General features: G+C 62.4%; 95 protein-coding genes, 4 tRNA genes and 2 pseudogenes (2 of these 101 only partly in view). 45 read left to right on the top strand and 56 right to left on the bottom strand.

Translation table 11 applies throughout. The annotated features are described in order from the left end of the window. From R2B70_RS14035 to R2B70_RS14015, 5 genes are all read left to right on the top strand, one after another. Positions 1–192, top strand: partial view of an EAL domain-containing protein gene (locus tag R2B70_RS14035; protein WP_318161791.1) — the 3' portion only. It extends 1,338 nt beyond the left edge of the window; only the last 192 of its 1,530 coding nucleotides appear in the window; its start codon lies off the left edge, out of view; the stop codon is at positions 190–192. A gap of 533 nt (positions 193–725) precedes the next feature. Then, positions 726–1,265 carry a hypothetical protein gene (locus tag R2B70_RS14030; protein ID WP_318161790.1) on the top strand — a complete coding sequence of 180 codons (540 nt, stop codon included), beginning with the start codon at positions 726–728 and terminating at the stop codon, positions 1,263–1,265. 82 nt (positions 1,266–1,347) lie between these two features. After that, the gene (locus R2B70_RS14025) at positions 1,348–3,639 is read left to right on the top strand and encodes a CS1-pili formation C-terminal domain-containing protein (protein WP_318161789.1); all 2,292 of its coding nucleotides are present in this window, start codon (positions 1,348–1,350) and stop codon (positions 3,637–3,639) included. After that, complete coding sequence (locus tag R2B70_RS14020; protein ID WP_318161788.1) at positions 3,624–4,796, top strand: hypothetical protein; 1,173 nt, start codon at positions 3,624–3,626, stop codon at positions 4,794–4,796. The genes R2B70_RS14025 and R2B70_RS14020 overlap by 16 nt, the downstream gene beginning before the upstream one ends. 10 nt (positions 4,797–4,806) lie before the next feature. Then, a complete protein-coding gene (locus tag R2B70_RS14015; RefSeq protein WP_318161787.1) occupies positions 4,807–5,616 on the top strand; it encodes a hypothetical protein in 810 nt (269 codons plus the stop codon). 52 nt (positions 5,617–5,668) lie between these two features. Here the strand turns inward: R2B70_RS14015 and R2B70_RS14010 are convergent. The 3 genes and pseudogenes from R2B70_RS14010 to R2B70_RS14000 all read right to left on the bottom strand — a co-directional run. Continuing rightward, positions 5,669–5,975, bottom strand: a pseudogene (locus R2B70_RS14010) (IS481 family transposase); the annotation flags it as partial. Between the two features lie 304 nt (positions 5,976–6,279). Then, positions 6,280–6,630 carry a cyclophilin-like fold protein gene (locus R2B70_RS14005; protein WP_318161786.1) on the bottom strand — a complete coding sequence of 117 codons (351 nt, stop codon included), beginning with the start codon at positions 6,628–6,630 and terminating at the stop codon, positions 6,280–6,282. Between the two features lie 162 nt (positions 6,631–6,792). After that, positions 6,793–7,866: an alpha/beta hydrolase gene (locus R2B70_RS14000; protein WP_318161785.1), complete on the bottom strand. Its 1,074-nt coding sequence runs from the start codon at positions 7,864–7,866 to the stop codon at positions 6,793–6,795. A 201-nt stretch (positions 7,867–8,067) separates the two neighbouring features. Here R2B70_RS14000 and R2B70_RS13995 point away from each other — a divergent pair, with 201 nt between their 5' ends. Together R2B70_RS13995 and R2B70_RS13990 are read left to right on the top strand one after the other, a co-directional pair. Beyond that, complete coding sequence (locus R2B70_RS13995; protein WP_042074374.1) at positions 8,068–8,952, top strand: LysR family transcriptional regulator; 885 nt, start codon at positions 8,068–8,070, stop codon at positions 8,950–8,952. A gap of 473 nt (positions 8,953–9,425) precedes the next feature. Then, positions 9,426–10,256, top strand: coding sequence for an SPOR domain-containing protein (locus tag R2B70_RS13990; RefSeq protein WP_318161784.1), 831 nt, complete (start codon positions 9,426–9,428; stop codon positions 10,254–10,256). Between the two features lie 300 nt (positions 10,257–10,556). Here the strand turns inward: R2B70_RS13990 and R2B70_RS13985 are convergent, their stop codons facing one another. After that, positions 10,557–13,994, bottom strand: coding sequence for an ATP-binding protein (locus R2B70_RS13985; protein WP_318161783.1), 3,438 nt, complete (start codon positions 13,992–13,994; stop codon positions 10,557–10,559). A gap of 249 nt (positions 13,995–14,243) precedes the next feature. On the opposite strand from R2B70_RS13985, the gene R2B70_RS13980 reads away from it, so the two are divergent. Both R2B70_RS13980 and R2B70_RS13975 read left to right on the top strand, forming a co-directional pair. Next, positions 14,244–14,319: transfer RNA gene (locus R2B70_RS13980), tRNA-Gly, on the top strand. A gap of 55 nt (positions 14,320–14,374) precedes the next feature. After that, positions 14,375–14,448: transfer RNA gene (locus tag R2B70_RS13975), tRNA-Cys, on the top strand. A gap of 66 nt (positions 14,449–14,514) precedes the next feature. On the opposite strand, the gene R2B70_RS13970 is transcribed toward R2B70_RS13975, so the two are convergent. After that, complete coding sequence (locus tag R2B70_RS13970; protein WP_318161782.1) at positions 14,515–14,802, bottom strand: hypothetical protein; 288 nt, start codon at positions 14,800–14,802, stop codon at positions 14,515–14,517. Positions 14,803–15,017: 215 nt separating this feature from the next. Here R2B70_RS13970 and R2B70_RS13965 point away from each other — a divergent pair, with 215 nt between their 5' ends. Next, positions 15,018–15,218 (top strand): YbfA family protein, encoded by a 201-nt coding sequence (locus R2B70_RS13965; RefSeq protein ID WP_209794484.1) that lies wholly within the window; start codon positions 15,018–15,020, stop codon positions 15,216–15,218. Positions 15,219–15,322: 104 nt separating this feature from the next. Here the strand turns inward: R2B70_RS13965 and R2B70_RS13960 are convergent, their stop codons facing one another. From R2B70_RS13960 to R2B70_RS13945, 4 genes are all read right to left on the bottom strand, one after another. Further along, the gene (locus R2B70_RS13960) at positions 15,323–18,541 is read right to left on the bottom strand and encodes a response regulator (protein ID WP_318163360.1); all 3,219 of its coding nucleotides are present in this window, start codon (positions 18,539–18,541) and stop codon (positions 15,323–15,325) included. 165 nt (positions 18,542–18,706) lie between these two features. After that, positions 18,707–19,474 carry a DODA-type extradiol aromatic ring-opening family dioxygenase gene (locus R2B70_RS13955; RefSeq protein ID WP_216990733.1) on the bottom strand — a complete coding sequence of 256 codons (768 nt, stop codon included), beginning with the start codon at positions 19,472–19,474 and terminating at the stop codon, positions 18,707–18,709. Positions 19,475–19,856: 382 nt separating this feature from the next. Beyond that, entirely contained in the window at positions 19,857–20,327 is a 471-nt protein-coding gene (locus tag R2B70_RS13950; RefSeq protein ID WP_318161781.1) for an FKBP-type peptidyl-prolyl cis-trans isomerase, read from the bottom strand. 133 nt (positions 20,328–20,460) lie between these two features. Then, positions 20,461–21,615, bottom strand: a complete 1,155-nt coding sequence (locus tag R2B70_RS13945; protein ID WP_318161780.1) for a Na/Pi symporter — start codon at positions 21,613–21,615, stop codon at positions 20,461–20,463. Between the two features lie 255 nt (positions 21,616–21,870). Between R2B70_RS13945 and R2B70_RS13940 the strand changes: the two genes are divergently transcribed. Beyond that, positions 21,871–22,284, top strand: coding sequence for a hypothetical protein (locus tag R2B70_RS13940; RefSeq protein WP_209794489.1), 414 nt, complete (start codon positions 21,871–21,873; stop codon positions 22,282–22,284). Between the two features lie 75 nt (positions 22,285–22,359). Here R2B70_RS13940 and R2B70_RS13935 read toward each other — a convergent pair whose 3' ends face one another. From R2B70_RS13935 to R2B70_RS13915, 5 genes are all read right to left on the bottom strand, one after another. Further along, on the bottom strand, positions 22,360–23,703 hold the full coding sequence (locus tag R2B70_RS13935; RefSeq protein ID WP_209794490.1) for an APC family permease: 1,344 nt from the start codon (positions 23,701–23,703) through the stop codon (positions 22,360–22,362). 483 nt (positions 23,704–24,186) lie between these two features. Then, on the bottom strand, positions 24,187–25,530 hold the full coding sequence (locus R2B70_RS13930; protein WP_209794600.1) for an APC family permease: 1,344 nt from the start codon (positions 25,528–25,530) through the stop codon (positions 24,187–24,189). After that, positions 25,530–25,667 carry a hypothetical protein gene (locus tag R2B70_RS13925; RefSeq protein WP_209794491.1) on the bottom strand — a complete coding sequence of 46 codons (138 nt, stop codon included), beginning with the start codon at positions 25,665–25,667 and terminating at the stop codon, positions 25,530–25,532. The genes R2B70_RS13930 and R2B70_RS13925 overlap by 1 nt, the downstream gene beginning before the upstream one ends. 234 nt (positions 25,668–25,901) lie before the next feature. Next, entirely contained in the window at positions 25,902–27,191 is a 1,290-nt protein-coding gene (gene gabT, locus R2B70_RS13920; protein ID WP_318161779.1) for a 4-aminobutyrate--2-oxoglutarate transaminase, read from the bottom strand. Between the two features lie 148 nt (positions 27,192–27,339). Next, positions 27,340–28,803: an NAD-dependent succinate-semialdehyde dehydrogenase gene (locus tag R2B70_RS13915; RefSeq protein WP_318161778.1), complete on the bottom strand. Its 1,464-nt coding sequence runs from the start codon at positions 28,801–28,803 to the stop codon at positions 27,340–27,342. Positions 28,804–29,113: 310 nt separating this feature from the next. Here R2B70_RS13915 and puuR point away from each other — a divergent pair, with 310 nt between their 5' ends. Both puuR and R2B70_RS13905 read left to right on the top strand, forming a co-directional pair. Next, positions 29,114–29,725 (top strand): HTH-type transcriptional regulator PuuR, encoded by a 612-nt coding sequence (puuR, locus tag R2B70_RS13910; protein WP_209794493.1) that lies wholly within the window; start codon positions 29,114–29,116, stop codon positions 29,723–29,725. Positions 29,726–29,774: 49 nt separating this feature from the next. Next, on the top strand, positions 29,775–31,052 hold the full coding sequence (locus R2B70_RS13905; RefSeq protein WP_209794494.1) for an NAD(P)/FAD-dependent oxidoreductase: 1,278 nt from the start codon (positions 29,775–29,777) through the stop codon (positions 31,050–31,052). Between the two features lie 103 nt (positions 31,053–31,155). Here R2B70_RS13905 and ybaL read toward each other — a convergent pair whose 3' ends face one another. From ybaL to R2B70_RS13890, 3 genes are all read right to left on the bottom strand, one after another. Continuing rightward, on the bottom strand, positions 31,156–32,805 hold the full coding sequence (ybaL, locus tag R2B70_RS13900; protein ID WP_318161777.1) for a YbaL family putative K(+) efflux transporter: 1,650 nt from the start codon (positions 32,803–32,805) through the stop codon (positions 31,156–31,158). A gap of 376 nt (positions 32,806–33,181) precedes the next feature. After that, entirely contained in the window at positions 33,182–34,963 is a 1,782-nt protein-coding gene (ggt, locus tag R2B70_RS13895; RefSeq protein ID WP_318161776.1) for a gamma-glutamyltransferase, read from the bottom strand. 162 nt (positions 34,964–35,125) lie between these two features. Further along, on the bottom strand, positions 35,126–36,661 hold the full coding sequence (locus R2B70_RS13890) for an MFS transporter (protein WP_318161775.1): 1,536 nt from the start codon (positions 36,659–36,661) through the stop codon (positions 35,126–35,128). Positions 36,662–36,805: 144 nt separating this feature from the next. Between R2B70_RS13890 and R2B70_RS13885 the strand changes: the two genes are divergently transcribed. Next, positions 36,806–37,702 carry a LysR family transcriptional regulator gene (locus tag R2B70_RS13885; protein ID WP_042075069.1) on the top strand — a complete coding sequence of 299 codons (897 nt, stop codon included), beginning with the start codon at positions 36,806–36,808 and terminating at the stop codon, positions 37,700–37,702. Positions 37,703–37,895: 193 nt separating this feature from the next. Here the strand turns inward: R2B70_RS13885 and rdgC are convergent, their stop codons facing one another. Continuing rightward, positions 37,896–38,807 carry a recombination-associated protein RdgC gene (gene rdgC, locus R2B70_RS13880; RefSeq protein ID WP_216990723.1) on the bottom strand — a complete coding sequence of 304 codons (912 nt, stop codon included), beginning with the start codon at positions 38,805–38,807 and terminating at the stop codon, positions 37,896–37,898. Between the two features lie 179 nt (positions 38,808–38,986). Between rdgC and R2B70_RS13875 the strand changes: the two genes are divergently transcribed. The 3 genes from R2B70_RS13875 to R2B70_RS13865 all read left to right on the top strand — a co-directional run bounded on the left by R2B70_RS13875 (position 38,987) and on the right by R2B70_RS13865 (position 44,494). Then, a complete protein-coding gene (locus tag R2B70_RS13875) occupies positions 38,987–39,415 on the top strand; it encodes a GNAT family N-acetyltransferase (protein WP_209794500.1) in 429 nt (142 codons plus the stop codon). A gap of 100 nt (positions 39,416–39,515) precedes the next feature. Beyond that, the gene (locus tag R2B70_RS13870; protein WP_318161774.1) at positions 39,516–40,742 is read left to right on the top strand and encodes an exonuclease SbcCD subunit D C-terminal domain-containing protein; all 1,227 of its coding nucleotides are present in this window, start codon (positions 39,516–39,518) and stop codon (positions 40,740–40,742) included. Next, positions 40,739–44,494, top strand: coding sequence for an AAA family ATPase (locus R2B70_RS13865; RefSeq protein WP_318161773.1), 3,756 nt, complete (start codon positions 40,739–40,741; stop codon positions 44,492–44,494). Before R2B70_RS13870 ends, R2B70_RS13865 begins: the two co-directional genes overlap by 4 nt. Before the next feature lie 254 nt (positions 44,495–44,748). Here the strand turns inward: R2B70_RS13865 and R2B70_RS13860 are convergent, their stop codons facing one another. The 8 genes from R2B70_RS13860 to cysK form a co-directional block, all read right to left on the bottom strand. Then, positions 44,749–45,372: a nitroreductase family protein gene (locus tag R2B70_RS13860; RefSeq protein ID WP_318161772.1), complete on the bottom strand. Its 624-nt coding sequence runs from the start codon at positions 45,370–45,372 to the stop codon at positions 44,749–44,751. A gap of 152 nt (positions 45,373–45,524) precedes the next feature. Beyond that, a complete protein-coding gene (locus R2B70_RS13855; RefSeq protein WP_318161771.1) occupies positions 45,525–46,742 on the bottom strand; it encodes an MFS transporter in 1,218 nt (405 codons plus the stop codon). A 15-nt stretch (positions 46,743–46,757) separates the two neighbouring features. Then, the gene (locus R2B70_RS13850) at positions 46,758–47,621 is read right to left on the bottom strand and encodes an NAD(P)-dependent oxidoreductase (RefSeq protein WP_318161770.1); all 864 of its coding nucleotides are present in this window, start codon (positions 47,619–47,621) and stop codon (positions 46,758–46,760) included. Positions 47,622–47,728: 107 nt separating this feature from the next. Beyond that, complete coding sequence (locus R2B70_RS13845; protein ID WP_318161769.1) at positions 47,729–48,310, bottom strand: TetR/AcrR family transcriptional regulator; 582 nt, start codon at positions 48,308–48,310, stop codon at positions 47,729–47,731. Between the two features lie 360 nt (positions 48,311–48,670). Continuing rightward, on the bottom strand, positions 48,671–49,180 hold the full coding sequence (gene crr / locus R2B70_RS13840; protein WP_010673569.1) for a PTS glucose transporter subunit IIA: 510 nt from the start codon (positions 49,178–49,180) through the stop codon (positions 48,671–48,673). 43 nt (positions 49,181–49,223) lie between these two features. Beyond that, on the bottom strand, positions 49,224–50,951 hold the full coding sequence (ptsI, locus tag R2B70_RS13835) for a phosphoenolpyruvate-protein phosphotransferase PtsI (RefSeq protein WP_318161768.1): 1,728 nt from the start codon (positions 50,949–50,951) through the stop codon (positions 49,224–49,226). A gap of 44 nt (positions 50,952–50,995) precedes the next feature. Next, positions 50,996–51,253, bottom strand: coding sequence for an HPr family phosphocarrier protein (locus R2B70_RS13830; RefSeq protein ID WP_005303128.1), 258 nt, complete (start codon positions 51,251–51,253; stop codon positions 50,996–50,998). Between the two features lie 442 nt (positions 51,254–51,695). Continuing rightward, positions 51,696–52,664: a cysteine synthase A gene (gene cysK / locus R2B70_RS13825; RefSeq protein WP_042075052.1), complete on the bottom strand. Its 969-nt coding sequence runs from the start codon at positions 52,662–52,664 to the stop codon at positions 51,696–51,698. Between the two features lie 163 nt (positions 52,665–52,827). Here cysK and R2B70_RS13820 point away from each other — a divergent pair, with 163 nt between their 5' ends. Genes R2B70_RS13820 through R2B70_RS13810 form a run of 3 tightly spaced genes read left to right on the top strand, consistent with a single transcriptional unit; the run spans position 52,828 to position 56,009 of the window. Continuing rightward, entirely contained in the window at positions 52,828–53,670 is an 843-nt protein-coding gene (locus R2B70_RS13820; protein ID WP_318161767.1) for a MoxR family ATPase, read from the top strand. Beyond that, on the top strand, positions 53,671–54,834 hold the full coding sequence (locus R2B70_RS13815) for a vWA domain-containing protein (protein WP_318161766.1): 1,164 nt from the start codon (positions 53,671–53,673) through the stop codon (positions 54,832–54,834). A gap of 53 nt (positions 54,835–54,887) precedes the next feature. Next, positions 54,888–56,009 carry a beta-ketoacyl-ACP synthase III gene (locus R2B70_RS13810; RefSeq protein ID WP_318161765.1) on the top strand — a complete coding sequence of 374 codons (1,122 nt, stop codon included), beginning with the start codon at positions 54,888–54,890 and terminating at the stop codon, positions 56,007–56,009. A gap of 54 nt (positions 56,010–56,063) precedes the next feature. On the opposite strand, the gene tsaA is transcribed toward R2B70_RS13810, so the two are convergent. Further along, a complete protein-coding gene (gene tsaA, locus R2B70_RS13805) occupies positions 56,064–56,768 on the bottom strand; it encodes a tRNA (N6-threonylcarbamoyladenosine(37)-N6)-methyltransferase TrmO (RefSeq protein ID WP_318161764.1) in 705 nt (234 codons plus the stop codon). Positions 56,769–57,000: 232 nt separating this feature from the next. Between tsaA and R2B70_RS13800 the strand changes: the two genes are divergently transcribed. Next, positions 57,001–58,011 carry an NAD-dependent epimerase/dehydratase family protein gene (locus R2B70_RS13800; RefSeq protein ID WP_318161763.1) on the top strand — a complete coding sequence of 337 codons (1,011 nt, stop codon included), beginning with the start codon at positions 57,001–57,003 and terminating at the stop codon, positions 58,009–58,011. Between the two features lie 46 nt (positions 58,012–58,057). Here the strand turns inward: R2B70_RS13800 and R2B70_RS13795 are convergent, their stop codons facing one another. From R2B70_RS13795 to cydD, 4 genes are all read right to left on the bottom strand, one after another. Beyond that, complete coding sequence (locus R2B70_RS13795) at positions 58,058–58,444, bottom strand: DUF488 domain-containing protein (RefSeq protein ID WP_216990711.1); 387 nt, start codon at positions 58,442–58,444, stop codon at positions 58,058–58,060. A 5-nt stretch (positions 58,445–58,449) separates the two neighbouring features. Beyond that, positions 58,450–58,821: an Rcs stress response system protein RcsF gene (gene rcsF, locus R2B70_RS13790; RefSeq protein WP_010673578.1), complete on the bottom strand. Its 372-nt coding sequence runs from the start codon at positions 58,819–58,821 to the stop codon at positions 58,450–58,452. 221 nt (positions 58,822–59,042) lie between these two features. Further along, complete coding sequence (cydC, locus tag R2B70_RS13785; RefSeq protein ID WP_318161762.1) at positions 59,043–60,788, bottom strand: heme ABC transporter ATP-binding protein/permease CydC; 1,746 nt, start codon at positions 60,786–60,788, stop codon at positions 59,043–59,045. After that, the gene (gene cydD, locus R2B70_RS13780; RefSeq protein WP_318161761.1) at positions 60,781–62,562 is read right to left on the bottom strand and encodes a heme ABC transporter permease/ATP-binding protein CydD; all 1,782 of its coding nucleotides are present in this window, start codon (positions 62,560–62,562) and stop codon (positions 60,781–60,783) included. The genes cydC and cydD overlap by 8 nt, the downstream gene beginning before the upstream one ends. A 201-nt stretch (positions 62,563–62,763) precedes the next feature. On the opposite strand from cydD, the gene R2B70_RS13775 reads away from it, so the two are divergent. Together R2B70_RS13775 and R2B70_RS13770 are read left to right on the top strand one after the other, a co-directional pair. Beyond that, a tRNA-Gly gene (locus tag R2B70_RS13775) sits at positions 62,764–62,837 on the top strand. A gap of 91 nt (positions 62,838–62,928) precedes the next feature. Then, positions 62,929–63,003: transfer RNA gene (locus R2B70_RS13770), tRNA-Gly, on the top strand. 126 nt (positions 63,004–63,129) lie between these two features. Here the strand turns inward: R2B70_RS13770 and arcA are convergent. Continuing rightward, the gene (arcA, locus tag R2B70_RS13765; protein ID WP_010673581.1) at positions 63,130–63,849 is read right to left on the bottom strand and encodes a two-component system response regulator ArcA; all 720 of its coding nucleotides are present in this window, start codon (positions 63,847–63,849) and stop codon (positions 63,130–63,132) included. 385 nt (positions 63,850–64,234) lie between these two features. On the opposite strand from arcA, the gene R2B70_RS13760 reads away from it, so the two are divergent. Both R2B70_RS13760 and R2B70_RS13755 read left to right on the top strand, forming a co-directional pair. Next, on the top strand, positions 64,235–64,645 hold the full coding sequence (locus R2B70_RS13760) for a DUF3293 domain-containing protein (RefSeq protein ID WP_318161760.1): 411 nt from the start codon (positions 64,235–64,237) through the stop codon (positions 64,643–64,645). A gap of 105 nt (positions 64,646–64,750) precedes the next feature. Then, complete coding sequence (locus R2B70_RS13755; RefSeq protein WP_042077727.1) at positions 64,751–65,230, top strand: putative 4-hydroxy-4-methyl-2-oxoglutarate aldolase; 480 nt, start codon at positions 64,751–64,753, stop codon at positions 65,228–65,230. A 4-nt stretch (positions 65,231–65,234) separates the two neighbouring features. Here R2B70_RS13755 and R2B70_RS13750 read toward each other — a convergent pair whose 3' ends face one another. After that, entirely contained in the window at positions 65,235–65,711 is a 477-nt protein-coding gene (locus R2B70_RS13750; RefSeq protein ID WP_042077708.1) for a hypothetical protein, read from the bottom strand. 166 nt (positions 65,712–65,877) lie between these two features. On the opposite strand from R2B70_RS13750, the gene R2B70_RS13745 reads away from it, so the two are divergent. Further along, on the top strand, positions 65,878–66,267 hold the full coding sequence (locus tag R2B70_RS13745; protein ID WP_042077709.1) for an META domain-containing protein: 390 nt from the start codon (positions 65,878–65,880) through the stop codon (positions 66,265–66,267). 106 nt (positions 66,268–66,373) lie between these two features. Here the strand turns inward: R2B70_RS13745 and aceK are convergent, their stop codons facing one another. After that, positions 66,374–68,101, bottom strand: a complete 1,728-nt coding sequence (gene aceK, locus R2B70_RS13740) for a bifunctional isocitrate dehydrogenase kinase/phosphatase (protein WP_216990705.1) — start codon at positions 68,099–68,101, stop codon at positions 66,374–66,376. A 194-nt stretch (positions 68,102–68,295) separates the two neighbouring features. On the opposite strand from aceK, the gene R2B70_RS13735 reads away from it, so the two are divergent. From R2B70_RS13735 to R2B70_RS13705, 7 genes are all read left to right on the top strand, one after another. After that, complete coding sequence (locus R2B70_RS13735) at positions 68,296–68,988, top strand: tRNA/rRNA methyltransferase (RefSeq protein WP_318161759.1); 693 nt, start codon at positions 68,296–68,298, stop codon at positions 68,986–68,988. A gap of 263 nt (positions 68,989–69,251) precedes the next feature. Beyond that, entirely contained in the window at positions 69,252–71,711 is a 2,460-nt protein-coding gene (gene thrA, locus R2B70_RS13730; protein ID WP_318161758.1) for a bifunctional aspartate kinase/homoserine dehydrogenase I, read from the top strand. Positions 71,712–71,725: 14 nt separating this feature from the next. Beyond that, entirely contained in the window at positions 71,726–72,706 is a 981-nt protein-coding gene (thrB, locus tag R2B70_RS13725) for a homoserine kinase (RefSeq protein WP_412055170.1), read from the top strand. Beyond that, positions 72,703–73,977, top strand: a complete 1,275-nt coding sequence (thrC, locus tag R2B70_RS13720) for a threonine synthase (RefSeq protein ID WP_318161756.1) — start codon at positions 72,703–72,705, stop codon at positions 73,975–73,977. Before thrB ends, thrC begins: the two co-directional genes overlap by 4 nt. Positions 73,978–74,101: 124 nt before the next feature. Next, positions 74,102–74,524: a YybH family protein gene (locus R2B70_RS13715; RefSeq protein WP_318161755.1), complete on the top strand. Its 423-nt coding sequence runs from the start codon at positions 74,102–74,104 to the stop codon at positions 74,522–74,524. Between the two features lie 560 nt (positions 74,525–75,084). After that, complete coding sequence (locus tag R2B70_RS13710; RefSeq protein ID WP_318161754.1) at positions 75,085–75,288, top strand: hypothetical protein; 204 nt, start codon at positions 75,085–75,087, stop codon at positions 75,286–75,288. A 194-nt stretch (positions 75,289–75,482) separates the two neighbouring features. Beyond that, on the top strand, positions 75,483–76,433 hold the full coding sequence (locus tag R2B70_RS13705; RefSeq protein WP_318161753.1) for a transposase: 951 nt from the start codon (positions 75,483–75,485) through the stop codon (positions 76,431–76,433). A gap of 1,325 nt (positions 76,434–77,758) precedes the next feature. Here the strand turns inward: R2B70_RS13705 and R2B70_RS13700 are convergent. Beyond that, positions 77,759–79,162 carry a hypothetical protein gene (locus R2B70_RS13700; protein ID WP_318161752.1) on the bottom strand — a complete coding sequence of 468 codons (1,404 nt, stop codon included), beginning with the start codon at positions 79,160–79,162 and terminating at the stop codon, positions 77,759–77,761. 464 nt (positions 79,163–79,626) lie between these two features. Between R2B70_RS13700 and R2B70_RS13695 the strand changes: the two genes are divergently transcribed. The 4 genes from R2B70_RS13695 to R2B70_RS13680 all read left to right on the top strand — a co-directional run bounded on the left by R2B70_RS13695 (position 79,627) and on the right by R2B70_RS13680 (position 82,899). Next, on the top strand, positions 79,627–80,007 hold the full coding sequence (locus tag R2B70_RS13695) for a hypothetical protein (RefSeq protein ID WP_318161751.1): 381 nt from the start codon (positions 79,627–79,629) through the stop codon (positions 80,005–80,007). A gap of 212 nt (positions 80,008–80,219) precedes the next feature. Further along, the gene (locus tag R2B70_RS13690) at positions 80,220–80,684 is read left to right on the top strand and encodes a GNAT family N-acetyltransferase (RefSeq protein ID WP_318163359.1); all 465 of its coding nucleotides are present in this window, start codon (positions 80,220–80,222) and stop codon (positions 80,682–80,684) included. Between the two features lie 201 nt (positions 80,685–80,885). Beyond that, a complete protein-coding gene (locus tag R2B70_RS13685) occupies positions 80,886–82,181 on the top strand; it encodes a PAS domain-containing methyl-accepting chemotaxis protein (protein ID WP_318161750.1) in 1,296 nt (431 codons plus the stop codon). A gap of 160 nt (positions 82,182–82,341) precedes the next feature. Then, positions 82,342–82,899, top strand: coding sequence for a DUF3332 domain-containing protein (locus R2B70_RS13680; protein ID WP_318161749.1), 558 nt, complete (start codon positions 82,342–82,344; stop codon positions 82,897–82,899). A gap of 435 nt (positions 82,900–83,334) precedes the next feature. Here the strand turns inward: R2B70_RS13680 and mobB are convergent. Both mobB and mobA read right to left on the bottom strand, forming a co-directional pair. Beyond that, positions 83,335–83,850: pseudogene (mobB, locus tag R2B70_RS13675) on the bottom strand (molybdopterin-guanine dinucleotide biosynthesis protein B); the annotation flags it as partial. Next, positions 83,847–84,461 carry a molybdenum cofactor guanylyltransferase MobA gene (gene mobA, locus R2B70_RS13670; protein WP_318161748.1) on the bottom strand — a complete coding sequence of 205 codons (615 nt, stop codon included), beginning with the start codon at positions 84,459–84,461 and terminating at the stop codon, positions 83,847–83,849. The gene mobA and the pseudogene mobB, both read right to left, overlap by 4 nt. Positions 84,462–84,681: 220 nt before the next feature. On the opposite strand from mobA, the gene R2B70_RS13665 reads away from it, so the two are divergent. The 4 genes from R2B70_RS13665 (at position 84,682) to R2B70_RS13650 (ending at position 89,542) form a co-directional block, all read left to right on the top strand. Further along, positions 84,682–86,391 carry an NAD-dependent malic enzyme gene (locus tag R2B70_RS13665; RefSeq protein ID WP_209794531.1) on the top strand — a complete coding sequence of 570 codons (1,710 nt, stop codon included), beginning with the start codon at positions 84,682–84,684 and terminating at the stop codon, positions 86,389–86,391. A gap of 353 nt (positions 86,392–86,744) precedes the next feature. Continuing rightward, positions 86,745–87,983 carry a uracil-xanthine permease family protein gene (locus R2B70_RS13660; protein ID WP_216990689.1) on the top strand — a complete coding sequence of 413 codons (1,239 nt, stop codon included), beginning with the start codon at positions 86,745–86,747 and terminating at the stop codon, positions 87,981–87,983. A gap of 143 nt (positions 87,984–88,126) precedes the next feature. After that, entirely contained in the window at positions 88,127–88,867 is a 741-nt protein-coding gene (locus R2B70_RS13655; RefSeq protein WP_318161747.1) for a dienelactone hydrolase family protein, read from the top strand. A gap of 99 nt (positions 88,868–88,966) precedes the next feature. Then, positions 88,967–89,542, top strand: a complete 576-nt coding sequence (locus tag R2B70_RS13650; protein ID WP_244462953.1) for a hypothetical protein — start codon at positions 88,967–88,969, stop codon at positions 89,540–89,542. 92 nt (positions 89,543–89,634) lie between these two features. Here R2B70_RS13650 and R2B70_RS13645 read toward each other — a convergent pair whose 3' ends face one another. The 15 genes from R2B70_RS13645 to R2B70_RS13575 form a co-directional block, all read right to left on the bottom strand. Next, a complete protein-coding gene (locus tag R2B70_RS13645) occupies positions 89,635–90,648 on the bottom strand; it encodes a beta-propeller fold lactonase family protein (protein ID WP_318161746.1) in 1,014 nt (337 codons plus the stop codon). Positions 90,649–90,705: 57 nt separating this feature from the next. Further along, entirely contained in the window at positions 90,706–91,314 is a 609-nt protein-coding gene (locus R2B70_RS13640) for a LysE family translocator (RefSeq protein WP_318161745.1), read from the bottom strand. A 122-nt stretch (positions 91,315–91,436) separates the two neighbouring features. Then, complete coding sequence (mscK, locus tag R2B70_RS13635) at positions 91,437–94,754, bottom strand: mechanosensitive channel MscK (RefSeq protein WP_042078648.1); 3,318 nt, start codon at positions 94,752–94,754, stop codon at positions 91,437–91,439. A gap of 149 nt (positions 94,755–94,903) precedes the next feature. Beyond that, positions 94,904–96,316 carry a pyruvate kinase PykF gene (gene pykF, locus R2B70_RS13630; RefSeq protein WP_042078647.1) on the bottom strand — a complete coding sequence of 471 codons (1,413 nt, stop codon included), beginning with the start codon at positions 96,314–96,316 and terminating at the stop codon, positions 94,904–94,906. A gap of 394 nt (positions 96,317–96,710) precedes the next feature. Next, a complete protein-coding gene (locus R2B70_RS13625; protein ID WP_209794534.1) occupies positions 96,711–97,841 on the bottom strand; it encodes a cupin domain-containing protein in 1,131 nt (376 codons plus the stop codon). Between the two features lie 129 nt (positions 97,842–97,970). Continuing rightward, a complete protein-coding gene (gene purB, locus R2B70_RS13620; protein WP_318161744.1) occupies positions 97,971–99,341 on the bottom strand; it encodes an adenylosuccinate lyase in 1,371 nt (456 codons plus the stop codon). Positions 99,342–99,371: 30 nt separating this feature from the next. Next, positions 99,372–99,983: a high frequency lysogenization protein HflD gene (gene hflD, locus R2B70_RS13615; protein WP_042078644.1), complete on the bottom strand. Its 612-nt coding sequence runs from the start codon at positions 99,981–99,983 to the stop codon at positions 99,372–99,374. Positions 99,984–100,127: 144 nt separating this feature from the next. Next, positions 100,128–101,234 (bottom strand): tRNA 2-thiouridine(34) synthase MnmA, encoded by a 1,107-nt coding sequence (mnmA, locus tag R2B70_RS13610; protein ID WP_318161743.1) that lies wholly within the window; start codon positions 101,232–101,234, stop codon positions 100,128–100,130. 158 nt (positions 101,235–101,392) lie between these two features. Then, positions 101,393–101,860: an NUDIX hydrolase gene (locus R2B70_RS13605; protein WP_318161742.1), complete on the bottom strand. Its 468-nt coding sequence runs from the start codon at positions 101,858–101,860 to the stop codon at positions 101,393–101,395. A gap of 92 nt (positions 101,861–101,952) precedes the next feature. Further along, the gene (locus tag R2B70_RS13600; protein ID WP_411646819.1) at positions 101,953–102,840 is read right to left on the bottom strand and encodes a pseudouridine synthase; all 888 of its coding nucleotides are present in this window, start codon (positions 102,838–102,840) and stop codon (positions 101,953–101,955) included. Between the two features lie 81 nt (positions 102,841–102,921). Next, a complete protein-coding gene (locus R2B70_RS13595; protein WP_318161740.1) occupies positions 102,922–103,398 on the bottom strand; it encodes a GNAT family N-acetyltransferase in 477 nt (158 codons plus the stop codon). 54 nt (positions 103,399–103,452) lie between these two features. After that, complete coding sequence (locus R2B70_RS13590; RefSeq protein WP_318161739.1) at positions 103,453–103,707, bottom strand: hypothetical protein; 255 nt, start codon at positions 103,705–103,707, stop codon at positions 103,453–103,455. 137 nt (positions 103,708–103,844) lie between these two features. Beyond that, a complete protein-coding gene (locus R2B70_RS13585) occupies positions 103,845–104,279 on the bottom strand; it encodes a CopD family protein (protein WP_223932142.1) in 435 nt (144 codons plus the stop codon). A 418-nt stretch (positions 104,280–104,697) separates the two neighbouring features. Beyond that, positions 104,698–105,510, bottom strand: a complete 813-nt coding sequence (locus R2B70_RS13580) for a hypothetical protein (RefSeq protein ID WP_042078662.1) — start codon at positions 105,508–105,510, stop codon at positions 104,698–104,700. Positions 105,511–105,612: 102 nt separating this feature from the next. After that, the gene (locus R2B70_RS13575; protein ID WP_318161738.1) at positions 105,613–105,900 is read right to left on the bottom strand and encodes a hypothetical protein; all 288 of its coding nucleotides are present in this window, start codon (positions 105,898–105,900) and stop codon (positions 105,613–105,615) included. Positions 105,901–106,420: 520 nt separating this feature from the next. Here R2B70_RS13575 and R2B70_RS13570 point away from each other — a divergent pair. Both R2B70_RS13570 and icd read left to right on the top strand, forming a co-directional pair. Continuing rightward, positions 106,421–106,570: a hypothetical protein gene (locus R2B70_RS13570; RefSeq protein ID WP_084202994.1), complete on the top strand. Its 150-nt coding sequence runs from the start codon at positions 106,421–106,423 to the stop codon at positions 106,568–106,570. A gap of 617 nt (positions 106,571–107,187) precedes the next feature. Further along, the gene (icd, locus tag R2B70_RS13565; RefSeq protein WP_042075114.1) at positions 107,188–108,441 is read left to right on the top strand and encodes an NADP-dependent isocitrate dehydrogenase; all 1,254 of its coding nucleotides are present in this window, start codon (positions 107,188–107,190) and stop codon (positions 108,439–108,441) included. Positions 108,442–108,508: 67 nt separating this feature from the next. Here icd and R2B70_RS13560 read toward each other — a convergent pair whose 3' ends face one another. Further along, positions 108,509–108,685, bottom strand: coding sequence for a hypothetical protein (locus R2B70_RS13560; RefSeq protein WP_081843655.1), 177 nt, complete (start codon positions 108,683–108,685; stop codon positions 108,509–108,511). Between the two features lie 341 nt (positions 108,686–109,026). Then, entirely contained in the window at positions 109,027–110,343 is a 1,317-nt protein-coding gene (gene dsdA, locus R2B70_RS13555; RefSeq protein WP_318163358.1) for a D-serine ammonia-lyase, read from the bottom strand. A gap of 230 nt (positions 110,344–110,573) precedes the next feature. Between dsdA and dsdC the strand changes: the two genes are divergently transcribed. Continuing rightward, the gene (gene dsdC, locus R2B70_RS13550) at positions 110,574–111,518 is read left to right on the top strand and encodes a DNA-binding transcriptional regulator DsdC (RefSeq protein ID WP_318161737.1); all 945 of its coding nucleotides are present in this window, start codon (positions 110,574–110,576) and stop codon (positions 111,516–111,518) included. Positions 111,519–111,886: 368 nt separating this feature from the next. After that, positions 111,887–112,294: an H-NS family nucleoid-associated regulatory protein gene (locus R2B70_RS13545; protein ID WP_042075118.1), complete on the top strand. Its 408-nt coding sequence runs from the start codon at positions 111,887–111,889 to the stop codon at positions 112,292–112,294. 490 nt (positions 112,295–112,784) lie between these two features. On the opposite strand, the gene R2B70_RS13540 is transcribed toward R2B70_RS13545, so the two are convergent. Next, on the bottom strand, positions 112,785–113,891 hold the full coding sequence (locus tag R2B70_RS13540; RefSeq protein WP_318161736.1) for a 3-deoxy-7-phosphoheptulonate synthase: 1,107 nt from the start codon (positions 113,889–113,891) through the stop codon (positions 112,785–112,787). A gap of 253 nt (positions 113,892–114,144) precedes the next feature. Continuing rightward, positions 114,145–114,785: the 3' portion of a siderophore-interacting protein gene (locus tag R2B70_RS13535; protein ID WP_219142464.1), read on the bottom strand. 166 nt of this gene lie beyond the right edge of the window; 641 of the gene's 807 nt are visible here — the last part of the coding sequence; its start codon lies off the right edge, out of view; its stop codon occupies positions 114,145–114,147.

The raw sequence follows: 114,785 nt of genomic DNA, 5'->3' as shown, positions 1-114,785 counted from the left end.
GTCGATGGAATCATTTTATCTGCTCAGCGATGCGGGTTGCACATTATCGCAGAAGGGGTTGAGCATCCGGTTCAATCAAACTATTTATTGGCACGTGGTGTGGCCATTCAGCAAGGCTACCTGTTTTATAAGCCGATGGCATTTGATGAGTTACTTCAGCTAAGCGATAAACCTGAGCTTGTTGCGAATTGAGTCATTTTGAATCTGAGATAGTGCAATTACTTGCGATTGCGAATTGCTTAGTGCATTGCCACTCGACGTGTAGGCTGTGTTTCTAAAACGGTTGAAAAATGGTCTCCTTATTCTAGCTTCATCCTCCCAGAAAGACGGCATTCATTCTCTTCAAAACTACCTAAATTGGCCTCTTTAGAGGCCCTTTCTATGATTGAAAAATGAAGCGTCTGAATTTGAAGTCTTTGAGAACACTGCCTGGATGCATCTTGGTTGAGGCGTATCAGGAGATCGCGGGATCTGCATACGCAAGCAAAAGATGGATGTTCGCTCGTCTTTCATGCATTTTTTGTTTGCTTTTTACTCTTTTCACTGTGATTTCATGGTTTTTTTATTACTTCGACATGGTGAGGGTGGTGAAATTGCTTCACTTGCTCAGGGTTGCACGACTTCAGCAACAAGTGGCAAGGATAAGCAATCGACAACTGAACAAATACGATGAATGTGGCGCGACAAATAGCGCTACAGCGCTGCTGAAAATAACGAGGTATTGAATGAATATTAAATTGGCTGTAACCGCTGTGACCGCAGCTGTGGTGGGGGCTTTCTCCTTTGGTGTCAATGCTGTGCAAGAGACTCAAACCATACAGATGGCTGCTAACATCAAAGCGCCAAATGCTAGTATGGTCATTAGCCCCACTGCAGGTAGCTGGCCCACCCAAGCCCAGAACATCTCGTGGAATGGTTCTGTCTTCACCAATCCAGCCCCCATTGGTTTTACCGTCAAATCAACGAATGATGTGACCCTGGCACTGACATCGACTGCAGCGCTTGTCGATGGTCAGGCACAGATTCCACTTGCCGTGGCAGTCAAAGGAACTAGTAGTAATGCAACCTCAGTTCCGACGCTGAGCATGACACCGTCAAAGATTTATGATGCCACTACCAATGTATCCTCCGCAGTATCTACGTACACCCTCGGTATAACGGCGACTACTACTGGTATGGTGGGTGCCGATGGTAGCGCAGTCTCTGCGCCCGCACCGGGCAACTATACAGGAAACGTTTCATTGGTGTTTGAGTCCAACCCATAATATCTCCTCCCCCCCCCCTTTTTATCTCTCCGTAGCCCCTTTAAAAAGGGGGGGGGCAATCATGGTTGATATCAGGTATTAGATGGCAATGTTAAAAAAATTAATTGTTCTTCTGGCAATTATCCCGATGTCTATTGGATGGGCGGACAATGCACGCGTGTTTTTTATGGAACCGTCGAGCCTGACAGAGCAATATGTGCCTATCGTGTTGGTAGAGAACGGAGATAGAAAAAACAAAGCCGTTTATCTCTCGTTTGAAGAGGCATTATCTTTTATTTTTACAAAGGAGTCGGCGCTGAATCTCGATATCGCCAAAGCATTGGAGTTGACCCCACCCGGCTTTACCATGAATTTTTCTTGCGAGAAAAACCAGGCGGCGTTTTGTGGCAACTATTCCCAGTTTGAACTTTACTATGATTTTTACCGTAGTGAGCTGCAGATCTCCTATCACAGACCGGACATTTATGACCTGGACCTGTTGGATACAGATCCACTCTTTGTCTTGGCCAACGGGTTGACTTATAGCTATAGCGCATCGCGTGATGGCAATGGGGATGACGTCGTTTATGGGCAATGGTTGGCCTCGGCAGATTATGGCCTTACAAACAGTGTGTCGCTTCACTCTGGCTTGCAATACGACTTTTCTGCCAAACAGCTCACGCCAAATGTGATCAGTCTCAATGCCTATGAAGAGGGCAATGATCTGAGCATCTTCTATAGCAAGCAGACCAATAATCTGTCCAAGCTAGGCAGCGATGGCCTCTACGGCCTTTCTTATGGAAAAAGCAAAGGCACTGGTGTTGATAATACAGGTAATTTTGTGACACTGCTTATTACGACTAACACAGATGGCAACGCCAATCTTGTGAATAAGTTTGGTGAACTAAAGCAGGTTGTGAGAGTTACGCGTGGTATCAATAACTTGAATGTCAATTCACAGGATTTTATTGATGGCATTGTGACCATCAATATTATCGAGAATGGCGTGCTGGTGGATAGTTATGAGCGAGTGTTGGATATGGGGGGTAACTCCAGTGGCTATTCACTGGCCAACATGGCGCTGGGCTATGCAAAGATAAAAAGCGATGACAATACCACCTCACCATACAAGGTATTTGCAGAAGCGACGATGGGTTATATGGGGCTGAGCGCTAAAGTCGGGAGTATCGATGCTCAGGGAAGCTACGTAGATTTACACTACCGCTCCGATCAGGCATGGCAATGGAGCGGCAGCCTATACCACCAGGCCGATGAGCAGACAACGGAATATGATACTCGACTGAGTTACAACAAAAATATCCAGGGCTGGAATTTTTCGCCATCAGTGATGTACCAGAAAAATGAGAGTGGTCAATCGATATATGGTTATATGTCAGTGTTTGGCAGCATCAAAGATTATACGATCAATGGCACCTATAGCCATCGTGAGAATTTTGGCACTTCTTCCGCCCCTCAAAGCCAAGACCGCCTGGATCTCAGTGTTGCATCAACCTTGCACACCAATTGGGCAAAAATAAGGTGGTCAACCTATATGACGACCTCATTTGATGACCAGTATGGTGTTGGCCTGAGCTTGACTTTTACGCCTAATTTGGAGAGGGCAACTTATACTCCCACGGTGAACGTCAATTACTCCGGGGGGGAGTTTAATGCCAGAGCGGCCAGCGAATTCGAGGTCAACGACAATATGAAACTCACCCCTGAGGTCACGTTAGGGGGGAGTGGAATGAGCGGGTATGGGCTTTCGGCATCCTTCAATAATGAGCTGTTACGCTCAGATGTCGGTTTGTATAGGACAAATAGTACAAACGCTATCAACGCAAATCTGCAGAGCAATATCTATATCAGTCCAAATGCAATGTCCATCAGCGCAGAAAACAAGAGTTCTCAGTTTGTCTTTGTTAATCAGGTGGCGAACGAGATGGTGGAGAACCAATCAGAAGTCAGCATCAACGGCGTCAAACGGAAGATAGTGTCAGGGGATAGTCAGCTTGTTCACGTTGATGGAGTGAGGACGCTCTCCAGTGTGTATCCTCTCACTGATAACACCGCAATAAGCGACGAGTACCAGCGTTTTGTCATGCCAAGATTCCGGAGCAAGAAGATCGAGTATCGCTCCTATACTGACCGATGGTTTGTACGTGGCCGAGTGATAAAGCAAGGAAAACCGGTGAAAGGTGCCATGGTAGTGAACCATGTCGATAAGGTGATGTCAGATGAAGAAGGGTATTTCGAGCTTAATGTCAGCCGCAAAACTCCCACGATCACCATATTCGATGGCGGTAATAAATGCGGGGAGACGATGATATCCAACCGCAGCCTGAAAATAGACAATGAGGTATTCGTGGGGAGGCTGGAATGCGCAACCTTGTAATGGCGGTATTGCTATTGTATGCAGGAGGTACTGCAGCTATTGATTTGGAAACATCAGGTAATGCCGCTGGATTTAAGGTGTTTGAAAAGGGTGTATCGAATGGTTCAGGCATACCAGTAATAAAGGCGGATAATTTCGATTCTCATTATCCTAATTGGGGGGATGTTTGTCAGTCAAATTGGGGTAATGCGCTCTGTTGGGTCGATGGCCCCAGACATACCGTTAATATTGAGGATGGTTCTGCCAAGGTGACGCTCAATTTTACTACTGGGAATGGTTATGGGACTGCCAGCACGGTTCTTCCGAGTGGAGAGGAGGTAAGTACAGCCCTGCACGCATACTCAACTCTGATGGCGAGAGAGTATAGAATACAGGTCTCTGAGCCCGTCACTGTGCTGAGCAATACTTGCACCCGCTTTATAAAAGCCCCTCCAAGTGCGGGCGAGGGGGATGCGGCAGAGGTATATGTCTTGGGACATCAGACTCGTTACAGTGCTTGTTCGGTTGAGCTTGATACGAGTGCATGGCAGGGCAAAAATAGAACCCTATCGGTCAGTTTCTCTGCTGCACTCCTTAGATATGATAATGACATTTATCAGCGACTCACCGGCGGAAACTGGCCGCTGACTTCTTATTGGGGCGATAACTTATCCGTAGAGCGATTTGATCAAAACGGCCACTCAATCGCCTCCTCGCGGTTGTTCGACCGCTTGGTGATGCGTTTAAACCTTAACCTGGAAGGTTTTTTTCGTTATACCCTGATGTCAGATAGCAATCAGACAGTGTCGTTTGATTCTGGCAAAGAGAGGGTCAAATCCTTTGTGTTTAATGGTCGTCTCGAAACCAATAGTAAGGATGTCAAGGTGACCGTGTTGTGCAATGAGAAGTTGGGTGATGCTTGTGCATTGAAGAATAAAGAGGGGCAGTTGTTGCCACTCACCATTGGATATCGTCACGATCATCTGGGCGGCCCCAATGTTACGGGGGATATGACGGAGGGCGCTCCATACTTATGGGCAATATCGTCGCGCAATCTCTTGTTTGGGATTATATTCAGGTTGTATCAGCAGGATGTGCTGAACTTGTTGAATACACAACCACTACAGTCATATGAGTTTACTGGCTCGGCAACTATTCTACTGGAAAGCTCTTTTTAAAGGAGGCGCAGTGAAAAAATATTGGTTTTGGTTTGCGTTTATGGTGTGTTCATCATCTTTGCAAGCGATGGGGAATAATGACTTGTTATCCATCACCTTGGACAAGCATTTCTACTTCAGTGATGTCGCTGAGATGAAGTTTGATGTGAGCGTGAAGAATAACGGCTCTGGACTCGCATTTGCTGACATCCAACTGTATAGAGGTGGAATGGTCAAAGATGCCGGCGGCCAACAGGACGTTGTTTTTGAAATTGAAAGTAAGTTGCTGGATTATGACGTTTATCCCAGTTCTGTGATCATTCCTCCTGGGCAGGAAAAAATAATAAAAATAGTCAAGGCAAAGACAGGTGATGAAGCTAAAGAGCAGTTCTATAGACTGAGAGTCATTCCTATTTCACCAGCGGAACTGATTAAGCGAAATGATGCGCTGTGGAAAAGTATGAGCCAGGCTCAGCAGAAAGAGTTGCTGGATGAGGCTGGCACGTCAACCGCAACCTTCAGCCTGTCTATTGGTGCCGGCTCAGTGTTGACGGTGCAACCTAAGAGCAAAGTGGATTTCCAGGCTTTGACATTGTCATCTAACAAAGGTGGGCTGTCTGTCTCCAACAATGGGCAATATACGGTGATGCTGAATGAACCTAAAGTATTTTCTGCCAATGGTGAGTTCGTTTCATTTGAACAAGTGATATTGAAACCAGGTGATAAAAAAGCCTTGGTTGTTGCAGAGCATGACCGTGTAAGAATGGACAGGATAGTTAATAATAAAACCCGACTGACCTATATGAATCAATATGATGAAAAAATAACGGTTTCACTATAAGTATGTACAGATCTAGTTATCACCTGACACCGGCCTCAAACCGGTGTCTTGTTTACGCTACTTTAGAGCGCACTTCCTTCGGTATCCGTTTCTGGCCCGACTTGAACATGCTGTAGGGAGCCTGTCCTTCCATCATCCTGTCCTGATGTCGCCTGGGGGGGAGTGCGTCAGGTCGCTGTCCAGATCTGTCTGCATCTGCTCCACCGATTCATACCAGGTCGTCCGCCCTTTGATGCGGATATGTTCATCCTGCAGGGTGCGATGCGCCGCTCGATAAAACCGTTGCTCTGCTACCTGCGCACCTTGGTTGCCCGGTGCCCAATCCCCTCCGGTTGCAGGAACCGCTCGTAGGGATGATGTCAGGGTAGGGATACTGTCTTGTTATTCGGTCTGAAGCCGTATGACCCCCCTTTGTGGGCAACTGTCAGGTGAATACCCGCCCATGCATCGGCCGGTGAGCTTGCCCGTGCTGGTCGCCTGCACATGCCCCCTCCGGGTTTGCCCCTCCTCCCTCTGACCGAGACAAAAAACAGCCGCAAGGCGGCTGAAAGAGCGAGTCATCATTCGTGACCCGGCCGTAGGCATTCGAGTGCCCCCCTAGAGCGGTTTCGACAGCGGCATGGTGCGCCTTCATTTCACGACCCGATGTTGAAGGGGGGCGCGTCATTTGACGGCGTCGATGGTGAGGGTGCCAGAGGGCTGGGTGGTCAAGGCATCCAGACCCGATTCAATGCGTCCCAGCTTGATGAGCCCGGTTGAATAGCCAAAGTCCCGATAGAAGATCGCCAGATTGCCCCAGGGGGCGTAATAGCTGATATCCCCCACGTCCGGGTCCATGCCCTTGGGCGCACCCTGGGTGGTCAATTGGCGCGGTAGATAGGCAATCTTTTCGGTCTCGGCATAGTCCTCGAACGGCAATGTCAGGGGGAGCATGGCGACAAAGTCCCGGGCGCTGTCACTCTCTTCCAGGGTGGCCGTGATGATCTGGCCGGCGATGGTGATCTTGATGTTCATCTCTCTTGTACTCCGGTTGGCGGCCGATGCGCAGGTGACCGCCAGGAGCAGGGCTGTCGCACAGGGGAACTTGCCTCTGATCATCATTCGTCTCCCGACATGGGCACGGTGCCGTCATCGATGAGAAAACACGGCGAAACGGGGCCGCCGTGTTTTCGGCACTCACTTCAGGTTGGTCTTGAAGAACTGTTCAATCCTGTCAAATGGGATCTGGTCCACTCGATCGTAGAGATCGACGTGGCTGGCACCTTTGACGATGTACAGCTCCTTGGGCTCATTGGCTGCCGCGTAAGCCGCCTCGCTGAAGTAGCGTGAATGGGCCTTCTCGCCGTGGATCAGCAGCAGCGGACGTGGCGAGATCTCCTTGATGTAACTCAAGAGCGGCATATTCATAAACGAGAGGGGGGTGGTCTGTGTCCATGCGTGACCGGAGTTGACCGCCCTCGCGTGATAGCCGCGCTTGGTCATGTAGTAGTCGTGATAGTCCACCAGAAACTGCGCCTCGCCCCCCTTGAGCGTGTTGTAAGCGGCTTGGTAGGCTGGCGCGCCGTTTGCCGCATCCTGCCAACGCTGCTGGCTCAGTTGCTCCAGTATCTTGGTTCGTTGCGCAAGGGTCATGCTGTCGTTGTAGCCCCTGGACATGACGCGGGTCATGTCGTACATGGTACTGGCAACCACGGCCTTGACCCGCTTGTCCACTGCGGTCGCATTGAGGGCCATGCCGCCCCAACCACAGATGCCTATGATGCCGATGCGGTTGCGGTCGACTTCCTTTTGCAGGCCGAGGAAATCGATGGCGGCGCTGAAATCCTCGGTGTTGATGTCAGGCGAGGCCACATCCCGCGGTTGGCCGCCGCTCTCGCCGGTAAAGGAGGGGTCAAACGCCAGGGTGATGAAACCTTGCTCGGCCAGGGTCTGGGCATAGAGGCCGCTCGATTGCTCCTTCACCGCGCCGAAGGGGCCGCTCACGGCAATGGCCGCCAGCTTGCCATCCCCCCGGTTCTTCGGCAGGTAGAGGTCGGCGACCAGGGTGAGGCCGTAGCGGTTCTTGAAGGTCACCTTGCGATGATCGACCTTGTCGCTCTGGGCAAAGGTCTTGTCCCACAGTGTCACCATGGAGACGGGTTCAGTGGGATTGGTAGTTTGTGCATGGCTCATGGTGGAGACTCCGGTCAATGCGACGCCCAGCAGCAGGGCAGACGCGATGGTGCTCAGTTTCTTGGGAAGAACATTCATGGCAAGGCTCCTTGAAAACAGATTCCCGATCCCTGGCATCAGGGAGGTGGTGGCGTGACCCACGGCAGCATTCTAGTTAGAACCATTCGTGATGATTAGGCCGGGATTTTTGATAACATTAATGCGTATTTGTTATTAATCTGGGCGTGCATTGGGCCCTGAACGGACCATGGCGGGCTGAGAGAGGGGAGTGGAACCAAGATGACAAGCCGAGAGAATTACAACGATCTCCACGTCTTCATGCTGGTTGCCCGGGAAGGCAGTTTTACCCGGGCGGCTGCCAGGCTGGGGCTGGCCCAGTCGGGAGTCAGCCGCACCATCCGGGAGCTCGAAGCCAGGCTTGGGGTTCAGCTGTTGGTGCGCACGACCCGCAGCCTGTCGCTGACCCAGGCCGGCGAGCAGCTGTACCGCACGACGCAGGGCAGCTTTCAGGCCCTGGATGCGGGGCTGGCCACGCTCGCCCACTTTCGCGACACCCCGTCAGGCACGGTGCGGATCAACGCCAGTCAGCACGCCATCGACAAGGTGCTGCTGCCCAAGTTGGCCCTCTTCAGACAACGTTATCCCGACATTCGGCTGGAGCTCATCAGCGAGAACCGCTTCGTGAACATCATCGACGAGCGCTTCGATGCCGGTGTGCGGCTGGGGGGCGAGGTGGACGAGGGAATGGTGGCCGTGCGCATCACCCCGGACATGGAGATGGTGATGGTGGCGACGCCGGATCACCTTCTGCAGTACGGTTTTCCGCAGGCACCTGCCGATCTGGCGGGGCATCCCTGCATCGCCTACCAGTTTGCCGATGGCAGCCTCTATTCGTGGGAGCTGTGGCAGGAGGGCAAGCCCGTCAGACACAGGCCCCGGGGGCAGTGGGTCTTCTCCGACAGCTACATGGAGGCGGCGGCGGCAAGAAGGGGGCTGGGGCTGGCCTATGTGCCGGAGGAGCTGGTCACCGATGAGCTGGAGCGCGGAACCCTGATCCGGGTGCTACAGCGCTTCAGCCACCGCCTGGATGGCCTCTTTCTTTACTACCCCCATCGCAACGTGTCACCAGCCCTGAGGGCCGTCATCGACACGCTGAAACTGTAAAGACAGACGACTGAGGCCTTGGCATATGGCGCCGACTGGGTGAACGCCATGATGCCTCAACCGTGTTTGCAGGGGGGACTCGGGCATGTCGGCCTGCCGGGTGCCGATGGTGGCATCGCCCATCGGCGCGACACGGGGTAGATACCAGAGGAAACAGGCGTCAGGAGGCGGATTGGCCCCCTGGATGGGCACAGGATTCAGGCCAAGTTCAGCGCGCCCCCGGTATGGTGCTCAGCGCCGATGCGATGCAACGAATGGCAAGCGAGGCGGCTGCCGGCGCAGGCCTGCCCGTCGACCGTCCGAGACGCCAGGAGCCGCGACCCGGAGTGACTCCCAGGGCTTGTTCTCACGGGCGATATCCATTTCCTGCCCCTGCCCTATGAGCCGCCGGGAGCCGCCGGTTCCGATGCCGACCATGATGCCTTTCTGCCACACCGGCGGCCCCCCCATTCTCATGCCGTCCAGGAGGACATATGACCGGATGCCATCTGCACAAGTGCCACCCCGCCTCTCTCATTCGCCAGACAGGGATCGGTCTGGCCGCCGGCATCTTGTGCTTCCTGGTGCTGAGTTATTCAGATCCTTCTGCCCGAAAGGACGAGCCCGAGGTGGGGGAGGTTGCTCCTGCACCGGCGGAGGCCAGTCTGTCTGCTGCTGGCCCGGATGGGGCCAGTGGCGCCGCAGCGACGTTGAGCCCACCGGCTGAGACCGGGTTCCCCCTGCCTTCCGCGCCCGAGTCGATCAAGGGGCAGGCAGACGGCGCGGCCGGCAGGCTGACCCCCATGCTGGATGCGCCGGTCAGCGGCGCCCTGTCCATCGTGGCCGAAGAGGTCGTGCCGTCTGAGCCGCCAATGGCTGCCGCCCCCTCGGCGCCCCTGGTTGCGGCCGAGCCTGCCGCGATCCCCGAGCCCGTGTCCACGCCTGCCCCGGAGCCCGTGTCCAAGCCGGCAGCGACATCGGTGTCCAAACCGGCCCCCGCGCCGCAAGGCAAGGCGTCCGGCAAGGTCAGCCTGACGCCCGCCAGTGTCCTGCACCAGAAGAACATCAACCACCTCAGCATCCAACTGATGGGCGCGAGCAGTCTGGATGCCGTCGCGCAGTTCGTGCGCGTCAATCGGCTCGTCGGTCAGGTGTGGATCTATCAGACCCGGTTCCACGGCAGCCCCTGGTACGTGGTGCTGAAGGGGGAGTATGCCGGCCTGAGCCAGGCCCAGGCCGCCATTCGCCAGCTGTCGCCAGCCCTGCAGAAGGCGGAGCCCTGGCCCAAGTCCTTTGCCCAGGTGAATCGAGAATTGAAGTCATAAGCCAGCTGGAAGGGGATGGGCCTGAGTGAACAGGCCTGATCCCATGGGGCTTGGGTTGCCGGCGCCCTTGTGGGATAGGCAAGGGGAGGCTGACATGGGGTAGGCGGTATGCCCTTGTCTCCTGGTCGCTTGCGCAATAGTGCAGCGCTGGAGGCGTTCCCCCTTCGTCCTCGATGAGACAGTCCTAATGCAACACACCCGCGTCATTCGCGGGTGTGTTGTTTCTGGCATGCCATCAGCTCCATGTCTCAGGCTCATTCCGTCAACGGGATAAACGCCATCCGAGAGCGTGCCGACTCATCAGCCCTTGCGGCTGGCGAGCTGGCGCAGGCGCTGGGTGCTCTGGAGCAGGCTCTGCTGCTGCACCTCGTTCAAGGGGCACTGCTTGAGCACGTACTCGGCGCTGGCCACCACCGTCTTCCAGCGCGGCGCCTTGGGCAGGGTGTCCAGGCTCAGGTACTTGTCGAGGGTGCGGGTCTGGGGGCTGGATCTGTCCATGTAGACGCGCCACAGCTTGCTCTTCTCCGCCAGCACTATCTTGCCCTTGCCGGTGCTCTGCTGCCAGGCATCCAGGGTGAGGCGCATGGTGTCCACCAGGGCCCGGCGCAGGGGCTCGTCATCCTGCTGGCGGATGAGGTTGTCGGCGAGCGATCTGAATTCGCCGCCGAGCCGGCTCAGTTCCCCCAGCAGATGACCATCCTCGATGATGGCCTGGCGCGACAGGCTCTTGAGGGCGTTCTCCAGCGCCATCACCCGGTTGTCGTCGGGCCGCTGCTCGGTGCTGAGGGTCAGCGCATAGGCGTGCTGCCCCCCAAGGTTGATGGGCAGGGCGCGGGCATTGAGGGCATCCCTCTGGCCCGCCACCAGGAAGCTCAAATCCTGCTCCGGGTGCGCCGCCATGTCGGGCCACTGGCTGGCCAGCGGGCTGGCCAGCCACTCGTCCAGCGGCAGCCCCTCCATGGCTTCCGGCTCCTGGCCCAGCAGGCGGGCCAGTGCCCGGGAGGCGAACAGCACCACTCCCTGACCGTCGATGAAGACGATGGGGTCGGCCCCCTCGCCGAGCAGGGCCAGCAGCCGCTCCTGATCCTGATGCAGCTGTTCCTGCAGCAGCAGGCGGTGCTCTATCTCCTGCTTGAGCAGGCGGTTCTCCACCAGGGAGGCGCGCCCGGCGATCGCTTCCAGCAGCGCCTTGACCCGGGCGAACAGCTCCTCCTTGCAGAAGGGTTTCACCAGATAGTCGTTGGCCCCGGCGTTGAAGCCCTCCTCGATCTCCTTGGGCTGGTTGAGGGCGGTGAGCAGCAGCACCGGCAGTTTGTCCTTGGGGTGCTGCTGGCGCAGGCGGCGGCAGACGTCGAAGCCGGAGAGGGTGGGCATCATCACGTCAAGCAGGATGAGATCCACCGGCTCCTGGGCCAGCTTGGCCAGCGCATCGTGGCCGTCGCTGCTCGGCAGGATGCGATAACCACAGGGCTGCAGCAGGTGGCGCAGTATGTGCAGATTGATGGGCTCGTCATCCACCACCAGGATGAGGGGCGCATCCTCGGGGGGAGGGGGCAGATCCTCGCTCTCCCAGTCCGGCAGGATCAGCGGCTGCTGGCGCACCAGCTGGTGCTCTATCTGGCGGCTGTCGAGGGTCAGGCTGCCGGCCTTGCCACTCGCCAGCGGCAGGGTGAAGGCGAAGGTGGAGCCGACGCTCGGCTCGCTCTCCACGAACAGCTCGCCCCCCATGAGATGTACCAGCTGGCGGGTGATGGAGAGGCCGAGACCGGCCCCCTGCTTGCTCACTTCAGGGCTCATCTGCACCAGGGGCTCGAAGATGTGCTCCAGATGATCCGGGGCTATGCCGATGCCGGTGTCGGTCACTCTGATGCGCAGGAAGTTGCCCTCCACCAGGGCGCTCAGCACTACCTTGCCCTGCGGCGTGTACTTGATGGCATTGCCCACCAGGTTGTAGAGCACCTGTTCGAGGCGCTGCTCGTCGGCCAGTACCGGCGGCAGCTCGGCGGGGCTGATGTCCACCAGGGTGAGGGGCTTGGCCTGCACCAGGTGCTGGCAGAGATCCAGCACCAGCCGGATGACGCCCTTGGAGGAGACCGGCTGGGGGTGGATCTCCAGCTGGCCGTAGCGCATCTGGTGGTAGTCGAGCAGATCGTCCACCAGGCGGGCCAGACCGTCGGCGCTCTTGATGATGAGGCCGAGCTGTTTCTGTTGCCCCTCGGTGAGATCCTGCTGGCTGGCGAGCATGGATTCGGCCATCCCCTTGATGCCGTGGATGGGGGTGCGCAGCTCGTGGGAGGTGTTGGCCAGGAGCTCGTCTTTCAGCTTGTCCGCCTGCTGCAGGCTGAGGTTCTGCTTGTGGGTCAGCTTGACCTGCTGCTGCAGCTCCTGGGTCTGGCGTTCGATGAGCTCTATCTTGTCCTTCACCGAACGCTGCATGTGTCGAAACGCCTGGGCGAGGCGGTCTATGTCGTCGTCGGTGCGCGGTATGGTGATGGGGTGATCCAGGGCGCCGTCGGCCACCTGCTCGGCGGCAGCGGTGAGGGATCGCAGGGGCGCCGTGATGGAGTGGGAGAGCCAGCGGGAGAAGAGGATCAGCAGCAGCAATGAGCCTGCCCCGAGGGCGATGACCAGGGTCTCCAGCTGGCGTATGGGGGCATAGGCCTCGCGGGTGGAGATCTCGGCGATGAAGGCCCACTCGGTGTCGAACACCTTGACCTGGGTGTAGGCGGCCAGCACCTCGTCATCGTGGTAGGAGAGGAAGGGGCCCACCCCCTGCTCCCCGGAGAGCGCCTTGATGACCAGCGGGGTCTGCAGCGGCCGGAAGTCGGGGCCGAAGCTCTTCTCCACGCTGAACTCGGGGGCCAGGGAGGCGTTGGCGCGCATCCGTTTGTCCGGGCCGATGAGGATGGTCTCGCCGGTCTCGCCGAGTCCCTCCCGCTCGGCCATGATCTGGTTCAGCTTGTCCGGCAGCAGCTCGAAGATCACCACGCCGCGCACATAGTCGTACTGCATCACGGGGGCCGCCATATAGGCGACCACCTGGCCGGTCAGCTCGTTGCGGCCGAAATCGGTGAACTCGAAGATCTGCTGGGGCTTCTGGCCACCGTCGAGGCGGCGCTTGATCTTGGCGAAGGTGTTGCCAAGGCCGCTGGTCTGATAGGGGCCGGAGAGCAGGTTGGTGGCGAAGTTGGCGTGCTTGGTGACCGAATAGACCACGTCGCCGTTGAGATCCACCAGGAAGATGTCGCTGTAGTTGGACTTGCGCACCATGTCGGCATAGCCGCGGTGGAAGCGCTGGTGGACCCGGCCATACATCTCGTCCGCCAGGATGAGGGCGCTGATGGAGGGCTCGATGTCGCTGGTGCTGTCGGGTTTTTGCAGCTGATCCCAGGAGCCGGGCACATAGCGGGCCTGGGCGCGGGCGCGGGCCTCCTGGGGGGTGGTGCCGAGCTTTTCGAAGGCGCCGGTGAAGCCGTAGAAACGGCCGATACTGTTGCCGGCAAAGTCCTGCTGGGAGAAGTTGATGATCTGCTCCCTGAGGTTGTCGAAGTAGTCTTCCAGCTGGCTCTTCTTGATGTTGCGCACCGACACCAGGTGATTGGAGGTCTGGGTGGTGAGATCCTTGCCGTGGCTATAGAGGAAAAACAGGGTGACGACCAGGAAGGGCACCAGGCCCAACATGAAGAAAGCCAGCATCAGCTGGGGTCTGAGCCCACGAGGCCTGAAGATCCATTTCATCGCGCGATTTTCAATTGAGAATCCGGTTACTAAGCGCGACGAGTTTCTGACTAAAGGCTAACTATTTCAATGGCTTTATCTGAAATTCGTTCGCCGGGTCACAGGGAATGGAGGGATTTTCGACCAAGGCGTTCAAAGCCTGAGCAAACGCTCCGAAAAAGCGCGCAAAGTCATAAAAAAGGGTTGTGCCCGGGCTCGGGGTACGTATAATGCGCCTCGTTGTCAGGCAACTGGCACGCAAGCAGTCATGCGGGAATAGCTCAGTTGGTAGAGCACGACCTTGCCAAGGTCGGGGTCGCGAGTTCGAGTCTCGTTTCCCGCTCCAATTCTCCATCGCACCAACGATGGATATCACTCTCAAGGCAATGCCTTGTCAGCATGGCGCGTTAGCAAAGCGGTTATGCAGCGGATTGCAAATCCGTTTAGTCCGGTTCGACTCCGGAACGTGCCTCCATCTTCCCCCTGTTTTCCCAGTAAGCAGCAAGCTGAAGCAATAGATTGCACATCCCGTGTGCCAAGATCATGGCTGCTCGGCGAGTCGATCGCACCCATGTCGTTGCCACTCCTTGTGCAGATGGTGTTCCATCTCGATCAGCGCCTCCCCCCGGAACCTGAACGCCAGTTCACCGCCGTGCTCGGCCAGGGCGGTCATGCGCTGGGTCAGGATCGCGCACTGCCACAGGCTGACGGTGGGCACGCCGTGATAGGCGATGTCGATGGCGTCGGCGCGATTGAGCCGCCACTCCTGCCACTGGCTCCAGGCGAGCAGTCCCAGCACGCTCAGGAGCGCCACATCCGCGAGTCTCATCCTCTTCTCTCCCCGTCGTTCCCATCCCCCCGTTAACTCTGGTCCAGTCGTCGCTTTTTGCCACGCTTGTTGTTTTTTGGTTAAAAAATGTAACCCAATTTCATTTTATGGCTTTTTAGCCATTTTTTTACAAAAAAATGGCCATTACGGTGTAGTAATCCTACAGCTTGTGGAGTAATCTTTGCTCAGTGGTCTTACCAGTGAGGCGTTATATCATGTTTCATCCCTTCTCCCTGACTCAGATAATCCTTCGCCGCATCTTCGTCCTGGTGGCGGGTCTGCTCGCCTTCCCGGTGATGCTGTTTCGCCGCGATCGCGCCCGTTTTTACAGCTACCTGCACCGCATCTGGAACAAGACCAGCACCAAGCCGGTGTGGCTCAAGATGAGCGAGCGAGGGGAGCGGATCTTCTACTGACTCCGCTTCAGCAGTGAAAAAAGACAGCCTTGGCTGTCTTTTTTATTGGGCGAGTTTCCAGACTCAGGGCCAAGGCCCCGGTGCCCTGGGGGACGGCATGCCCGTCAGGGCGAGGGCTCCAGCCCGGCCAGCGCCGCCCGCAGGCGGGCGAGGCCGATGGGCTTGAACAGGCAGTCGTTCATGCCGGCGGCGAGGCAGAGTTCCCGCTCCCTGGGCTGGGCATGGGCGGTGAAGCCCCAGACGGGCAGCTCATGGCCGCGGGCACGCAGGTTGCGCGTCAGCTCGAAGCCGTCCATGACCGGCATCTGGCAGTCGGTGATGACGAGATCGAAGGGGTGGCTGGCGACGGCGCGCAGGGCCTCCAGCCCGTTGCTGCGCACGCTGACGTCGTGCCCCAGGTGCTTGAGCTGCTGGCGCAGCAGGGTCTGGTTGGCGTGGTTGTCATCCACCACCAGGATGCGCAGCCGGGTCGGCGGCGCCTTGGGGAGGGCGGGTACCAGGTCCGGCGCCGGGAGGGGCTCATGCTCCGCCAGCGTCAGGGGTAGCCTGATCTCGAGGCGGGTGCCCTCGCCGACCCGGCTGTGGACGCCTATCTCTCCCCCCATCATCTGGCACAGGATGCGGGCGATGTTCAGACCCAGGCCGCTGCCCGGGAAGTGGCCCTGGCCGTGGGCGCGGTAGAAGGGGGTGAAGAGTTGGGGCAGCTTGTCTGCCGCAATGCCGACCCCGGTGTCGGTGATGGTCAGGTGCAGCACCGGGGGCTGGTGTGCGCCATCGTTCAGGGTTGCCGTGATGCTGACCCGGCCCTGTTCGGTGAACTTGATGGCGTTGCCGATGAGGTTGAAGAGGATCTGGCGCAGGCGAAGGGGATCGATCAGCACCTGCGGCAGGGGAGAGTCGGGCAGCCTGACGTCATAGGCCAGCCCCTTCTGCTCGGCCATGCCCCTGAACACCCGGGTCACCGACACCAGCAGCGGCGTGAGCGCGCAGGGCACGGGCGTCAGGGCCATCTGACCCGCCTCTATGCTGGCGATATCCAGGCTGTCCCCGAGCAGATCCAGCAGGCCGTGCGCCGAGTCCGCGGCGATGCGCAGCCACTCGCCGCTGTGGCGGCTGAGGGCGGGATCCTCGGTGGCCAGCTCCAGCATGCCGAGGATGGCGTTCATGGGGGTGCGGATCTCGTGGCTCATGGTGGCGAGGAAATCGCTCTTGGCCCGGCTGGCGCTGTCGGCCTGCAGCTTGGCCTGACGCAGGGCCTCTTCCAGCCGCTTGCGCTCCGTGATGTCGATCCAGCCGTCGATCACCCCGCTGATGGTCCCGTCACCATCGAAGTAGGGCACCATCCAGTGGTAGATGTCGGTCTGCTCCCCCTGCCGGTGGAAGAGGCGATCGGCAAAGACGGGCTGACCCTCCCGCAGCACCCTGGCGAAATCCTGCTCCAGCACCGCGATGCTCTGGTCATCGATCAGCCCCGCCAGCCCCCGGGCGAAGGGCTGGCCCATGACGGCTTCCGGCCGGGCACCGAGCTGGCTCAGGTACTTGCTGTTGCACAGCAATACCTTGCCACCCTTGTCCCGCACGACGATGGGGTGGGGCAGGCTCTCCCCCAGTGCCCGGATGAACCTGACGTGGGCCTCCAGCTGCTGGCGGGAGGCCTGCTCCGAGCTGGCGAGCCGCTTGAGCATGAGGTTGCGGTAGAGCAGCACCAGCGCCAGGGCGAACAGCACGGCAAACAGCAGGTAGAAGGCGTGGGCGTGGCGCTCCATGAAGCCGGGCACCGGCAGTTTGCGGTTGCGCCACTCGTAGCTCATCATGGCCAGCTCGTTGGGGGGGATGGCGAGAATGGTCTTGTCGAGGATCCCCATCAGCATCCCCTGGTCGCGCAGGCTGGCAAATCCCATCCGGATCGGCTCCTCGTCGGCGGGACCGGCGATGCGCAGCCGGGTCTGCGGATCGTTCTCCAGCGCGTGGCGGGCAAAGTAGAGCGGCACTATGGCGGCGTCCAGCCTGCCCCGCTCGACCGCCTGCATCGCCTCTTCGGCGTTCTCCACAATGGTGATACGGCTGCGACCTAGCCGCCCGGCGAGGGGGGTATGGCGGGTCATCCCCACCGTCTTTCCTGCCAGGCTCTGCAGGGTGTCGATGGCGGATACCTCCTGGCGGGTGAGGATCACGTAGATGTCGTCGGCGGCATAGGGAGCCGAGGGACGCAGGCCGTAGCCCTCGGCCACGGGCCGCGAGATGGCGCCGATAAGGTCGATGGCGCCTGACTGCATGGCCTTCGCCAGCTGGCGCTCGGAGTCTGCGCTCACGAACTCGAAGCGAAGGCCGGAGCGTTTGCCCACCCTGGCCAGCATGTCGACCGTCATGCCGGTGAGCTGGCCGTCGTGATCCAGGGCGCCATAGGGGTAGAGGTTGTCCATCAGCCACACCCTGATGGGGGGCGAGCGCCGGATCCAGGCCCGCTCGGCGGCGTCATAGAGATCGCTCGCCCTGTCGTTCATGTCGCGAATGGGCCCGTTCCACTGGGTGAAGACGGCATTGCGGGTGCCTTCGCCGATCGCCTTCAGGCTCTTGTCGACCAGGCTCGACAGCGCGAGGGGGTGGGCCGGCATGGCGAAGCGGAAATCCGCAGGCGCCAGCTCGGGCGGGGCCTCGCCGCGCTGGCGCAGGTAGTCGAAGCGCTCGCTGTTGAGGTAGTGCATGGAGTGGGCATCCCCCAAGAGCACGTCCTGGCGGCCGAAGAAGACGGCGTCGAAGGCCTCCGCGTTGGAGGGGTAGGTCGCCAGGGTGAGGGTGGGGTAGTAGCGCTTGAACCTCTGCACGTCGATCTGCCCCTGGACGGCGGCGACGCGCTGCCCCGGTGTCAGCAGAGGCCCCTGATGGGCTTTGGGGGTCGAGAAGATGAGGGGGGCACTGAAGTAGGGGACACTCAGGCGGATGCCGCTGCTGTCCGTGTCCGCCAGGGTCAGGTTGCCGAGGCTGGCGAGGTGGATCTCCCCCTGGCGCAGGGCGCGCAGCAGGTGCGCCTTGTCCGGAAAGGTGCGCAGCTCCAGGGGTTTTTGCAGGGTCCTTGCCAGGAGATCGAGATAATCGGCGCAGAGGCCCTCGAAACGCTGCTGCGCGATGATCATGCTGAACGGGCGATAGTCGTGCTGCAGGAGGCCGACCCGCAGTTGCGGGGTCTGCCGCAGCCACGCCAGCTCGGCGTCTGTCCAGCGGGGCGGGAGGATCTCGGGAGCGTGGCGGCTGTAGAGGGTCAAGGCCTGCACCGGTTGCAGGCACAGCAGACAGAGCAGGATCAGTGATCGATAGAGGTTCATCATGCCACCCGACGCGACAGTCATCCCTGCCCGGTCTTGTTCAAAGGCGGCCATTCTACCGGAAAACGGCTATAACGAGTCCCTTATTTGGGCTCATCCCCCCCATAAAAAGGCGCCCGGTCGACGGCCTGGCCACCCGCCGGACACCCCCGTCGCGTCCCTCGCTCACCCGAACCTGTAGGCCCCCATGTAGAGGCTGCCGTAGTCCCAGCTGTCGTGCAGCTTCCGGGGCCTGTCGGTGCCGGCGGCCCCCAGCGCCACGAACAGCGGGCGCAGGTGATCGTCGTGGGGGTGGGACTCCACCGCCCCGGGGGCGCGGGCGCGGTAATCCTCCAGCGCCTCCCTGTCCCCCTCCTCCATGGCCTGCTCCAGCCAGCGGGCGAACTGGCTCGCCCACAGGGGGACGGGAGCGCCGTCCGGCCCGAGGGCGCGCAGGTTGTGGGTGATGGCACCGGAGGCGAGGATGCCGATCCCCTGCTCGCGCAGGCTCTGCAGCGCCTCTCCCAGCCGCCACAGCTGGCCGGGGCCGAAGCCGGCGGGCAGGGAGAGCTGCACCAGGGGGATCTCGCTGTGGGGATCCATCAGGGAGAGCGGCGACCAGACCCCGTGATCCAGTTCGCGCCTGATCGGGGTGGCGGGCAGGCCGGCCAGCAGCAGCTGATCGCTCACCGCCTCTTGCAGCCACTGGGGGCTCCTGGCGGGCCAGCGGATCCGGTAGAGAGGCTCGGGGAAGCCGTAGAAGTCGTACATCAAGGCCGGGCTGGGCTCGACGTTGATCTGCGGCTCGCTTCGGCTGAACCAGTGGGCCGAGAGCACCACCAGCCCCTTGATATCCCCAAGGCGCAGGGTCTTGAGAAATTGGGTCGCAGGCTGGTCGCGCAGGACCAGATCCGGGGCGCCGTGAGAGATGAACCAGACGGGGGCGATAGCCATGGCGAAACTCCTTGTTGGCGGTGTGGGCCCGCTTGGCCGGCACCGCGATAAACGGGTCAGGGGCTGGGCCGCTGACGATGAGGTCATTATCTGCCCCGGGAGTGGAGTTAACAATCTAGTGCAATGTGTAAGCACTGTTCACCTTGGGTTGATAGTCATGGGGCTGAGATGGCGGGCGGCAACGACAGGAACAGAAACAACAAGGCCGGCGCAATGCGCCGGCCTTGTTGCCGTGACGAAGGGGGGTTACTGAATGCCCAGCAGCTCCACGTCGAAGATGAGTACTGTACCCAGTGGGATCTTGCCGGAGGGCGTCACTGAATGCCCAGCAGTTCCACGTCGAAGATGAGTACTGTACCCAGTGGGATCTTGCCGGAGGGCGTCACTGAATGCCCAGCAGCTCCACATCGAAGATCAGCACGGATCCCGGCGGTATCTTGCCGGCGGTGCGATCGCCGTAGGCCAGGCTGGCGGGGATGTAGAAGCGGGTCTTCTCCCCTTCCACCATCAGCTGCACCCCTTCGGTCCAGCCCTTGATCACCTGGTTCAGGCTGAACTCGATGGGCTCGCCACGGGCGATGGAGCTGTCGAACACTGTGCCGTCCAGCAGCTTGCCCTCGTAGTGCACCTTCACCTTGCTGGTGGCGGTGGGGTGGACGGTGCCGGTGCCCGGGGTCAGCACCTCGTACTGCAGGCCGGAAGCCGTGGTGGTCACCAGGGGCTTCTCCTTGTTGCCGGCGAGGAACTCGGCGCCCTTGCGCACGTTCTCTTCCGCCAGCTTCCGGTTGTTGCTGCTCGAATAGAAGTAGTAGGCGACGCCGGCAACCAGCAGCGCGATCAGAATGAATTTCATCGGGTTTTCCTTACATGCCATGAAGGGCGCATCTTATCCCAGCCGGGGAGGGAGGGCGAGGGGGGATGCCGGGGGATGTGACCGGGCGGGCAATGTGCCGGGGGCTGCGGCGTCTCCCCCGGCCGTCGTGCCGTTACTTGACCGCCACCATCATCAGGGCGGGCAGGGCGAAGAAGAGCCCGCCCACGTAACCCAGCGCCAGCAGCTTGTTCTCGCTGCCGACCCGGGCCAGGGTCTCGGCGGCCCGGATGGGCAGCTCCCGAAGGAAGGGCACCCCGTAGATGAGCACCACGGCAAACAGGTTGAACAGCACGTGCACCAAAGCGATGGTCAGGGCCAGCTGGGCTCCGGCGCCGCTGATGGCGGTGGCGGCCAGCAGGGCCGTGATGGTGGTGCCGATGTTGGCCCCCAGGGTGAAGGGGTAGAGCTGGCGGGTGTTGAACACGCCGCCGCCCGCCAGGGGGATCATCAGGCTGGTGGTGGTGGAGGAGGATTGCACCATGACGGTGACCAGGGTGCCGGAGGCGATGCCGGTCAGCGGACCGCGGCCCAGGGCCTTGTGCAGCAGCTCCTTGGCGCGGCCCACCATGACCCGTTGCAGCACCTTGCCGAGGGCGGTGACGCAGAACAGGATCAGCAGGATGCCGATGACGATGGTGGCGATGGGTGCCCCCTTGCCCGGCAGGAAGGCGACGGCACCGTCGATGAGATCCTGGGACGGGGAGATGAGGGGCTTCATAAAGTCCATCCCCTTCATGGACAGGTCGGCAGAGCCCAGCAGCAGGCCGGCGATCCCTTCCGCGCTCTTTTGCAGCAGGCCGAACATCAGCTCCAGCGGCAGGAAGATGAAGACCGCCAGCAGGTTGAAGAAGTCGTGCACCGTGGCGGCGGCGAAGGCGCGGCGAAACTCGCCTCTGTCCCGGATGTGGCCGAGGGAGACGATGGTGTTGGTGATGGTGGTGCCGAGGTTGGCCCCCATCACCATGGGGATGGCCATGCCCATGGGCAGGCCGCCGGCCACCAGGCCGACGATCACCGAGGTGACCGTGCTGGAGGACTGCACCAGGGCCGTGGCCAGGATGCCGAGCAGCAGGGCCACGAAGGGGTTGTTGGCAAATGCGAAGATCTGGGCCGCGCCCTCGGCGCCACCGGAGAAGCCCTTGAAGCCGTGGGAGACGGCGCCGACGGCGACCAGGATCAGGTAGACGAGGGTGATCACCGCCAGCCAGTTGAACAATGGACTGGTCGCGCGGGACTCGTGCGGTGTGGAAGAAGCGGTGCTGTGCATGTGGCCTCTTGGGACGTGCTGCGTTGAATGGGACGGGCGCATTAGAGCAGTGCTCCATGACAGAAATATGACAAAGTGACACTTTTATGATGGTTTGATGACATCTCTCAGGGCAGTGCCTGCGGCCGGGTGCTGACAGAAAGTGTCGGAGCCAGCCGGATTAGGGCGCCATCCGGCCCACAACCCGTCGGGCGCCTTGCACCGTGCGCCCAGGGTTATATGCTGACCCTTTCCTTCAACGAGAGTGGTGCTGTTATGAAAGCATGGGTGTTGTGTCTTTCCCTGGGTCTGCTGTCTGCCGGTGCGCAGGCTGGCGTGTTCAAGTCCGAATGCAACCTCGACAAGGCGGTCAGGAACGAGGCGATGAACGCCACCCTGGGGGTCAAGGGCAACTGCGATGCCGACAAGCTGGTGCGCCAGCAGAAGGAGAAGGCGGCCACCGAGGTGAAGAAGAGCACCTCGGCGGTGGTGGACAAGCAGACGGCCGGGCTGAAAGAGGCGAAGAAGAGTGCCACGGACACGCTGGACAAGAAGACCTCCGGCCTCAAGGAGACCAACGAGGAACTGAAAGCGACCCGGCAGAAGGTCAACCAGACCGAGAAGAACGTGAAGGCCGTGGCCAAGGATCCGGTCAAGGCCGCCGCCACCGCGGTCATCAATCAGGGCTGATTGTCCGCGCGGCGGATGTCTGGATGCAAGAAGGGGAGCCATGGGCTCCCCTTCTGTTTGGCCGATCGCCGCGGCTTACTGGCCGTCGGCCGCCTCCTCGTACTGACGGAAGGGGATGCGCAGCACCGCGATCCGCAGGAAGAGGTAGGCCACCCCGATCCCCGCCCAGATGAGGCCCAGTTCCAGGGAGCTCTGCTCCAGATTGATCCAGAGCGCCCCTATGGTGGCGGCGCCGAGCAGCGGCAGCACCAGGAACAGCAGGTTGTCCTTCAGGCTCTTGTTGCGCTGCTCGCGCACCCAGAACTGGCCGATCACCGACAGGTTGACGAAGGTGAAGGCCACCAGGGCGCCGAAGTTCACCAGGGCCAGCGCCATGTCCAGATCGAAGGAGACCGCGGAGAGCGCCAGGGCCCCCACCAGCAGCACGTTGATGGCCGGGGTGCGCCAGGTGGGGTGGATGTAGCCGAACACCCGCTCCGGGATCATGCGATCGCGCCCCATCACGTAGAGGATGCGCGACACCCCGGCGTGGGCCGCCATGCCGGAGGCGAGTACCGCTACCGTGGTGCAGACCAGCACCACGCTCTGGAACAGGGTGCCACCCACGTAGAGCGCGATCTCAGGCAGCACGGCATCCGGCTCCTTGAAGCGGGCCAGATCCGGGAAGAACAGCTGCAGGCTGTAGGAGACGGTGACGAAGATGATGCCGCCGATCAGCGCCGTCAGCACGATGGCGCGCGGGATCACCTTGCCGGCGTTCGGGGTCTCCTCCGACAGCGAACTCAGTCCGTCGAAGCCGAGGAAGGAGAAGCACAAGATGGTGGCGCCGGTGAACAGCGGCAGCATGCTGGCGGACTCCACGTGGAACGGACGGCTGCTCACCAGGGTGCCGGCCCCCTCGCCATGGCTCAGGCCCCAGGCGATGAGGCCGAGGAAGGTGACGATGATGGCGATCTGGATGAAGACGATGACGCCGTTGAAGTTCGCCACCAGCTTGATGCCGCGCAGGTTCAGGAAGGTCATCACGGTCACCAGGCCGAAGATGAAGATCCAGGGCTCCACGTTCGGGAACATGGCGGTCAGGTAGATCTTGGCCAGCAGGATGTTGATCATCGGCATGAACATGTAGTCCAGCAGGGAGGACCAGCCCACCATGAAGCCCACATAGGGGTTGAACACCTTCTGGGCATAGGTATAGGCGGAGCCCGCCGAGGGGAACTTGCGCACCAGGTGGCCGTAGCTGAAGGCGGTGAGCAGGATGCCGCCGAGCGCCAGCAGGTAGGCGGTGGCCACGCGGCCATCGGTGATGTCGCCGACGATGGCGAAGGTATCGAACACCGCCATGGGCGTGAGGTAAGCCAGACCCATCACCACCACCTGGAACAGGGTGAGCGTCTTGAGCAGCTTGGCGCCGGCCATCACGCTTTCTCCTCTGCGAACGCCCGGGAGGCGAAGGGGGACGGGATCAGGGACGCGGCAGCGCGCTCCTGGACACAGGGGGCGCCTGTCTGTGACACAGATGCGTGGCGCACGCCGGCGGGGACCGGCAGGAAAGCAGTGAAATGCCCCATGTTTTTCCTCACAACGTCGGGAGATTGCCCGGCAATCTCGGTATCAATTCCGGCACAAGGTCCGGCCTCTTGGTGGATGGTGGTGTGCCCCAAAAAAGCAAAGAACCGATGTCGTAACAACATCGGCTCTCAAGGGGCGCCGTATTGTGCCCTCAGGGTGGGACGGAGACAAGGGAAAAAGGCCGCAAACGGGGATTTTGTTGACCGGAGTCAACCCCGTCATCGGGTGTGCGCAGCGGTCGTGGCCGAAGGGGTGGGGCGGGGGGACAGTGGCCCGGATTATCCGGAAAAGAGCCCGCACCGGGCGGGCTCGTTGGGGGGAAGGGCGCTATCAGGAGAGATCGGTCTCCGGCCGGCCGAGGGGAACCCGGAACACCGTCAGGCGCAGCAGCAGGTAGAGGGCGCCGAGGGCGGCCCAGATCAGCCCCAGCTCGAAGGAGGAGGGTTCGAGGTTGAGCCAGAGCACCCCGATGCAGGCGGCGCCGCACAGCGGCAGGGCCAGGAACACCAGGTGATCCCGCAGCGTCTTGTTGTGGCCGAGCTTGACGTAGAAGTGGGCGATCACCGCCAGGTTGACGAAGGTGAAGGCCACCAGGGCGCCGAAGTTGATCAGGGCCAGCGCCATCTCCAGGTCGAACGACACGGCGGAGAGCGCCAGGGCCCCCACCAGCAGCACGTTCAGGGCCGGGGTCTGCCACCTGGGGTGGATGTAGGAGAAGAAGCGGCTCGGCAGGGCGCGATCCCGCCCCATCACGTAGAGCAGGCGCGACACCCCGGCGTGGGAGGCGAGCCCGGAGGCGAGCACCGCCACGGTCGTGCAGACCAGCACCACCGCCTGGAACAGCTTGCCGCCGACGTAGAGCGCGATCTCCGGCAGCACCGCATCCGGCTGCTGGAAGCGGGAGATGTCCGGGAAAAACAGCTGCAGGAAGTAGGAGACCGAGATGAAGAGCACGCCGCCGATGAGCGCGGTCAGCACGATGGCGCGGGGGATCACCCGGTCCGCGTTCGGGGTCTCCTCGCACAATGTGCTGATGGCGTCGAAGCCCAGGAACGACAGGCAGAGGATGGAGGCGCCGGTGAACAGGGGCACCAGGGCCATCTGATCCGAGAAGAAGGGACGGCTGCTCGCCACTGTGCCGAGCCCCTCGCCATGGGCAACACCCCAGGCGATGAGGCCGATGAAGACGGCGATGATGCTGAACTGCATGATGACGATCAGGCTGTTGAAGTTCGCCACCAGCTTGATGCCGCGCAGGTTCAGGAAGGTCATGACGGCGGTCAGGGCCAGGATGTAGGTCCAGGGCTCCAGGTTCGGGAACAGGGCCTCCATGTAGATCTTGGCCAGCAGCATGTTGATCATCGGCATGAACATGTAGTCGAGCAGGGAGACCCAGCCCACCATGAAGCCCACATAGGGGTGAAACACCTTCTGGGCATAGGTGTAGGCGGAGCCTGCCGAGGGGAACTTGCGCACCAGGTGGCCGTAGCTCATGGCGGTGAACAGCATGCCGACCAGGGCGAACAGATAGGCGGTGGGCACATGGCCTTCGGTGATCTCGGTGACGATGCCGAAGGTGTCGAACACGGCCATGGGGGTCAGATAGGCCAGACCCATGATGACCACGTGCCAGAGTTTCAGGCTCTTTTTCAGGCCGACGGGGTGGGCATTCATCATGCGTTCTCCCCTGTCCGGACCGAGGGGATCAGGCTGACGGCGGCGTCATCCTGTGCAGTGGGGGCGCCGGTCTGTTGCACAGACGAGTGGCGCAGACCGGCGCAGGCCGGCAGGAAAGCGGTGAAATGCCCCATGGTGTTCCTCATCGAAGAAGCGGTGTCGTGAGATGGCTGTCCATCTCGCTATCATTTCCGGTCGGTTCCGGCCTCGTTATGGATTTGTTTGCCGCAAAAAAAGAACCGGGCTGCGATGAGCGGACGGTCCTTTGAAGCGGAGGCGCATTGTGCATTCGTGCTGCCCCCTTGACAAGCATATCAAGGAGGCAAAAACGCATTTTTTTGCACTCAGGCGCGGCGCTCTCTCCCTGGCTAATCCAGGGCGGTGAGCAGGGCCTGCTCGAGCAGGTCCAGCCCCTCGTCGACGATGGCCGCCGGGGCGGTCAGGGGGGCCAGGAAGCGGATCACGTTGCCGCGCACGCCGCAGGCCAGCAGCACCAGACCGCGCTTGCCCGCCTCGGCCACCAGTCTCCTGGTGAGGTCGGGATCCGGCCGGCCGGCGTCGCCTCCCTTGATCAGCTCCATGGCCACCATGGCGCCGGGACCGCGGATGTCGCCGATGCAGTCGAACCGCGCCGCCAGCTTGTGCAGGCGCGCCTTGATCTGCTCGCCCTGGGCCAGGGCCTGCTGGTTCAGACGCTCCTCCTCGATGACCTCGAGCACCGCCAGGGCGGCGGCGCAGGCGATGGGGGAGCCGGCATAGGTGCCGCCGAGGCCGCCCGGCTTGGCGGCGTTCATGATGTCGCTCTTGCCCACCACGGCGGAGAGGGGGAAGCCGCCGGCCAGGCTCTTGGCGAGTGTCATGATGTCCGGCTCTATGCCGGCATATTCGGTGGCGAAGGTCTTGCCGGTGCGACAGAAGCCGCTCTGGATCTCGTCGCAGATGAGCAGGATGCCGTGCTGATCGCACACGCTGCGCAGCTTCTGCAGGAAGCTCGGGGAGGCGACGTAGAAGCCCCCCTCGCCCTGCACCGGCTCTATGATGATGGCGGCCACCCGGCTCGGCTCGATGTCGGCGCTGAAGCAGAGCTCAAGGGCGGCCAGGGCGTCCGCCTCGCTCACCCCCAGGTAGTCGGCGGGGAAGGGCAGGTGATAGACCTCGCCCGGGAAGGGGCCGAAGCCGGTCTTGTAGGGCACCACCTTGCCGGTGAGCGCCATCCCCATCATGGTGCGGCCGTGGAAGCCCCCCTTGAAGGCGATGGTGCCGCTGCGACCGGTGTGGGCGCGGGCGATCTTGATGGCGTTCTCCACCGCCTCGGCGCCGGTGGAGAGGAAGAGGGTGCGCTTGGGGGTCGGCCCCGGCACCAGGGCATTCAATTTTTCCGCCAGCTCGATGTAGCCGGGGTAGGGGGTGACCTGGAAGCAGGTGTGGCTGAACTTCTCCAGCTGGGCGCGCACCGCCGCCACCACCTTGGGGTGGTTGTGGCCGGTGTTGAGCACGGCGATGCCGGAGGCGAAGTCGATGTAGCGGTTGCCCTCCACGTCCCACAGCTCGGCGTTGTGCGCCCGGTCGATGAAGACCGGCAGCAGGGTGCCGACCCCCTGTACCACGGCCGCTTCGCGGCGGGCCTGCCAGCCCTGGTTGTTGCTTGAATGACTCATCTTTCCTCCCTGAGGGGCACGGGCCCCTGTCTCAATGTGGCGAGGCCCCCTTGGGAGCACTCACTTCGTCCTTGTTGACCGATATGGCTGCGCCGGCGGATAGCGGGCCTGATGCAGGGGCCCGGCCGCCGGCGCAAGGTGTGGCTGCCTAGCGGATGCCGCCGAAGCAGAGGTATTTGGTCTCGAGGTACTCCTCCAGCCCCTCGGCCGCCCCTTCCCGGCCCAGCCCCGACTCCTTGATGCCGCCGAAGGGGGCCAGCTCGGTCGAGATGATCCCCTCGTTGATGCCCACCATGCCGTATTCCAGCCGCTCGGCCACCCGCCAGACGCGGGCGATGTCGCGGCCATAGAAGTAGGCGGCCAGGCCATAGGGGGTGTCGTTGGCGAGCGCGATGGCCTCATCCTCGGTCTCGAAGCGCACCAGGGGGGCGACGGGCCCGAAGATCTCCTCGTCCAGGATGGGGTTGCCCTTGCCGACCCCGGTCAGGATAGTGGGGCGGTAGAAGAGCGGGCCGGCGGGGTGGGCTTCGCCGCCCACCAGCACCCGGGCACCGGCGGCGGTGGCCTCCCTGACCAGGCTCGCCACCTTGTCGGCGGCGGCCGGGTTGATGAGGGGCCCGATCTGGACGCCCTCGCCCATGCCGTCGCCCACCTTGAAGTCCCGCACCGCGGCCGCCAGCTTGTCGGCGAAGGCGTCATAGACCCCGGCCTGTACCAGGATGCGGTTGGCGCAGACGCAGGTCTGGCCCGCGTTGCGGTACTTGGAGGCCAGGGCCCCGGCCACGGCGGCGTCGAGATCCGCGTCGTCAAACACGATGAAGGGGGCGTTGCCGCCGAGCTCGAGGGAGAGCCGCTTCATGGTGTCGGCGCACTGGCGCATCAAGAGCTTGCCGATGCGGGTGGAGCCGGTGAAGGAGAGCTTGCGCACCGTCTTGTTGCTGCACAGCTCGTCGCCCACCGCGCTCGCCTGATGGCTGGTGACGATGTTGATGACCCCGGCGGGGATGCCCGCCTGCTCCGCCAGGGCCGCCAGGGCCAGGGCGCAGAGCGGGGTCTCGGCGGCGGGCTTGATGACGATGGTGCAGCCGGCGGCCAGGGCCGGTCCCGCCTTGCGGGTGATCATGGCGATGGGGAAGTTCCAGGGGGTGATGGCGGCGACCACGCCCACCGGCTGTTTGATGGTGGCCAGGCGCCGATCGGCGGAGAAGCCGGGTATGGTGCGGCCATAGGCACGCTTGCCCTCTTCCGCGAACCACTGGATGAAGCTGGCGCCGTAGGCCACCTCCCCTTTGGCCTCCGCCAGCGGCTTGCCCTGCTCGCAGGTCATGATGCGGGCCAGCTCCTCCTGGTTGGCCATGATGAGCTCGAACCAGGCCTGGAGCCGGCTGCTGCGCTCCTTGGCGGTGAGGGCCGCCCAGGCGGGCTGGGCCGCGTGGGCCGCTTCGATGGCGAGCCGGGTGTCCTCCCCGTCCATGTCGGGCACCTGGGTGATGGGCTGGCCAGTCGCCGGGTTCAGGACCTCGAACCGGCGCCCGTCCCTGGCCTCGCACCAGCGACCGTCTATATAGGCAAGGGACTTGATCAGGGAGAGAGCGGGTTGTGATGCTGACATAGATAGGAAGCCTCGATTGTGGGTCTGGGTGGCTCACGCATGCCGGGGTGCCACCGTATAGAATAATAAGCACGTAACGACCATAAAGTGAGCCGAAATGTTTTTCAAGTGTTAAATATATTTGAGTGTATGGTGCGTGGCATGCTAGAAATGGGGCTAATGGCGCGACTGTGGCGTTTTTTATCGCCCCGAGTGTGCAAAATAATGAACGGCTAGGGTTGTGCAGGATAGTGAACAGGCCAAGGTCGCTGACGCACTATATTAACCAGTCGTCACCAGGTATTCGAATGACCATGGAAGGAGACAGGCGATGCAGCACCCCCGGGGAGAGGTCCAGTGGCGGACCATGACGGATAACCCCTTGGCCGACAAAGAGATGGACAAGAGCATGGGCGAGCGCCTCGCCCAGATCCGCCGTCGCCTCGGGCTCTCCCAGCGCCGGGCGGCCGAGCTGAGCGGCCTGACCCACGGCGCCATCTGCATGATAGAACAGAACAAGGTGAGCCCCTCGGTGGCCTCGCTGCAGAAGCTGCTCAGCGTCTACGAGCTGCCGCTGTCGCGCTTCTTCGCCGAGGAGGAGCTGCAGACGCCGAGCGTGGTGATCAAGGCGGAGCAGCTCATCGAGCTGGGCAGCCAGGGGGTCTCCATGAAGCTGGTGCACAACGGCAACAACCGGCGTCAGCTCGGCTTCATGCTGGAGACCTATGCCCCCGGCACGGACACCGGGGGCGTGGTGAAGCATCAGGGGGAAGAGGTGGGCACCGTGCTGGAAGGATCCGTGCTGCTGACCCTGGCGGGCCAGACCTATGAACTGTGCGCCGGGGACAGCTACGTCATCGACACCGGCGAGCCCCACAGCTTCAGCAATCCGTCGGGGGAGACCTGCCGCATCGTCAGCGCCCACACCCCGGCCAGTTTTTAATGTGAACAACGACTCGTGTTGGAAAAGAACCGGTAAGGAAACAGGGATCATGACCGAACATGTAAACAGTTACTACGCAGCCAGTGCCAACAAGCACGCCCCCTATCCCACGCTCACCGAGCAGCTGGAGTGCGATGTCTGCATCATAGGCGCGGGCTACACCGGCCTCTCCAGCGCCCTGCACCTGGTGGAGAAGGGCTACAAGGTGGTGGTGCTGGAGGCGGCCCGGGTGGGCTTTGGCGCCAGCGGTCGCAACGGCGGCCAGATCGTCAACTCCTACAGCCGCGACATCGACACCATAGAAGCGAATTGCCCGCCGGAACAGGCCAGGCTGCTCGGCTCCATGCTGTTTGAGGGAGGCCAGATCATCCGCGAGCGGATCAAGCGCTACAACATCCAGTGCGATCTGCGTGAGGGGGGGGTCTTCGCCGCCGAGACCGAGAAGCAGCTGCACGAGCTCAAGGCGCAGCAGGCGCGCTGGGAGAAGTGGGGCAACGACAAGCTGGAGCTGCTCGATGCCGACGGGGTACGCGAGGTGGTGGCGAGCGATCGCTACGTCGGCGCCCTGCTGGACAAGAGCGGCGGCCATATCCACCCCCTCAACCTGGCCCTGGGGGAGGCGGAGGCCATCCGCATGCAGGGGGGGCAGATCTTCGAGCAGTCCGCCGTCACCAGCATCACCCCGGGTCAGCCCGCCCTGGTCAAGACCGCCAAGGGGGCGGTGAAGGCGCGTTATGTCGTGGTGGCGGGCAACGCCTACCTCGGCAACCTGGTGCCCGAGCTCGCCGGCAAGAGCATGCCCTGCGGCACCCAGGTGATCGCCACCGAGGTGCTGGGGGAGGCGCGGGCCCGCTCGCTGTTGCCGCAAAACTACTGCATCGAGGATTGCAACTACCTGCTCGACTACTACCGCACCAGCGCCGATCACCGGCTCATCTATGGCGGCGGCGTGGTCTACGGCGCGCGGGATCCGGCGGACATCGAGCGGCTGATCATCCCCAAGATGCTGAAGACCTTCCCCCAGCTGGCCGGCGTCAAGGTGGAGTACACCTGGACCGGCAACTTCCTGCTGACCCTGTCGCGTCTGCCGCAGTTCGGCCGCATCGGTCCCAACATCTACTACATGCAGGGCTACAGCGGCCACGGCGTGACCTGTACCCATCTGGCGGGCAAGCTGCTCTCCGAGGTGCTGAGCGGTCAGGCGGAGCGCTTCGATGCGTTCGCGAAGCTCCCTCACTACCCCTTCCCGGGGGGGCGTCTGTTCCGTATCCCCTTCACCGCCGCCGGCGCCGCCTGGTACACCCTGCGCGATCGGCTGGGGGTGTGATCCCGCCTGCCCGGACTCGGATACCTACAAGGCCACCCCAGGGGGTGGCCTTGCGTTTTCTGGGGCGGTTGGCGGCGTGAGCCCCGGCCTCGCCGTGCGGGCGTCAGGCCGGAGCCGGGTCGGCGGGGAGGCGTGTCGCCAGATGGCACAAGCGCCGCGCCGCCTCTTCCTCGCTCAGCACCACCCGATGGACCCCGCGCAGCCGCAGATGATGCACCTCTTCGCCCTGATGAGCGCAGGCGGCTATCTGCAGCAGATCCCCCTGTTCCCGCGCGATGGCGGCGATTTCGCCGGCCAGCAGGCTGTCTTCCAGGGTGATCAGCAGCCAGCTGGCATTGGGCAGGGCCGCCGCGAGCAGATCCGGCTGGACAGGATGGCCGGCCAGACAGGTGATCCCCCGGGCGCGCCAGGGCGCCAGCAGCTGCTCATCCGAGTCGATCACCACCATCTCTCGCCCCTGCTCGTGCAACTGACGGATCAGCGGGGTGCCGATGCCGTCGGCGCCGACCACCACCACGTGGCCTTGCAGCGGGCAGAGCGGGGCGACGTCTTCGGTCTGCGGCTCGGGGTGGCGGCTCAGCCAGCGCTCCACCCGATTGAATACCAGGGGGTTGAACACGATGGAGAAGCAGGCGCCGATCAGCACCAGATCACGAGCCACCGCCGGCACCAGGCCGAGCATGACCCCCAGCCCCATCAGGATGAAGGAGAACTCCCCCACCTGGGCCAGGCTGGCGGAGATGGTCAGCGCCGTACGCCGGCTGTGGCCAAACAGCCGGACGATGGCGAAGGCCGCCACCGACTTGCCGATCACGATGACGAACAGGGTGGCCAGCACCGCCAGGGGCTCGCGCAGCAGGATGACGGGATCGAACAGCATGCCCACCGAGACGAAGAAGAGCACGGCGAAGGCGTCCTGCAGGGGCAGGGTGTCGTTGGCGGCCTTGTGGCTCAGGTGGGAGCTGTTCATCACCACCCCGGCGAAGAAGGCCCCGAGGGCGAAGGAGACCCCGAACAGCTTGACGGCACCGAAGGCGATGCCCAGCGAACAGGAGAGCACGGCCAGGGTGAAGAGCTCGCGGGAGCCGGTGGCGGCGGTGCGGGCCAGCAGCCAGGGGATGAGGCGGCGTCCGCCGATGATCATCAGGGCGATGAAGGCCGCCACCTTGGCTAGGGTCAGGCCAATGTCGGCGAGCACCTGGGCCAGGGTCAGGCTCTCACCTCCCTGCTGCAGGTTCGCGAGTATGGGGAGCAGCACCAGGGCCAGCACCATCACCAGATCCTCGACGATGAGCCAGCCGATGGCGATGCGCCCCTCCTTGGTGTCGATCTGGCCTCGGCTCTCCAGGGCGCGCAGCAGCACCACAGTGCTGGCGGTGGAGAGGGCCAGACCAAACACCAGGCCGGCGGTCAGGCTCCAGCCTAGCAACTGGGAGAGGCCGAGCCCGAGCAGGGTTGCCAGGGTGATCTGGACTATGGCCCCCGGGATGGCGATGTGCTTGACCGACAGCAGATCCTTGAGGGAGAAGTGCAGGCCGACGCCGAACATCAGCAGGATGACGCCGATCTCCGCGAGCTCGGGGGCGAGCTGCAGATCGGCCACATAGCCTGGGGTGAAGGGACCGCACACCACGCCGGCCGCCAGATAGCCCACCATGGGAGAGACTCGCAGGTGGCTTGCCAGCATGCCAAGCAGATAGGCCAGCACCAGGCCGCCAACCAGGGTCGTGATAAGGGGGAGTGAGTGGTCCATGTCGTCACCTCGCTAATGGCAGTCAGGGGCTACCAGATCACCCGAAGGGGAAGAGGGCAGCTGTCAATGAGCAGGGGGCGAAAGAGACAGAAGTTGGCCGCATCAAGACATTTTCTTGAGGACAACAGATGCCGTTTCCATTGAAAAATAATGCATTTTTATGGCTTGGACAACATTATTCCAAGATTGAGAGGGATTTTGACGGGAAATGTCTGTAACGCATTGTTTTAAAGTGAAAGGATGACTCTTGAATGCAATTTTTGGCAGAAAAAATCAATCCGCGATTGTTTTCTTCGCTGCGGTTCACCCTGCCGCCGGCGGCACGGAGGAGGCGGCCCTCCTCCGTCGTCAACGATAAACGGGCGCAAAGGGCGGGTTAGTCGCCCCTGGCGATCCCCTCCCGCCTGGGGTCGGCGGCGCCCAGCCAGCCACCGGCATTGCGCTGCACCCCCTGCAGCCCGGAGGTCTGCTCGCCCAGCAGGAGCTCGTGTCCCCTGGCTTTCAACCCCTGAACCACGGCATCTGGCGTGCGCCCCTGCTCCAGCTCGGTGGGGCCGTTGCGGCTGCCGAAGTTCGGCAGCGCGATGGCCTGCTGCAGATTGAGCCCCCAGTCCTGGGTCCCCAGCAGCGCCTTGCCCACGTAGTTGATGATGGCCGAGCCCCCGGGGGAGCCCAGGCTCATCTCGAGCTCGCCGCTCTGCTTGTCAAACACCAGCAGGGGGGACATGGAGGAGCGCGGACGCTTGCCGGGTTCGACCCGGTTCGCCACCGGCAGGCCGGCCGCATCCACCGAGGTGAAGGAGAAATCCGTGAGCTGGTTGTTGAGCAGATAGCCGTTGACCATCAGTCGCGAGCCGAAGCCATCCTCGATGGAGCTGGTCATGGAGACCGCCATCCCCGCCTGGTCGACGATGGAGACATGGCTGGTGGACGGGAGTTCAGGGGTGGCATCCCGGCCACGGGCGAGCGAACGGGGCGGCTTGCCGGGCTGGGCCACTCCCATGGAGCGGTTGCCGATGAGGCGGCCCCGCTCGGCCAGATAGCCCTTGTCCAGCAGGCCGGCCACCGGCACCTCGACGAAGTCGGCGTCGGCCACGTACTGGTTGCGGTCGGCAAAGGCGAGCCGCGCCGCCTCGCTGTAGAGGTGGATGGCATCGCTCGAGGCGGCCAGCCGGCCATCCGGCCCGGGCACGGGTTTGAGCGCTGCCATGTCCCGGCTCTCCAGCATGCCGAAGATCTGGCCGAGGGCCAGGGTGCCGGAGGAGGGGGTTGGGAAGCCGCAGATCTCGCTCTGGCGGTAGTCGAAGCAGAGGCCGTCCCGCAGCTTGGCGCTGTAACTGGCGAGATCCACCGCCGCCAGCACGCCGGGATTGGTAGGGTGCTGGCGCACCTTGGCCACCATGGCGTCGGCGAGTTGCCCCCGATAGAAGGCATCTGCCCCCTCTTGGGCCAGGGTTCTCAGCACCCTGGCCAGGGCCGGGTTGGTGAGCTTGCTGCCGGCAGCTTTGGGCGTACCGTCCGGCTGATAGAAGTAGGCGCGGGCCTCGGGGTCTTTGGCGAGATAGGGCTCCTTGGCGATCAGGGTGGCGAGGCGCGGGCTGATGATGAAGCCCTGCTCCGCCAGGGCGATGGCGGGCTCGAACAGCGTGGCCCAGGGCAGCTTGCCATAGCGCCCGTGGGCCAGGGCCAGGGCGCGCACCGTGCCGGGGGCGCCCACCGAGCGGCCGCCCACCACGCCGTCGTAGAAGGCCATGGGTTTGCCATCCTGCATGAACAGCTGATCCGTGGCGGCGGCGGGGGCCGTCTCCCGGCCATCCACGGCGACCACCCCTTTGCCGTCCCACACCAGCAACAGGGAGCCGCCACCGATGCCGGACGACTGCGGCTCCACCAGGGTCAGCACCAGCTGGACCGCGATGGCCGCATCCACGGCGCTGCCTCCCGCCTTGACGATCTGGTAGCCCGCGTCCACCGCCAGCGGGTTGGCCGCCGCCACCATGAAGTGGCGACCCTGCCAGCCCGGCTTGTCGGTCCAGCCGCTCGCCGCCTCGGGGGCGATCAGGGTCTGGGGTGGGGGGACATAGTGAAAGGCGCTCTGGGGGGCGCAGCCGGCGAGCAGGCCGAAGGCGACCAGCAGGCCGAGGGGTTTGAGGGACATGACAGGCTCCTTGTCGGTTTCTTGTTCATCAGTCGAAATGTGTCACACTTGGAACTTGATGAAAAGATTGTCGTTAATACTCATATGGTTACAAAACTATCAGGAAGAACGCCACAAGGCACAAGGCGAATCTGGGAAGGGGCTGCACCCTGCACCTGACGGCTAGTTGGCTCGCTGCCGGTTCAAGCCATACAGCGGCGCTGGAGTGGCTTCATCCAGAAGCCAGCCCACGACAACGCCAGAGCCAACCGTGACGAGCATCAGCACATAGATCAGCCACTGGAAAGCGTCCCCATAGGCGCGGATCAGAGCCTGGGCACTGTCGTTGGAGACCTGGCTTGCGGCGGCGACATTGCCCATCGCAAGCTGCCGGGCCGTCTCAATGGTTGCCGCTGCGCTGCCTTGCGGCAAGTGCATCTGGATGAACAGCGTCACCAGCGCACCTACGATGGCGATGGCCACGCCTTCGCCCGCCACCCGCGTCGTGCTGAAAATCCCCGTCGCCATGCCAGCGCGCTCCTTCGGCACGACACTGACCGCCAAACCATCCATCAAGCCCCACGGCAGCCCCGTGCCGATGCCGATGACGAGGAGCGGCCCCAGCAGCGATGCGTGAGGATCCGATGGGGCTATCTTGCCGAGCCAGAACAGCCCGGCAGCAGCGACAAATAGCCCCAGTGCCGAGATTTTTCCGGCCGAGGCCCAGCGTGTCAGGCTGGCCGCCAGACTGGGCACGATCAACATCGGAATCGACAAGGCGATCATGCTCATCCCGGCGCTGACCTCGCTCTTGCCCTCAATGCCGATCAGCCGCAACGGGAGCAACACCAGCAAGACCACATAGCAATAGCATGTGGCCACCGGCAGCATCTGCACGCCCAGGAAGCGCGGATACCGAAACAGCGACAGATCCAGCATCGGGCGGGCCGCACGTCTCTCCACGCCAAGAAAAATCCCCAATGACAGGGCGGCGCCCAGCAGCAGCCCCCACGCCTGCCAACTGCCCCAGCCGCTGGCCGGCAATTGCAGAACCCCCCAGGTGAACAAACCGAGTGCGCCGGTGAAACTGACCGCGCCAGCCCAATCAAAAACCGCCGCATCGGGGTCGCGCGATTCGAGCATCCTGGGCACTCCCAGCAGCAAGGCGAGTGCACCCACGCAGGCACTTGAGAAGAACACCGAACGCCAGCCCAGGTGTTCGATGAGCATGCCCGCCAGGAGCGGGCCGAAAGCCAGTCCCACACCAAAGCTGGTGCCCAGCAGGCTGAACGCTCGCGTGCGCGCCATGCCGTCAAACGCCTGGGCAAGCGCCGCCGACCCGCCTGCCAATGCCGCCGCTGCGGCGATTCCCTGAGCCGCGCGCAGCACATCGAGCCAGAGGATGCTCGGTGCCCAGGCGATGACGATGGAGATAATCACGAAAGCCAGCACTCCGCTGGCAAACACCCGTTTGCGGCCGAAGGTATCGGCCAATGCACCGGCCGTCATCAGGAGGCTGCCGAAGCTCAACATGAACGCATTGGTGATCCAGTTCAGTGCCAGCGGACTGCCCCCGAGATCGCGACCGATCATGGGGGTGGCGACAGTCCCGCCAGTGAAGCTGAGAGGAAGGATCAGGGCCGCCAGGCAGATGGCGGCAAGCAGCGACGCCTGATGGTGGCGGCGTGGGTGGGGGACGACGGTATTGGTGACTTTCATCGGTATCTCTCGGCGCGGTCCGCTGGTTGCAGGGGCCGCATAGGTCATGGGGGATGCATGACATGCTAAAAGATCACCAGTCATTGAAAAACATGGCATTATTCCTTTCTTAAATGACAAAAACTCACTAATTGAACGATGGCGATGGATAGTTTGAGCGGATTGATGGCGTTCGTCCGCGCAGCGGAAGCAAACAGTTTTGTCGCGGCCAGCAAGCGCCTGGGGGTGTCCGCCTCTGCGATCAGCAAGAGCGTGGCACGCCTGGAGGCCGAGCTTGGGGTGCGCTTGTTCAACCGCAGTACTCGGCGCCTGAGCCTGACGGAAGAAGGCGCGCTTTTCTTCGATCGCAGCCAGCGCATCGTCGAAGAAATCGAAGAGGCGGAATCCGAGTTATCCCGGCTGGCGGGCAGTCCCAGCGGCAAGCTGAAAATCGGCGTGCCGGCCATTGGCTATCGGATGTTGATGCCCGTTCTGCCCGAATTCACTGCCCGGTATCCCGACATCAGACTCGATTTCGACTTCAACGACAGGTTGATCGACGTCATCGCCGAGGGAGTGGATGCCGTCATCCGCAGCGGTGATACCGGCAGTTCCCAGCTCAAGGCTCGTCCCTTGGGCACGTTCCGCTTTGTGGTGGTGGGCGCCCCGCGCTACTTCGCCGAACGCGGCACACCGCAAGCTCCGGCTGACCTCGTGGGCCATGACTGCCTGCGGTACAGGTTCCCGACGACGGGCCAGTTGCAGGGGTGGGGGCTTGGCACCGAACGGACGGATGTCCCGTGTCTGTCTGTTCCGACCACGCACACGTTCAACAGCGTGGAAGGGCTGATCTACGCCTCGGTGGCTGGGCTGGGAATCGCCTACCTGCCCGATTTCGCCGTCCGTGAGGGCATAGGATCGGGAGCGCTGGTATCCATCCTCGATGACTATGTGGTCGAAGGCGGACAGTTCTCCATCCTCTGGCCTGGCAATCGCTACATGGCGCCCAAACTGAGGGTGTTTGTGGATTTCCTGGTCGACAAGAAGGTGTTGGGCGGGTAAGGGGCGCGGTATTCCGGCAACACGCCCGAGGTGGCGTCCTAAGTGCATCGAGGGAACAGCGAAGGTGCCGGCCTTCCATCGCGCTCTTCGGCTTTGGCGTAGCCCGTCGACATGCCGGGCTGGAGTCATCGAGACATAAAAAAACCGCCATCAGGCGGTTTTTTTATGATGATGTCTGTCGCCTGCGGGCTGACTAGATGGACTGCTCTTCCCCACCCAGGGCGGCGAACAGGGCCGGGATGAACTGGGCCAGCTCGGCGGTCACCAGGGCGAAGTCGGCATCCAGGCGGGCGGCGGGATCCTCGCTGGTGACATCGTCGTTCTGCTCGCGCAGCTCTTCGCTGAACTTCAGGCGCTTGATGGAGAGATCGTCGCCGAGCACGAAGCTCAGGGTCTCGCCCCAGTTGAGGGCCAGCTTGGTCACCAGCTTGTCGTTGGCCAGGTGATTCTTGATCTCGTCGCTCATCAGATCCTGCTGCTTGCAGCGGATGATGCCGCCGTGCTCCATGGCGCTGCGCAGCTCGGCTTCGTCCTCCAGGGTGAAGGCGGCGGGCAGGTTGCCCTCGTTGAGCCACTCGGTCATGGTGATCTCGGGCGGGTTCTTCAGGGCCACCGGCACCACCGGCAGGGTACCGATGGATTTGCGCAAGAGCGCCAGCAGGTCGTCCGCCTTCTTGGCGGAGCCTGCATCCACCACCATCAGGTTGTCGGCGGGGTTGATCCAGGCGAAGGTCTGGCTGGTGCGGCTGAAGGCGCGGGGCAGCAGGGTATGCATGATCTCCTCCTTGAGTGCCTCCTTCTCCTTCTTCTTGAGGGCGCGGCCCTGCTCGAACTCGATCGCCTCTATCTTCTCCGCCAGCATCTCCTTGACCACGGTGCCGGGCAGCATCTTCTCTTCCTTGCGGGCGCAGATGAGGAGGTGGCCAGAGGCGGCGTGGGTCAGGGTGGAGCCGAATTTGCCAAGGGGCTTGACCCACCCGAACCGGGAGATGTCCTGACTGCCGCAGGGGGTGAAGGCACAGGCTTCCAACTGGGTTTCCAGCTGTTCCACGGTCAGGTCGAAGGGGCGGGTAAAGCGATAAATCTGCAGGTTTTTAAACCACATGGCGTCCTCGGTCTCTAGATTGTCCGGCGGGCATTGTACTAGAGAGGCGCTTTGTGATCAGCCAATCATTCTTGCTAAATAAAGGGCGATCGACCTCACAGGGCCCCACCTTGCTCACCCGCCAGCGCGTCCAACTCCCCTAGACTGCGAGTGTTCAAATTGTTGACAGGGATGCGACTATGTTGAGACAGAGCCGGCCGGAAGACATGGAAGAGATCGTCGAAATCTGGTTGCTGGCCTCCCTGCAGGCCCACGATTTCGTCGACGCTTCCTGCTGGTGGCAGGCCCAGGAAGATCTGCGTACCCGCTATCTCGATCACGCCCGCATCTGGGTGTTCGAGGAGCGCGGCGATCTGCTCGGCTTCATGGCCCTGGTGGATGACTACCTGGCCGCCCTCTTCGTGCGCCCCGACAGGCAGGGGCGGGGGGTGGGGCACGCCCTGCTGCAGGAGGCCAAATCCAGGTGCGCCGCACTGCATACCCGGGTCTTCGTGGAGAACGAGCCGGCGGTGCGTTTCTATCGTCGCCACGGCTTTGAAATTGGGGGGGAGGTGCCCGATCCCCTCACCGGCCATCTTCAGTACCAGATGCATTACCAAACCGTCTGAATCTGACGTCAGCCCCTTTTTGCTTGAAAAAAGAGGGGCCTATCCTCATCTTGTCTGCATCGGGTGCCGCTGGCACCACCTCCATACGAGTCGTTTTTTCATGAAGATCCTGCATACCGCCGACTGGCATCTTGGCCATCAACTCCATGGCCACGACCGCCGCTTCGAACACGATGCCTTCCTCGACTGGCTGGCCGACACCATCAAGACACGGGCAATAGACGCCCTGCTGGTGGCGGGCGATCTGTTCGACACCGCCAACCCCCCTGCCAGCGCCTGGCAGCAGCTCTACCGCTTCCTGGCCAGACTGCGCGCCGAGCACCCGGCTCTGGAGATGGTGCTGATCGGCGGCAACCACGACTCTCCCTCCAAGCTGGATGCCCCCCACGAGCTGCTGCGCGCCTTCGACCTGCATCTGGTGGGCAGCATCAGCCGGGACGAGGAGGGGCGCCTCGAGACCGAGCGTCTGCTGGTGCCGCTGCGGGGCAAGGACGGCGAGGTGGCCGCCTGGTGCGCCGCCGTGCCGTTTCTGCGTAGCAGCGATCTGCGCCCCGAAGGGCTCAGCGAGGGGCAGGACAGACTCATCGAAGGGGTACGCCAGGTCTATGAGGCGGTACTGAGCGAGGGGCGAACGCGCTGCCATCCGGATCAGGCCCTGATCGCCATGGGCCACGCCTATCTGGCATCGGGCCAGCTCTCCGAGCTCTCCGAGCGGAGGGTGCTCGGCGGCAACCAGCACGCCCTGCCTGCCGAGCTGTTTGCCGCCGCCGATTACACGGCGCTGGGCCACCTGCACCTGGCCCAGACCCCGGCCGAGGGGGTGCACTACAGCGGCTCGCCGCTGCCGCTTTCGCTGGCCGAGGCGAACTACAACCATCAGGTGCTGGAGGTGACGTTCGAGGGGGGCAAGCTGGCCCGCCTTGAGCGGATCCCGGTGCCCCGGGCGGTGGTGATGATCCGGCTGCCCCAGAGCGGCCTCGACGAGGCGCTCAAGGCCATCGAGGCGCTGGAGCTGCCCGCTTGTCCGCAGCAGGCGCAGCCCTTCCTCGAGGTGCGGCTGCTGTTGCCCAAGCCCGAGGCCCGCATCCGCGAGCGCGTGCTGGCCGCCATCGGCGACAAGCCGGTGCGCCTGGCCCGCATCACGACCAGTTATCAGGGCTCGGGCCAGGGGCTGGCGGACGGTGCCGGCCAGCGCCGGCTCGATGAGCTTTCCCCCAGCGAGGTGTTTCGCCTCTGCTATCAGCGTCAGTTTGACGGGGAGCCGGAGGCCGAGCTGGTGGCGTCGTTTGAAGAGATCCTGGAGCAGGTGAAGGAGGCCAATGCATGAAAATCTTGTCGCTGTCAGGGGAGAATCTGGCCAGCCTGACCGGCCCCTTCTCCATCGACTTTACCGGTGGCGCCCTGGGGGCCGCCGGCCTGTTTGCCATCACCGGCAATACCGGCGCCGGCAAGAGCACCCTGCTCGATGCCATCTGTCTGGCGCTCTACGACGAGATGCCGCGCTTCATCGCCAATCGCAAGAACGTGGCCGAAGTGGGCCGCATGGATGACGAGGAGAAGCTCAAGGCCAACGACGTGCGCGGCATCCTCAGCCGCGGCCACGCCAGCGGTTTTGCCGAGGTGCAGTTTCGCGGCTGTGACGGCCGCATCTGGCTGGCCCGCTGGGCGGTACGCCGTGCCCGCAACCGCGCCGAGGGGCGCTTTCAGGCCCAGGAGCGCAGCCTGACCGACGTGGCGTCGGGCCAGGTGTTCAGTGGCAGCAAGCGGGAGCTGCAGGATCGCATCGACGAGCTGGTGGGGCTCTCCTGGGAGCAGTTTCGCCGCGCCGTCATCCTGCCCCAGGGGGAGTTTGCCGCCTTCCTCAAGTCGAGCGCCGACGAGCGTTCCGCCCTGCTCGAACGGATGACCGGCACCGAGCTCTACTCCGCCATCTCGATTCAGACCCATGAGCGGGCGCGGGAGGAGCAGCAGAAGCTTGCCGCCATCAGCCAGCGGCTCGGCGACGTGGCGCTGATGGACGAGGCGACCCGCGAGCAGTGGGTGAGCCAGCAGGTCAGCCTCGCCACCAGCCTCAAGCACGAGCAGCAACAGCAGCAGCTGATGCAGGACTTGCGGGATCTCAACGGCCGCATCGCCGCCCAGTTGCAGGCCTGTCAAGAGGGGGAAGCGGCCCTTGCCGCGGCCGAGGCGGCCCACGGTGCGGCCGCCCCGGAGCGCGAGGAATTCGCCCGCGCCGAGCAGGCCCAGGTGGCCCGCGCCGATCACGACGAGCTGGCCCGCCTCACCCTGGAGGTGCAGCAGCAGGAGAAGGCGCTGGCCGAGCTTGGCCCCGAGCTTGGCAAGCTGGAGGAGCAGACCCAGCAGAGCGCCCTCACCGAACAGCAACTGCTGGCGGAGAAGATCGCCGCCGAGCGCGAGTGGGGCGCCCTGCAACCCGAGCTCAAGCGGGCGCAGGAGCTTGACACCCGCATTCGGGAAAAGCTGCAGCAACTGCAGAAGATCCAGCAGGAGGGGGCGCAGGAGCGGGAAGTCCAGCTCACCCTGGAGCAGGGCTGGCGCCAGCAGCGCCAGCAGGTGGAGCAGCTCAAGGCCCAGCACCAGCAGTGGGGGGCCTGGCTTGAGGAGCACAAGGAGCTGGCGCCGGTGGCCCGCCAGTGGCAGCCCTTGCTCACCGCTATCCAGGATTGGGCCGAGGATGCCGACAGGCTGCAGCAGCTCCTTACCCTGCGCGAACACAAGCTGCGCGCCCTCAGGCAGTTGCAGCGCCAGCTGGAGCAGGGGCAGCAGGAGCGGGACTACTGGCAGCACGAGCAGGCGCGGTTGCAGCAACAGCAGCACGAATTGCAGGAGCAGCAATGGGAGGGGCGCCTGGCCAAGGCGCAGGAGCAGTGGCAAGGGCAGACCGAGCAGCTCGGCCAGCTGCGCCAGCTGCTGGAGCTGGCCGACTATGGCCGCAATCACGGCGAACAGCATGGTCGCCTGCAGCAGGAGATCGCCCAGCTGGAGCAGGCGCTCGGCAAGCTGGCCATCCTCGGCGACGAGCTGACGCCGGCCCGCGAGCGGCTCGCCCTGCAACGGGACGAGGCGCGCCACGCGCTGGAGCAGTCCCGTGCCATCGCCAGTTTCGAGCAGCATCGCCACATCCTGCGCGACGGTGAACCTTGCCCGCTCTGCGGCGCCGAGGAGCACCCCTATCACCAGAGCCAGCCACAGGTGGCGGGCATTCTCGGTCAGCTGACGGAGCGCGTCCGCGGCCTCGAGCTCGAGTGGGAGCGGCTCAATCACCAATACATCCAGTGCGAGAGCGAACGCCAGGAGCTGGCCCGCCAGCTGGCGGTGCGCCAGCAGCATCTGCCTGAGCTGGAGACGCGCGCCGAGCAGCTGACCCAGCGCTGGCAGCAGCTCGGCGGTGCCGAGCTGCTGGGCCATCCGCTGCCGCTGCGTCAGAGCCCAATCGAGTGGAACGAATTGATGAGCATCCTGCTCGGCCGCGGTCAGAGTCTGGAGCAGGGGCTGGCCCGCAGCCAGCAGCAACTGCGCGAGGCCCAGCAGGGGCAGCAGCAGTTGCAGGCCGTGCGCCAGCAGCTGAGCCAGCTGGCCAGCCAGCACCAGCAGTTCGAACAGCAGTGGCAGGAGGCCGATCGCCAGCGCATCGCCCTGGAAGGGGAGGTGAAGGCGATGGGCGAGCAGGAAACGACCCTGCGCCAGCGCCTTGAGCAGGGGGGCAGCCGGCTCGACGAGCAGATGGGGGGCCAGCCCTGGCGTCAGTGGCTGGGCAGCCAGCAGTGGCGCGAGTGGCAGCGGGCCTGCGAGGCCTGGCTGCACGGCCAGAGCGAGTGGGAGCGGCTGACCGGCGAGATTGCCAGCCTCACCCCGGCCCTGAGCGCCCAGGAGGCGCGTCTGCAGACTCAGCGTGAGCTGCTGCACAAGCTCGAGCGCGACTACAAAGAGCATGAACAGCAACGGCAGGGGCTGATCACCAGCCGCGCTGCCTGTCTGGGGGGGGAGGAGATTGCCCTGGTCGAGAGCCGCTGGCAGCAGCGGCTGCAGCAACTGGCGAGCGAGCTGGAGACGATGCAGGGGGCGGCCCGCGCCTTGCGCGAGCGCCAGACCGAGCTCAAGACCCGTCTCAGCCATCTGGAGCAGGAGAAGCAGGTGAGCAGCCGGCGGCGGCGGGAGGTGCTGGGGCGCTGGGCTGCCCACGCCAGCAGCCTCGGCATCGCCGAGTATGACCTGCGCCGCCTGCTGGCCATGAGCCCGGATGAGCTCAAGGCGCGCCGCACCGCCTTGCAGGCGCTGGAGGATGCCCGCGCCGAGGCACGAACCCGCTTGACCGAGCGGCAGCGGGCGCTGGCGCTGGAGGAGAGCAAGCGAGATCGTTACCGCGAGCATCACCCCGAGCTGGCCGCGTTGGCGCCACAGGAGCTCGACAGCCGGTTGACGGCGTTGGAGGCGCACTGCCGCGCCCTCGACGAGCAGTTGTTCCAGTGCAAGAGCACGTTGGCCCAGGCCGAGGCGGCTGCCCTCAAGGCGGGCACCTTGCAGGAGGAGCTGGCCGCCCAGCAGGCGGTGGCGGATCACTGGCAGCGGCTGTCCGATCTCATCGGCTCGGCCAGCGGCGCCAAGCTGCGCACCTTCGCCCAGAGCCTCACGCTGGAGCGGCTGCTGCTGGAGGCCAACGCCCAGCTCGCCGAGCTCTCCCCCCGCTATCGACTGGAGCGGGTGCCCGGCACCGATCTGGCGCTGCAGGTGGTGGATCTCGACATGGGGGACGAGGTGCGCTCGGTGGATTCCCTCTCCGGTGGCGAGAGTTTCCTGGTGTCGCTGGCGCTGGCGCTGGCGCTCTCCAGCCTGTCGTCGCGTCAGACCCAGGTCGAATCGCTGTTCATCGACGAGGGGTTCGGCACGCTCGATCCCGACAGCCTGGATCTGGCGCTCGCCAGCCTCGACTCCCTGCAGGCGGCCGGTCGCCAGATCGGGGTCATCTCCCACGTGCAGACCCTGGTGGAGCGGATCGGCGTGCAGGTGCGGGTGGAGGCCCTCGGCGGCGGTGAAAGCCGGGTGGTGTTGCCCGGATGACGGCGCGTCATCCATGACCATGCATGAACAAGAAGGCCCCTGTGAGGGGGCCGAAAAGACGCAGTCCGGCAAGTCTGGCCTGCGGGCTGTGGATCAGACAGACCATTGGATTGGTCCGAGACCGAGCAATGGAGCCTGGATTGTCGTTCATCAGAGGAGTGGTCAATGGCACCCGAGCGGATCGACAGGGCCCAGATGTTTGTGGCCGTCCCCCGCGCTCTGATGCGGGCCCCCCTGTGTGGATCGTCATGGCATCAAACGATGGACAGCACTTCCGACAGGGCCTTGCGGGGCTTTTGCGGCCAGTTCTTGGTGGCGGGATAACCCACAGCGACGATCATCACGGGTAGCTCGCTCGTCGAGAGTTCAAACGCCCGAGCGACCTGAACAGCATCGAATCCGCTCATGGCGCACGACCCCAGCCCCAGCCCCATCCCCTGTGCCGACAGCATCAGGGTCATGGCGGCCAGGGAGGCAGAACGGATGGCCTCATCCCGCTGCAGGAGGACATTCCCCTCATGGGCCGTGCTGGCCAGGCTGACCCATCCATCGACCACTTGCTGCGCCATGATGCCGTGTTTCACGCTGGGCTGCAGGGTGGCGGCCAACTGAGAGTGGGCCGCCAGGGTGCCGCAGACGATGAAGGCGACCGAGGCATCCATGATCTTCTGCTGTTCAAAGGCGGCGGCTCTCAGGCGGCGCTTGGCCGCCTCGGACTGCACGGCAATGAATCGCCAGTTCTGCATGTTGTAAGCCGAGGGCGCCTTGGTTGCGAGGCTGATCAGGGATGCAATCACCCCATCCTCCAGAGGGCGGTCTGGCTGAAAGTGATTGATGGAAGTACGAGCGTCAATGATGTTCTGAATGGCTGTCGTCATGTCATGGTCCAGTAAGAAAATGTGTGGAAGAAGTGTGTGATGGCTCGCAACGCCTGAGCGTCCATGAGAGGGGCTGGCGATGAGCACAACCACTCCCCTGAGTGCGGCCAATGCCCACAGCCCGTCGTTGCCGCTAGCATGGGCCGAGCCAGTCAGGGCAGGGCGGCACGGTGGCCCGGCCTGAAGCCATGCTGGCGGGATGACCAGACGATGGACAGGCCCAGCAGCGCCAATGCCGCCATCGTCCAAGAGAAGGATGCAGCGCCCAGGTGTTCCAGCAGCATGCCACCCAGTACCCCCCCTCCCGCCACGGCGAGATTGAACATGGTCACCAGCATGGATTGGGCTACGTCGGCCTCGTCGCCCGCCCTATCCGAAAGTGCGGTCTGCAACAGGGTCGGCGCACCGCCAAAGGTCAGCCCCCACAGCGTGATGCCTAGCAGCACGGCCCATGGCGATGAACAGGAGAAGCCAAGCATCAACGCGGCTGTGGTGAATACGGCCAGGCTCAGCAGCGTCAGCGTGCGCAGCAAGCGATCCACCAGCAGGCCGGTGAGCCAGATCCCCACGATGGACGCGACGCCAAACAGCAGCAGCATGGCATCGACCCATTCCCCCAGGCCAACCGATGCGAGGAAGGGGGCTATGTAGGTATAGAGAATGTTGTGCGCCAGTATCCAGACGAACAGAGCCAGCAGGACCGGGCGAATACCTGGCACCCGGAAGATGTGTCGGATGGGGACTCGCTGCCTGGCCGACTGGCCCGCAAAGCCCGGTACCGACAGCCATACCCAGAGAAACAACAGTAACGACAGCGCCGACATGATCCAGAAGACGCCGCGCCAGTCAGACCAGGTGCCCAACCAGGTTCCCAATGGCACACCAATGGCCAGGGCGATGGGCTGGCCGACACCGACGACAGCCAGGGCACGACCTTGCAGGTGCGCCGGCACCATGCGTCTCGCATACCCGGCCAGCAAGCCCCACACCACCCCTGCCGCCATGCCAGCGACAAAGCGTGCCCCCAGGGTCAGGCCGTAGTGACTGGACAAGGCGGTGAGGGTGTTGAACACCAGCAGTCCGCCGAGCGCCAGCAGGAATAGCGGTTTGCGGTTCCAGTTGCGAGTGGCGGCCACAATCGGAATGGCCGCCAGGACGGAACCCAGTGCGTAGAGCGTCACCAGCTGACCCGCGAGGGAGCCGGATACGCCCAACCCCTGGCCGATCTGCGGCAACAGCCCGGCAGGCATGGTCTCTGTCATGATGGCGAGGAAGCCCGCCGTGGTGAATGCCAGCAGTTTCCCGATTGGCAGACCCTCTGCGTCCGCAATCGTCTTGGGTGTCGGACTCTCATGATATTCGCTCTTCATATGGTACTCATCACCTCAGGCGAGATAGGACGCGGCCATGTCTTTGTCGCCGTGCCCGGCCTCCAGCACCCGCTCAAAACGCCAGAGGCCGGCCTTTGCCGTATCGAGTCGCACACCTGCATGCTCAGCGGCCTCGATGATCAGACGGGCATCTTTTACTGCATTGGCGATCGTGAAGCTTGCCGAGTAGTTGTCAGCCAGGATGGCGGCGGCCTTGGCCTGAAAATAGCCGCTGTCCATCGGTCCTCCCGTGACCACATCCATGAGCAGAGCGGGATTGACGCCCATCCCCTTGGCCAGGGTCATGCTCTCGGCCAGACCGTGAGTGAGGGAAAAGACCCAGTGGTTCAGGGCAAGCTTGAGACGGCTGCTGGCGCCTGCTTGTTCCGACACCCACAGGGTCCGTTTGCCAATGGCGTCGAAGGCTGCCTGGGCGGCTGCTCGCTGTGCGACTGGACCTGATGCCAGAACGATGAGCTGGGCCAGTTCAGCCGGTTGCCGAGTGCCCTGCACCGGGGCATCGTAGAACACCAGCCCTTGCTGTGCGGCCAGTACCACCAGGGTGTCAATGCCCTCTATGCCGACAGTGCTCAACTGCAACCAGATGGCCCCCTTTTTCAAGGCCGGAGCGGCGCTCAGCATGACCTGCTCAACGCTGGGACCATCCTTGAGGACTGTCACTATCAGGTCGGCGTCACGCACGGCATCTGCAGGGGTGTCGAAGACCAGGATACCGTCAGAGGCCAGTGCCTGGGCCTTGGTTGCGGTACGATTCCAGGCATGAACCTTAAACCCCCTCCTGTGAAAATGTCGTGCGATCGGTGCGCCGATCAGACCGGTACCGAGTATGGCCAAGGTGACATGTCGATGTGCGTTCATGGGGACTCCTCTGATGATGAATATAATTGGAACGATCATTCCAATTTTAGTTAAATCAATATCCGGCCCCAGGCACACGTCTGCCAGGATGCCGGTGGATAAAGGACCTACAGCGTATCCATAGCCGTGTCGATCACGTCAAGCAGGCACTGGCGTCGCTGCTCTGAGGGGCTGCCCTTGCCCAGCACACGCAGGCCCTGAATGGTATTGACGAAGAACCAGGCCAGCGCCCGCGGGCTCTTTCCGGGGGGGATGTCGCCCGATTGTTGCCCTCGCCGGATCAGTCTTTCCAATGCCTTTTGCAAGCGCTGAAAGTTGTGTGCCACCAGCCTGGCGATGGCTTCATCCTGGCCTGCGAGTTCCAAGGAGGCATTGGCCACCAGGCAACCTCGTCGTTGTCGGTCACCCAGTTCGTCCTCCAGGATGCGCATCAGCAACTGTCGGATCAGATCCTTGGCATCACCAGAACTGTCCAGCAGCGCGACATTGGATGCGGTGACGGCCTGATAGCGGATCAGCGCTTGCTGATACAACCCTTGCTTGCTCTCAAAGGTGCTGTAGAGACTGCTGCGGGACAGACCCGTGCCTTCGACAAGATCCTGAACCGAGGTCGCCGCATAGCCACGTCGCCAGAAGACCTCCATGGCGGCATCGGCAATCTCGTCGGGTTCGAACGTCTTGGTGCGCATGGCATTCACCTATCTGGAATGGTCGTTCCTGTAAATCTACGATCTGGCCTGACAAGCGTCAAGAACTATCGTGGCGCCTATCGTCGGGCGGTATGGTGAAAGGGGGCTCGACCCCGCACCTGGGCGTGCAGCTTGCCGGATAGCTTGCCTGCAACAGTTTGCATAGGGTGCCAAGGAGGCATGGGACGAATGAGGCACAGTGGGACTGGCGCGCGTGAGTGGACCTATGAAGGAGGTGATAGCGCAGTGGTGGAGGCTCGCCGATGACCCTTCACAAGCCTGTGATGGGCTATGTGCGACGACAAACAAAAAAGCCCAGCAGGCGAGGCCTGCTGGGCTGTTGGTCGGCGTAAGCCTGACTTACTTCTTGATGCGGATTACCGGGGTCTCGCCCACGGTCACGGCGCCAGTCATCTTCACCAGCTCTTTGATCTCGTCCATGTTGGAGATGACCACTGGCGTCAGGGTGGATTTTGCTTTGGCTTCCAGCACGGCCAGATCGAACTCGATGATGGTGTCACCGCGCTTGACCTGTTGACCTTCCTGAGCGATACGGGTGAAGCCTTCGCCCTTCAGCTCGACGGTGTCGATACCGAAGTGAACGAACAGCTCGATACCAGAGTCGGATTCCAGAGAGAACGCGTGGTTGGTCTCGAAGATCTTGCCGATGGTGCCGTCGCACGGAGCCACCATCTTGTTGCCAGCCGGCTTGATGGCGATGCCGTCGCCGACGATCTTCTCGGCGAAGACGACGTCGGGTACATCTTCGATGGGCACGATTTCGCCAGACAGGGGAGCAAAGATTTCGATGCCGCCGGTGTCAGAACTGTCGTCGGAAACCAGTTTCTTCAGTTTATCAAACAGACCCATAGTAAAAGCTCCTAGAGATGATTGTCGCTGTTTGCAGCCGATCTTAGCAGACTGCCTTCTGCTTAATAAAGTTATCTACACAGGCTTCGATTTCGGCGGCGGTCGCATAGCTCAGGGCCTGGTCTGCCATTGCCTTCACATCTTCGAAGTTGGTGTTGCGGATAAGCTTCTTGATACGCGGTACAGAGATGGCGCTCATGGAGAACTCATCCAGACCCATACCAAGCAGCAGCAGGGTGGCGCGTTCGTCACCAGCCAGTTCACCGCACATACCGGTCCACTTGCCATTGTCATGGGAAGCGTCGATCACCATCTTGATCAGGGTCAGGACGGAGGGTGACAGCGGGTTGTACATGGCGGAAATCATCTCGTTACCACGGTCGACGGCCAGGGTGTACTGGGTCAGGTCGTTGGTACCGATACTGAAGAAATCCACTTCCTTGGCCAGATGATGAGCCATCACGGCCGCGGCCGGGGTCTCGATCATGATACCCACTTCGATGGATTCATCAAAGGCTTTGCCTTCGGCGCGCAGTTCGGCTTTCAGCGTCTCCATGGTGGCCTTGAGGCTGCGGAACTCTTCGACGGAGATGATCATCGGGAACATGATGCGCAGCTTGCCAAAGGCGGAAGCGCGCAGGATGGCCCGCAGCTGGGCGTTCATGATGTCGGCACGATCGAAGAAGATCCGCACGGCACGCCAGCCCAGGAAGGGGTTCATCTCCTTCGGGAAATTCATGTAGGGCAGTTCTTTGTCGCCGCCGATGTCCATGGTGCGGACGATGATCGGCTGGTCCGGCATGGCCTCTGCCACTTCTTTGTAGGCCTTGAACTGCTCGTCTTCGGTCGGCAGCGCGTCACGGTCCATGAAGAGGAACTCGGTACGGTACAGACCCACGCCCTCGGCGCCGTTGCGGATGGCACCCTCGGTATCCTTGACGGTTCCGATGTTGGCGCACACTTCGACCTGATGGCCGTCCAGGGTGATGGCAGGCAGATCTTTGAGCTTGGCCAGCTCATCCTTCTCGGCCTGGAACTGGGCCTGGAACTTCTTGGCCTCGGCCAGCTGTTCTGCGGTCGGATTAATGATGACCTGGTTGTTGATCGCATCCAGCACCAGCATGTCGCCGTTCTTGACGCGCTCGGTGATGTCGTTGGTGCCCACGACGGCCGGCAGCTCCAGGGAGCGGGCCATGATGGAGGTGTGGGAGGTACGGCCACCGATGTCGGTGACGAAGCCCAGCACGTATTTCAGGTTGATTTGAGCGGTTTCGGATGGGGTCAGGTCTTTGGCGACCAGGATGACCTCTTCGTCGATGGTGCTCAGGTTGACGACGGCGATGCCCAGTACGTTCTTGACCAGACGGGTACCGATGTCACGGAAGTCGGTGGCACGCTCGCGCAGATAAGGGTCGTCCAGCTCGGCCATCATCTTGGCGTACTGTTCGATCACCTCGAAGATGGCTCTGTCGGCGGATGCCTTGTTGTCCTTGATGAAGGATCTGATATCCCCTTCCAGCTCTTCATCTTCGAGCAGCATGATGTGGCCTTCGAAGATGGCCTCTTTTTCTTCACCGAAGGTGCGACCGGCCATCTCTTTGATGGCTTCCAGCTGGGCGGCTGACTTGGTGCGGGCTTCGAGGAAGCGGTTGATCTCGGCATCAATCTGCTCGGCAGGGATCTTGCCCTGATTGATAACGATTTCATCTTCTTTCAGAAGAAGCGCCTTGCCGAATGCGATACCGGGGGACGCAAGAATGCCAGATATCATAATCCTTCCTATTAAAACGACTGTGGGGGAGGAGTAAAGCTGGATTACTCCAGCTCGTCCATCAGGGCAACCAGCTTCTCAACGGCTTTCTGAGCGTCCGGGCCGTCGGCCTGGATGGTCACGTTGGTGCCCTTGGTCAGACCCAGGGTCTGCAGCTTGAACAGGCTCTTGGCGCTGGCGGACTTGCCACCGGAGACCACAGTGATCTCGCTTTGGAATTCTTTGGCTTCTTTCACGAACTGAGCTGCAGGACGGGTGTGCAGGCCGTTTTCAGCAGTAATAACAACAGACTTCTCGTACATGGTTTCACCCCATATTATTGATATTGTGTGGAGAGATGGTCGCTAATGAGGCTTCCTGTCTCACCGTGTCAGTATGGATATGTTGTAAAGTAACGAAATCAGACCTGCAATGGTTTAATCCAGGTCAATTTTCTGTGCAGTATTCGGCGTTGTGGCCAGGTCTTTTTTCGTTATCGCGCTACAAGCCGCGTCAGGACTGGCCTGAAATTATTTTATAACGAAAAATAACACTTTGTTACCTTGTGATACCTGGCCGGTAAACACCTCGTGACGCCGCACAGGATATGAGATTTATCACAGAATGTCTGCTTTTTTGTCATGTCCGAGTTTGTTATTTTACCCCAAAAAATAAGGGGCCGACTGACACTGATGGCTACTGAGTTTAGCGCATAATGAAAACGGCGCTCCGAGGAGCGCCGTCGTTTTGATGTAAGCCGATCAACTACTGTTGCAGCTCTTGCTCGCTGAACACGCCGGCGAAGAGGGCGCTGGAGAGGTAACGCTCGGCGGCGCTCGGCAGGATGACGACTATGGTCTTGCCCTCGAACTCCGGCAGCTCGGCCAGACGGTTGGCGGCGACCACGGCGGCGCCGGAGCTGATCCCGGCCAGGATCCCTTCCTCTTCCATCAGGCGGCGGGCCATCTCGATGGCTTCGTCGCTGCTCACCTGTTCGACGCGGTCCAGCAGGCTCAGGTCCAGGTTGCCCGGAATGAAGCCGGCGCCTATGCCCTGGATCTTGTGCGGACCCGGTTTGATCTCTTCACCGGCCAGCTTCTGGCTGATAACGGGGGATTCGCTGGGCTCGACCGCCACAGAGACGATGGCCTTGCCCTTGGTCTGCTTGATGTAGCGGGAGACACCCGTGATGGTGCCGCCGGTGCCGACGCCCGCCACGAACACGTCCACTTCACCGTCGGTGGCGTCCCAGATCTCGGGGCCCGTGGTCTGCTCGTGGATTTCCGGGTTCGCCGGGTTCTCGAACTGCTGCAGCAGCACGTACTTGCCCGGTTCGGATTCCAGGATCTCGTTGGCCTTGGCGATGGCGCCTTTCATGCCGAGCGGTCCCTCGGTCAGCACCAGGTTGGCACCCAGGGCCTTGAGCAGCTTGCGACGCTCCAGGCTCATGGTGGCCGGCATGGTCAATGTGATGGGATAGCCACGGGCCGCAGCCACGAAAGCCAGGGCAATGCCCGTGTTGCCGCTGGTAGGCTCGATGATCTCCTTGCCCTTGGTCAGCAGGCCGCGTTTCTCGGCATCCCAGATGAGATTGGCACCGATCCGGCACTTGACGCTGAAGCTCGGGTTGCGGCTCTCGATCTTGGCCAGCACGCGGCCCTTGGTAACACGGTTGAGACGAACCAGCGGGGTGTTGCCTATGGTCTGGCTGTTGTCCTCAAAAATTTTGCTCATGGTGCTATCCCTGTGTTTGTTAAGGCGATGAAACAAGATTACCCTGTGGTTTCTGAATGAGAAGTGACGAATCGTTATAACAATATGTTATTACAACATATAGAACTTATTCTCTCTTGCCGAGGGGCGACCCGCTTCTTTGGCAACCAAAGGAATGGATCTCATGGGATTTGCAGGAAGCGACCGCTATCTCGCCTCGGCGTCATTGAGTATGGCCGTCAACGCCGCCATCGTGCTGGAGAAGCCGCTGCTCATCAAGGGTGAGCCCGGTACCGGCAAGACGGTGCTGGCGGAGGCGGTGGCCGACTCTCTCGGTGCCGAACTCATCAGCTGGCACATCAAGTCCACCACCAAGGCCCAGCAGGGGCTCTACGAATACGATGCGGTGGCCCGTCTGCGGGACTCCCAGCTCGGCGATCCGCGGGTGGGGGAGATCAACCACTACATCCGCCGGGGCAAGCTGTGGCAGGCCTTCGCCGCCGAGCGGCGACCCGTGCTCCTCATCGACGAGATCGACAAGGCCGACATCGAGTTTCCCAACGATCTGCTGCTGGAGCTGGATCGCATGGAGTTCGACGTCTACGAGACCGGCGAGCGGGTCAGGGCGCGCCAGCGCCCCGTGGTCATCATCACCTCCAACAACGAGAAGGAGCTGCCGGACGCCTTCCTGCGCCGCTGCTTCTTCCACTACATCCGCTTCCCCGACAAGGCCGAGATGCAGGCCATCGTCAAGCTCCACTATCCGGATCTCAAGGAGAGCCTGCTCGGCGAGGCGATGGAGCTCTTCTTCGAGCTGCGGGCCGTCGAGGGGCTGCGCAAGAAACCCTCCACCTCCGAGCTGCTGGACTGGATCCGCCTGCTCCTGGCTGACGACATCGCTCCCGAGGCGCTGCGCAACCGGGAGCCGGGCAAGCTGGTGCCCGCCCTCTACGGCGCCCTGCTCAAGACGGAGCAGGACTTGCATCTCTTTGAGAAGCTCGCCTTCCTGGCGCGACGCGGCGGTTGAATGCTGATCGACTTCTTCCTCCACCTGCGCCGCCACCAGCTGCCCTGCTCGCTGCGCGAATTGCTGGACCTGCACGGGGCGCTGGCGGCCCGACTGGCCTGCGTCGACCTGGATGACTTCTACCTGCTCTCCCGCGCCCTGCTGGTGAAAGATGAAGCCCACTACGATCGCTTCGATCGCGCCTTCGCCGAGTATTACGAGGGGCTGGAGGCCATTCCCCTGCTGCCGGAGCGCCTGCCGGACGATTGGCTACGCCAGGAGTTCGAGCGGCTGCTGAGTCCGGAGGAGAGAGCCTTGCTCAGATCTCTGGGCGGTCTCGACAAGCTGCTGGAGACCCTCAACCAGCGCCTGCTCGAGCAAAAGGAACGTCACGCCGGCGGCAACAAGTGGGTGGGCACCGGGGGCAGCAGTCCGTTCGGCCATGGTGGTTATCACCCCGAGGGGATCCGCATGGGGGGAGAGGGCCGGCATGATAGGGCGACCAAGGTGTGGGAGGCGCGCCACTATCGCAACTTCAGCGACGAGAGCGTCCTCGGCCAGCGCGCCATCCAGCTCGCTCTGCGCAAGCTCAGGCGCTGGGTTCGCAAGGGCAGCCCCTCGGAGCTGGATCTTGACGACACCATCCAAAGCTCGGCCCGCCAGGGCTGGCTCGATGTGAAGCTGAGGCCAGAGCGCCACAACGGCGTCAAGCTGTTGGTGTTCTTCGACGTGGGAGGCTCCATGGATGCCCACGTGGCCGAGGTGCAGCGGCTCTTCTCGGCCCTGCGCCACGAGTTCAAACACCTGGTGTTCTTCTACTTCCACAACTGTCTCTACGACTTCGTCTGGCAGGACAACGCCCGCCGTTTCGAGGAGCGTTTCGATACCCTGCGGCTGCTGCGCACCTACGGCAGCGACTACAGGGTGATTTTTGTGGGGGATGCGAAGATGGGACCCTATGAAATTACCTGGCCCGGCGGCAGCGTGGAGCACTGGAACGAGGAGCCCGGTCAGGTGTGGCTGGCGCGCCTGCAACAGCACTTCCCCAGGCTGGTGTGGATCAATCCGCTGCCCAGGCAGGAGTGGCTCTGGCACCCCTCCATCAAGCTGATGAATGACGTGATCGGCGGGCGCATGCACCCGCTGACCCTGGCGGGTCTCGCCGGTGCGATCGATCGGCTGTGACCCTCTGACCCTAAAAACAGACAAGCCGGGATTGCACCCGGCCAGGAGCAAAGATGACCCCTATCGTAATCAGTGGCTCGGGCCTCTATACCCCGTCCCATGCCGTCAGCAACGAAGAGCTGGTGGCCGCCTTCAACCAGTACGTGGATCTCTACAACGAAGAGAACGCCTCCGCCATCGATGCGGGCCAGCTCGATGCCAAACAGCATTCGAGCTGCGAGTTCATCGAGAAGGCCTCCGGCATCAAGAGTCGCTATCTGGTGAGCAAGGAGGGGGTGCTGGATCCCGACATCATGCAGCCGCTCATGGCGGAGCGGCCCGACGATCAGCCCTCCATCATGGTGGAGATGGCGGTCGCCGCCGCCGAGCAGGCGCTGATCGCCGCCGGCCGCGAGCCGGGGGAGATCGATCTGGTGATAGTGGCGGCTTCCAACATGCCGCGCCCCTATCCGGCGCTCTCCATCGAGCTGCAACACTACCTGGGGGCGGGCGGCATGGCGTTCGACATGAACGTGGCCTGCTCCTCCGCCACCTTCGGCATCAAGACGGCGGCGGACATGCTGGCGGCGGGCACGGCGAAGCTGGCGCTGGTGGTAAACCCGGAGATCTGCTCGGGGCACCTCAACTTTAGAGATAGAGATAGCCACTTTATCTTCGGTGACGCCTGCACCGCCGTGCTGCTGGAGCGGGCAGAAGATTGCAAGGTCGCGGCCCCCTGGCAGCTGGTGGCGAGCAAGCTGGTGACCCAGTACTCCAACAACATCCGCAACAACTTCGGCTTCCTGAACCGCTTCAGCCCCCGCACCCGCTACGGGGACGACAAGCTGTTCCGCCAGCAGGGGCGCAAGGTGTTCAAGGAGGTGCTGCCCCTAGTGTGCGATCAGATTGCCGCCCAGCTCGAAGACCAGGGCTGGGCGGCGGATGACTTGAGCCGGCTCTGGCTCCATCAGGCCAACCTCACCATGAACCAGTTCATCGGGCGCAAGCTGCTGGGCCACGATGCCAGCCAGCAGGAGGCGCCGGTCATCCTCGACCGCTACGGCAACACCAGCTCGGCGGGCTCCATCATCGCCTTCCACCTGTTCAACCAGGACTTGCCGAGCGGGGCCCGCGGGGTGCTCTGCTCCTTCGGCGCCGGCTACTCCATCGGCAGCCTGCTGCTGCAACGGCGCTGATGCACAAAAAAGCCACCCCTTGGGTGGCTTTTTCATGTTGCCTCAACGACTTATTCAAACGGGTTCGATGGCCAAGACCAGGCATTCCGGTTCTTTTATCTGAAAACGCACGTTCACATCGAACAGCCTGACGCCGTACTCCTTGTCGTCCGGCTTGCCCTGCTTGTAGGCGGGGCGGGGATCCTGGGCCAGCACTTCGCTCACCAGCTGGCGCAGCTCGGGGTGGCGCCTGAGCCAGGGGGCGAGCTGTTGCTCGGCTTGTGCACTGAAGCTCACCGACAGCGGCGGGGTGGGGGCCTGTGGGGCGAAGCCGCCGCGGGCATCCGGCAGGCTGTCGGCATAGGGGACATAGGGCTTGATGTCGACGACGGGGGTGCCATCAAGCAAGTCCACGGCGCCGAGTTCGAGCCACAGCTTGCCGCGCTCACGGCCGACCCCGTGCAGCTCGACCACGGAGAGGCCGAGGGGGTTGGGGCGGAAGGTGGAGCGGGTGGCGAAGACCCCGACCCGTTCGTTGCCGCCGAGGCGCGGCGGACGCACCGTCGGGTGCCAGCCCTGCGCCATGGTCTGGTGAAACACGAAGCTGAGCCAGAGGTGGGAAAACTGCTCGATGCCGCGCAGCGCGTCCGGCTGATCGTAGGGGGACTGCAGCTCGAGGCGGGCGCGGGCCGATTTGACCAGGCCGGGCTGGCGCGGGATGGCGAACTTCTCCTTGTAGGGAGAGCGGATGATACCCAGGGTGTCGATTTCGAACTTCATGGCGGATCCTGACTGAAAACCCCGGCAATGTAGCACAGCAGGCCCCAAAACGCAGGCGTGCCCTGCGGGCTGCCGGTTCCATCTGCCGTGATCCCGCTCCCATCCCGGCCGCCCGAGGGCTGTATCGCGCCGCCAACTTGCGTAGGGTGGGCGCTGGAAGCGCGCACGCTGGGCGGGCAAGCAAAACGGGCGTGGCATCGGCAGCGGGCCGCGCCGTGAAGGAGAGACAGGGATGAAACTGCTGATTATCGGCGGCACCGGGTTCTTGGGCCGCCACCTCACCTCGCTGGCCCTGGACTGGGGTCACGAGGTGACACTGTTCAATCGCGGCCACCGCCAGCACCCGGACTGGCGCGAGCTGGCGTCACTGCAAGGGGACAGGGATAACAATCTCGGCGCGCTGCGCGGCGAGGGGCTGCACTGGGATCTGGCCATCGACACCTGCTGCTACCGTCCCGAGCAGGCAGCCAGCCTCTCCACCGCCCTGGTGGGGCGCTGCGAGCGCCTCATCTTCATCTCCACCATCAGCGTCTATCGCGACTTCGCCCGGCCCGGGATGGACGAGTCGGCGCCGCTACACGAAGTGGTCCCCGACGGGTCAGCCACCGGCTACGGTCCGCTCAAGGTATTGTGTGAGGCCGAGTATCGGGCCCGCTGGGGGGAGCGGCTCTGTATACTGCGCCCCGGCGTGCTGTGCGGCCCCTTCGATCCCACAGGTCGCCTGGCCTGGTGGGTGAGGCGGGTGCAGCAAGGGGGGCCCTGGCTGCTGCCGGGGGAGGGGCAGGACAGGCTGCAATACCTGGATGTGCGCGACTGCGCCGAGTTCGTGCTGCGGGCCGCCGAGCAGCGGCTGGAAGGCTGCTACAACCTGATCAAGCCTGGCATCCCCCTGGCGGACTGGGTGGAGCGCCTCGCCGCCCGGCTGGTGCCGGCGACGGCACTGCAACCCCAGTGGCGGCCCTGGGCCGCCCTGATAAAGGCGGGAGTGGAGCCCTGGCAGAGCTATCCCACCCTGCTGCCGAACGAGCAGCCAGAGTATGCGGGTTATGGCCGAATCAGCGCCGAGGCCGCCATCGTCCACGGGCTGAACTTCCGCCCCCTGGAGGAGACGGTGGCCGATCTGGTGGAGTGGCTGGCCGGCAACCCCCGGGGGCCACAGGCGGGCATGACGACCGCCGAGGAGCAGGCCCTGTGGCAGCGGTGTGACTCCACGCGCTCATCCGGCGCGTGTCGGCAGGAATAAGAAGAGGGCCCCCCGGGGTGCCCTCTGTCGTTGTCGGCTCTGGCGTTCAGCGCAGGAGCGCGCCGCAGTCGGTCAGCAGCGTCCTGAGCACGCTGCGATGGCAGCGTGCCTCCTGCTCGCAGTAGCAGCCCACCGACAGGTTGGTGGTGTGGGAGAGGGCGGCCAGCAGGGCGAGATCGTGTTTTGCCGCCGGGCTCGCCATCTCGGCTTTGTACTGCTTGCAGAAGGCGGCCCACTGGGCGGGCGTTTCGGCACCCTGGCCGAGCTTCATGGTCTCGGGGCTGGGGGCCAGGTTGGGGAACCAGACATCGTACCAATCCTGGCTGGCGAACTCCGCCTTGGGAACGCCGCGAGGGGGGCGGCGCACGGTGCCGATACGCAGCCCCTCGTCCTCGAGGCGCGGGCTGCCGAGGCGGACGATGGCGAGGGCCATCTCCCTTACTTCTCTTCGGCCACTTTCAGCGCCTGGCCGTAGCAGATCACCTGTTTCAGGCAGCCCGGCACGTCGCTGAACTCGGCGCACTTGTCGAAGCTGACGCCGTTGCCTCCCATGTCCGCCACGCGGCGGCGGGCCAGGGTGCGGGCTTCGCCTGCATTGGGCACCGCCTGGTTGGCATCGCTCTGGCAGGATTCCCCCTCGACGGTGCCGAGATAGAGGTAGTTGAGGTCCGCGAGCTCGCTCTGCTCGTAGATCCGCACGCTCCCCGGCTTGAAGTACTCGTCGAAGTTTTCCTTGTCCAGGTTGCTGTTGAAGGCGAAGTCGGCACAACCGGAGGCAATCAGGGGCATCATCAGGATCAGGCGTTTCATATCGGCATCTTGTTGGGTGGCGAGTGGGCCATTATAGGGGGCAGTCGCCGACGGCGACCAGCCCCATTTTTAGCCATATCAATGGATTGTGGTGGGTCCTGCGATGCCCCTTTCCCGGATCAGGCGGGAGCCAGCTGCCGGTGCAGTCTGCGGCAGTGATCGTCAGCCAGCAGCTCCGCCTGGTGAGTGGGGCGCATGGGCGTGTCCCTCTGCTTTTGCGGTCAGGCGGGGGCCAGTCGCCGGTGCAGACTGCGGTAGTGGTCGTCAGCCAGCAGTTCGTGGTGCGGGGCACAGAGGCGGATCCGTCCCTCTTCCATCAGGGCCACCCTGTCCATCCGCTCCAGTCCCAGCAGCCGATGGGAGATGAGCAGCAGGGTTCGGTCGGCCCCCAGGGTCAGCAGCAGATCCATGATCTCCCGCTCGGCCTGGCTGTCGAGGCCTTCGGTCGGCTCGTCCAGCAGCCAGAGCGGGGCGTCGTGGAGCAGGGCGCGGGCGATACCGATACGGCGCCGCTCCCCGCCGGAGAGCGGACGGCCGCCGTCCCCGAGCCAGGCGTCCAGGCCGGTCTCGGTGTGCTCTTCGTCATCGGCCAGCAGGCTGGCGAGTCCCACCTGGGTGAGCACCTCTGCCAGCCGCTCGTCGCTGGCATCGGGCGCGGCCAGCCTGAGGTTGCCGCGCAGGGTATCGGCAAACAGGTGCACCCGCTGGCTCACCACGGAGCAGGAGGCGCGCAGCGCCTCTTCGCTGTAGCCGGTGAGCGGCTTGCCATCGAGCAGGATCTCGCCGGACTGCGCCGTCCACTCCCGGGTCAGCAGCCCCATCAGGGTGGACTTGCCGCAGCCAGTCTGCCCCAGCAGCGCCAGCCTCTCGCCGGCATGCAGTTGCAGGGTGCAGCCCTGCAGCACGGAGGCGTCCTGCTCCGGATAGGTGAAGTGGATATCCCGTATCTGCACGGCGCCCGTGCCGGCAGGCGTCTGCCCCTCTCCCCACGCTGGCGCCTTGGCCTCCTGCAGGATCTCGTTGAGGCGGCGGGCCGAGGTGAGGCTGGTTGAGAGGTGCTGGAAGGCCCCCGCCAGCGGCAGCAGCGCCTCGAAGCTCGCCAGAGTGGCGAACACCATGAGCGCCGTGACGGGGTCCGGCGTGCTGCCGCCGACCCCGTGGCCGGCCAGCCACAGCATCAGGGTCAGGGTCCAGCCGCTCAGCAACTGCACCGAGAAGCCGGCCAGACCGCTGACCCTGGCCATGCGAGCCTGAGCCTGGATCAGGGCCTGCTCCGCCTGCTGTAGCTCGGCGAGCGCCTTGGGGGCGGCGGCGAACATCTGCAGCTCGGCGTGGCCGTCCAGGTAGTCCACCAACCGGGTGCGCATGGCGGATTTCTCGGCGATGAGCCGGCGACCCGGCGCGCGCCCGGCGAAATAGAAGGCCAGGGGCAGGGCCAGCATGCCGAAGAGCAGGATGGCACCCAGGGTCAGTGCCAGGCGGCTGTCGAAGAAGGAGAGGAAGAACACCAGTCCGGCACAGCTCAGCAGCGCCGCCCCTATGGGGGTGATGAGGCGCAGGTAGACGTGATCCATGGCGTCGATGTCGGCCACCAGGCGGTTGAGCAGATCCGCCTGGCGAAAACCGGCCAGGGAGCCGGGGGAGAGGGGGGAGAGCCTGTCCCAGAACCAGACCCGCAGCCGGGTCAGCACCCGGAAGGTGGCGTCGTGGCTCACCACCCGCTCGCCCCAGCGGCTGGCGGTGCGCACTATGGAGAAGAAGCGCACCCCGCCGGCCGGGGTCATGTAGTTGAAAGTGTCGCGGGTGGCGACGGCCAGCCCGGCCACTGCGGCGGCGGAGAGGAACCAGCCCGAGAGGGAGAGCAGCCCCATGCCGGCCACCAGGGTGACCAGGGCCAGCAGCAGACCCAGCGACAGGCTGAGCCAGTGCTGGCGGTAGAGACGCAGGAACGGCAACAGATCACGCATCGAGAGAGTCTCCGTTATCTTGGGACCTGTGTTGCGACAGGAGGCGGGCGAAGGAGCCGCTGGCCTCGCAAAGCCGCGCAAAGGAGCCCTGCTCCACCAGCAAGCCGCGCTCCAGCACCAGGATGTTGTCCATCTGGCTGAGCTGATCCAGGCGGTGGGTGATCATCAGCAGGGTCTGGCCCGCGCTCGCCTGCTCCAGCGTGCCCATGATGGCGCGCTCGGAGTGGCGATCCAGGCTGGCGGTGGGTTCGTCCAGCACCATCAGCTCGGTGTGCTTGAGCAGGGTGCGGGCCAGGGCGATGCGCTGGGCCTGGCCGACGGAGAGACCGCCCGCCTGATCCCCGACCCGATAGTCCAGCCCTTTTTCGCTGACAAACTCCCAGGCCTGGGCGCGCCTCAGCACCGCCTCCAGCTCGGCGTCGCTGGCCGCAGGTCTGGCCAGCAGCAGGTTGTCTCGCAAGGAGGCGTGGAACAGCTGCGGGTTCTGGGAGAGCCAGCCGAGCCGTTGGCGCCACTGGCTCATGTCCAGCTCGGCGAGCTCCTGGCCGTTGACCTTGAGCGAACCGCGATAGGGGGCAAAGCCGAGCAGGGCATTGACCAGGGAGCTCTTGCCCGCGCCACTGATGCCGACCAGGGCGGTGCGGGTGCCGGCTTCAAGGGTGAAATCGAGGGGGCCGACCAGCACCTTGCCCTCGGCGCTCAGCACCTCCAGGGAGCAGGCTTCGACCCTGATGGGGCCCTCCGCCTGGAAGGGTACCGCCCCCGAGGCGGGCTCGCTGACCTCGGCCTCCAGAAATTCCAGCAGCTGCTCGGCGGCGCCGATGGCCTGCGCCTTGGCGTGGTAGTGGGCACCCAGCTCCCGCAGCGGCGCGTAGAACTCGGGGGCGAGGAAGAGCACGAACAGGCCGGTAAAGAGCGTGACCTTGACGCCATAGCTGCCGAAGTTGAGGTGATCTATGTAGGAGAAGCCGAAGTAGACGGCCACCAGGGCCACCGCGATGGCGGCGAAAAACTCCAGCACGGCGGTGCTGAGGAAGGCGAGGCGCAGCACCTCCATGGTGCGTTCACGAAAATCTTCCGACGCATCGCGAATGGCCTCCCCCTCCGCCCGGATGCGCATGAAGAGCTGCAGGGTGCGCAGCCCCTTGAGGCGATCGAGGAAGTGACCGGAGAGCCGTGCCAGCGACTGGAAGTTTCGGCGGTTGGCATCGGCGGCGCCCACCCCTACCAGGATCATGAAGAGCGGGATGAGGGGCGCCGTGCCGAGCAGGATCAGGCCCGCCGCCCAGTTGACCGGGAACACGGACACCAGGATCACCAGGGGAATGAAGACGGCTATGGCCATCTGGGGCAGATAGCGGGAGAAGAAGTCCTGCATCTCTTCGATCTGTTCCAGCAGCAGGCTGGCCCAGCTGCCGGCGGGGCGGCGCTGGATATAGGCAGGCCCGAGGCGGCCGAGGCGGGTGAGCACCAGCTCGCGGATGGCCTGGCGCACCGCACTGCCCGCCTTGAAGCTCGTCACCTCGCGGCCATAGGCCAGGGCGGCCTTGGTCAGGGTCACCAGCAGCAGGCTGACGAAGAGGGGAATGGAGTGCTCCGGGGTGGCGCCCTCGATGATGAAACCGTGGAGCAGGGTCGCCAGCAGCCAGGCCTGCATCACCATCAGCACACCCTGGCCCAGTCCGAGGGCGATGGAAAACCCGATCCAGCGCCGGCCATGGCTCGATTGCCTGCGTAACCAGCCATAGAGATGTTTCTGCCTGTTCTTGTCCATTCACCGCCTCCTCAAACGAGTGGCGCAAGACTATCGTCGCCCCCACGGCTTGGCAACCTTGCCGCTCCGGGAGTGTGGAGCCCATTGTTTGAAAAAGCAGCTTCATGCTCAATAGTTGGTCGAACAGCTTGATTTATGGCAAAAAATGCGAATCCGGTGATTGCGCTCCGCGGCAAAATGCATATAGTAGAGGCCACTGACGCGGGTGTAGTTCAATGGTAGAACGGCAGCTTCCCAAGCTGCATACGTGGGTTCGATTCCCATCACCCGCTCCACATTCCAGATAACGGCAGATGCCGTTGTCACCTCTGCCAAATAGCTCTCTGTCATGGGATTTCCCGTCAGACCAGCAGGTTTTGATGCTTAGCGGGCATCGTATAATGGCTATTACCTCAGCCTTCCAAGCTGATGATGCGGGTTCGATTCCCGCTGCCCGCTCCAGCGTTCATGCAACAAGCCCACTCAATCGAGTGGGCTTTTTGTTTTGGCCTTCTTTGCGCCCGCACCGTGCTGGCGACCGGAAAACAAAAAAGGCGCCAACAGGCGCCTCTTTCATCACTGGCAGGGTTATTCCTGCTCCAGCTCGCCACAGAAGCGGTAGCCTTCGCCGTGGATGGTGGCGATGATCTCCGGGGTGTCGCCCACGCTCTCGAAGTGCTTGCGAATGCGGCGGATGGTCACATCCACGGTGCGGTCGTGGGGCTTGAGCTCGCGGCCCGTCATCTTCTTGAGCAGCTCGGCACGGGTCTGGATCTGGCCCGGGTTTTCGCAGAAGTGCAGCATGGCACGGAATTCGGAACGGGGCAGCTTGAACATGTCGCCCGCCGGGCTGACCAGGGCGCGGCTGTTGATGTCCAGGGCCCAGCCGTTGAACAGGTAACGCTCTACCAGCTTCTTCTCTTCGCCGCCGGCGGCCACGTTCATGGTACGGCTCAGCAGGTTGCGGGCACGTATGGTCAGCTCACGGGGGTTGAACGGCTTGGTGATGTAGTCATCGGCGCCGATCTCCAGCCCCAGGATCTTGTCCACCTCGTTGTCGCGGCCGGTCAGGAACATCAGGGCGATGTTGTCATCCTCACGCAGCTCGCGTGCCAGCAGCAGGCCGTTCTTGCCCGGCAGGTTGATGTCCATGATCACCAGATTGATGGTGTGGCTGGTCAGGGCTTGGTGCATCTCGTCGCCATTGTTGGCTTCCAGCACTATGTAGCCTTCGGCCTCGAAGATGCTCTTGAGGGTGTTGCGGGTGACCAGCTCGTCTTCGACGATCAGAATATGTGGTGTTTGCATGAGTATTCCCAGATTCTTATCAGTTAATTATCGAAATTTTAACACTCTTTGGCGTTATCCGACCGGTCCTGAAAATTTATTACGTCATCCTGGGTATGATAATCAGGTCGAATCATCGCGAATTTGGTATCTACGCTGGCCAGCATCCCTGTGCCGCACATAGGCTCTCAACAAGTCTGATCGAGAGGAGCCCGGAGAGGTAGTCCATTACAAAAGTTGCTGCATTTTATCAGTTAACAGGCGCATAACAACACTCTTTGCCGTCAGATAGCAACTTTTTAACTCAGGTTTGATATAAGTCAATCCCCGAGTTCGCTGCATCATACTTGGGCTGGCCCGCTTTTTCGCCCTTAATAAATGTAATGGGATGTAACATGTGGTTGACATGACTTTGTGGGAAAACTACAGAAATGTGTGCTTTATCGCCCCCTTCGCTCCGCCCGCCTGGCCTGCCTATGCCATCGTCACGGCCTGGAACCCGGCCAGCCAGTGGGTGGGGGAGCGTCGCAATACCCGGCGCCAGCGCGCCCTGATGCGCCTCCTCGGCGAGCAGAGCGTCATGGGGCCGGTATGGGGGGGCGATGCGGACGAGTGCTGGCAGGAGGACTCCCTGCTGTTGCCGATCGCGCAGGAAGAGGCCATCCGGCTGGCCGCCCGCTTCGGACAGAATGCCCTCTACTGGGTGGCTGAAGGGGAGCTCTGGCTGGTTCCCGTTCTGCTGGGTGGCGAGCCTTGCCATCTGGGGAGTCTGGCTTCCCGCTGGCGGCTCAGGTCGCCTGCCTCCGGGCAGACATAGCGCCACCCCGCCATCCGGGTAGGGCTCCCCGTCGGTGGATTGTCAGCCCCCCGACATGATGAAAGAATGAGCGGACACATTTCACTCCATGGAAGGATGATGATCATGCTGGACCTGCTGCCCGACCTTTGCGATGAACATGGCGATACCCTGCAGGTGGCCGACCCCCTGTTCCACGACTATGGCGGCAAGCCGCTGTTTTACGGCGAGGCCGTGACCCTCTCCTGTTTCGAGGACAACAGCCTGGTGCGGGAGCTGGTGAATCGGCCCGGTCAGGGCAAGGTGATGGTCATCGACGGGGGCGGTTCCCTGCGCCGCGCCCTGCTTGGGGATCAGTTGGCCATCAAGGCGGTGGAACAGGGGTGGGAAGGGATCCTGATCAACGGGGCCGTACGGGATGTGGGCACCCTGGCCAGCCTGGCGCTGGGGGTCAAGGCGCTGGCTCCCTGCCCGGTCAAAACCGAGAAACGGGGCCTGGGCGAGCTGGATGCCGTGGTCTCCTTTGCCGGCGTGACCATAGCTCCCGGCGACTATGTGTACGCCGATCTCAACGGCGTGCTGGTGAGTGGTGCTCGGCTCCTCTGAGAGCTCAGAAGTTGAAGCCCACCCCCAGGGTGAGGAAGTGTTCTGTGCTGAAGGCGCTGAGGCCGTAGTTGGCGGTGATGGCCAGTTGCGGCGTCACCAGCAGGCTGCTGTTGAGCTCCACCAGGGTGCTGGCCTTGCTCACCTCCAGCTGCTTGAGCTGGCTGCCGATGTTCAGGGAGGGGGAGAGGCGGTAGCGCACCCCCGAGCTGATGTTGAACCCGGTCTGATCGCTGCGGGGGCCGATGGCGGGCCCGGCCTCCATGTAGAGGCTGAGGTCATCCTCGACCGGATACTGGTAGCCGGTGTTGATGAGCCAGAGGTCGAAGTGGTCGCCCGGATGGGCCTGGTTGCCGAGCAGGACGCCGGAATAGCTTTTGACGTAGAGCTGGCTGTCGGCGTCGTTCTTGAGGAAATCCCAATCGGCGGCCTGGGCCGAAAAGGCGAGGCCGGCTGCGAGTGCGATGACGAGAGATTTGACCATTCGTTTCCCCTCCCTGGGTCCGGAACAGGACTACAAGCATGGCACATGCCAGCAGGGAGTAAAGGGAACCCCGATCACAATAAAAGAGTTTTGATGGGCGCCACAGTCGTGGTACACAGGCCCCTCACTCAGTGTCTTCACGACAATCTCTATCACGAGGTGAACCATGAACAAGAAACTGATCCTGCTGGCCGCACTGGCCCTGGGAGGCTGCGCCATGACCACGGGGTCCACACTGGCACAATTGCAGGCATCGACCTGGCAGTTGCAGGGGGCGAGCGGCGATACCTTCACCCTGCAGGTCGCCGGCGACAAGGTGGCGGGCAAGGGCGGCTGCAACCGCTACTTTGGCGGCATCACAGAGCAGGGTGACGGCGTCTTGACGCTGGGCCCTATGGGTGCAACGCGCATGATGTGCATGGGGGATCTGGCCGGCAAGGAGATGGAGTACCTGAAGTCCCTGGAGAAGGTAGCCAGCTTCCAGATCAGCGGCAACCAGCTGGTGCTCAAGGATGCCGGCAAGGCGACCCTGCTGACCTTCGACGCCGTGAAATAGGCCCGGTGTCGTCAGACTCTGTCGCAGCCTGACGCCGGCGCGACGGTGTCAGAAAGGATGTACAACAGGGACGCCACGGCGTCCCTTTTTGCTGCTTCAGCCGGGGTCATCCCCCCCGCTGGAAACGAAAGCGCTTCTTGCGCCGGTAGGGATAGACGTCCTCGAATACCCCCTCCCTGATGTTGCTCTGCAGCCGTTTCCAGTAGTTGGCATCGAACAACTCCTTGTGCAACTGCATCATGATCGCCCGCACCTGGGGCTTTTGCAGCAGGAAGGTGGCGAACTCCTCGGGGAAGATGTCGTTCGGTGCCACCGAATACCAGGGCTCGGCGCTCCACTCGTCCTCGGGGTAGCGCGGGGGCGGGATCTGGCGGAAGTTGCACTCCGTCATGTAGCAGATCTCGTCGTAGTCGTAGAAGACCACCCGGCCGTGGCGGGTGACCCCGAAATTCTTGAACAGCATGTCGCCGGGGAAGATGTTGGCCGCCGCGAGCTGGCGGATGGCGTTGCCGTACTCCTCCAGGGCGAGCCGTGTCTGCTGCTCGTCCGCCTGATCCAGATAGAGGTTCAGCGGGATCATCTTGCGCTCGGTATAGAGGTGTTTTATCACCAGCTTGTCGGCCGTGATGGTGAGCGCAGAGGGGGCCACCGCCTTGAGCTCGGCCAAGAGCTCGGGGGAGATGCGGTCCAGCGGAAACTCGAAGTTGGTGAACTCCTGGGTATCGGCCATGCGGCCCACTCTATCGTGCTGCTTCACCAGCCGGTACTTCTCCTTCACCTGCTCGTGGCTCACCTCCTTGGGCGGGGTGAACTCGTCCTTGATCACCTTGAACACCACGTCGTAGGAGGGGAGGGTGAACACGCTCATCACCATGCCCTTGATGCCCGGCGCGATGACGAACTGCTCCCGGCTCTGGGCCAGGTGCTGCTGGTAGTGGCGATAGAGCTCGGTCTTGCCGTGCTTCTGGCAGCCGATGGCGTTGTAGATCTCGTAGTCCGGCTTGCGGGGCATGATCTGGCGCAGAAAGGCGACGAAGAGCGCCGGTACCGGGGCATAGACCATGAAGTAGGCGCGGGCGAAGCCGAACACGATGGAGGCGAGCTCGGGCTCGAAGATGACGGTGTCCACATAGATGCTCTGGCCCGTGCTGAGCAGGGGCAGGATGAAGGGATACACCTCCCCCTTCACCCGGATGAGCCCCACCAGATAGGCCCCCTTGTTGCGGTAGAACACCTCTTTGAGCAGCTCGATGGCGAACGGCTCCTCGTGCAATATGGCCGGGCCGCTCTCTGCCAGATGGCGGTGGATGTCCATGATGTCCCGCTGCTTGTCTTCATAGGGGAGGGTGAAGCTGTAATCCCCGAGCAGCTGGCTCAGGGTCTGGGGCAGGTGGGCAAGATCGGTGCGATAGATGCGCAGCAGGGCGCTCAGGTCCGGCTTGTCACCCCGGCTCACGAAGGGGTGGATATAGAGGTTCTCGTCGCGGATGTTGCGATGGCGGAAGATGCGGCGATAGACGGAGTTGAAGAAGGACTCCGCCACCTCGAAGTTCTCGCAGCGGGGCAGCAGATCGCTGAAGGCCCCCTTCACCTGCTTGAGCAGGGCCTGGGTCGGCAGCTGCTCCCCCATCATCTGCTTGATCTGGGCCGTGGTGGCGCCGACGTGGTGATCATAGAGGCGGATGCGCTCGCGCCCGGCGAGCTGCACCCCCAGCCAGTCGCTGTTCTCGAAGCGGCTCTTGCTGCCCTGGGTTATCTCGAGAAAGCGGCTGTAAAACGACTCGAAGCGTTGCAGGATCGTCTCGGCGACGGCCTGCTCCAATGGCTGCTGCATCTCTCTCTTCCTTGTGATCTGACGGGCCCATGGCGTCTGTGCCAGGCGAAAAGGGGATCGCCCCCGGGCCACTATGGCAACATCCAAACGTCCGTTCAAGTGGCAATCTGCGGGGATAAACGGTAGATTGCGCCCTTGTTTTACCGGCGTTTCGCAGCCGTTCGCGGCGTCGGTCCCATCCAGGAGAGAACCCGATGAAACTCTATTTTGTGCTGGTGTCCCCCGCCCGCGCCGCCAATGTGGGGGCTGCCGCCCGCGCTATGAAAACCATGGGCTTCGATGCCATGCGGCTGGTGGGGAGCCGGGTGCACGAAGAGGAGGAGGCGAGCTGGGTGGCCCATGGGGCCCAGGAGATCCTGACCCAGGCACAGGCCTTCGACACCCTGGAAGAGGCCCTGGGCGACATGGATCTGGTGGTGGCCACCACGGCCCGCCAGCGCGGCCGCTACCAGCACTACCTCACCCCGGCCGAGATCCGCGATCAGATCCGCGCCAAGCCGTCGCTCGGCAAGGTCGCCATCGTGTTTGGCTGCGAGGAGTCCGGGCTCTCCAACGAGCAGCTTGCCCAGGTGGATCTCATCAGCTATTTGCCCCTCAAGGTGAGCTATCCCTCCCTGAACCTGGGTCAGGCGATCATGTTGTACGCCTATGAGTTGAGCCAGTTGCTGGATGAACCCGAGGCCGTAGCAGAAAATTTTGATAATGCCGGGCAGGTACGCGTGCTGAAATTAAAAACAGCAGAATTGCTTGGTGATATCGGAGTTTCGCAGGATGAAAAACTGCATCAGTGGGTGATGGACCGAGTACCCATGCTGCCGCAGCGGGATCTGAACATGCTGCATCTGCTCTGCAAAGACCTGGCCCGCAAGTTTGGCCGGGAGGTTTAGGTTGACAGCCCATCGCCAGGCGCGGTATTGCTAAAAGCCAGCTTCGTTCAAGAGTGTTCGTCATGCAGCTATTCACCAACGTCATCACCACCACCATTATTACCGGTACCACCACAGGTGGCACTGGGGCCGGTTGATGCGCTGACGAACAAGCACAGAAATCTGAAAAGGCCCGTACCCACCCAGTACGGGCCTTTTTGTTGGGTTCATTTCAGGCCGTTTTCAGACCAATTTGTCTGCAGAAAAGACAGGGAGAGTAAGCGATGAGAGTGTTGAAGTTTGGCGGGTCGTCACTGGCCGATGCAGAGCGTTTCCTACGGGTAGCCGATATCGCGGTCAATACCCACGGCCAATCCCAGGTTGCCCTGGTGCTGTCGGCACCGGCCAAGGTGACCAACCACCTGGTCGCCCTGGTGGAGCAGATCAGCCGCGGCATGGACGCAAGCGCTACCCTGTTCGAGATCAACGGCATCTTCTCCCGCCTGCTGGCGGGCCTCAAAGCAGCCTACCCGGCGCTGGATGACAAGGCGCTGCAAAGCCGCCTCACCGCCGAGCTGGATCAGGTGGAGCGGCTGATGCAGGGCATCCGTCTGCTGGGGCAGTGCCCGGACAACGTCCAGGCCCGCATCCTGAGCCGGGGCGAGAACCTCTCCATCGCCTTCATGCACGAGCTGCTGCGGGTGCGTGGCCTCGAGCTGGATCTCATCGTGCCGGAGCAACTGCTGGTGACCGACGGCGGCTACCTCGAAGCCCACGTGGATATCGAAGCCTCCCGCCTGCGCTTCGCCGCCAAAGGGCTGCGTAGCGATTGTCTCTACCTGATGCCGGGCTTCACCGGTGGCAGCGACAAGGGCGAAACCGTGCTGCTGGGCCGCAACGGCTCCGACTATTCCGCCGCCGTTTTGGCCGCCTGCGTCGATGCCGAGTGCTGCGAGATCTGGACCGACGTGGAGGGGTGCTACAACTGCGATCCGCGCCTGGTACCGGATGCCTACCTGCTCAAAACCCTCTCCTATAAAGAGGCGATGGAGCTCTCCTACTTCGGTGCCAAGGTGCTGCACCCGAAGACCATCGCCCCCGTGGCCCAGTTCCACATTCCCTGCCTCATCAAGAACAGCTTCAACCCCCAGGGTCCGGGTACCCTCATCGGGGTCGATCAGGGGGATGACGATCTGAAGGTGAAGGCCATCTCGGATCTCTCCGGCATGTGCATGTTCAACGTCTCCGGTCCCGGCATGAAGGGCATGGTGGGCATGGCCGGTCGCATCTTCTCCGCCGTCTCCCGCGCCGGGGTCAGCATCGTGCTGATCACCCAGTCGTCCTCCGAGTACAGCGTCAGCTTCTGTATCCACAGCTACGACAGCGACAAGACCCGCAAGGTGCTGGAGCGCGAGTTCGAGCTGGAGTTCAAGAACCAGTTGCTGGACCCGCTCGAGATCATGACCGATCTGGCCATCATCTCCCTCATCGGTGACGGCATGCGTACCTCCAAGGGGATGGCGGCGCGCTTCTTCACCTCCCTGGCCCAGGCCTCCATCAACATCGTCGCCATCGCACAAGGGTCGAGCGAGCGCTCCATCTCCGCGGTCGTGCGCTCCGGCAAGGTGGCGGAAGCCATCAAGGCGTGCCACCAGAACTTCTTTGGCAGCCAGCAGTTCATCGATCTCTTCGTGGTCGGGGTGGGCGGCGTCGGTGCGGCCCTGGTGGATCAGATTGCCCGCCAGCAGCCGGTACTGGCCGAGCAGGGCACCGGTCTGCGGGTGGTCGGCATCGCCAACAGCCGTCAGATGGCGGTCAACAAGGATGGTCTGGCCCTCGCCAACTGGCGTGAACAGCTGGTGGAAGCACAAGGCAGTTTCAGCCTGGAGGCGGTGAAGAAGCTGGTGGAAGAGAGCCACCTCATCAACCCGGTGATCGTCGACTGCACCTCGAGCGAAGCCGTGGCCGTCCAGTACGCCGATTTCCTCGGGGCCGGCTTCCACGTGGTCACCCCGAACAAGAAGGCCAACACCGGGTCGCTGGATTACTACAAGGCGCTGCGCCGCACCGCCCGCCAGACCCGCCGCAAGTTCCTGTACGAGACCAACGTGGGCGCGGGCCTGCCGGTCATCGAGAACCTGCAGAACCTCATCAAGGCCGGTGACAAGCTGCGCGCCTTCGACGGCATCCTGTCCGGGTCGCTCTCCTTCATCTTCGGCAAGCTGGACGAGGGGATGGCCTTCTCCGAGGCTACCCAGATCGCCCGCGGCAACGGCTTCACCGAGCCGGATCCCCGCGATGACCTGAACGGCATGGACGTGGCGCGCAAGCTTCTGATCCTGGCCCGCGAGGCCGGCATGGCGCTGGAGCTCTCCGATGTGGAGGTGGAGCAGGCACTGCCGCCGGGCTTTGACGTGAGCGGCGACGTGGAAGCCTTCATGGCCCGCCTGCCCGAGGCCGACGGCTGGTTCCGCGACCAGTTCGCGGCGGCCCAGCGTGAAGGCAAGGTGCTGCGTTACGTCGGCTCCATCGAGGGTGGCAAGTGCAAGGTGGCCATCAAGGCGGTGGGTGGCGACGAGCCCCTGTTCAAGGTAAAAGACGGGGAGAACGCGCTCGCCTTCTTCTCCACCTATTACCAGCCCATCCCCCTGGTGCTGCGCGGCTATGGCGCAGGGACCGAAGTGACCGCCGCCGGCGTCTTCGCCGACGTGCTGCGCACCCAGAACTGGAAGCAGGAGTTATAAGCATGAGTTCAGCGATGAACCCGAATGTGGAAGTGGGCGGCAGCGTGGTGGCCTATGCACCGGCCTCCAGCGCCAACCTGAGCGTGGGCTTTGACGTACTGGGGGCGGCGCTCGCCCCCGTGGATGGCTCCCTGCTGGGGGACAGGGTCCAGGTCAAGGCGGCCGACGTGGCATTTGCCCTCTCCTCCGTGGGCCGCTATGCCCACAAGTTGCCGGATGACCCCAAAAAGAACATCCTCTACGACTGCTGGGTCGCCTACGGGGAGGCGCTGGAGAAGCGCGGCCTCGGGCTCCAGCCCCTGGAGATGGTGCTGGAGAAGAACCTGCCGGTGGGCTCGGGCCTGGGGTCGAGCGCCTGCAGCGTGGTGGCGGCGCTGGAAGGGCTCAACGCCTTCCACGGCGCCCCCCTCAACGAACACGACCTGCTGCTGTTGATGGGGGAGATGGAAGGGAAGATCTCCGGCTCCGTCCATTACGACAACGTGGCGCCTTGTTATCTGGGCGGCATGCAGCTGGTGCTGGAGGAGGGGGGCGTCATCAGCCAGGGCATCCCGGTGTTTGACGAGTGGTACTGGGTGGTCTGCTACCCGGGCACCGTGGTCTCCACCGCCGCCGCCCGCGCCATCCTGCCGGCCCAGTATCGCCGCCAGGACTGCCTCACCTATGGCCGCCGGCTGGCCGCCTTCGTGCATGCCAGCTACAGCCGCCAGGAAGGGCTGGCCGCCAGCGTCCTGAAAGACGTGATCGCCGAGCCTTACCGCGCGGCCCTGATTGAAGGTTTCAACGAGGTGCGGGCCCAGGGGGCCCAGAACGGGGCGCTGGCCACCGGCATCTCGGGGTCCGGTCCCACCGTGTTCGTGGTGATGAAGGATCTGGCCCAGGCCGAACGCATGAAAGAGTGGATGGAAGCGCACTTCGTGCGCAATGAAGATGGATTTGCCAGGGTCTGCAAACTGGACATGGCCGGGGCACGGGTAACAGGAAGCGAGCTATGAATCTTTACAACATCAAGGACAAGAGTGAACAGGTGAGCTTCGCCCAGGCGGTGCGTCAGGGTCTGGGCCGCGAGCAGGGGCTGTTCTTCCCAGAGACCCTGGAGCCGCTGGCCGACGTGGATGCCCTGCTGGATCTGCCGCTGGCCGAGCGCTCGGCCCGCATCCTGAGCCACCTGCTGGGTGACGAAGTACCGGCAGCCAAGGTGAGCGAGCTTATCGACGCTGCTTTCACCTTCCCGGCGCCCCTGGTGAAGCTGAAAGATGGCACCTATGCGCTGGAGCTGTTCCACGGCCCGACCCTGGCGTTCAAGGATTTCGGCGGCCGCTTCATGGCCCAGTGTCTGGCCGCCTTCAGGACCAACGACAAGATCACCATCCTCACCGCCACCTCCGGCGACACCGGTGCCGCCGTGGCCCACGCCTTCTACGGCCTGGAGGGGATCGAAGTGGTGATCCTCTACCCCAAGGGCAAGATAAGCCCCTTGCAGGAGGCGCTCTTCTGCACCCTCGGCGGCAACATCCGCACCCTCGCCATCGACGGTGACTTCGATGCCTGTCAGGCGCTGGTCAAGGATGCCTTCGACGATGAAGGGCTCAAGACCGCCATCGGCCTCAACTCCGCCAACTCCATCAACATCAGCCGCCTGCTGGCCCAGGTTTGCTACTATTTCGAAGCCGTGGCCCAGCTGCCGAAAGCCCAACGGACCAAGGCGGTCATCAGCGTGCCGTCCGGCAACTTCGGCAACCTCACTGCGGGTCTCATCGCCAAGGCGCTGGGGCTGCCGGTGAAGCGCTTTATCGCCGCCACCAACGCCAACGACACCGTGCCGCGCTACCTGAAAACCGGCCAGTGGGAGCCGCACCAGACAGTCGCGACCCTGTCCAACGCCATGGACGTGAGCCGCCCCAACAACTGGCCGCGCGTGGAAGAGCTGTGCCGTCGCAAGGGCTGGGCGCTGGAAACCCTGGGCTCAGGGATGCGTGATGATGCCCAGACCCGCGATGCGCTCAAACGCCTGCATCAGCTGGATTACCTGTGCGAGCCCCACGGGGCGATTGCCTGGGATCTGCTGAACGAGCAGCTTGGGCAAGACGAGGTGGGGGTCTTCCTCTGCACCGCCCATCCGGCCAAGTTCAAGGAGTCGGTGGACGAGATCCTGAATCTGGATGTGCCGCTGCCGGGCCCGCTCGCCAAGCACGCCGCGCTGCCGCTTCTGTCCCACGACCTGCCCGCAGACTTTGGCCGCCTCAAGGCCTTCCTGCTCGGTTAAGCCGTCATGAGACGCTGACGATCCCCCGCTTTTTCGCGAAAGCGGGGGATTTTTTATGTCCGGTATTGATGTCCGGTATAGGGCGGGTAGCCCGCCCTGATCCCCCTGAAACAAGGAGCACGGCATGAGCCCGCATCCCCTTCGCACCCTGATCGAGACCTGTGACGCCGCCATCTCCCGGCGCGACTTCGATGCCCTGATGACCTTCTACGCCGAGGACGCCGCCCTGGTGGTCAAACCCGGCATGGTGGTGCGCGGCATCCCCGCCATCCGCCGCGCCTTCACCGCCATCTCCGATTACTTTGACGGCCAGCTTGAGGTGACCCAGGGGGCCATGGAGGTCATAGAGGGGGCCGACAACGCCCTGGTGATCATGGAGACCCGGCTGCGTTACCCGGGCGGGGAGGGCTGGATCGACGAAACCCGGCGCGCCACCTATGTGTTTCGCAAAGAGCCCGATGGCCAGTGGCGCTGCACGGTGGACAACTCCTACGGCACCACGCTGCTGGGAGCGCAGCAGCCCGGCGATCGGCCTGCAACCGACTAGCGCAATAACACTGGCTCGGCGCAGCCAGAGTGCGTGTATAGCGTGCGTAATCAAGGCGCACCATCAAGGCCGTGCAGCCAGACCGGTTAGTCAGATTGAGTAGCCAGATTGAGTAGCAAGAGCCAAGCCATCCAGGCCGGGGAACCCGAGCCGCACGCAGGGCACCGCTCTGCCTGGGAGGGGAGCATCACAGCGCAGCCCCCGGCGCAACTCCCCGTTTTGGCTGTGCCTCACAACCTGCTGGTGAAAGGCGTGTCGACAGTGATTGCTGCGACGTTTTTGCACATTTGATTTGCACTCTCGTTGTTATGTTCGCCCCTGATAGCACAACCCTGTCGGCGAGTCATTTCCGGCCCCCCGGAGCCCGTTGACCCGGCCTGCCGTGGCTGCTAATCAGGGGACTGCTTGACACCCTTCATGGACGAGCAGAGCCGCAGATGCCTCGACGGCGCGGCATATCGACAACAACAACACCACAGTGCAGGGAGCAAACCATCATGTGGCCGTACCGAAAAATAGTGACCCAGTCCCTCAAAACCCCCCTAATGATCGCCAGGATCATGTTTTACCTGGCCCTGTTATTGGTCTTCCCCCTGCCAATGATGATGCTATCGGACTCTCCGGCGACAGAGATCGGGCGTTTCTCTTACATCCTGGTGACGTTTCCCATCGCCATTGGGCTGATGCTGATATCGAGCCTGATGGCCATCCTCATTGCCATGGTGGAGTCGCGCAACCAGCAGCCACCCCTGGGGCGGTGGTAAGAAGGTCCCTGCCTTTCAAGCCATCCAATAAAAACCATCCCGCTTGGGATGGTTTTTTAATCGGGATTTTTAATCGGGAGATTTTTAATCGGGACACCCACCTTTTTGACAGATTTTTAATCGGGACACCCACCTTTTTGACAGCGACGTAGCCCTGTACTTGGCTTGAGAGGTCACTGCCCAGGGGGTGAGCCATGACCATTGCCCGTTCACGTCAAATCAGTTTGCAGGATACGCCTTACTACCACCTGGTCAGTCGCTGTGTGCGGCGGGCGTTTCTGTGCGGGGAAGATGCCCATTCCGGCCAGAGTTACGAGCATCGGCGTCAGTGGGTGGTCGACAAGCTGGGCCAACTGTCGCGACTGTTTGCCATCGGTGTTTGTGCCTATGCGGTGATGAGCAACCACTATCACCTGGTGCTCAAAGTGGAACCCGATACAGCTGCCAGCTGGAGCGGGCGGGAAGTGGCCGAGCGTTGGGCAGCGCTGTTCCAGTGGCCGCTGCTGGTGCGACGCTGGTATCAGAGGGAGTCCCTGATTGAGCCCGAACTGGCTGTGGTGCAGCAACTGATAGGGCAGTGGCGGGAGCGCCTGCATTCCATCAGCTGGTTTGTGCGATTGCTCAATGAAACCCTGGCTCGGCAGGCCAATCGGGAAGACGGCTGCAAGGGCCATTTCTGGGAAGGGCGCTTCAAGAGCCAGGCCCTGCTCACCGAGTCAGCCCTGCTGGCCTGCATGACGTACGTTGACCTCAACCCGATACGAGCTGGATTGGCCGACCGGCCTGAGCAGAGCGACTACACCAGCCTCAAGCAGCGTCTCGATGGCGAGCAGCCCGCAGCCCCATTGCCACCCTTGTTGCTGCCGTTTGCCAACCAGCGTACATCGGATGGTCTGCCTTATGCCTTTACCGATTATCTGATGCTGGTGGACTGGACAGGTCGTGCCATCAGAGTGGACAAGCGTGGCCATATTCCGTCCCACCTTGCACCCATCCTGGCGCGGTTGGGGCTGGATGAGATTCGCTGGCTGAAGCAGGTGACGCTGTTTCGGCGCCGGGGCATCAGAGTGGTGGGTGACAGAGACCATTGCCAGCAGTTTGCCCGGCACTGTGGTCAGCGACGGTGTCATCAGCCACCTTGTTAATCCGATAGATCCCGTTTTACTCCCTTGGCATTTGTTTGGTGTCAGGCATTGCCATGTCTGAACACGCGACCCCACCGGGTAAATGTGGCTGGTGTACAAGATATTTATCGGGTTCTAGGAAGATCAGTGTGTGATGAGAGATATAGCCAGCCAGGTAACGGCTGGCTCAGAAAGGTGGGTGTCCCAGATTTCCTTCAAAGTGACCCCACCGGGTAAATGTGGCTGGTGTACAAGATATTTATCGGGTTCTAGGAAGATCAGTGTGTGATGAGAGATATAGCCAGCCAGGTAACGGCTGGCTCAGAAAGGTGGGTGTCCCAGATTTCCTTACCGATTATCTGATGCTGGTGGACTGGACAGGTCGTGCCATCAGAGTGGACAAGCGTGGCCATATTCCGTCCCACCTTGCCCCCATCCTGGCGCGGTTGGGGCTGGATGAGATTCGCTGGCTGAAGCAGGTGACGCTGTTTCGGCGCCAGGGCATCAGAGTAGTGGGTGACAAAGAACACTGTCAGCAGTTTGCCCGGCACTGTGGTCAGCGACGATGCCATCAGCCACCTTGTTAATCCGATAGATCCCGTTTTACTCCCTTGGCATTTGTTTGGTGTCAGGCATTGCCATGTCTGAACACGCGACCCCACCGGGTAAATGTCGCTGGTGTACAAGATATTTATCGGGTTCCAGGAAGATCAGTGTGTGATGAGAGATATAGCCAGCCAGATAATGGCTGGCTCAAAAAGGTGGGTGTCCTAGATTTTGCTATCGGGTTCCAGGAAGATCAGTGTGTGATGAGAGATATAGCCAGCCAGGTAACGGCTGGTTCAAAAAGGTGGGTGTCCTAGGGTTATCCACACTGTGGTCAGCGACGATGCCATCAGCCACCTTGTTAATCCGATAGATCCCGTTTTACTACCTTGGCATTTGTTTGGTGTCAGGCGTTGCCATGTCTGAACACGCGACCCCACCGGGTAAATGTCGCTGGTGTACAAGATATTTATCGGGTTCCAGGAAGATCAGTGTGTAATGAGAGATATAGCCAGCCAGGTAACGGCTGGCTCAAAAAGGTGGGTGTCCTGGATTTTTTTTTGGCTCAAAAAGGTGGGTGTCCTAGATTTCGTTTGAACACGCGACCCCACCGGGTAAATGTCGCTGGTGTACAAGATATTTATCGGGTTTCAGGAAGATCAGTGTGTGATGAGAGATATAGCCAGCCGGGTAACGGCTGGCTCAGAATAGTGGATTTCCTAGGTTCCTCGCTGGTTCAAAAAGGTGGGTGTCCTAGATTTCCGGTGTCCTAGATTCTTGTCCTAGATTTTGAGATTTTGTTAGAAAAATAGTTTTCTTAGATCTGAGAATGAATTTAATCCACCTCGATGATCACTTCCTGTTTTAGATAATATGAAAGGAAGTCGTGTTTCATTCCGGAATATAAGTTTATAATGTTTTCCATCTTCAGCAACATCAAAGCCAATTTTCTCAAGTGCTTTTTTTATATTTGCATTCATGGATGTATAGTTTCGCAAGATCTCTTTCATGTGTGCTAGAAGAGAGTCTTTTTCATCACTGCGGTTGTTAAGGCTTAATATATCGGAGATAATAATCTGCCTTCTCTCATGAGAACCGCAAGAGTCTCTGTAAAGTTCTAAGGCTTCAATAATTATTCCAATCTTCTCAGCTTGATAGATTTCACTTTCGCTACTATTTATCACGATACAACCTGGAGCATCAATACTGGATTCATTTATTGTTCGTTTGCTATATTTCAGTCTATTTATTTCCGCCTCTAACAATTGTATCTCATCATCCTTTGACTTTATTTCTAGTTCAAATAGTTTGATGAAATCTTCAACTTCTTTTGAACCTGAAGCCATTAGCGCCTTTAGTTCTTCTCTTGATTTTTGTTCTTGAACGAAACCCCAGCGACATTCACTCTTGGTTCTTTGTGATAATAAAGAGCTTCTTATTTTTCTTGCGATTGATAATTGCATCTCACGAGGATCGGAATAATTTCCATTGGGCAAGAAAGACCATTTCCCAATTCCATCTGGCCAGTATATTGCAACCGCACCACCATAGGCATTTTCATTGTATACCTCATCCATTAATTCAAAGGAAAAAGCTCTGGTCGGTTCAACTACAACATGAGCCATGCCTGATAGCCATTGTGATAATTGAACAGGATCTACATGGGGTAAATTGTTATTATTTGCACTAACATAAACTATGGGCATACTACAATTGGCATTAGCCGTAATTAAATCAGCGGCCAAACTAATGTCACCCTCATTTAAATAATGTGGGGCATCCAAAACTTTTAGCTTTCCATCAACACCCCCACCAATATCTCTCATTATTACTTTTAATATGTGGGGCCTTTTCCCTTGGTCAACTCTTTCAACTGGTAATTCAGAGTCGACACTAAGTTGAACTGAGATCCAGAAGTTATCCTGCTCTTTGAAGCTAACGACTTCTGTAACCCATCTTACGCCATTTAAATCTAGGTTTTCATGGCGAAATGCACCTAAATTATAATCATTTTTTAATATGTTAAACGTTATGGATTCATTAGTGGATTCAAGAGTAAGTTCATTGTCTATTTTTAATTTATTTTTCATTACCTCAGCTAATGTCGAGTGTGGGCTCTTCGCTAACCAAACGCGCCCGGCCTCAATAACATCGTTAGTACTTTTTTCATTGCTTATAGGGAACTGCGTTTTAAATGTGAGCATACATTATATTTCTCCATGTAATTAAACTATAACTAATATAAATACTCATCACGCATATTCTGGCATAGTCAATTATGGCGAATACCCTTTTCAAGGTTTTCCCCATGAAACCAGCTTATAGAGCTGCTCCTGGATTACAGCTTCCAATGCGCTCCATCGACCAGCGGGCGGGGCCCGGATGGTGCTGTAGGCGCCGAATGACCAGCATATCCTCAAGCCTCATATGCAAACCAGTCAGAAAGTGACGCAACTATCAGGAAGATCTGCGTTTTTTGCGCCAGCTCAACAATTGGAGCGAAGGCGCCGGGTGGCCGGGATGGGGGTAGGGAGGGGGTTGTCGAGAAGAAAGGGGCATTTTGTTGTCACGGGGGAGGGGGACTATAGTGCAGCGAGGCAAGGGTGCCTCGTTTGGCCCGCGTGAGTGGGGGCCAACCACAATGGATAGAACGAAGGGAGTTGGTCATATGAAGCGGATCCTGATGGTGTTGAGTCTGTGTGCGACGGTCATGGGCATGGGAATGGGGGTGGCCCAGGGCGCAACCTCTGGCGCGCAGCAAGAGTGCGAGGCCCAGGCGGCGGTGAAGAAGCTGGCGGGCGCCGCCAAGACCAGCTTTGTGGGCAAGTGCGTCAAGGATGCCTCCGCCAGTGCCAAGGCGAGCCAGTGCGAGAAAGCGGCCGCCGACAAGAAGCTGGCCGGTGCGGCCAAGAACAGCTTCGTGCAAAAGTGCCTGAAGACGGACGGTGCTGCCGACAAGGCAACCCAGTGCGAGAAGGCGGCGGCGGATAAAAAGCTCGCCGGGGCGGCCAAGAACAGCTTTATCCAGAAGTGCGTGAAAACCGCCTGAGCCGGTTGAGGCAGTGAAACAAGAGGGGCCATAGGCCCCTCTCTCTTTTGGTGGCCCCGAATGGGGAAGGGGGATGTGGATTGACCTGCTCGTTCGGATCATGGTGGTGGTGCGTGGCACCTTGGGAAGTATGGGGGGAAGACGCAGGCATACCCTGCGCGTTAACCTGCCTGCGTCGGGGGGAGCCCCGGTCATTTATCAAGGAGAGCATGATGATGGTACGAGTGGCCCAAGCCGCCGATATTCCCGCCCTGGTGCGGCTGCGCATGGCACTCTTTTGCGAGGTGGGGGAGCTTGCCCGACCCGATGAGGATCCCGCGCTCTGGCAGGCGACGCAGACCTATTTCACCCGGGCGCTGGAAGAGGGCCGCGCCCGCAGCTGGCTGGTGGAAGAGGGGGGCGAGGCGGTGGCGTGCGGCACCCTGGCGCTCTTCGTGCGCCCGCCCTATCCGGGCAATCTGGCGGGGCGGGAGGGCTATGTGCTCAATATGTACACCCTGCCGGCCTGGCGCAGGCGGGGGATGGCGAAGGCCCTCCTTGTCGCCATAAAGGCCTATGCCCGCGAGCAACAGTTGGGCAGGCTGTGGCTCCATGCCAGCGACGAGGGACGCTCGCTCTACGAGCGGTTCGGGTTTGCGGACAATCCCGCCTGCCTCGAGTGTGTTCCCGCCCGTTAGCCGCCTTTTTCACCGCCGGGTTGATCCTCCCCTCGCCGGGCTGCGTACTGGCAGCCCTTGGCGGCATCGCCGCTTTTCTCTACACTGCGCGCCCCCGTGAGCCTGCGTCATCCGACCACTTATGTCGGGGCTGGCGGTGCCGATACCCTCCGTGGGTGAGGCTGTGGTGCCGATCCGGATCGTCAACGAGGTAGGAGTGTCATGTTCAATCACAAACTCAAGGCGCAGTTGCAGGCTTGCCAGACCCGGCTCGAAGAGGAGCAGGGGGTGGTCGAGGCGATCAAGGCGGGGGCCGCCAGCCTTCTCTTCAGTCCGGAGGGGATCATCCTGGAGGCGAGCGCCCCCTTCCTGGCTCTGATGGGGTATGACGCGGGCGAGCTGACGGGGCAGCCCCACAGCCGGCTCTGCCCCAGGGCCTGGGCCGAGTCCGACGACTATCGCCAGTTCTGGCGCCGCCTCGCCCAGGGGGAGGCGCAGTCCGGCACCTTCGAGCGGGTGAACCGGCAGGGGGAGACGCGCTGGCTCGAGGCGAGCTATTTCCCGGTGAAGCAGCAGGGCAGGGTGACCCGGGTGGTGAAGATTGCCAGCGACGTGACCCAGAGACACCAGAAGCTGCAGCGCCTGGAGGCGCTCTCCCTGGCGCTGGACCGTTCCCGGGCCATGATAGAGTTCACCCCGAACGGCGACATCATCAGCGCCAACGCCAACTTCCTGAACGTCATGGGCTACACCATGGGGGAGCTGGCGGGCAGGCACCACAGGATCTTCTGTGACGAGGCCTTCCTGCGCGAGCAGCCCCGCTTCTGGGAGGAGCTGGCCCGGGGCCAGTTCAAGTCCGGCCTCTTCATGCGCCACAACAGCCGGGGGCAGGCGGTCTGGCTGGAGGCGACCTACAACCCCATTCGGGATGGCAGCGGCAAGGTGGTCAGGGTGGTGAAGTTCGCCAGCGACATCACCGCGCGCATCGAGCAGAACCACGCCACCCGGGAAGCGGCCCGCCTGGCTCACAGCACGGCCCAGGAGACCCTGCACAGCGCAGAGGCCGGAGCCGAGCTGCTGCGCGCCGTGGTGGAGACCTCCTCCCTCATCGCCACCCGGGTGGATCAGGCCATCGCCCTCATCGGCCAGCTCAACGAGCAGTCGAGGAGCATAGAGGCCATCGTCTCGACCATCAGCGCCATCGCCGATCAGACCAACCTGCTGGCCCTCAACGCGGCCATCGAGGCGGCGCGGGCCGGGGAGCAGGGACGCGGCTTTGCGGTGGTGGCGGACGAGGTGCGCCAACTGGCGGCCCGCACGTCCCTGTCTACCGACGAGATCGCCAGGGTGGTGCAGAAGAACCGGGAGCTGACCGCCAGGGTGACAGAGGACATGGCCGGGGTGGCCGGCAGCGCCGAACTCGGCAAGCAGCAGATCGCCGGCGCCTCCCGGCTGATGAGCGAGATCCACCAGGAGGCGGACAGGGTCTCCCAGACGGTCTCCGCCCTCTCCATCTGAGGAGCCGGCCTGGCGACAGGGGCTGACGGTATCGCCAAAAGAGTGAGCGATCGCGCCGCCAGGCTGAACCCGGGCTGTATGGGTTCCCCCTTGTCAATTGTCCTGCCCGGAGCACTTGTTTAGGCTGCCGCCTCCTTTTTCATTGAACGGGTAGACAACGATGGCAGTACGACAGAGAGGCAGGGCCCTGGCCCTGCTGCTGGGAATGGGGACGAGCCTGGGGCTCGGCGGTTGCATGGGACAGATGGGGCTCTCCGCCATGGTGACCAAGGGCAACCTCAGCGTGGTGGACAACCGCTACGGCCGCGCCGGCGTCTTCATGCTGCTCTCCCCCGTCTATGGCCTGGCGGCGACGGCGGATCTCTTCGTGTTCAACACCATCGAATTCTGGTCCGGCAAGAACCCCATCACCGGCAAGTCGCCGGCCCTGGTGGATCAGAAGGCCGACGCCGTCATCAAGGTCAACCAGCACCTGGATCCGGCCCTCAACAAGGTGCCGCTGGCCATGCTGCCCCAGGGGGTGCGCGAGGTGGAGATGCGCTACCCGGACGCCCACACGGCGCAGATGGAGATCCACTACCTCGACGGCAGACGCGGCACCATGCGCGGCGAGATGCACGGCGATCTGCTGCACCTCTATCTGGACGACAAGCTGATCTCGACCCTGAGCCGCCAGCAGCTCGATGAGATGAGCCGGGAGGGGCGCAAGCTCGCCTGAGGGACCTCCCGAAGGGGGAGCATGCCTGGTGTCACAAAGCCCCGCTTCGGCGGGGCTTTTTCGTGGGCGCGCGGCTCTGTCAGAGGGCGGTGCGAGGGGGTCGGGATCAGGGGCGGGGCGAGGGCTTGTGATGAGGGGCCAGGTGCTCTCCGGCAGCCTGAGCGCCCGGGTCGGCAGGACGGTGAGGGGGAAGGCCAGGGGGGCGATGCGCTCTCACCGGCTCGCCAGCGGACGTATCATCACCCGCTCGCCGGGGGAGAGGTGCGCGGGGGCGAGTTCGATCAGGCAGTTGGCCTCGTCGTGCGACCCATCCGCCGGGCGTACCAGCAGGACGCCCGCCTCATCCTGGCTGAGAACGCCGGGCACAGAGGCCAGCCCCGCGGGGTGGAGCAGGGGCGCCAGCAGCCGGGCGCAGAGGCGCAGGGGCGGGGCCGGCTGGCGGGCTCCTGGTCGGGGCAGCCAGGCGCAGACAAAGTCGGCGATGGCCTCCAGTTCGTCGAAGCCGAAGCGGGGCAAGGGGCTCGCCTGGGGCGTGTCGCTCACGAGGGCGATGATGTCAGGGTCATCGGGGAAGAGCAGAGGCCTGCCGATGGTGGCGCGATACAGCTCCACCTTGGGAAAATGGTGATGCTTGAACCCCTCGACGAGCAGCAGATCCAGGGCGCTGGCATCGAAGCGGGCCAGCAGCGCCGCCAGGGAAGGCTCCCCCTCTGGCGTCTCCCGGATGAGGGCGTGACGCAGGTCGGAGGCCGCCATCACCTGGACGGCGCCCGCCTGGCGCAGGCGGTGGCTGTCCTTGCCGGGCTGGTCGATGTCGAAGTCGTGGTGGGTGTGCTTGAGCACCCCGAGGCGCAGGCCGCGCTGGCCGAGCAGGGGGATGAGGCGCTCCAGCAGCGTGGTCTTGCCGGTGCCGCTCCAGGCGACGAAGCCAAGCAGGGGCAGGGGACTCATGGCGTCTCTCCCGCCAGCAGCCTCGCCTCGTAGGCGGCGAGCTCGTCCGGGCTGTTGAGGTTGACGAAGGCGTCAGGCGCATCGGCAAAGGGCACCACCGCCATCCGGTGGCGGGCAAACCAGGCCCCTGTCTTGCGCTCCCCCTCGGCCAGCGCCTGGCGCAGGGAGGGCAGCAGGGCACGGCGCAGCAGGGCGACCACGGGCTGCAGGTGCTCGCCGTCGTGGGCCACCACCAGTTCTGTATCAGGGGTCACGGCGGCGCGAAAGCGGGCCATCAGATCCCGGGGCAGGGCGGGGCCGTCACAGGGGACGAACAGCACCCAGTCGTGGCGGGCGGCGCCCAGCCCCGCCAGCATCCCGGCCAGCGGCCCCTGGAAGTCGGCATGCTGGTCGCGGATGACGGGGGCAAGCTGCCGATAGCGATCCTCGCTGCGGTTGGCATTGATCAGCACCTCGTCCACCTGGGGGCGCAGGCGCTGGAGCACGTGTTCGATCAGGGGAGTGCCCGCGAGGGGCACCCAGCCCTTGTCGTCGCCCCCCATGCGGGTGGCACGGCCACCGGCCAGGATGACGGCGGAAACGGGAAATGCGGGGGGCTGGGGCATGCTCATGGTGCTCCTGGGGGGTGAAGAGGGCAGGCAAGGGGCCGGGGGGATCTTGCGCCAAGCGCGCCGCCGGAGCAAGCCTCTCCCGACCCTGGCCGACGGGGCTTTGGCCACAGGGTATGGCTGAGCTCACAAAACCGAATCCCTAAACGTCATATGATCCGCACCAATCTGAGTCTTGCTCTCCTGCCGAATGGCAACTTCATGTAAATCAAAGAGAATGACTATGGCTACCGGACAATATCTGCTGTGGAAAGATGCACAGGGCGAGGACTTTCGCCCGGTCGCGCTGACGGGTACCGATCTGCTCAACGATCGCAACCTCAACAAGGGCACCGCCTTCACCGAACAGGAGCGGGCCGACTTCGAGCTCGACGGCCTGCTGCCGCCCCAGGTGCAGACCTTCGAGGCCCAGCTGGAGCGGGTCTATGAGGCCTTCCTGAGCGCCTGCAGCGACATCGAGAAGTACCAGAATCTGAGGGCCCTGCAGGATCGCAACGAAACCCTGTTCTACGCCCTCCTGTCGCGCCACGTGGAGGAGATGACTCCCTACATCTACACCCCGACCGTGGGCAAGGCGTGCCAGGAGTTCAGCCACCGCTTCCAGAAGCCGCGCGGCCTTTACATCACCCAGAAGAACGTCGATGACATGGGATCCCTGGCCCGCCACATGGACGCCAAGGCGGTGCGCATCATAGTCGTCACCGACAGCCAGGGGATCCTCGGCATCGGCGATCAGGGGGTGGGCGGCATGGGCATTCCCATCGGCAAGCTCGCCCTCTACACCCTGGGGGCCGGCATCCATCCCGCCTGCTGCCTGCCCATCGCGCTGGACGTGGGCACCGACAACCAGGCGCTGCTGGATGACCCCATGTACCTGGGTCAGCCCCACAGGCGCATCCGCGGCAAGGAGTACGACGACTTCATCGACAAGTTCGTGGCCGGGGTCAAGCGTCACTTCCCGAACGCCGTGCTGCAGTGGGAGGACTTCAGCAAGTCCAATGCCTTCAACAACCTGGCCCGCTACCAGCAGGTGCTGCCGTCGTTCAACGACGACATCCAGGGCACAGGCGCCGTGGTGCTGGCGGGCATCATAGGGGCGGTCAAGTCCAAGGGCGAGACCCTGGGCCAGCAGAACTACCTGGTCTACGGGGCCGGGGCCGGCGGGGTCGGGGTGGCGGATCAGATCTGCGCGGGGATGATCCGCGAGGGGCTGGACCCGCAGGCGGCCCGGGATCGCATCTACATCCTGGATACCCAGGGGCTGGTGTGCGACAACCGGGAGGGGCTGGACGAATACAAGCGCCGCTACGCCAAGCCGGGCCTGCTGCTGGCCCAGTGGGAGCTGCAGGGCAAGGCGGGGCTGACCGAGGTACTGCGCCACGTGCCCATCACGGTGCTGCTCGGCACCAGCGGCGCCGGTGGCGCCTTCCAGGAGGAGCACATCCAGCTGATGCTGGCCCACTGCGAGCGCCCCATGGTGTTCCCGCTCTCCAACCCCACTGCCAACTGCGAGGCGCTGCCGGAGGACATCTTCCGCTGGAGCCGGGGCCGCGCCATCGTCGCCACCGGCAGCCCGTTCAAGGACGTGCACTTCGAGGGGCAGGACTATCGCATCGGCCAGGGCAACAACGTCTTCATCTTCCCCGGCGTGGGGCTGGCCGCCATCGTCAGCCAGATCCGCGAGATCAGCCCTGACATCTTCACCACCGCCGCCTTCGCGCTGGCGGAATGCGTGGATGAGGCGGATCTCGCCCGGGGCACCGTCTATCCGAGGATCAGCGAGCTGCGCAACATCTCGGTGCACGTGGCGACCGCGGTGCTCAAGGACATAGTGCGCCGGGATCCCTCCCACCCCCTGATCGGCCAGGATCTGCATCAGCACATCCTGAGCCACATGTGGGAGCCGGTCTATCTGCCCTATCGCCGGGTCTGACGGGGTTTCGAAAAACGCGACGGGGTGGCGCCAGCCACCCCGTTTTTTTGCGTCTGCCACCGGGGCGGCAGTCATCTCGGCCCAACCGGGGGCGGCGGGTCGGGCGACCAGTTGAAACCCTTGTCATGCTATCTGCCCGGAAAAACGATTGGCGTCGGCCACAAAAGTGCGTAAAATCGCATACTCGATGCTTGTAGCAACGAATCCCGCCTCAAAAGCCAGTTTCATGCCCTCCCCAAGCAGTAAAAGGCAACAAATGACGCCCAATGGCTCATTTTCTGCCTTGAAAACGTCTTGTGATGACTGAAAAGTGTCAAATATCCCTGTCAGTTATCAAAAAATTAAGGATACCCATGTTTTCCTTGGTCAAGCAAAGCGTCGCCGGGCTGCAAATTCTGTTTGTCGCCTTCGGTGCCATGGTGCTGGTGCCCCTGCTCACCGGACTGAACCCCTCCATGGCCCTGCTTGGCGCCGGTGTAGGCACCCTGCTGTTCCAGCTCTGCACCCGTCGCCAGGTGCCGATCTTCCTCGGCTCCAGCTTCGCCTTCATCGCCCCCATCATCTATGCCACCCAGACCTGGGGCCTGCCCTCCACCATGTTCGGTCTGTTCGCCGCGGGCTTCATGTACTTCATCCTGGCGGCCGTCATCCGCGCCCGGGGCATGGGCTTCGTGCACAAGCTGCTGCCCCCCGTGGTGATTGGCCCGGTGATCATGGTGATCGGCCTGTCGGTGGCCCAGGTGGCCTGCAACATGGCCATGGGACGCGCCGGCGGTGAGCAGGTGGTGCCACCGGCGACCGCCCTGACCCTGGCGGGCATTTCGCTGGCGGTAACCCTGATCGCGGCCGTGTTCTGCAAGGGCTGGATCAAGCTCATTCCCATCCTGTGCGGCGTGATCGCCGGTTATGTCTCTGCCGTGCTGATGGGCCAGGTGAGTTTCGACGGCATGGTCAACGCCCCCTGGCTGGCGCTGCCCCACTTCGAGACCCCGGAGATCAACTGGGCCGCGGCGCTCTTCATGCTGCCGGTGGCCATCGCCCCCTGCATCGAGCACATCGGCGGCGTGCTCGCCATCGGCGGCGTGACCGGGCAGGACTACACCAAGAACCCGGGGCTGCACCGCACCCTGGCCGGTGACGGCATCGGCGTCTGCTTCGCCGGCCTCATCGGTGGTCCCCCCGTCACCACCTACGCCGAAGTGACCGGCGCCGTGATGATCACCCGCAACTTCAACCCGGTCACCATGACTTGGGCCGCGGTGTTCGCCATCATTCTGGCCTTCTTCGGCAAGTTCAACGCCCTGCTCACCTCCATCCCCATGCCGGTGATGGGCGGCATCATGCTGTTGCTGTTCGGATCCATCGCCGCCATCGGCCTCAAGACCCTGGTGGAGTCCAAGGTGGATCTGGGCCTGTCCCGCAACATCGCCATCGTGGCCGTGACCCTGACCGTCGGCGTCGGTGCCCTGGAGATGAAGATCGGCGACTTCGCCCTGGCGGGCGTGGGGCTGGCCTCGGTGGCCGCCATCCTGCTGAACCTCATCCTGCCCCAGCACTCCGAAGAGGGTGCCATGGAGAGCGCCAAGGACTGAGTCCGGGCACGGACTCTTTCCCTTGTCTGACAAGAGGCCACCCCAGGGTGGCCTCTCGCTTTTTGGGCCGGCGGCCCCCCTCTCTGGCCGCCTCTCCCGAGGGACTACACTCAGGAGCGTCATTCAAGCTGGAGGGATAGGCGATGAGGAAGGCATGGATCCTGGCCCTGTTCGGGCTGATGGGAAGCGGCGTGGCCGATGCCGGTGCGGTGCGCTACGAGGTGGAGGGGCAGCCGTTCGAGGGGTATTACCTGGCGGCCGCCGACAAGCAGGCCCCCCTGGTGGTGCTGGTGCACGACTGGGACGGGCTCAACGGCTATGAAATCAAGCGCGCCGAGATGCTGGTGGCGCTCGGCTACAGCGTCTTTGCGGTGGACCTGTTCGGCGCAGGGGTGAGGCCGACCGCCATGGAGGAGAAGAAGAAGCTGACCGGGGCCCTCTATCAGGACAGGAGCCGGATGCGCAAGCTGCTGCAAGGGGGGCTCGCCGAGGCGGGCCGACAGGGGGGGCGGCTCGACAATGCGGTGGCCCTCGGTTACTGCTTCGGCGGGGCCGCCGTGCTGGAGCTGGCCCGCAGCGGGGCGGATTTGAAGGGGGTGGTGAGCGTGCACGGCGGGCTGGAGACCCCGGCCGGGCAGGACTACAACCAGACGAAGGGGCATCTGCTGATCCAGCACGGCAGCGCCGACGAGGCGGTGCCGCTCACCCAGTTCGCGGGGCTGATCGGCGAGCTGGAGCGCGCCGGGGTGAAGCACGAGGCGACCAGCTACAGCGGCGCCCCCCACGCCTTCAGCGTGTTCGGCTCGGACAACTACCGCGCCGACGCCGATGCCAAGTCCTGGCGGCGCTTCACCGAGTTTCTCGGGGAGGTGACCAGGGGCTGAGGGCGCGGCAGTGCCTGGAGCTGGCTGGTTATACTCAACGGACGGGGCGCCGCCCGATGGGGGACTGGCGTTCGGATCGACACAGTAAGGAGTCATCTTATGGGTCAGATGCGGTTATGGGGCCAGATCCTGGCCGTGTTGCTGCTGGTCGGGTGCGCAGCCAAGGGCGATACCCCGGCCCAGCAGCGCAATACCATCTTGCAGATGCGTCAGCAGACGCTTTCCACCATGTACGGTCAGGATCCGGGGATCAAGCAGGAGGTGGCCAGAGCCAAGGGCTACGCCGTCTTCGCCAACGTGAACAACAACCTGCTGGTGATCAGCACGGGCACCGGCTATGGCGTGCTGCGGGATCATCGCACCGGCCGTGACACCTACATGAAGATGGCCTCCGCCGGGTTCGGGGTGGGCATGGGGATCAAGAAGTTCCAGGCCCTGATCATCTTCAACGATGCGGCGGCGCTGGATCGCTTCGTCACCACCGGCTTCGACGCCAGCGCCCAGGCGGATCTGGCCGCCAAGTCCGCCGAGGATGGCAAGGTGGTGGTGAGCGAGGCGGCCAACGCGGACTTCCAGAAGGTGAAGATGTACCAGATCACCGAGAAGGGGGTGGCGGTGCAGGCCACCATGCAGGGTTACAAATACTGGCCGGACGACGAGCTCAACGGCAACTAGGGGCCGGCTCTTCGGACTCTCCCACAGGCGGCGCCCTCTCGGCGCCGCCTGCTTTTGTGGGGTATGGCCCGGGGGGATGTTCTCCCCGTCCCTCAGGCGGGGCGCTCGGCCAGGTTCAGGATCCTCACCCACATGGCGCCCTTGCCCACCTCGTGGCGGGAGGCCAGGGTGAGGCGCCCGCTCTCGGGGTCGATGCGGTGCACCGCCACCTGGTCGGACTGCTGCCCGGTGGCGATGAGCCAGTGGCCGCCGTGGTCGATGGCAAAGCCGCGGGGGCAGGCCTCGGTCGGGAAGTGGCCGAGGGGAGTCAGGGCGCCGTCCTTCCCGTCGATCCCGAACAGGGTGAGCAGGCTGCTGGCCCGCTCGCTGGTGTAGAGAAAACGCCCGTCCGGGGTCAGGTGCAGATCTGCCCCCCAGCGCTCCCCCTGATAGCCTTCGGGCAGCATGTCCAGGCGCTCCTGCTCGTCGATGCGGCCGTCCGCCTCCCTGTGGTAGCGGTAGAGGGTGCAGTCCAGCTCGCACAGGCAGTAGAGGTCGCCGTTGTCCGGGTGCAGCGCCAGATGGCGGGGCCCGGCGCCTTGGGCGGTATGCAGATCCCCCAGGGGGTGGGGGGAGAGCCTGTCATCCTGCCCCAGGGTGAAGCGGCGGATGGCATCCTCCTTCAGACAGGCCACCAGCAGCTCCTGCTCCCCGTTTTGCCCCGGGAGCCAGGTGACCGAGTGGGCCGCCATCAGGTTGTCGAGGCATTGGTGGGGGGGCTGCATCCGGCCCTCTTCGTCCCGGCGCGACACGCTGACGTGGTTGAAGGCGTAGGAGGCGGCGAAGAAGAGGCGCCCGCTCCCATCGGTGCAGGTGTGGGAGGCGCTGCCGAGCAGCGGCGCCGAGGTCGGGGCCCCGAGCCGGCCATCGGCGGCGATGGGGTAGCTTTGCACCCGAAAGTCGGGGCGCACCCCGGCATGGAGCCAGTGCCGGTCCGGGCTGATGACCAGGGGCTGCACCTCGCCGCCGGTCTGCACCTCCTGCAGCGGGCGCAGTTCGCCCTCTTCCAGCCGAAACACATGGATCAACCCGCTCACCGGGTTGGCCACATAGACCACTTGTTGCATTGCATGCTCCTCAACGACGGCGCTGCGTCGGGATGAAGGGGAATCAGGGATGGACGCTCAGGGTTGGCTCAGTATCTCCTGAATGACGGGCACCACGGAGAGGACCAGCAGGGCCGCCATGGTCTGGTTGAAGCGGCGGCGGGCCAGGTCGTCGGCCAGCCAGCGCTTGAGCAGGGCACCGCACAGGAGCCAGAGCCCGACACAGGGGAAAGAGACGATGAAGAAGATCAGGGCGATGGCGAGGTTCTGCTGGTGGAACTCGGCCCCCGCGCTGGTGAAGGCGGCGATGGCGCCGGTGGCGACCACCCAGGCCTTGGCATTGACCCACTGGAACAGGGCCCCCTTGAAAAAGCCGAGGGGGCGGGCCTGAGTGCTCCCCGTCACCTCGCCCGCCGAGCGGGCGATGAGCCAGGCGAGATAGAGCAGGTAGAGGGTGCCCGCGCACTTGATGAAAAAGTGGAGTTCGGGGAAGAGGATAAAGAGCCGGCCGAAGCCCAGCCCCACCAGCAACAGCATCAGGGTGAAACCGACGCAGATCCCCATGAGCAGGGGCAGGCTCCTGCGCACCCCGAAGTTGGCCCCGGCACTCATCACCATGATGTTGTTGGGCCCGGGGGTGACCGATGCCGAGATGGCAAAGAGCACCACGGCGTAGAGATAGTCCATCGGCTTCCTCTTGGCTGACAGTCCGTTGTCCTCCCTATATTGGGGGGCTCGCCCCGCTTTCAAGGCGCCAGAGAGGCTGAAAAAAACAGGCCCCGTTACGGGGCCTGTGCAAGCGGGCGGGATCAGACGGGCTGGTGCCCCGCCGGCGGCAGCGCCGGGCGGGATTCCACCTTCTGTTCGTCTCCCTGCATGTTCTTGATGTAGACGTCCATTTGGTTGAACGCGATCTCGATGCCATGCTCGCGGAACAGCACGTCGATGCGGCGGTTCAGCTCGTCGATGGCCGGGTTACGATCCCCCAGCTCGCTCACGAAGAAGCGCAGCTCGTGATCCAGGGTGCTGGGCCCGAAGGTGAGGAAGTAGACGGTGGGGGCGGGATCCTTCAGGACCCGGCTGTTCTCCGTGGCCGCCTGCATCAACAGCTTGCGGGTCAGATCCAGATCCGAGCCATAGGCCACCCCGACCCGGGCGATGACCCGGGTGACGGTATCGGACAGGGACCAGTTGATCAGCCGTTCTATCATCAGCTGCTGGTTCGGGATGATCACCTCCTTGCGGTCGAAGTCGGTGAGGGTGGTCGAGCGGATCCGGATCTTGTTGACCGTCCCCGAGATGGTGCCGATGGTCACGGTGTCGCCGATCCGCACCGGGCGCTCGAACAGGATGATGATGCCCGAGATGAAGTTGGAGACGATCTGCTGCATGCCGAAACCGATACCGACCGAGAGGCCGGCGGCCAGCCACTGCAGCTTCTCCCACTGGACCCCCAGCATGGCCAGCGCCGTCAGCGAGCCCATGCCGATCAGCACGTAGTTGAGCATGGTGGTGAAGGCGTAGGCCGTGCCCTGGGCGAGGCGCATCCTGGAGAGCACCAGCACCTCCAGCAGGCCTGGCAGGTTGCGAGCCAGGGAGAGGGCAGCGCCGAACAGGAAGAGGCCGGTCAGCACGTCGCTCAGGCTGATGGGATAGAGCACGGCATTGGCGCCTGTCCCCTCGCTCTTGTGCCAGAGCACCACGCTGTCGAGGTAGGTGAAGACCGCCACCAGATCGGACCAGAGCCAGTAGAAGGCGACGCCGAACACCACCAGCAGCATGATGCGGGTCAGACGCAGGGACTGCTGGCTGACCTCTTCCAGATCCATGGGCTGCTCTTCGATGGCCTCGCCCCCTTCCGCATCCTCCAGGGTCTTGTGCTCGCGCTTGGCGACGGCGCGGCGATAGGCCAGGCGGCGGGCCGCCAGCTCGAGGCCGCGCAGGGCGGTGCGATAGACCAGGCTCCAGATGATGAGGAGGTAGAAGGACTCGATGAGGCGGCCGGTCAGTTTCAGGGCCGTGTAGTAGTAGCCGAGGGCCGCCAGCACCATGAGCGCCACCGGCGCCAGCGCCAGGGCGACGGCGGTCAGGGTCTGCAACATGCTCGCCTCGCCCTTGATGCGGGCGCGGGAGATGGGCAGCACCAGGTAGGCGGTCAGCCCCAGCAGCAGCATGGTCAGGGCCTGGCCTATCACGTCGTTGCCAAGGGAGGAGGGTTCCACCACCGCCTTGGTCGACAGCATGATGAGGGGCAGCAGAGGCAGCCAGAGGTAGCGCATGCTGTTGCGCTTGGCCTGCAGCTCGTCACGGGGAATGCGGAAGTGGGTCTCGCCGATGCCGCCCGGGCGCATCACCGACAGATAGACGCTGAATACCAGGTAGCCGAGGGCCAGGTTCAGGGTAATCTGGAAGATGAGTTTCGGGCTCAGCAGGCCGCAATAGGCCAGCAGCAGGCCGGCGGCCAGGATGAAGAGGGTGCCCGGCAGGCGCTGCAACACGGTGAACAGCAGGGCGCGCGGGGTGTGCCACTGGCTGTCCTGGCGGAAGCGGCCGAGATCCTTGGCGATCTTCTTCTGGCGATCGAGCAGGGTGCCGCGTTTCCACAGCAGCAGACCGCCCACCAGCAGCAGCGGCAGCGCCAGCAGGGAGACCGCCAGCAGCATGTCGCCCCAGCCGCTCCAGTCCGGTTTCAGCACCCAGTCGGAGACCTGCTTGTAGGCCTGGGCCGGCCAGCTGATGAACCACTTGGCGTCGATGGGCTTGTTGCTGCTCACCCAGAAGATGTGCTGTTGCAGGGTGAACTCGATGGAGGCATAGACCCGGCTCAGCTGCTGCTGGGTCAGCTGCAGGCTGATGGCGTTGGTGAGCTGGGCATCCATCTGGCGGTTGAGCTGGTCCAGCAGGCTGATGCGGGTGTCGATGAGCTTGGCAAGGTTCGCCTTGTCCTCCTCGCTCACCGTCTCGCCGCTGCTGGCGATCAGGTTGTCCAGATACTGGGTCTTCTGGAACAGCTGGTCACGTTGCTGGCTCAGCTCGAACTGGGCCAGGTGCAGGTCGGCGATCTGCTCTTCCAGGTTCTTCACCAGGGTGGAGGGCGCCGCCTCCAGCTGCTGGTAGAGCTGGTAGAGGATGCGCGACAGCAGCAGGTTGCCCTTGAGCATCTGCACCTGTTCGTTGAGGTTGCGCTCGGTCTGGGTGCCGCGCTCCAACCAGCTCTTGGCCTGCAGATTCTTCTGGGCGAGCGAGTTGAGGCTGGTGGTGGCGCTGATGAGCTGCTGGCTGAGCTGGTGGTTGATCTCCTGCTCCTTTTGCACCAGGGGGTTGTCCTCGGCGGCCACCAGCTCGCCGGTCTGCTCGGCGGTCTTCTCGGTGTCACCCAGGCGCTTGGCGCTGCTCTGCTCCTGCAGGGCCTGCAGCTTCTGCTCCTCGCTCGCGAGCCGTGCGCTCTGGTAATCGCGCTGCTTGACCGCCAGATCCTGCATGCTGGTGCGGTTGTCCAGCTCCTTTTGCAGGTTGGCCAGTTGCAGATCCAGCAGGGCCAGCTCGGCGCCCAGCTTCATCTTCTCGGCGCTGCTCACCCCGTCCCCGGAATTGAGGCGGGTGCGGATCTCCTGGCTGCGCTGATAGGCGCGGCTCATGTTGGCCTGGGCCCGCTCCGGCAGGGTCTGCAGGCTGGTGATCTGGCTGCCGATGGTGCCGAGGGCCTCCTGAGCATCCTGCATGTTGGCCATGATCTCGGGCTGGCGGCTGTCGAGCTCCGCCAGGCTCATGGTGGCGTATTCGCTCCTGAGCTGCTCCGGGCTCTTGCCCTGGGTCAGGGCCTCGAGTCTGGCGCTGATGTCGCGCAGCTCGGCCGGCAGGGAGCGAATGCGCTCGTTCTGGCTCTTGGCCTTGCTCTTCTCCTTGTCGATGCTGTCGAGCAGGGAGAGGGTGTCGGTCAGGAACTTGTGATCCGCCTGCTGGCTGACGGTGAGGGCATCCGACTTGCCGAGGGCATCCAGCGCCCGCTGCACGGTGGCGCGCTGGGGCAGGTCCTGCGCCATGGCGTGCGGGGCGCAGAGGGTGATGAGTAAGCAGAACAGCGGCAACAGGGTAGCCGAGGCTCTTTTGAATCGTGTTGAGAGCATAAAACGTCCGGGTGATTATGCGAGGTTCGAAGGATTGTCCGCCTGGGAAAAATCCGCGTGGATTCTAGCACCGGCGCGAGAGAGGCAGCAGGGGGGAGAGATAAAAAAAACGGCGCCCGAAGGCGCCGCTTTCATCGATTCAGGGCTGATTACAGCACGTGAACGGAGGCGGTGTTGGTGGTGCCGCTCGGTACCAGGGCACCGGAGACCATGACAACCACGTCACCCTTCACGCCCATGCCGATTTCCAGCGCGGCTTCTTTGCCGATGCGATAGAAATCGTCGGTGGAGGCGATGGAGTCGACCACGTGAGTCACCACACCCTTGGTCAGCACCAGCTGGGCAGCGGTCTTCTTGTTGGTGGTGATGGCCAGGATCCAGGCTTTCGGGAAGTACTTGCGGATGGCCTTGGCAGACTTGCCGCCTTCGGTGGCGACCACGATCAGCGGGGCGTCCAGCTTCTCGGAGGTCTCGACCGCGCCTTTGCAGACCGCTTCGGTGATGCGCAGCTTGTTGCTGTCGTTGGCGGCAGACAGGTTGGACGGCATCACGGAGTCGGTACGCTCGCAGATGGTGGCCATGATGGTCACGGCTTCCAGCGGGTACTTGCCCTTGGCGGACTCACCGGACAGCATGACGGCATCGGTACCGTCCAGGATGGCGTTGGCTACGTCGCCGGCTTCGGCGCGGGTCGGACGCGGGTTCTTGATCATGGAGTCCAGCATCTGGGTGGCGGTGATGACCACTTTGCGTGCCTTGTTGCACTTCTCGATGATCATCTTCTGGGCGAAGATCACTTCTTCAACCGGGATTTCCACACCCATGTCGCCGCGGGCGACCATGATGCCGTCGGAGACAGCCAGGATCTCGTCGAAGTTGTCCAGGCCTTCCTGGTTTTCGATCTTGGAGATGATCTGGATGGCCTCGCCACCGTGGGCCTTCAGGTGCTCACGGATTTCCAGCACGTCTTCCTTCTTGCGGATGAAGGAGGCGGCCACGAAATCGACGCCCTGCTCGCAACCGAAGATCAGGTCGCGCTTGTCTTTCTCGGCCAGGGCCGGCAGCTTGATGGAGACGCCCGGCAGGTTGATGCCCTTGTTCTCGCCCAGATCGCCGTTGTTCAGGACTTTACAGATCACTTCGCGTTCGGTGATCTCGATGACGTCCAGACCGATCAGGCCATCGTCAACCAGGATGCGGTTGCCGACGCGCAGGTCGCTGGCAAAACCGGCGTAGGTCACGGCGACGCGATCCTTGTTGCCGATCACGGTCTGGTCGGTGGTGAAGGTGAAGGTCTGGCCGGCCACCAGGGAGACGTCGTTGCCGCCTTCCAGCTTGATGGTACGGATTTCCGGGCCCTTGGTGTCCAGCAGGATGGCTGCTTGCTTGCCGGTTTCGGCCATGACAGCGCGCAGGTTGCTGATGCGACCACCGTGTTCGGCGTAGTCGCCGTGGGAGAAGTTCAGGCGCATGACGTTCATGCCGGCATCCAGCATCTTGCCCAGCATTTCTTTGGATTCGGTCTTGGGACCGATGGTGCAGACGATTTTGGTCTTTTTCATGTCAGTCTTCATGGTTAAGGAATTTCCGCCGTGCAATATACACCAGTTTTTGGATACTTTTTATGATCCAGAAACAACGTTTTGAGCGAAAACGGCCTCATTTCACAAGATAACGTTTTCGCTCACTGTTGATTTTACGGGCTAAAATAATTGGTTTCTCCGCGTGCCGGCCCATTCGGTTCCCACTCTGCGTTCGCACCGGTGTCGAACGGATGTTGTTAAATAACAAGGCGACGAAGGCGGCGGGAGGAGCAGGCCTTGATGGCCGACCGTCACCAAGTGTAGTGGGGAGACCGTCGGTTGCCAGCAAGGCGGGGAGAAAGGGAGTTCACGCGAACGAAAAAGGCGCCGCTGGTGACAGCGGCGCCTTGTCGTTGCAGGGCCCGGCGCGGGCTTAGCCGAAGAACCAGTAGCCGCGGTTGACGAGGCGGGTCAGCAGTTGCAGGAAGCCGGCCTGGTCGGCGAGCTCCTCCAGGTCGTCCTGGGTGACCATGTCCTTGTCGCAGAGCAGGGAGATGGCGGCGGCATCCTCGCCCGGCAGGGTCCAGGCCTCGCCGTCGATGTAGCAGGTCCTGGCCTCGCCGCTGAACCAGACGGTGCGCAGGCCAGGCACCTTGATGGCGGGCTCGCCCTGGCTCAGCAGGTCGGCCACCTCGTCGGCGCCGTAGTCGGGCTCCATGGGGCTCACGTCCAGATCGTGCTTGGCCTCGGAGATCATGGTGCCGAACCACTCCTTGAACAGGGTCTCGTCGTCGAGGGCCTGTTGCATCAGCTCGCGCAGGCGGTGCAGCTCATGGGGCTGGATCTCGCCGTGCCGGGCGCGGGGCTTGAGGTCAGGGTCGCCATAGCGCTCGGTGCGCAGATCGTTGTCGATCAGGTGATCGGCAAAGGAGGAGATAAGCGCCCTGGCGTCCGGTGCGCGGAAGCCCACCGAGAAGTTCAGGGAGGGCTCGATGGCGTAGCCCTCGTGGGGGAATCCGGGCGGGATGTAGAGGATGTCGCCCGGCTCCATGATGACGTCGATGATCGCCTCGAACGGCTCGCAGTGCAGCAGGGCTGCATGGGCGGCGAACTCGCTTCGCGGCGTTGCATCGCCGACGCGCCAGTGACGCTTGCCCTGGCCCTGGGTGATGAAGACGTCGTAGTTGTCGATGTGGGGGCCGACGCCGCCGTGAGGGGTGGAGAAGCTCACCATGACGTCGTCAAAGCGCCAGCCCGGGATGAACTGGAACGGCAGCGCCAGCTCGTGTACCTCGGGTACCCAGTGGTTGCAGGCCTGCACCAGCACGGTCCAGTTCTCTTCCCCCAGGTGATCGTAGGATTCGAAGGGGCCGTGGGCCGCCTCCCACTTGTTGTTGAAGCGGGTCACCAGGCGCGACTCGATCACGTCCTCCATGGCCAGACCCGCCAGCTCGTCCGGGCTGATGGGATCCTGAAAGTCGGTGAAACCGCCCTTGATGAGGAGCGGGCGCTTCTGCCAGTAGTGCTCGAGGAAGTGAGCGATATCCAGATTGAGTTGGTACATGGTGCTTCTCGTATCTTGTGAGAGGGCTTGCCCAAGGCGGGCTTGGGCAAACCCTGTCGGGTGCTTGAAAAGTAGCAGGGGCCCTGTGGCAGAGCGTGCACAGGGCCCCTGTCGTATCGCGTTGGCCGCTTACTTCAGCAGATCCACCAGACGCTGGGCGTCGCCGATGTAGTTGGTCGGGGTCAGCTTCTTCAGCTCAACCTTGACCGCTTCCGGCAGCTCCAGGGTGTCGATAAAGGTACGCATCCCTTCGGCGTCGACGCGGCGACCACGGGTCAATTCTTTCAGCTTCTCGTAGGGCTTCTCGATACCGTAGCGGCGCATCACGGTCTGGATCGGCTCGGCCAGCACTTCCCAGTTGGCATCCAGATCGGCGGCCATGGCATCCGCGTTGGCTTCCAGCTTGGAGATGCCCTTCAGGGTCGCCTGATAGGCAATCAGGGAGTAACCCACCGCCACACCCAGGTTGCGCAGCACGGTCGAGTCGGTGAGATCACGCTGCCAGCGGGAGATGGGCAGCTTGCTCGCCAGATGCTGGAACACGGCGTTGGCCAACCCCAGGTTGCCTTCGGAGTTCTCGAAGTCGATGGGGTTGACCTTGTGGGGCATGGTGGAGGAGCCGATCTCGCCGGCGATGGTGCGCTGCTTGAAGTGACCCAGGGAGATGTAGCCCCAGACGTCGCGGTCGAAGTCGATCAGGATGGTGTTGAAGCGGGCCAGGGCGTCGAACAGCTCGGCGATGTAGTCGTGCGGCTCGATCTGGGTGGTGTAGGGGTTCCAGGTCAGGCCCAGAGAGGTGACGAACTCCTCGGAGAACCGGTGCCAGTCCACGTTCGGGTAGGCGCTGAGGTGGGCGTTGTAGTTGCCGACCGCACCGTTGATCTTGCCGAGGATCTCCACCGCCATGATCTGCTTGAACTGGCGCTCCAGACGGTAGGCGACGTTGGCCATCTCCTTGCCCATGGTGCTCGGGGTCGCCGGCTGGCCGTGGGTACGGGAGAGCAGCGGCATGTCGCGATACTCATGGGCCAGGCGCTTGATCTCGCCGATGAGCTTTTCGCAATAAGGCTTGATCACCTCTTCCCGGGCGGTCTTCAGCATCAGGCCGTGGGAGTTGTTGTTGATGTCTTCCGAGGTGCAGGCGAAGTGAATGAATTCGCTGACGGCGGCCAGCTCCGGGTTCACTTCCACCTTCTCTTTCAGGAAGTACTCCACCGCTTTCACATCATGGTTGGTGGTGCGCTCGATCTGTTTGATGCGGGCGGCATCCTGCTCGTTGAAGTTGCTGACGATGCCGTCGAGCAGGGCATTGGCTGCCTCGCTCAGGGCAGGGACTTCCGGGATCCCGGCGTGGCTGGCCAGTTTTTGCAACCAGCGCACCTCGACTTCGACGCGAAAACGCAGCAGACCGAATTCGGAGAAGATAGGGCGCAGGGCATCGGCCTTGTCGCCATAACGACCGTCAATCGGGGAAACGGCAGTCAGCGCGGACAGCTCCATGGGGTGAACTCCTGATGATTGGTGTGGGGGTTAAAATCGTTTGGCCAGTTCCACCATCTTCTTGCGGGCGAAGATGATCTGGGTGCGGCTGCCGCCGAGCTGGCGCCACAGCACCACGGCGCGAATGCCCGCCAGCAGCAGGGCGCGCACCTTGTGCTGTACCAGGGGCTGCTGCAGGAACAGCGGGGTGCCCGCCACCTGGATCCTGGGGCCTATCGGGCTGATAAGATCGCTGTAGATGCTCGCCATGTTGGCCAGGATCTGCTCGTCGAGCAGATCGAAATGCTGTTGCTGGCGGCCGATCTGGCTGATCCGCTCTCCCAGCATGTTGAGGATGTCCTTGCGCTTGGCGAGCTTGCGCTCCAGCGCGATCAGGCTCACCACGTAGCGGGTCAGCTCGGCGTTCTTCTGGCTGCCGTCGGCCCCCAGCTGCTCCACCAGGGCGCGGTAGCCGTCACGAATGGCGAGGTGGCTGCCGAACACTTCCAGCGGCTGCTTGGGATCGGTCACCAGCACGCTCTGCAGGCTCTCGCGCAGGGAAGCCTCGTCACAGGTGCCGTCGCGGGCCACCTTCTGTACCAGATAGGCCGCCTGGCAGATGCCGGCAAAGGCCATGGTCCTGTCTTGAAATTTGTCGCTCATCGTTTCACGGCCCTGTCTTGTTCACTCATTGGCTGATGCCGTAGCAAGCCATGATCCTTGTTCTGTGTGCTCTTGGGGAGAGGGGCCTGCCCCTCATCCGGCCCCCACTTCCGTCAGAGAAGAGGGGGCACCCTGCCCGATCCCTTAGACCGGGTGGCTGAAGCGTTGTTCGATGATGCCGCCGCCCAGGCAGACTTCCCCGTCGTAGAAGACGGCGGACTGGCCCGGGGTCACCGCGGCCTGCTTCTCGTCGAAGATGACCCGGATGGTCTCATCGTCGATGGGCTGGATCAGGCAGGGGATGTCTTCCTGACGATAACGGGTCTTGACGGTGCAGCGGCGCGGTTCGCGGATGGGGGTGCGATCCACCCAGTGCAATTGGCTCGCGATCAGGCCATCGGAGTAGAGGCGGGGATGCTCGCCCTGCGCCACCACTAGCGTGTTGCGCTCGACCTCTTTGTCGACCACGTACCAGGCTTCTTCGGTGGCATCCTTCATGCCGCCGATGCCGAGCCCCTTGCGCTGGCCCAGGGTGTGATACATCAGCCCCTGGTGCGTGCCTATCACCTTGCCGTCCACGGTTTCGATGGGGCCGGGCTGTGCGGGCAGGAATTTCGCCAGGAAGTCCTTGAACTTGCGCTCGCCGATGAAGCAGATACCGGTGGAGTCCTTCTTCTTGGCGGTGACGAGGTCGAGCTGCTCGGCGATGCGGCGCACCTCCGGCTTCTCCAGATCCCCGACCGGGAACAGGCTCTGACCCACCTGAGCTTCGCTCAGGGTGTAGAGGAAGTAACTCTGATCCTTGTTGGTATCCAGACCGCGCAGCAGGCGCGGGCGGCCGGTGCTGTCGTCACGGCGCACATAGTGGCCGGTGGCGATGTAGGTGGCCCCCAGCTCTTCGGCGGCAAACTCCAGGAACGCCTTGAACTTGATCTCCTTGTTGCACAGGATATCCGGGTTCGGCGTGCGGCCGGCCTTGTACTCTTCCAGGAAGTGCTCGAACACGTTGTCCCAGTACTCGGCGGCGAAGTTGATGGTGTGGAGTTTCATCCCCAGCTTGTCGCAGACGGCCTTGGCATCAGCCAAATCCTGGGCGGCAGAGCAGTACTCGTCCGTGTCGTCTTCTTCCCAGTTCTTCATGAACAAGCCTTCGACCTGATAGCCCTGCTGCTGGAGCAGGTAGGCCGAGACGGAAGAATCCACGCCGCCGGACATGCCGACGATCACCTTGATTTGGCTGTTGTCTGTCATTAGTCGAAGTTACCAGTTCGTTTAAACGGGGCATATTCTACCAGAGTTTTGCGCCCCCGGTCACATCTCCATGCCGCCTTGCCCATCGGGAGCCCGGCAGCGGGAAATCGTTTTTCTTGTCTCGGCCCCATAGCGTCAAAAAGAGCGTCCAATGGCGCTTAAATGAAGACCTTGAGGGCCGACAGCGGCAGGCGGGTGCCGGCCAGATAGTCCTGGATGCACTGCCACACCAGGGGGCTGCGCAGGGCCGGCTTGCACTCGGCGATCTCCTCCAGGCTGAGCCAGTGGCAGGCCAGCACGTCGCCGTCGGGATCCTCTGGATGGTGCTGACCCGGTGCCTTTTCAAGGTCGAAGATGACGGCGGTGCGCACGAAGGTCGCCTCGCTGTCCGCCGGCTTGTAGAGATAGACCCCGAGCCAGGCGGTGGGCGCGGCGGTGAGCCCCGTCTCTTCCTTGAGCTCGCGGCAGGCCGCCTCAATCAGGTTCTCCCCCGGCTCCACGTGGCCGGCGGGCTGGTTGAAGCGGCGCTGGCCCTTGATCTCCTCTTCCACCAGCAGGAAGTGGCCCTGCCAGTGCACCAGGGCGGCCACGGTGAGACGGGAGGGAAGGGGGGGATGTTCGATCATAGGGACTCCTTGTCTTGTTGGGCTCGGCCTGTGTGGAAGCACTCGATTCAACTGCACTATTTATTGCACGATTGCCAGGTCATGGCTGCCCGTTATTCCGAGGGCTTGGTGCGAGCCGGTCGGCGCGCTGTGCCGCGCCCGCCGCTGCGATTGGCCGGGCGCGTGCCCGCTTCACTGCTGCCCCGCCCTTGGCGTTGCTCCTGGTGTTGGACGTTACGGCTCGGCCGGGCCGCGTTGTTGCTGCGGGCCCCCTGTGGCCTGGCGGATGTGCGCGGCTTGCCGTGCGCTGGCGCTTGCCTCGGTGCCGCTGCCAGCTCGGGGGCGGGCAGGGCGCGGCTCTCCCCCGGTGCCAGGCCGTCTAGGGTCCAGTCGCCGATGGCGTAGCGGATGAGGCGCAAGGTGGGGTGGCCGATATGGGCTGTCATGCGCCGCACCTGGCGGTTGCGCCCCTCCACGATTGTTATCTCGAGCCAGCAGGTGGGGATCTCTTTACGCTCGCGAATGGGCGGATTGCGTGGCCACACCGCAGGGTCATCCATGATGCGCGCCCCGGCGGGCAGGGTCAGGCCGTCGTTGAGTTCCACTCCGGTGCGCAGGGCAGCCAGTTTCTCCTCGCTCGGCACGCCTTCCACCTGTACCCAGTAGGTCTTGGGGGTCTTCTCCCCGGGCTGGGTGAGGCGCGCCTGCAGCTTGCCGTCGTTGGTGAGCAGCAAGAGCCCCTCGCTGTCGCGGTCGAGCCGGCCCGCGGCATAGATGCCGGGCTCGCTGATGTAATCCTTGAGGGTCTCCCGTCCCGCCTCGTCGGTGAACTGGCAGAGCACCATGTAGGGCTTGTTCAGTAGCAGCAGCTTGCGATCCGCCGCGGCCACCTCAGGCTTGCGCCCTGGGCCCGGGGTGGGCGGCTGCACCTTGCCCACCCTGGCGGGGCGGCCTGCATCGGGGCGGCTGGAGAGGGAGAGGCGGGGACGGGGTGATTTCATCGCATGCATACCAAAAACAGGGGATGGGGGAGTGTACCACAGGGGGTGGCCATCAGGGGGGGGCAGGGCCACCCTCTCGGGTCAGGGGGAAGCGGTGTCCGGCGCCAGTGCCAGCGAAAGCTGCAGCATATCCTTGTGCTGGATACCGTGCTCCATCAGGGGCTGCGGGTAGTGGATAAGGAAGTGATCCTTGATGACGCCATCCACGCGAAAGCCGTGGCGCTGGTAATAGGTGAGCTGGTGGCCGAAGCTGCCGGTGCCGAGCTCGACGCGGCGGACTCCTTTCCCGGCCAGGCTGGTCAGCACGAAGCGCAGCAGGCCGGAGCCGATGCCTTGCTGCTGGCGGTCGGGGGTCACGGCGATATTGAAGATCTCGGCCGTTTGTTCCCCCACCAGACCCGCCACGCAGGCTCCCACTACCTCGTTGCCATTGTTGCCCGCCAGGGCGGCAAAGCCCCAGGCGCCGGGCAGATAGGCGGCGATGCGCTGTTCTGCGGGATCTGCCTCCAGCAGCAGCGCCAGCGGCAGTTGGTCGGGGGCCATCTCGACAAACTTCATCTTTATTTCTCTTTTATCTCGCTCTGACTGTCCGGGTGCGCCGCCCTCTGGGCCTCAATACTCCAGAAACTTCTCGCCGCAGCGCTCGCAGATCAGATGTTTTACATGGGTGGCCTGATAGGCGAGGGTCTGGCCGAATACCGCGTTGGTCAGGCTGCTGGAGCGAAAGGCTTGCCAGAAGGCTTTGCGCGGATCCTTGGGCATGATGTCCTGATTGTGATCGCGGGCCACCAGCACCACGAGATGGCGGGTGCGCTCACCGCATCGGTCGCAACGATGGAGTTCGCTCTGTTCGCTCAAGGTTGTCATGCTGGCGTTCGTTCTCGTGGTGGGCGCGCGCCTATCATAGCTTTCTTCACATAGCTCTCAATTCCCCGTTCAGGGGGCCGCCACGCGGCAAAGCCCTGCCCCATGAAAGTGGATCAGTCTCTATTTATCCCCGAGCGTCAATAGAACCACCCGGTTCTGAACGACACGCCCGTTATGACAAACAGGATGGAGATAATGGTCACCGGGATGATATGCCAGGCCATGGTGACGAGGTTTTTCTCGGATAGATGGGGAATGACTCTGAAGCGCGCACTCATGGCGAAGCCGAGCGTCAAGGCCAGCAGCGACAGCTTCAACAGGATCGGGTGGGCGACGGGATTGGAAAAATCCAGCCACTGGCTGACGTCCGGCAGCATGCGATAAGCCAGATAAAGGCCGGTTATCACCTGGATGATCAACGCCGGCATGCCGATCTTTTCGTAAACAGACTCGAATTCCAGCAGCCTGGCGGGCGAGCGCTCCCTCAATACCCTGGGCAGCACGACCACCGACAGCACTATATGGCCGCCGGTCCAGATGGTGGCCGCGAGAATATGTAACAACAGTGCCAATCCGTACATCCTTATCCTCCGGCGATGCAATGCCGATGCATAGCGCCAACGATATCTGACCCATGGTGAACCCGGGACGGGATGCGAGCGACGGCGTCAGCGGGCCCCGTCATCCCTGGGCTATCTCCTCGCCAGGAGTGGCGAGCAAAACATGTTAACCAATGGCATGATTTCGCAAAACCCGATGCCGACCAAAGCCTGTTCAGGATCAAGAAACGGTCCCTCTCCGGGGAAAAATTCCCATTTGGGAGTAGATGACTCGTCGGGGCTAAGGCCAGCAGTGGCAGCCTGGCGCGTCGTGGAGGTGTTACGGGGATGCGCCCGGGGATGACCCTCATCACAACGACCGGCAAGCTGGCCGATGGCTGCCACCTGATCTTATCCAGCCCCCCCTGGCGCCGGTTTTTATGGGGATAGGTCAAGGGTGAGTGGGCATCTCAGATGGCTTGGTTTCATCCTGAGGGGGAGGCTCAGGACGGTAACGGGTCTGCTCAATTTGATCGTGGCGCAACAGCAGGGTATCGCCCCCCTTGAAGCGATAGGCACAGTGGATGGTGTTGCAGGTGATGCGGATATGGGGTTCATTCCCCAGCAGGGGTGACTGGCTATTGGCCTCGCTCTCCGGCCAGTTACCTTGCTCCAGAAGGGTGATCTGAACTTGTGCTGCTTTTACTCCTTGTATAAAGAAGTCTATGGCGCCCATGACGGGGATCAGCACCGCCAATAGCAGGAAGGCAAATTTGTAGTAGTTATCGCCAAGCCAGATAAAGGCTCGACTAAGAGAGGGGGCTGGGTAGCGCTTTTGCGCTTTGGCTTGCTTGCAAGCTGCCCGATATAACCACGATGTTTGCCACCACCATGTGAGCCTGATCCTCCAGCGCGGACAAAAAATTAGGACGGCACAAATGGAAAAAATGGAAATGATGAGGCCCAACAAGGGCCACATCCACGGTTTGAGCATATCGAGAGTTTTCATGAGCCCAAAGGCCAGTAGATAGTCCGCTGGTGGGGAAAACTCAGAATAATCAAGGCGAAATGCCATGGTGTAGCCATAGTGATAGGCCATGCCTAACAGGTAAGTTGCCGCGGTCAGGACAGGAACTGCCGCCATTATCACACCGACAAAGCGCCAGATTGTACCCTCATCTTCGGCTTCGGGCTTGGCAGTGCGCAGTTTCTTCACATGCTGGCGTAGCCAGCACCAACGGGTCGTTAATATGGGCTCGCTCATGGAAATCCTTGTCAATCTGTCACTCATTCATATCCACAGTCTGTCGGCCATCGGGGTCATTTACCGCGGTTCCTCGGTAGGTGTGGCGAAAGCTGTGATCTGTCAGAAGATGGCGCGGCTGCGAAACAGCACCTTGCCACAAGCCAGGCAGGTGTGGCGAAGACGGTAGTCACCCCGGCCGGTGAGGGGGGTGAACAGCACCTTGTCGGAACCGCAGCCATGGCAGCGGGCATTTTCGGCATCCGTGGTGGCGCACTCGGGATGCAGTGCGAGGTATTCCGGCAGGGTGGGCAGGCGCTCCCAGTCCGGCTGGCCGAGTGAGCGGTTCCAGAAGATGAGGCCGGCAGCAACCAGACCCGCCAGGGTGAGCAGAACATGGATCAGTTCCATTCGAGAAAAACTCCATTTGGGGCAGGCGGTGAGGCGTCGGATGGTCGACCAGGCATCTTAGCTGAGCAGGCAGGGCAGGAGATATCCCCGAATGGGTCGTAGATACCCGGTCGGAAGGGGTCTGCCATCCATCCGGATAAGTGATGGCACTGGGAATGTCGCATCTGAAATCTGGATGGATGAAGGGCGTTTTTGCCGGCCCGGTGGTGGGGGGGAGAGGGAGCAGCGTGTGAAAAAAACCTGCATAGCCAGATTTTTGCCGGTGAGGGCGGGTGAATGGCCGGGAGTTGAAAACTCAATGCCCTGATAAATATGTGAAATATATTTATGTCATGGGTTTTGGCGGGAAGAAAAAGAGGGGCCCACAAGGGGCATTTGCCCGTTTTATAGATTGGTTTTTGCATAATCAATCGTTTATTTTGTTGGACAATCGGGGAAAACCTGGTGTCCAATCGGGGGAGCAGGTTGGCCAACAGTGCCGTCAGCCAGTGTGTAACCCGAGATGTAAGGAGACATCCTGATGGAAAAACTTGACCAAAATATCGACATCATGCGCCAGGAGTACGAGTCCCAAGGGCAGAAGCAGGCCCAGGACAAATGGCAAGCCAGGGTCGATGAACTGCAGCGGGAACGCACCGAGGTTCCCCAGCCGGAAGCGGCAGAACACTAGCCCTTGGCGGCCTTGTGGCCACCGAGTGAGCGAATAATGAAAAACCACCGCCCTGCACAGGGCGGTGGTTTTTTTGGGCGTCGCGACTAGGTTGTGTTCTCAAAGTGTTCATATTTCAAGCGCCTCAATTTTCAGCCATAAACAGGGCCTCTAAAGAGGCCAGTTTAGGCAGTTTTGAAGTGAATGAATGCGGTCTTTCTGGAAGGATGGAGTCCCATAGGATGGGGAGGGCGTTTAGCAACCACTTTAAGAACACAGCCTAGTCCGGATCCGGCAGCCTTTCCCCAACACCTTGATGTGGCTTGGCCGGATGTGGTTACGAAGATGTAACGACGGATGGCATGGGTGGAAGTTACCCTCGGGGGCGGCGCGGCGGCGCGGCGACGCGGGCAGGGGGAGGCATCATTAAGAGGAGAAGAGCCCTGGCGGGTGGGGGCCTGCACCCGCGCCAGGAGAGGATGGCGATGAGGCGATTCCCTGCCACGGGGGCGCACTGTGATCCAGTCTCCGACTATGGTCGGACATGCACGCCCGCCATTTGATTATGCAAATGGATGGGCTTAAGATGGCCGCGCGCAACGATCAGATTGATAACAAACGGAAGTTAGGAGATGCCGATGGAAAGCAAAGTAGTTATCCCGACCCAGGGCCAGAAAATCACAGTCGATGCCAACGGCAAGCTGCAGGTTCCCCACAATCCCATCATTCCGTTTATCGAAGGGGATGGTATCGGTGTGGACGTGACCCCGGCCATGTTGAATGTGGTGAACGCCGCGGTCGAGAAAGCCTACAAGGGCGAGCGCAAGATCGCCTGGATGGAGATCTATACCGGCGAGAAATCGACTCACGTCTATGGCGAAGGTGCCTGGCTGCCGGCCGAAACCCTGGATTTCATTCGTGAATACTGCGTGGCCATCAAGGGCCCGCTGACCACCCCGGTCGGCGGCGGTATTCGCTCCCTCAACGTGGCCCTGCGCCAGGAGTTGGATCTCTACGTCTGCCTGCGCCCGGTCCGCTACTACGAAGGCACCCCGAGCCCGGTCAAGCACCCTGAGCTGACCGACATGGTGATCTTCCGCGAGAACGCCGAAGACATCTACGCCGGCATCGAGTGGAAGGCGGACAGCGACGAAGCCAAGAAGGTGATCGCCTTCCTGCAAAACGAGATGGGCGTGAAGAAGATCCGCTTCCCCGAGTCCTGCGGCATCGGCATCAAGCCCATGTCCAAGGCCGGTACCGAGCGTCTGGTCCGTGCCGCCATCGAGTATGCCATCGACAACGATCGCGACTCTGTGACCCTGGTGCACAAGGGCAACATCATGAAGTTCACCGAAGGTGCCTTCAAGGATTGGGGCTATGCCCTGGCCCAGAAAGAGTACGATGCCCAGCTCATCGACGGCGGCCCCTGGTGCTCCTTCAAGAACCCGAAGACCGGCAAGACCATCGTCGTCAAGGACGTCATCGCCGATGCCTTCCTGCAACAGATCCTGCTGCGTCCGGCCGAGTATGACGTCATCGCCTGTATGAACCTCAACGGCGACTACATCTCCGACGCCCTGGCCGCACAAGTTGGCGGCATCGGCATCGCACCGGGCGCCAACATCGGCGACGGCGTGGCCCTGTTCGAAGCCACCCACGGCACCGCGCCGAAGTACGCCGGCCAGGACAAGGTCAACCCGGGCTCCCTCATCCTCTCCGCCGAGATGATGCTGCGCCACCTGGGCTGGACCGAGGCGGCCGACCTCATCGTCAAGGGCATGGAAGCGGCCATCGCCAACAAGACCGTCACCTATGACTTCGAGCGACTGATGGAAGGGGCCACCCTGCGCTCCTGCTCCCAGTTCGCCCAGGACATGATCGACCAGATGTGATCCGGGTTGTTGAAATGCAAAACCGGCGCCATGAGGCGCCGGTTTTTTTATGGGAGCAGCAGGGTGGTCAGGTGGTCTTCTCCACGTGCTGCTCGTAGATCTGCTGCCATTTGCTGAGCTCGGCCTCATTCCCCTCTGCCTGCCAGAATTCGCAGATGGAGCTGGCCAGTTCGGATGCCATGGCGTGATCCCCGTCGCGACGGCTCATCAGATATTGTCCCAGCCAGCTTTGGTATTGTTTCATAGCCCGATCTCCTTATCTTGGGTGGCCCGAATGAGTTCTTGCTGGCGTGGATAGCCTGCCACAACTGGCTCAACCGGGTCACTTGTGGTTCCGCACGGCGGTTTGCCGCTCTTGCCCGATCCGGTCGTGATCTTGTCGGTTCGAGGGGCTAACAGGGCGCAGATGTCAAAAAACGGCCTCCATCGTATCACAAATTAACCACTCTGGGGACGTTGAAGGCAAATTAAGGCATCCAGCAGTCTGGCCGTCTCTGTGGGCGGGGCTGTGGTGTGCGCGCCATCTCGCTGATACAACAAGAGAAAAACCCGCCGGGTCGGCGGGTCTTGTGGGTGAAAAAAAGATCAGAGGCGGGCGCTGGCCAGGTACTTTTCCATCTCCTCGGCGGGCACCATGCCGCCGCCGGTGGCCCACACCAGGTGGGTGGCCCGGGCCATGTCGGTGACATCCAGCCCTCGTTCGGCCTGCCACGCCGGATCGGCAGCCACCCGCCAGGGACCCGCCATGCCAGCCAGGGCGGAGGGTTCGAGCCGGATCTGCTCGTCCCGGGCCAGCAGCCCCAGCAGGTCGTACATCTCCTGATCGTCCAGGGTGTAGAAGCCTGCCAGCAGCCGCTCCATGGCGCGACCGACGAAACCGGAGGCACGCCCCACCGCGAGACCGTCGGCGGCGGTGAGGTTGTCGATCCCCAGATCCTGCACCGCTATCTCATCGTGCAGCCCGGTGTATACCCCGAGCAGCATGCAGGGGGAGTGGGTGGGCTCGGCGAAGAAGCAGTGGACGTGGTCTCCGAACGCGAGTTTCAAGCCAAAGGCCACCCCGCCCGGGCCGCCGCCCACGCCACAGGGCAGGTAGACGAACAGCGGGTGCTCGGCGTCCACCCTGATGCCCATCTGGTCGAACTGCGCCTTCACCCGCTCGCCGGCCACCGCGTAGCCGAGGAACAGGGTGCGGGAGTTCTCATCGTCGATGAAGAAGCAGTGGGGATCGCCTTGGGCCTCCCTGCGCCCCTGGGCCACCGCCACGCCGTAATCCTCGGCATACTCCACCACGGTGACGCCGTGCTCGCGAAGCTTGCGCTTCTTCCACGCCCGCGCATCGGCGGACATGTGGACGCTGACCTGAAAGCCGAGGCGGGCGCCCATGATGCCGATGGAGAGCCCCAGGTTGCCGGTGGATCCCACCGCGATGCGGTATTGTCTGAAGAAGCAGCGCAACTCATCGCGAAGCAGCGTGCGATAGTCATCCTCTTCGCGCAGCAACCCGGCCGCCATGGCCAGCCGCTCGGCATGAGCCAGCACCTCGTGGATACCGCCGCGCGCCTTGATGGATCCGGAGATGGGCAGGTGGCTGTCTTTCTTTAGCAGCAGCCGACCGGTCAGCTCGACCCCGTAACGCTGGTTCAGGGTCGCCTGCATCGCCGGGATGGCCGCGATCTCGGACTCCAGGATGCCCTTGCTGGCGCGGGTCTCCGGGAAGGCCTCACACAGATAGGGAGCGAAGCGGGTGAGACGGGCGGCCGCCTCCGCCACATCCTGCCGGGTGAGGCCCACATGGGGCAGGCCTTCCGCCAGAGTGGTGGCCCCCGGATTGAACCAGGTCAGGGGATCGAGGGCCATCAGCCTCTCGAGCAGGGGAAAGCGGGCGATGAGCCCGGCCATGTCGGTGTGTGTCACGGGAACCTCGAGGGAGTGGTGAGGGGATGCCCCATTGAACGGTACGCGGGGCGGGCTGACAAATGATAAAAAGCAAGGCTTGGATGAGCTGAATTGATGCAAGGCGGAAAAATTCCTCGCTCCCATCGTGAAGGTAAGGTTTTGGGTTTGTCTGGTGAATGCAACCTCCTGTCATCTGGTATCATCGGGCGGATCAAAAGAGAGGAGGGGCGACCATGGGAAGCGATGAACACTATGCGGTGAGGCGAAAGCTGCTGAGCGGTTATCAACTCGCCAGGCTCCATACCTTTGAGGCGGCGGCGCGGCACGGCTCCTTTGCGCTGGCGGCGGAGGAGCTCTCCCTGAGCCCGAGTGCGGTCAGCCACAGGATTGGCACCCTGGAAGAGGAGCTCGGCTTCCCGCTGTTCCAGCGCTTTCATCGCAAGGTGGTGCTGACTGCGGGCGGGGAGCGCGTCTTCTGGGCGCTAAAGTCGTCGCTGGAGTTCATCAATCAGGAGGTGCTGGAGATCCGGGATCAGGCGTTGTCGGGCTCCCTGACGATCCACTCGCGCCCCTCCATCGCCCAGTGCTGGCTGGTGCCGAGGCTCGCCGACTTCTCCCGCCAGCATCCTCTGATCGAGCTCAACCTGCTGACGGGCAACGAGAACATCAACCTGCAGGGGTATGGCATCGATCTGACCCTGAATTTCGACGCCAGGATGCCGGAGCGGCTCACCATCCACCCCCTGATGGACGAGTACATGGTGCCGGTGTGCAGCCCGGACTATGCCGAGGAGCACGGGCTGCTGGAGAGCCCGGACAAGCTGCAGCACTGTCGCCTGCTGCACGACAGGCAGGCCTGGGGTCATGACACGGACAGTGACGAGTGGCGCACCTGGACACAGCACTGGGGGCTGGCTCTGGAGGCCTGCCAGTCGCACATGGGGTTTGATCGGGCCGACCTTGCCATCCTCGCCGCCACCCACCACGCCGGGGTGGCCATGGGGCGCAAGCAGTTGGTGAGCCAGGGGCTGGCGAGAGGGGAGCTGGTGATGCCTTTTCCTGCCATGGCGGTGCGCTGCGAACAGCGCTACTACCTCGCGACCCTCCCTCACCGCCAGTGCCCCAAGATCCAGGCCTTCATCACCTGGATCAAGGCACAGGCAGAAGCCGCATGCTGAAGTTCAGTCCTTTGTCAATTTGGCGCCATGGCCTTTTCCATTGGGGATCACGGTCATGAGCACAATATTTGTGCCGTGACCGGTTGCCCTGGCCATCGAATTGAGCCACCCCGCGATTCAATGCCAGGGCGGTCAACCTTCCGGTTTATCCGATGGTAGAAGAGGGCAGGATTAACCCAACGGGAAAGAAATAAAGTCGGTGGCGTTTTCCAATAAGCGCAATGTGGAATTAACCGCAGTGAATAATGTCCATAGGGTATCAACCATCATCCTGACGCCATAAAAACATTATGTTGTTATAGCAAGGCCATGCTATTCTCAAAATGTGTAATCCCTGTGACATACAAAAATAATTCTGTGAGGAAGTAATGAACGAGTTTCTGAAGGTTCTGCTGAACATTCGCAGCTTGCGTGCTGCCATCCGTGAACTGCCGTTTGAGCAACTGCAAGAAGCGAAAGAAAAGTTCGATCTGGTATATAACGAGCGTGCCGAATCCGTCGAACAGGAGCGTGCCGAGCAGGAAGAGCGTCAGCGCAAGCTGAACGAGTTTACCGAGATGCTGCAACAGGCCGGTATCGATCCGCGCGAGCTGATCAACAGCGTGGCAGCCCCGGCAGCCGCTGGTGCGACCAAGGGTAAACGTGCTCCCCGTCCCGCCAAATACAAGTATCAGGAAGATGGTCAGGAGAAGACCTGGACTGGTCAGGGCCGTATGCCCAAGGCCATCGCCGAGCAAGTTGCGCTGGGCAAGGATTTGAACGACTTCCTGATCTGATCGCCGTATCCGGATATCAATAATGCCGCCCCTTGGGCGGCATTATTATTTTCGGGAGCCTGCCTATCTCTTGTACTTGGAAAGCACCGGTAATTGCACAGGCTCGTCTGGAATAGCCATGACCATCATGGGCCAATAAAGCAGAATCATCCACCACCTGCCGCAGATCCGCGATCGCCGGCGCCATGCATTCAGGACTCATACAGCCCAAATTCTGTCGCAGCCCATCGGCCGGAGAATTAGGAAAGGCCAGGGTGGGGGTGAAATAGACGCTGGGGTGAAATAGCGGGAGGGATCCCGAACCTCTCTGATCGCCAGATCCCATTTGATCATGCTGAGTATGGGAAGGGCTTGATATTGCCCGCTATTATTTTCTTTCGCCATTCATGTCCTATTTGACACCCCATCTTCGGAATATATGTCCCTCATTCTTTGTATGAAGGACATAGGTTGGGAGCGGCTGTGCCAAGGCGAATAAATAAGAGATGACCTAGGTAACGGCCTGGCTGTCTTTATGATGAAGGGGGACTGCCTTGCGTTTGGCGAGACGGCGGCGGGCCTGCACCGCCTCGGCCAGCATGGCGAGCAGGGTCTCGCTCTCTTCCCAGCAGAGACAGGCATCTGTGACCGACAGGCCGTATTGCAGCTCGCTCAGCGGGGCCGGTTTCTGGCTGCCTCCCTGCAGAAAACTCTCCACCATGACGGCGGCGACGGCGTCGCTCCCCTCGCTCAGTTGACGGCAGAGCTCTGCGGCGACCCTGAGCTGGTTCCTGTGCTGTTTCTGGCTGTTGCCATGGCTGCAATCCACCATCAGACGATGGTTGAGCCCCTGGCGTGCCAGGCGCTCGGTGGCGTCCATCACGTCGCTCTGGTGATAGTTGGGCAGGGTACCGCCGCGCAGGATGATGTGGCAGTCCGGGTTGCCCTCGCTCTTGATCACCACCATGCCGCCCTGGCTGCCGGGGGCGGTGAACAGATGGGACGCCGTGCTGGCCTGGATGGCATCGATGGCGACCCGGATATTGCCATCCGTGCCGTTCTTGAATCCCACGGGGCAGGGCAGTGCGGAGGCCAGTTGCCTGTGTACCTGAGACTCGGTGGTGCGCGCCCCTATGGCGCCCCAGCTGATGAGATCCGCCAGATAGAGAAAGCTGGTAGTATCGAGGAACTCGGTGGCGGTGGCGAGCCCCAGCCCATTGATGTCGAGCAGCACCTGGCGGGCCAGATGCAATCCCCGATTGATATCGTTGCTGCCGTCCAGGTGGGGATCGAACACCAGCCCCTTCCAGCCCACCGTGGTGCGCGGCTTCTCGAAATAGGCGCGCATCACTATCAGCAGCCTGTCTTCATAGGCGCTGGCGAGCCGTGCCAGCCGCCCGGCATAGTCGAGGGCCGCGACGGGATCATGGATGGAGCAGGGGCCAATCACCACCAGCAGGCGATCGTCTTCCCCAGACAGGATCCGGCGCACCTGGTGGCGCTGGCTGTCGATGTGCCTGGCCATGTCGGCCGGGCAGGGGTGCTGTGCCAGCAGCTCGGCAGGGGTGGGGAGCGCCTCTACCGCGAAGGCGCGCATGACCGAATTCAAAACTGCCATCTGGAATTACCTTGCTGTGCATGAGTGCGATGGGGAACCCGGTATGCGCCATCCCGTTTGGGGCAGACAGGTTCACGGCTCACCGCAGTTGTTGAGAATGATTGTCATTATCTTGGTGTTTGTCTCAAATGCAAGCGCAATGAAACGGCCAGGCGAAGATGGGGGGAGTGGGACTATGGCGGGGGAACCGCAGCAAAAACCGGCCTCCTCCCCGAGGGAGGAAGCCTGCCAGTCACAAGATAAACAAGGAAGATCAGCTGTCCATCACGGCGTGCCTGTCCTGGTGATAGGCATCTTCATCCTTGCCGCTGCGCCAGTAGGGGACTGCATAGACCCGCTGGCGATCCACATCCAGGGTTCGCCTGACGTGGCGCCGAAGCGGCACGACCAGGCTCTCTTCCCCGCCGAACCAGAAATAGCTCCCCTCGGCGACCATGGGCTGGGCGGTGAAATGCGCCACCAGGGTCGCGGCTTGCTCCGGGTTGCCCACGAACCAGCGCAGGTCGACGCCGGCTGGCAGCGACAGATCCTGCACATCGTCCTGGTGGGGGACCAGCAGGGCGATATGACCGCGGGCATGGGCCGGCATCACCTCCACCATGGCGCTGATGGCGGGCAGGGCGGTGAGATCCCCCGCCATGTAATAGTGCTCGGCCGTCTGCAGCATGGGGTCGGGACCGCCTGGGCCCGAAATGGCGAGCCTGTCCCCCGGTTTGGCGTGCAGGGCGAAGCGGCTGGCGGGGCCGGCCTCACCGTGCAGGGCGAAGTCGATGTCGAGCTCCAGCGCCTCCCGACGAAACGCGCGTATGGTGAAGGTGCGGATCACGGGTTTCTGGTTCGGGTCTTCCCAGCGGGGCCCCTTCTCGGTGGGGGTGGGCAGCACTATCTCGCTCT

Source organism: Aeromonas sp. XH (genome assembly GCF_033348475.1).
Lineage (GTDB): Bacteria > Pseudomonadota > Gammaproteobacteria > Enterobacterales > Aeromonadaceae > Aeromonas > Aeromonas sanarellii.
The sequence above is the reverse complement of the archived record's forward strand: the minus strand, read 5'-3'. Positions and strand labels throughout refer to the sequence as shown.

Bases quoted from the DNA above. Each gene is read 5' to 3' on its own strand.
- R2B70_RS14030 (WP_318161790.1), top strand. From the start codon at position 726: ATGAATATTAAATTGGCTGTAACCGCTGTGACCGCAGCTGTGGTGGGG.
- R2B70_RS14025 (WP_318161789.1), top strand. From the start codon at position 1,348: ATGGCAATGTTAAAAAAATTAATTGTTCTTCTGGCAATTATCCCGATG.
- R2B70_RS14020 (WP_318161788.1), top strand. From the start codon at position 3,624: ATGCGCAACCTTGTAATGGCGGTATTGCTATTGTATGCAGGAGGTACT.
- R2B70_RS14005 (WP_318161786.1), bottom strand. From the start codon at position 6,630: ATGAACATCAAGATCACCATCGCCGGCCAGATCATCACGGCCACCCTG.
- R2B70_RS14000 (WP_318161785.1), bottom strand. From the start codon at position 7,866: ATGAATGTTCTTCCCAAGAAACTGAGCACCATCGCGTCTGCCCTGCTG.
- R2B70_RS13995 (WP_042074374.1), top strand. From the start codon at position 8,068: ATGACAAGCCGAGAGAATTACAACGATCTCCACGTCTTCATGCTGGTT.
- R2B70_RS13990 (WP_318161784.1), top strand. From the start codon at position 9,426: ATGACCGGATGCCATCTGCACAAGTGCCACCCCGCCTCTCTCATTCGC.
- R2B70_RS13985 (WP_318161783.1), bottom strand. From the start codon at position 13,994: ATGAAATGGATCTTCAGGCCTCGTGGGCTCAGACCCCAGCTGATGCTG.
- R2B70_RS13970 (WP_318161782.1), bottom strand. From the start codon at position 14,802: ATGAGACTCGCGGATGTGGCGCTCCTGAGCGTGCTGGGACTGCTCGCC.
- R2B70_RS13965 (WP_209794484.1), top strand. From the start codon at position 15,018: ATGTTTCATCCCTTCTCCCTGACTCAGATAATCCTTCGCCGCATCTTC.
- R2B70_RS13960 (WP_318163360.1), bottom strand. From the start codon at position 18,541: ATGAACCTCTATCGATCACTGATCCTGCTCTGTCTGCTGTGCCTGCAA.
- R2B70_RS13955 (WP_216990733.1), bottom strand. From the start codon at position 19,474: ATGGCTATCGCCCCCGTCTGGTTCATCTCTCACGGCGCCCCGGATCTG.
- R2B70_RS13950 (WP_318161781.1), bottom strand. From the start codon at position 20,327: ATGAAATTCATTCTGATCGCGCTGCTGGTTGCCGGCGTCGCCTACTAC.
- R2B70_RS13945 (WP_318161780.1), bottom strand. From the start codon at position 21,615: ATGCACAGCACCGCTTCTTCCACACCGCACGAGTCCCGCGCGACCAGT.
- R2B70_RS13940 (WP_209794489.1), top strand. From the start codon at position 21,871: ATGAAAGCATGGGTGTTGTGTCTTTCCCTGGGTCTGCTGTCTGCCGGT.
- R2B70_RS13935 (WP_209794490.1), bottom strand. From the start codon at position 23,703: ATGGCCGGCGCCAAGCTGCTCAAGACGCTCACCCTGTTCCAGGTGGTG.
- R2B70_RS13930 (WP_209794600.1), bottom strand. From the start codon at position 25,530: ATGAATGCCCACCCCGTCGGCCTGAAAAAGAGCCTGAAACTCTGGCAC.
- R2B70_RS13925 (WP_209794491.1), bottom strand. From the start codon at position 25,667: ATGGGGCATTTCACCGCTTTCCTGCCGGCCTGCGCCGGTCTGCGCCAC.
- gabT (WP_318161779.1), bottom strand. From the start codon at position 27,191: ATGAGTCATTCAAGCAACAACCAGGGCTGGCAGGCCCGCCGCGAAGCG.
- R2B70_RS13915 (WP_318161778.1), bottom strand. From the start codon at position 28,803: ATGTCAGCATCACAACCCGCTCTCTCCCTGATCAAGTCCCTTGCCTAT.
- puuR (WP_209794493.1), top strand. From the start codon at position 29,114: ATGCAGCACCCCCGGGGAGAGGTCCAGTGGCGGACCATGACGGATAAC.
- R2B70_RS13905 (WP_209794494.1), top strand. From the start codon at position 29,775: ATGACCGAACATGTAAACAGTTACTACGCAGCCAGTGCCAACAAGCAC.
- ybaL (WP_318161777.1), bottom strand. From the start codon at position 32,805: ATGGACCACTCACTCCCCCTTATCACGACCCTGGTTGGCGGCCTGGTG.
- ggt (WP_318161776.1), bottom strand. From the start codon at position 34,963: ATGTCCCTCAAACCCCTCGGCCTGCTGGTCGCCTTCGGCCTGCTCGCC.
- R2B70_RS13890 (WP_318161775.1), bottom strand. From the start codon at position 36,661: ATGAAAGTCACCAATACCGTCGTCCCCCACCCACGCCGCCACCATCAG.
- R2B70_RS13885 (WP_042075069.1), top strand. From the start codon at position 36,806: ATGGATAGTTTGAGCGGATTGATGGCGTTCGTCCGCGCAGCGGAAGCA.
- rdgC (WP_216990723.1), bottom strand. From the start codon at position 38,807: ATGTGGTTTAAAAACCTGCAGATTTATCGCTTTACCCGCCCCTTCGAC.
- R2B70_RS13875 (WP_209794500.1), top strand. From the start codon at position 38,987: ATGTTGAGACAGAGCCGGCCGGAAGACATGGAAGAGATCGTCGAAATC.
- R2B70_RS13870 (WP_318161774.1), top strand. From the start codon at position 39,516: ATGAAGATCCTGCATACCGCCGACTGGCATCTTGGCCATCAACTCCAT.
- R2B70_RS13865 (WP_318161773.1), top strand. From the start codon at position 40,739: ATGAAAATCTTGTCGCTGTCAGGGGAGAATCTGGCCAGCCTGACCGGC.
- R2B70_RS13860 (WP_318161772.1), bottom strand. From the start codon at position 45,372: ATGACGACAGCCATTCAGAACATCATTGACGCTCGTACTTCCATCAAT.
- R2B70_RS13855 (WP_318161771.1), bottom strand. From the start codon at position 46,742: ATGAAGAGCGAATATCATGAGAGTCCGACACCCAAGACGATTGCGGAC.
- R2B70_RS13850 (WP_318161770.1), bottom strand. From the start codon at position 47,621: ATGAACGCACATCGACATGTCACCTTGGCCATACTCGGTACCGGTCTG.
- R2B70_RS13845 (WP_318161769.1), bottom strand. From the start codon at position 48,310: ATGCGCACCAAGACGTTCGAACCCGACGAGATTGCCGATGCCGCCATG.
- crr (WP_010673569.1), bottom strand. From the start codon at position 49,180: ATGGGTCTGTTTGATAAACTGAAGAAACTGGTTTCCGACGACAGTTCT.
- ptsI (WP_318161768.1), bottom strand. From the start codon at position 50,951: ATGATATCTGGCATTCTTGCGTCCCCCGGTATCGCATTCGGCAAGGCG.
- R2B70_RS13830 (WP_005303128.1), bottom strand. From the start codon at position 51,253: ATGTACGAGAAGTCTGTTGTTATTACTGCTGAAAACGGCCTGCACACC.
- cysK (WP_042075052.1), bottom strand. From the start codon at position 52,664: ATGAGCAAAATTTTTGAGGACAACAGCCAGACCATAGGCAACACCCCG.
- R2B70_RS13820 (WP_318161767.1), top strand. From the start codon at position 52,828: ATGGGATTTGCAGGAAGCGACCGCTATCTCGCCTCGGCGTCATTGAGT.
- R2B70_RS13815 (WP_318161766.1), top strand. From the start codon at position 53,671: ATGCTGATCGACTTCTTCCTCCACCTGCGCCGCCACCAGCTGCCCTGC.
- R2B70_RS13810 (WP_318161765.1), top strand. From the start codon at position 54,888: ATGACCCCTATCGTAATCAGTGGCTCGGGCCTCTATACCCCGTCCCAT.
- tsaA (WP_318161764.1), bottom strand. From the start codon at position 56,768: ATGAAGTTCGAAATCGACACCCTGGGTATCATCCGCTCTCCCTACAAG.
- R2B70_RS13800 (WP_318161763.1), top strand. From the start codon at position 57,001: ATGAAACTGCTGATTATCGGCGGCACCGGGTTCTTGGGCCGCCACCTC.
- R2B70_RS13795 (WP_216990711.1), bottom strand. From the start codon at position 58,444: ATGGCCCTCGCCATCGTCCGCCTCGGCAGCCCGCGCCTCGAGGACGAG.
- rcsF (WP_010673578.1), bottom strand. From the start codon at position 58,821: ATGAAACGCCTGATCCTGATGATGCCCCTGATTGCCTCCGGTTGTGCC.
- cydC (WP_318161762.1), bottom strand. From the start codon at position 60,788: ATGCGTGATCTGTTGCCGTTCCTGCGTCTCTACCGCCAGCACTGGCTC.
- cydD (WP_318161761.1), bottom strand. From the start codon at position 62,562: ATGGACAAGAACAGGCAGAAACATCTCTATGGCTGGTTACGCAGGCAA.
- arcA (WP_010673581.1), bottom strand. From the start codon at position 63,849: ATGCAAACACCACATATTCTGATCGTCGAAGACGAGCTGGTCACCCGC.
- R2B70_RS13760 (WP_318161760.1), top strand. From the start codon at position 64,235: ATGACTTTGTGGGAAAACTACAGAAATGTGTGCTTTATCGCCCCCTTC.
- R2B70_RS13755 (WP_042077727.1), top strand. From the start codon at position 64,751: ATGCTGGACCTGCTGCCCGACCTTTGCGATGAACATGGCGATACCCTG.
- R2B70_RS13750 (WP_042077708.1), bottom strand. From the start codon at position 65,711: ATGGTCAAATCTCTCGTCATCGCACTCGCAGCCGGCCTCGCCTTTTCG.
- R2B70_RS13745 (WP_042077709.1), top strand. From the start codon at position 65,878: ATGAACAAGAAACTGATCCTGCTGGCCGCACTGGCCCTGGGAGGCTGC.
- aceK (WP_216990705.1), bottom strand. From the start codon at position 68,101: ATGCAGCAGCCATTGGAGCAGGCCGTCGCCGAGACGATCCTGCAACGC.
- R2B70_RS13735 (WP_318161759.1), top strand. From the start codon at position 68,296: ATGAAACTCTATTTTGTGCTGGTGTCCCCCGCCCGCGCCGCCAATGTG.
- thrA (WP_318161758.1), top strand. From the start codon at position 69,252: ATGAGAGTGTTGAAGTTTGGCGGGTCGTCACTGGCCGATGCAGAGCGT.
- thrB (WP_412055170.1), top strand. From the start codon at position 71,726: ATGAACCCGAATGTGGAAGTGGGCGGCAGCGTGGTGGCCTATGCACCG.
- thrC (WP_318161756.1), top strand. From the start codon at position 72,703: ATGAATCTTTACAACATCAAGGACAAGAGTGAACAGGTGAGCTTCGCC.
- R2B70_RS13715 (WP_318161755.1), top strand. From the start codon at position 74,102: ATGAGCCCGCATCCCCTTCGCACCCTGATCGAGACCTGTGACGCCGCC.
- R2B70_RS13710 (WP_318161754.1), top strand. From the start codon at position 75,085: ATGTTTTACCTGGCCCTGTTATTGGTCTTCCCCCTGCCAATGATGATG.
- R2B70_RS13705 (WP_318161753.1), top strand. From the start codon at position 75,483: ATGACCATTGCCCGTTCACGTCAAATCAGTTTGCAGGATACGCCTTAC.
- R2B70_RS13700 (WP_318161752.1), bottom strand. From the start codon at position 79,162: ATGCTCACATTTAAAACGCAGTTCCCTATAAGCAATGAAAAAAGTACT.
- R2B70_RS13695 (WP_318161751.1), top strand. From the start codon at position 79,627: ATGAAGCGGATCCTGATGGTGTTGAGTCTGTGTGCGACGGTCATGGGC.
- R2B70_RS13690 (WP_318163359.1), top strand. From the start codon at position 80,220: ATGATGGTACGAGTGGCCCAAGCCGCCGATATTCCCGCCCTGGTGCGG.
- R2B70_RS13685 (WP_318161750.1), top strand. From the start codon at position 80,886: ATGTTCAATCACAAACTCAAGGCGCAGTTGCAGGCTTGCCAGACCCGG.
- R2B70_RS13680 (WP_318161749.1), top strand. From the start codon at position 82,342: ATGGCAGTACGACAGAGAGGCAGGGCCCTGGCCCTGCTGCTGGGAATG.
- mobA (WP_318161748.1), bottom strand. From the start codon at position 84,461: ATGAGCATGCCCCAGCCCCCCGCATTTCCCGTTTCCGCCGTCATCCTG.
- R2B70_RS13665 (WP_209794531.1), top strand. From the start codon at position 84,682: ATGGCTACCGGACAATATCTGCTGTGGAAAGATGCACAGGGCGAGGAC.
- R2B70_RS13660 (WP_216990689.1), top strand. From the start codon at position 86,745: ATGTTTTCCTTGGTCAAGCAAAGCGTCGCCGGGCTGCAAATTCTGTTT.
- R2B70_RS13655 (WP_318161747.1), top strand. From the start codon at position 88,127: ATGAGGAAGGCATGGATCCTGGCCCTGTTCGGGCTGATGGGAAGCGGC.
- R2B70_RS13650 (WP_244462953.1), top strand. From the start codon at position 88,967: ATGGGTCAGATGCGGTTATGGGGCCAGATCCTGGCCGTGTTGCTGCTG.
- R2B70_RS13645 (WP_318161746.1), bottom strand. From the start codon at position 90,648: ATGCAACAAGTGGTCTATGTGGCCAACCCGGTGAGCGGGTTGATCCAT.
- R2B70_RS13640 (WP_318161745.1), bottom strand. From the start codon at position 91,314: ATGGACTATCTCTACGCCGTGGTGCTCTTTGCCATCTCGGCATCGGTC.
- mscK (WP_042078648.1), bottom strand. From the start codon at position 94,754: ATGCTCTCAACACGATTCAAAAGAGCCTCGGCTACCCTGTTGCCGCTG.
- pykF (WP_042078647.1), bottom strand. From the start codon at position 96,316: ATGAAAAAGACCAAAATCGTCTGCACCATCGGTCCCAAGACCGAATCC.
- R2B70_RS13625 (WP_209794534.1), bottom strand. From the start codon at position 97,841: ATGTACCAACTCAATCTGGATATCGCTCACTTCCTCGAGCACTACTGG.
- purB (WP_318161744.1), bottom strand. From the start codon at position 99,341: ATGGAGCTGTCCGCGCTGACTGCCGTTTCCCCGATTGACGGTCGTTAT.
- hflD (WP_042078644.1), bottom strand. From the start codon at position 99,983: ATGAGCGACAAATTTCAAGACAGGACCATGGCCTTTGCCGGCATCTGC.
- mnmA (WP_318161743.1), bottom strand. From the start codon at position 101,234: ATGACAGACAACAGCCAAATCAAGGTGATCGTCGGCATGTCCGGCGGC.
- R2B70_RS13605 (WP_318161742.1), bottom strand. From the start codon at position 101,860: ATGATCGAACATCCCCCCCTTCCCTCCCGTCTCACCGTGGCCGCCCTG.
- R2B70_RS13600 (WP_411646819.1), bottom strand. From the start codon at position 102,840: ATGAAATCACCCCGTCCCCGCCTCTCCCTCTCCAGCCGCCCCGATGCA.
- R2B70_RS13595 (WP_318161740.1), bottom strand. From the start codon at position 103,398: ATGAAGTTTGTCGAGATGGCCCCCGACCAACTGCCGCTGGCGCTGCTG.
- R2B70_RS13590 (WP_318161739.1), bottom strand. From the start codon at position 103,707: ATGACAACCTTGAGCGAACAGAGCGAACTCCATCGTTGCGACCGATGC.
- R2B70_RS13580 (WP_042078662.1), bottom strand. From the start codon at position 105,510: ATGAGCGAGCCCATATTAACGACCCGTTGGTGCTGGCTACGCCAGCAT.
- R2B70_RS13575 (WP_318161738.1), bottom strand. From the start codon at position 105,900: ATGGAACTGATCCATGTTCTGCTCACCCTGGCGGGTCTGGTTGCTGCC.
- R2B70_RS13570 (WP_084202994.1), top strand. From the start codon at position 106,421: ATGGAAAAACTTGACCAAAATATCGACATCATGCGCCAGGAGTACGAG.
- icd (WP_042075114.1), top strand. From the start codon at position 107,188: ATGGAAAGCAAAGTAGTTATCCCGACCCAGGGCCAGAAAATCACAGTC.
- R2B70_RS13560 (WP_081843655.1), bottom strand. From the start codon at position 108,685: ATGAAACAATACCAAAGCTGGCTGGGACAATATCTGATGAGCCGTCGC.
- dsdA (WP_318163358.1), bottom strand. From the start codon at position 110,343: ATGGCCGGGCTCATCGCCCGCTTTCCCCTGCTCGAGAGGCTGATGGCC.
- dsdC (WP_318161737.1), top strand. From the start codon at position 110,574: ATGGGAAGCGATGAACACTATGCGGTGAGGCGAAAGCTGCTGAGCGGT.
- R2B70_RS13545 (WP_042075118.1), top strand. From the start codon at position 111,887: ATGAACGAGTTTCTGAAGGTTCTGCTGAACATTCGCAGCTTGCGTGCT.
- R2B70_RS13540 (WP_318161736.1), bottom strand. From the start codon at position 113,891: ATGGCAGTTTTGAATTCGGTCATGCGCGCCTTCGCGGTAGAGGCGCTC.